Below are 115,343 nucleotides of genomic sequence, written 5' to 3' on the forward strand. Positions count from 1 at the left end.
TTGGTTAATGTGGTGAATTACCACCGATTTGTATTACATTTGAGGGACAATCGATGTCTAAAGAAAAATTTGAACGTACAAAACCCCACGTTAACGTTGGTACAATCGGCCACGTTGACCATGGTAAAACAACTTTGACTGCAGCAATTACTTCAGTACTTGCTAAAAAATACGGCGGTCAAGCACGTGCATTCGATCAAATCGATAACGCACCAGAAGAAAAAGCACGTGGTATCACCATCAACACTTCACACGTTGAATACGATACACCAACTCGCCACTACGCACACGTAGACTGTCCGGGCCATGCTGACTATGTTAAAAACATGATCACTGGTGCGGCACAAATGGACGGTGCTATCTTAGTCGTAGCAGCAACTGATGGTCCTATGCCACAAACTCGTGAGCACATTCTTTTAGGTCGTCAAGTAGGTGTTCCTTACATCATCGTATTCTTAAACAAATGCGATATGGTTGATGACGAAGAGTTATTAGAATTAGTTGAAATGGAAGTACGTGAGCTTCTATCTCAATATGATTTCCCAGGTGATGACACACCAGTTATTCGTGGTTCTGCACTTAAAGCGTTAGAAGGCGAAGCAGCATGGGAAGACAAAATTGTTGAATTAGCTGAAGCATTAGATAGCTATATTCCAGAACCAGAGCGTGATATCGACAAACCATTCTTATTACCAATTGAAGACGTATTCTCAATTTCAGGTCGTGGTACAGTAGTAACTGGTCGTGTTGAGCGCGGTGTAATTAAAGTCGGTGAAGAAGTTGAAATTGTTGGTATCAAACCAACTGCTAAAACAACTTGTACTGGTGTTGAAATGTTCCGTAAATTACTTGACGAAGGTCGTGCGGGTGAAAACGTTGGTGTATTACTACGTGGTACAAAACGTGAAGAAATCGAACGTGGTCAAGTACTTGCAAAACCAGGTTCAATCACTCCACATACTGATTTTGAATCAGAAGTGTATATCTTAAGCAAAGATGAAGGTGGTCGTCATACACCATTCTTCAAAGGTTACCGTCCACAGTTCTACTTCCGTACAACAGACGTAACAGGTACTATCGAATTACCAGAAGGTGTAGAAATGGTCATGCCTGGTGATAACATCAAAATGACAGTATCATTAATTCACCCAATCGCGATGGCTGAAGGTTTACGTTTTGCGATTCGTGAAGGTGGTCGTACTGTTGGTGCTGGTGTTGTTGCTAAAGTTATTAAGTAATTTAATTAAGCCTTATCGGGCCATAGAAAGGGTGTCATTAGATGCCCTTTCTTATCTAGTCTGTTTAGCAAAATGTTTTTATTAAAAGAGCATTTTGGAAAATAGATATTACTATAAATAAGATAATCATAGGTTTTATATGCTAGTAAGTAACGAGAGTCAAGATACAAATACTATTCTGGACAAATTTAAGTGGTGTTTAGTTCTAGTGTTGATTGTGTTTGTTGTTTGGGGAAATTTTTATTTTGCTGGACCTAATGATATATATCAACCTAATACAATCGTTCGGATTATTGCTGTTATTGTGACTTCGCTGTTAACTTTGCTCATAGCGATCACAACAAACAAAGGTAAATCATTTTTGTTCTTTTTACAAGAATCTAGAAAAGAGTTAAGAAAAGTTGTATGGCCAACTCGTAAAAAAACGGCACAAACAACTTTACTGATTGCAGCTATCACAGTTATTGTTGGTTTAGCACTTTGGGGAATGGATTCTTTATTCCGTTCAATAATCTTTTATTTAACATCAATAGGGCGTTAATATGAGCGAAACACAACAAAAACGATGGTATGTTATTCAAGCTTATTCTGGTTACGAAGCGCGTGTTGCACAATCATTACGTGAATATATCAAATTGCATAATATGGAAGATGCATTTGGTGAAGTATTAGTGCCAACCGAAGAAGTCGTTGAAATGAAAAGTGGTCAACGTCGTAAAAGTGAACGAAAATTTTTCCCTGGTTATGTATTAGTTGAAATGATGATGAATGATGCAACTTGGCATTTAGTGAAAAGTGTGCCAAGAACAATGGGCTTTATTGGTGGTACTTCGGATAGACCAGCACCTATTAGCCAACGTGAAGTTGATGCAATCATGAATCGTCTACAGCAAGTTGGTGATAAACCACGTCCTAAAACATTATTTGAACCGGGTGAGCTTGTTCGTGTTAATGAAGGTCCATTTGCTGACTTTAACGGTGTTGTGGAAGAAGTTGACTACGAAAAAAATCGCTTAAAAGTATCGGTTTCTATTTTTGGACGCTCAACTCCTGTAGAGCTAGATTTTAGTCAAGTTGAAAAGAGCTAATCTTTTGATATAGTTTTTTTCACTGAATTAGCAGTATCTTTTAGAAAGCCACAAGAGTCTATCTTGTGGCTTTCTTTTTATAAAATAAATATAATGCCTTTCGAGAATTTGAGAATAATAGATCTATTTCTAATATATTTTATTAAAGTGAGTCGCCAAGGTAGATAAAACCACTATAGGATCATAATTTAATTTATTATTAATATAATACAGGCAATCTATTCTTTTTTAGATTTTTTTATTCTTTTACCCATATCAAAGTGATATCCCAACCAATAGTTAGGCCAACGTGCTTCGATTCCTATATTATTAACTATTAAAGCAACCATGACTAATAAAACCGAACCTATAAGTACTGGTGTTATCAAGAATGAATAGTCAGTAATTCCGGACATCATGATTAGAATAGGGTTTGCACCAGCTGGAGCGTGAACTACACGTAGTAACTGCATCAATGCGATAGATGTCCCAACTGCTAATGCTATCGGTATAATTCCATTACTAAATAAATTAATGAACAACACACCTATAAAAGACGAAATAAAATGCCCTCCGATTACACTTCTTGGTTGTGCTAATGGAGATTTAGGTACAGCAAATAACAAGACGCATGTTGCGCCAAATGGAGCCATAATTGCTAATGTACCTCCCCACTGAGTGATTACGAGCAAAGTCAAAATCCCTAAAGCACCCCCAATAAATCCTCTCAATATAGCTACTGCGTGAGGTTTAGGCGGCATCACCTCTCTTCCTTTTAATTTTTCTAGCATAAATCTCTCCTGTTTGGTTAATGTGGGATTTTAATAAAACTAGCAATCGCATTAAGTAAACGATATTGTTTACTTAATGTATATTTATTAACTATAAAGGTCAAATATTATTTATAATTAACTATATTAGAGTTGTTGTGATAGAATCAAAAATATTCTAGCAATTACAAATAATAAAAAATGAAATTGAAGCCTGAAATTGTTGATACGATACTTGTTGCGGCTGAATCGCTGTTTAATGAATATGGTTATCATCCTGTTAGTTTAGAGCTTGTTGCAGAAAATGCAGGTGTATCAAAAAGAACATTATATAAATATTTTGGTGACAAAAATGGGCTTGTAAGTAAAGTGTTACTTAAGCGGAATGATTTTTTTAAAAAATCACTTACAGATGTTATCGCTGTTTTTTCTGAGAAAAAAGACAAAATCAATGCAATTATTTCATGGCATATAAAATGGTTTAAGAATGATAATTACCGTGGTTGCATGTTTGTACGAGCTAAGTCTGAATATAACAATAAAAGTGAAGAAATATGCGCTATTGTTAGTGAACATAAAAAATGGATTCAAGATAGGATTTTTGAATGTCTAGGAGGCACAAAGTCATGTGAACAAGCATCTTGCCTAATTATGTTAATACTTGAAGGTATGATATCTTGCACATCCGTTTTTGGTATTGAGGGATATGATTTTGAACAGGCAAAAATGTACATCTATGATATCATCGATAACATTGGCGAAGATAACCTATGAATTTAAATAGCTGGCTTATAGACAATGGATAGCCATTACCTCAAGCCTCTTAACCGAAATGATCAATTTAATCTAAGTTAAACGACTCCAGCTGTTGTTGCAATTCTAACCATTGTAGTTCTGTTTCTTCTAATTGATTTTTAAGTTGGCTTTGCTCTAGTAACAAAGTTGTAAGTTCGTTTTTTTTGCTCGCGTCATAGATTGCAGGATCTGACAATTGTTCTTCAATTTGTTTTAATTGATTGGTTAATTTATCAAGCATCTGTTCTTCTTTTTGTAACTGTTTTTTTATTGGCTGCATTTGTGCGCGTAATTCAGCTTGCTTGCGTTTTTGCTCTTTACGATCTTGAGCTGATATGTTACTTGTATTTTCTTTTTTTTGTGAATTTATGTCGTCATTTGATTGGTTATCATTTTTTTGTGCTTCGGCTAACCATTTTTGATAATCATCAAGATCTCCCTCAAATGGCATGACTTGTTGATTATGAACCAGATAAAATTCATCAGTTGTAGATCGCAATAAGTGACGATCATGCGAAACTACGACTAATGCACCGTCAAAATCAATTAGCGCTTCAGTCAACGCTTGTCGCATATCTAAATCTAGATGGTTAGTTGGTTCGTCTAATAAAAGAAGATTCGGTTTTTGCCAGACAATTAAGGCTAAAACAAGTCGCGCCTTTTCACCACCCGAGAAAGTTTTAACTGGCTCGGTGACTTTATCGCCTTGAAAATCAAATCCACCTAAATAATTACGCAGTTCTTGCTCTGTATTTTTCGGTTCGGCAAGTTGCGTTAAATGCCAAAGTGGTGATTCATCAGGGCGTAGATATTCTAATTGATGTTGAGCAAAATAGCCTAATTTAACACCTTTAGCGAGATTAATATGTCCTTCCTTAGGTGCAAGTTCTCCGGCGAGTAATTTAATCAGTGTTGATTTCCCCGCACCATTGCGTCCTAATAAGCCAATGCGCGAACCGGGAACTAAATTAAGCTTAATTTTTTCTAGTATAATTTTATCATCGTAACCCGCGACGACTTTGTCCATCATTAACAAAGGGCTTGGTAAGAATTCTGATGGCTTAAAATTAAAATGAAATGGATTATCAACATGCGCAGGTGCAATTAGCTCCATTCTTTCTAACATTTTTATACGGCTTTGTGCCTGTTTAGCTTTTGTTGCTTTGGCTCTAAAGCGATCGATATAATTTTGCAAGTGTGCAACTTTGAGTTGTTGGCTTTCATAAAGCGACTGTTGTTGAGCAAGTTTAGTTGAACGTTGGATCTCAAAGGAGGAATAATTGCCCGTATATTCAAATAAACTCTTTTGCTCAATATGAATAATTTTATTGACTAATGGATCCAAAAAATCACGATCGTGAGAGATTAAAATCAAAGTTCCCGGATAGTTACTTAACCATTTTTCAAGCCAAATCACGGCATCTAAATCAAGGTGATTGGTTGGTTCATCAAGCAATAATAAATCAGAGCGACACATTAATGCCTGAGCCAAATTTAATCGCATTCGCCAACCACCAGAATAGGACTTAACCGGTAACATTAATTGTTCATTAGAAAATCCTAGTCCATGTAGTAGCGTTGCGGCTCGAGCGCGAATTGTCCAAGCATCAATGGTATCAAGCTTTTCATGAATAATCGCAATTTGCTGACCATTATTTTGCTGATTGGCAATATCTAATTGTTTTTCTAATTGACGATATTCACGATCACCATCAATGGCATATTCAATCGCAGGGATATCTAATGCGGGTGTTTCTTGATTGACCCAAGCGAGTTGCCATTGCGATGGTATATTTAACGTGCCAGCATCAGCTTGAATTTCACCTTTAATCAGTGAAAAGAGCGTCGATTTTCCGCAACCATTTTTACCTACTAACCCCACTTTTTGTTGAGGATTAATGGTTGCTGATGCATTATCTAAAAGCAAGTTAACGCCTCGGCGCACTTGGATTGAATCAAAAACTATCATGATATTTTTGGCTATTATTCAACGTAAAATAGGTTAATAAAAAATTGTTTTAATCATCCAAAATTAGGAACGTTATAAAACAATCAATTTAAATAAAAAAGCCCTTTGTTAAAACGGAAAGGGCTTAAATTTAATTATTCACAGGACTATTTTTTTATTGCCGATAATGCACGACGAATAAAAAATACACATATACCAACAAAAACAAAGAGGCCTAAAAGTTCAGGTAACACTCCTAAATCGACCGGTATTGCAAGTGGAGCATCATTTCCGCCATTGGTAATGCTAATCACAATCACAATAGCTAATAAAACACCTACTAAGCTTTCACCAACAATCAATCCAGATGCAATTAATGCCGCTTTCCGATCAACTTTTTTGAATTGCTCTTCTGGATCTAAATTTTGTGCTTTGGCTTTTTTGTAAGCATTACGTTTAATTATCCATGATAATAAAGTGCCGATAAAAATCGGTGTAGTGATGCTTGGTGGTAAATAAATTCCTAAACCAACAGCGAGTGCGGGTATGCGAAATTTAGATTTATTTTTGGCTAGAATTAAATCAATAATGATAATAATAGCACCTAAAATAAGCCCTATTAAAATCATCGTCCAGTCAAGTTGATGTGCAAAGATGCCTTTAGCTATTGTTGTCATGAGCGTTGCTTGTGGCGCAGCTAAAACTTGAGTTGCATCCATATCTGGACGCGGCAAAGCACCGGTAAAGCCGTAAGCGTTATATAAAATTTCTAAAATAGGCGCAATAACAATCGCACCAACAACACAGCCAAGTAATAATGCCACTTGTTGTTTCCATGGCGTTGCATTAACCAAATAGCCTGTTTTTAGGTCTTGCAAATTATCATTTGAAATACAAGCTATTGCCAAAACAACGCTAGTTGTAAAAAGTGCAAGAGCTGTTGCAAAATTGGAACTTTCGACAGAAACTAGCATCCCATTGATTTCGCCTAAACCTAATAAGATTAATGAAATGACAACTACAGCAACAATTGCAATACCTGATATTGGGCTCGCTGATGAGCCAACAAGCCCTGCCATATAACCACAAGCAGCAGCCACTAAAAAGCCCATAATAAAAGCAAATAGTACAGCGCAAAAAACTAATGCCCAAGCTACATCTGCTGATAATCCACTATCAGCAATAAATGAATAAAAAGTGGCGAGTAAAATAACTACCATACCGCCCATGATTAATAAAATGGCTTTTGGTGATAAATCTCGTTCGGTTAGTGCGATATCATTTACTGACACATCTGAACGCATACTTTTAAATGAGATTTTTAATCCTTCAGTCATCGGTTTTATTAACATAAGTAATGTCCAAACCGCAGCAATAGCGATTACCCCCGCACCAATAAAGCGGATATCTTTTGCCCAAAATGCCATAGCAATTTCAGATAAAGGTTGACTGGTATCATAATCAGTAATTGCACTTAAAATTGGGATGCCAAATCCCCAGCCAATAATGGTACCAATTAAAATAGCAATACCAGACATAATCCCTATTAAATAACCAGCACTCAGTAAAGCTAAAGAGAATCCCATAGGCAGTTGAAAAATGGATTTGCCAGCGGTAAACCAATAAGCTGTACTTTCAGATAACGCACGAAAACCATTAGTAAATAGGCTAACAATAGAAGCAATAATACCACCAAATAAAATATCTTTTAAACCATCATTAGCTTCATTATTATTTGTTTTAGAGCCTGCCTTTAAAATTTCAGCGGCGGCTACACCCTCAGGGTAAGGTAAATTACTTTTAACTACCATGACATGACGCAATGGAATTGAAAATAAAACCCCAAGCATCCCACCAGCGGCGCATATTGCAAAGGTTAGCCAAAAGGGAAAGTCTTGCCAGTAACCAATCATTAACAAACCAGGAAGCACAAAAATAATTGAAGATAATGTACCAGCTGCTGATGCTTGAGTTTGCACCATGTTATTTTCTAAAATAGTTGACCCCGAAAACAATTTTAATATTGCCATTGAAATCACTGCAGCTGGAATTGCTGATGAAAATGTTAATCCAACTTTTAAACCAAGATAAACATTCGATGCAGTAAAAATGACAGTAATAAAAGCACCAAGGATGGTACCTCTTAAAGTAAGTTCACGTAAATTATTCATATTTTTACTAAAGTTAATTTAATAGGAGGGTATTATATACTTAATTCGCTTTTATCGGCTAGAAGTTCCTTAAATAGCCTTGTATTTGCCACTTTTCATCGTTGTTTTGGTGAAATAATTACCAATAACACCAAAATATATTGAAATTAATGTTTAAAAAACAATCGTTTTACAACGAAATCATTTACAATGATGCTAACTAATGACTTATTTATGGGGGGTATTTTGAACAAATTGCAGCGATTACAGACTATTACCAAACAACTACGCGACCCAATTAATGGTTGCGAATGGGATCGAGTTCAAACTTTTTCGTCTTTAAAATCATATACACTAGAAGAAACGTATGAAGTGCTTGATGCAATTGATAAACAAGATATGGAGGAGCTAAAAAAAGAACTTGGCGATTTATTGTTTCATATTGTCTTTTATGCTGATTTAGCCCAAGAACAAGGAAGCTTTGATTTAGATGAAGTTTGTTTAGCGGTTGCTGATAAGTTAGTTTGTCGTCATCCGCATATTTTTACCGAAAATAAGTCTGAAAAACCTAGCTGGGAACAACTTAAACAAAAAGAACGCGATCAAAAAGCACAATACTCATTGCTTGATGATATTCCCCAAGCAATACCGGCTTTAATGCAAGCTGAAAAAATTCAAAAACGTTGTACCTCAGTTGGTTTTGATTGGCATGATATAAAATCCGTGCTTGATAAAGTTAAAGAGGAGCTTGGTGAGGTTGAGCAAGAGTTAGTGCGAACCAAACAAGATCCACAAAAAATTGAAGAAGAGTTAGGCGATTTATTGTTTGCTACCGTCAATTTAGCTAGGCATTTAAAGGTTGAATCTGAACTCTGTTTACAGCAAGCTAATAAAAAATTTATTCGGCGATTTCAGCAAGTAGAAGCGATACTTAAACAAAAAAATCTGTCTTTGACTGATGCAACGCTTGAACAAATGGAAGACGCATGGCAAAGTGTTAAACAATTAGAACAGATTAAACTCAATAGCGAAGTGGATAAAAATGACTGAACCAAAAAATGAACTGTATCAAGAGATCGAAGCATGGGCACAAAATGCGATATTAAATAGTCCAACATGGAGCATTAACCAGCTCGATTACTCAGAAAAAAGCATTACTGTTGTTGAAATGATCATGAGTGAACTGGCTGAAAAGAACTTCAGCATATCAGAAGAACAACTCAACATGATCTCACAAGAATACGGATGTTATTTATTACTTACCGCCCATAAATTATACGGTGGAGAATTTTATTGGAATGAAGAGTTTGAACAACCGATGTTAATTTGCTGTGAACCTAATTCTATGATAGTGCTCATGACATGGAACAAAGTAAAAGGGCGTTTAGTGGGCGATAAAGCCGATCATATTGCGTATTTCTTAGATGAATTTGGCAAAGCCACCTTTCAACCTGAAGAAGGTACACATGTGGTTTATTTATAGCTACTACAAATTAAACTATTTCTAAATTTGTCGTGTGATAGCCTCGAATCTTTGGGGCTATGCTATTACTACTTTACACATCAAAACCGATATTATTCTTGTCTAACTAATAATAATTATTTATTCATAACTAGTTGTTAAAGCAACAAACATGCACAGGCACAAAATCTTGTAATTGAAAATAATAGCTATCGATTGACTTTGTTTTTAATATAAATTATCTCTTATAAAGAGTATTAAATGTAATCAAGCTATTATTTTTATGCTTAAACGTATAGTTACCTGAAGATTTTTTACAAAGTTTTTAGTCGTTGACTAAAGCTAAATTGCTCTAACACACTATATAATCACATGATTTTACTAAAAACGCCAAAATAAAAAACCAATAAAATCAATTACCTACCTGATCATTTTTTATAGAGAAACACACCAAATTTTACAACATTTAAAGGTAAAGGTTATTATTGCCATTTGTCCAGTATCGAAATGTGTCGACAATTGAATAAGATAGTACTCTAAACAGAAATGTATGCTTTGTCAGGAACAAATCATAGTCGATGTATTAAGACCGAATGAAGGTGAAAAGCTACTAAGGCCAAATTGTGTAGCCGTTTTTGGAGTTTTTAGGCAATTTAGCACAAAATCCCTTAAATTGAACACAATAATCATAGCTATTTTTTATCAGGAAAACTTAAAACGATCAAATCCCATGCGCCCAACTAATTTTATCCACCACCATCAAAAATTAGACTTATATCTCATAAAAAAATTTGGTAATTCATTGATTTTCTTTTTTATTTCCCTTATTTAACAAAAAACAAAACTTTTAAACAGTTAAAGATGTTCCTAAAAGCTTAATCAAAGTCACCATTAACAAAACTTTACAAAAACTTAACAAAAAAGCTAGCCAAGATTTTTTTAAACGGCTATACTTTCGACAATTAGAATAAAACTAGCTCATTTTACAAGCTGTCAGTCTGAAAAAAAGAGAAATGAAAAGAAAAGATCACTTGGTGGGTAGGGTGTTATGCGATATCATGATGAATGGAATTGTTATGTGTTGAATCTTTTAAAGTATCATTTTAGCCGAATATTTTCACTAACCTCATTTTTATTATTTAAATCATCTTTAGCATTAGCGTCAGTGTTACTATTGTCGCATTCATCGGAATTACAGGCGTTATCAGCCACTACCACCAATATCATTCAGGGATCTGCGCCATATTTAACGTTGGATGGGGGTATAACCAAAGCTTATGATATAGATGGTTTGTTAAGTATCACCTTATCTGATGGCATAACTATTACACCAAAACAACAATCCACTCCTTTCACACCAGTAGTGTTACCTAGAGCAGGGGAGACTTTTGCTGATATAAGTATGTTTGTACCAAGTTCAACGAATTCAATTAGTTTAAGCGAACTCATTGGTGATCCTTATAACTACTGGGGTGATGATGATGGGGATGGACAGGGAGTAAATGGTGTGACCGCAACAGGTAGTTTAAGGGTTACTATCACAGATAAAAGAGGAAAAGAAGTTAGTCGCAATGAGGTTGTAAGTGTATGTGATAATAAAAAACCTTATAAAGTGGAGTTACATAGCTCAGGTAGCAGTTTAAGTACACAGTATGGTACACCTAACACCAGCACTTTCGAAGACAATACTGCAACTTATTACATTAGCCCAACACCATCCGCTTCAATCTGCTACCTAAAAACTGATAATATGCCAATAGATGAAATGAAGGATTTCAAAGGTCCTATTGACATATGGGAACCGAGAAAGGGGTTTGTTCCTCAATCTACTACATCCGCATCTTACATCCGTAACTTTCCAACCACAGGTGCAGATGGTTTATATTTTTATTTAGACATAGTAGGGAGCGGTCCGTTAATTTGGCCACCGGTCACACAGGGTGGTATAACCGCCTCCATGATTCCTAATAAAAGAGGTACTAGAGTTCGGGTTACACTAACAGGTCCTGAAGCAAGAGACCAATGGAACGATGATAAACCTCATCAAATTCCACAACCCACCTTACCACTGACATTTGAGTTAGAAGGTAAAGATAGTAATGGTCAAACGGTGTTAAAATATGGATTTGTATTGCAGAAGTGGTTCGTCAGCCGAGGAAATAAAAGCGAATCTGTCGCCAACACAGCAATTTGGTGTACAAGTCTTGGATATCGTTTTCCACAAGTAAAAGATCTTACAAACGCAAGTTGTTCTAATGGAAATGTTGCACTCTGCAAAGGTTCAGTTGGCGCCACACCGCCATCAAATAATAACAATTACCAACGCCAGATTGGTGCAAGCCTTCTTAGCGAGTGGGGTAGATTGTTAAGCTACCCAGATTATCGATTCACTTTATACTTCTGGACAAATGATGCTAAGGATAGCATTAACAATTTCATGGTCTCATCGGATGATGGTATGATTAGTCACAACAGTACAGACTGGTATTACAATGGGATATGCGTTTATCCTTAGCTTTTAGCGTGCCTCTCCTAATCCTTGAACGGTAGGATGGATTAGGAGTAATTAAGGTCAAATAAACCAAAGAAAAGTTGCCCCCCCAGTTTTAGTGGGGCAAATGGAATGACAAAGTTGAAGAGTAGCACGTTTTTGATGTTAATCACATTAACAAAAGCTTTTCCCCCTTCAGATAAAAAATAAAAATCCTCTATATTAAAAATTAATTTTTATATTTAAACACATAGCCATCTGAATTGAGAGATTTTTTAGGTTTTAACTAAAAGCTAAATCGTAGCTACTTTATTATTCCTATTATGGATGATACGAGTAGCATGAGTTTATAAATTCTTTAACTTCGATGTCATCAGAATGGTTGTTTTTTAATATATATCAAAATGATATAAACTAAACTTTAGAATAAAACAATTACCTATCTGAAAATTTTAAACAAAATAATGATTATTATTGAAGATTTGGATAAAAATACAATAAATAGAACCATAAAGAACCATTTAAAACAAGTGGTTCTTTATGGTTAACTTAAAATTATATAAGATTAAACTTCTAAATAATCCAAGATGCCTTCTGCCGCTTTGCGCCCTTCACTAATCGCTGTTACCACTAAATCTGACCCCCGAACGGCATCGCCACCAGCAAAGATTTTAGCATTACTAGTTTGGTAACCGTTAGCTTCTGGTGCAATGATTCGACCTTGTGCATCAAAATTAACACCTTGTTCTTCCAGCCACGGCATAGCATGTGGCTTAAACCCAAATGCCATCAAGACTGCATCGGCCGGTAGGACAAATTCTGAACCTTCAATTATGACTGGTGAACGTCGGCCTTTTGTATCGGGCTCTCCAAGCTTGGTTCGGACCATTTTTACGCCCGTGACTTGCCCAGCGCTGTTAATTTCAATGCTTAGTGGTTGTACATTAAATTGAAACTGTGCACCTTCTTCTTTGGCGTTTTTTACTTCTCGCTTTGAGCCAGGCATATTGGCTTCGTCCCGGCGATAAGCACAAGTGACTTCGGTAGCACCTTGACGAATCGAAGTTCGGACACAGTCCATTGCGGTATCACCACCACCTAGCACAACCACACGTTTATTTTTCATGTCAATGTAAGGCGTATCTTGAGTTTGTTGATGTTGCATGAGGTGTTTGGTATTGGCGATTAAAAATGGCAGTGCATCGTAAACACCGTTAGCATCTTCGTTCTCAAGGCCTGCTCGCATTGATTGATAAGTACCTGCACCAACAAATATGGCATCAAATTCATTGATTAAGTCGGTTAATTGCACGGTTTTGCCCACTTCAGTATTTAGCCTAAATTCAATGCCCATTTCGGTAAATATGCGACGTCGGTTAATGAGTACTTCTTTGTCTAATTTGAAAGCGGGGATACCAAATGTCAGTAATCCGCCAATTTCAGGGTGGCGGTCAAATACTACAGGTGTTACACCATTGCGGACTAAGACATCAGCACAGGCAAGGCCTGCTGGGCCTGCGCCAATAATGGCGACTTTTAACCCTGTTTGTTCGACATTCGATAGGTTGGGTTTCCATCCCATTTTAAAGGCTTCATCAGTAATATAACGTTCAATATTTCCAATGGTAACCGCTCCAAATTCGGCATTTAAGGTGCAAGAGCCTTCACAAAGGCGATCTTGTGGACAGACTCGACCACAAACTTCGGGCAGGCTATTGGTTTGGTGCGAGAGTTCTACCGCTTCTAGAATTTTACCTTCGTTAACTAGTTTTAACCAATTGGGAATATAGTTATGTACCGGGCAGCGCCATTCACAATAAGGGTTACCACAAGCCAGACAACGATCGGCTTGTGCTTGTGATTGCGAGGCAGAAAAGCCCTCATAAATTTCAACAAATTCAATTTTGCGGATGTTTAACGATTTTTTAGGCGGATCAACACGTTGTAAATCGATAAACTGATAAACATTTTGACTCATTTTCGTGTTCTCCTTACTATGCTTGAACGCGCAGTTCTGCCGATGAGCGACTGCGGTGTCCAAGTAATGCTTTGACATCACTGGATTTTGGTTTGACTAGGACAAACTGTTTAGCAAAATCGTTCCAATTAGCCAAAATATTTTCGGCTCGTGATGAGTGGGTTAGTTGAGCATGTTCCATAATTAAACCGCGAAGGTGTTCTTCGTGAATGGCGTAATTTGCGACGTTTAGCATTTCGACCAGCTCTTTATTGATGCGTTTGTGTAGTTCGCCATCTTCATCTAAGATATAAGCAAACCCACCTGTCATGCCAGCACCGAAGTTAACCCCCGTTTTTCCAAGTATACAAACAATACCGCCTGTCATATATTCACATCCATTATCACCAATGCCTTCAACAACGCTGATGGCGCCGGAATTACGTACGGCAAAACGTTCACCTGCTCGGCCTGCGGCAAATAATTTGCCACCTGTTGCGCCATATAAGCAGGTGTTGCCCGCGATGGTCGCTTCATGACTTAAAAATGCCGAGCCTTGCGGTGGGCGAATGACAATGCGACCACCAGCCATGCCTTTACCAACATAGTCGTTGGCATCGCCAGTTAGGGTTAGATCTACGCCACCGGCATTCCATACACCAAAACTTTGCCCCGCCGTGCCGTTGAAGTTTAGCGAGATCGGATCGGTGACTAAGCCTTGATTGCCATATTTTTGGGCAATATAGCCTGATAGGCTTGTGCCAACCGAGCGATCGGTGTTTTGAATGTCAAAATAGAAGCTTTTGCTTTGACGGTTATCAACAAATTGTTGTGCTTGCGTAATAATCTCTTTATTCAGTACCCCTTTATCAAATGGTTTGTTATCTTCTATGCAGTAAACCGGTTTGCCTTCGAGTGGGGTGGCGGTTTTTAGCAGTCCAGATAGATCCAGTTTTTGTTGTTTCGCTGTGATGCCATCAAGTTCTAATAATAAATCAGTCCGTCCGATTAAATCGACAATTCGACCTACGCCTAGTTCTGCCATCACTTCTCGTGTATTACGTGCAATAAAGCGGAAATAGTTCATGGCTTTTTCAGGCAGGCCATGATAGTGCTCGCCACGTAATTTTTCATCTTGTGTTGCAACACCTGTTGCACAGTTATTAAGGTGACAAATACGAAGATATTTACAACCCAAGGCGACCATTGGCCCGGTTCCAAATCCAAAGCTTTCCGCCCCTAAAATGGCTGCTTTGACAATATCGGTACCGGTTTTTAATCCACCGTCAACTTGTAGACGGATTTTGTGACGTAACCCATTGGCGACTAACGATTGTTGTGTTTCAACCAGACCAAGCTCCCAAGGTGAACCGGCATATTTGACCGATGTTAATGGGCTAGCACCGGTTCCCCCGTCATAGCCAGAAATAGTGATGAGGTCAGCATAAGCTTTAGCAACACCGGTTGCAATGGTTCCAACTCCCGGCTCAGATACTAATTTTACTGAAATCATGGCATTAGGGTTAATCTGTTTAAGATCAAAAATAAGTTGTGCCAAGTCCTCAATTGAATAGATATCGTGATGAGGTGGTGGTGAAATCAATGTAATACCCGGCACCGAAAAACGTAATTTTGCTATATACGGTGTGACTTTATCACCGGGTAGCTGACCGCCTTCACCCGGTTTTGCACCTTGTGCAACTTTAATTTGGATAACATCAGCACTCATTAAGTAACTTGGCGTTACGCCAAAACGGCCTGATGCAACTTGTTTTATGCGTGAAACTTTTATGGTGTTGTAGCGAGCTGGATCTTCACCGCCTTCACCAGAGTTTGAAAAACCACCGAGAGTATTCATGGCTTCGGCAAGCGATTCGTGTGCTTCAGGGCTCAGCGCGCCAATTGACATGGCGGCTGAGTCAAAGCGTTTGAATAGCGATTCTTCCGGTTCGACTTGTTCCAGTGGAATAGCTGCATCTTTAGGGGGATTGAGCTTTAATAAATCACGTAATGTGGCAATAGGGCGATTATTGACGATATCAGCATAACGTTTGTAATCGTCATAATTGCCATTATTGACTGCTTGTTGTAGTGACTGTACCACATCAGGGTTATAAGCATGATATTCGCCACCATGAACAAATTTAAGTAATCCGCCTTGTTCTAATGGTTTTCTTTTTAACCATGCACTTTTCGATAGGTTAAATTGGTCTTGTGCAAAATCATCAAAATTCGCACCACTGATACGGCTAGTGACACCTTGAAAACAAAGTTCAACCACATCTTTATGTAATCCAACTGCTTCGAACAGTTTTGAGCAGCGGTAAGAGGCAACGGTTGATATCCCCATTTTAGACATGATTTTATATAGGCCTTTGTTAATTCCATTGCGGTAATTAAGAATTGCTTCACGATAAGATTTATTTATCGTGCCATTATCGACCATTTGACCTAAGGTTTCATAGGCCAAATAAGGGTAAATTGCTGTTGCTCCAAAACCAAGGAGTACTGCAAATTGATGTGGATCACGACAACTTGCCGTTTCAACAATGATATTGGCATCACAACGTAAATTCTTTTCAACTAAGCGTTGCTGAACAGCCCCAACAGCCATTGGTGCCGGAATTGGCAAGCGATCGGCCGCGATATTTTTATCTGATAAAATCAGTAAGACTGTACCACTGCGAACTTTTGCTTCGGCATCACCACATAATTGTTCAATGGCATCGTGCAAGCTACCGTCGATTTCATAAGTGATATCTAAAGCTTCTGATTTGTAATAACGTGATTCTAACGCGGTTAATTGCTTAAAATCTGAATAAACCAAAACTGGGGATTTGAACGCAACACGATGAGCTTGACCTTCTGCTTCGGCAAATACATTCATTTCTCGGCCGATGCTGGTTGAAAGCGACATAACGTGTGCTTCACGTAGTGGATCGATAGGTGGATTTGTGACCTGCGCAAATTTTTGGCGGAAATAATCATAAATTAAACGAGGTCTACTTGATAATACAGCAAAGGGGGTATCATCACCCATTGAACCGGTGGCTTCTTGACCGTTTTCACCAAGTACACGAATGCACTGGTCAAGTTCTTCAGCGCTATAACCAAACTGTTTCTGATAAGTGGCAAGTAACGTATCATCGTAATTGCGTGAACCAATGTTATCATCAGGTAGGTTTTCAAATGGGATTAGCTGTTTAACATTTTTTGCCATCCATTCTTTATAAGGATGACGTTTTTGTAAATCGTTGTCTGTTTCAGCCGATTGTAAAATGCGACCTTTTTCGGTATCGATAACTAACAATTCACCTGGACCAACACGACCTTTTGTGACGACTTCATCAGGTTGGTAGTCCCAAATACCAATTTCAGAAGCGCAGGTAATAAGTTTGTCTGTCGTTATCACATAACGTGCAGGCCGTAATCCATTACGGTCTAAATTACATGCCGCATAACGTCCATCTGACATCACAATACCAGCAGGCCCATCCCAAGGCTCCATATGCATTGAGTTGAAATCGAAAAAGGCACGCAGGTCTTCGTTCATGTCAGGATTATTTTGCCAAGCAGGGGGGACAAGCAGGCGCATCGCTCGTACAATATCCATTCCACCAACAAGGAATAGCTCTAGCATGTTATCTAATGAACTCGAATCGGATCCAGTGACATTAACAAACGGTGCGGCATCTTGTAAGTCTGGAATGAGTGGCGTTTTAAATTTGTATGAGCGCGCTTTTGCCCATTGGCGGTTACCTTCGATGGTATTGATTTCACCATTATGGGCCAGATGCCGAAAAGGTTGCGCTAATGGCCAACGTGGCACGGTATTAGTTGAGAACCGTTGATGAAATAAACAAATAGCCGTTTCCATGCGAATATCGGCTAAATCTAAATAGAATCGAGGTAAATCTTTAGGCATACATAAGCCTTTATAGATGTTGACCTGATTGGAGAAGCTACAAACATAAAATGTATCGTCTTTCACCCGTTTTTCAATTCGACGACGTACCATATACAAGCGACGTTCTAAATCGATTTTAGTCCAACCAGCAGGTGCATTAACAAAGACTTGTTCGATTTTGGGTAATGAAGATAAAGCAATTTCACCAAGTACGCTTTTATCAATGGGTACTTCACGCCAACCTAAAATAGATAAGGTTTCATTGGCTAACTCTTCTTCGACAATATCGCGGCTAGCTTGTGCTTCGGTTTCATCTTGGCTTAAAAATAACATACCAACGGCATAATTAGTTGCTAAACGCCAGCCAGCATCTTGAGCTACTAATTTAAAAAATCGATCGGGTTTTTGCAATAAAAGACCACAACCGTCACCAGTTTTGCCATCAGATAAAATAGCGCCACGGTGTTGCATTCTGGCTAAGCCGTGAATTGCAGTACGCACCACTTTATGACTTGGTTGTCCTTCAATGTGAGCAATTAATCCAAATCCGCAGTTATCTTTTTCATGATGCTGGTTATATAACATATCATTGCCTCTAATTCATCGCTTTTATAAGTTAAGAAGGGATAGGCTTTAATCCTATATTAAAAGTGAAGTTAATTAAAAATCAGTTTTTGGTCAAATAAATATTACTTATAAGTCAATCTTCTAATAACTTATATGGTAGTTATTAATGAAGCTAATAATGGTATATTCAATAATAATATTTAAGTTTTTATAAGTTCAACCTACATTTTTACAATTAGATGTAATATTTTTTATATAGGTTATTTTTCTATTTTTGATAAAAAATTTATTAAATTATGTATTTAGGCATAAAATATGTAGCTTGATCCAATCACTATGAGTGACAATTGTATACTGTTATAATTTGTTATCTTTTATTTTTAATCTATCAATAATGAAAACTAAAATTACAATTGTAGGTGCTGGCGCCGCCGGACTTTTTTGTGCAGGTTTACTCGGACAAAAAGGGTACGATGTTACCGTGATTGATAATGGTAAAAAACGAGGACGTAAAATCTTAATGTCTGGTGGGGGGAAATGTAATTTTACTAACTTAACGGTTGAATCGTGTAATTATATTTCTGGCAATCCGCATTTTTGTAAATCGGCTTTAAAACGATTTAGCCAGTGGGATTTTATTCAATTAGTGAATCACTATCGTATTGCCTATCACGAAAAAGATCATGGAAAGTTATTTTGCGATAATTCAGCGCAAGATATTGTTGATATGTTATTAAACGAGTGTCAAAAAGGCCATGTTAATTTTATGATGCAAACCCAAGTTGAAGATATTAATACTAATGGGCTAGGATTTAAATTACACACTTCACGGGGCATTATTAATAGTGAAAATCTTATTATTGCAACCGGTGGTTTATCTATGCCAGCTCTCGGTATGACTTCAATTGGTTATAAAATTGCCGAAAAATTTGCTATTCCCGTTGTGCCTGTAAAAGCTGGACTTGTTCCGTTTACGTTGCATAAACCTTTACTTGATGTGTTATCAACCTTGTCTGGTATTGCAGTACCAGTTGAAGTATCTAATGAAAGAATCAGCTTCAAAGAAAATTTATTATTTACTCACCGAGGGCTTTCAGGACCTGCTATTTTGCAGATATCGAGTTATTGGCAAGCAGGTTCGCCAATTACAATCAATTTATTACCGGACTTAACCTTTGAATCATCGTTTAAACTATTATTAGAAAAAAATCGTAATCAAACTATAAAAAATTGCTTAGCACAGATTTTACCGAAAAGGCTAATTGAAGTATTAATACAACTGAAGTTGATAAATGACATAACGGTTAAGCAGCTAAATCCTAAACAACAGCAAGACTTGTATAATACTTTAACACACTGGTGCATTACTCCAAATGGGACAGAAGGTTATCGTACTGCCGAGGTAACTCTCGGTGGTGTAAGTACTGATGCGCTATCATCCAAAACTATGGCTGTTAAAACGCACTCCAACCTCTATTTTATTGGTGAGGTTGTTGATGTGTCAGGATGGTTAGGTGGTTATAATTTTCAATGGGCATGGAGCAGTGCATTTGCATGCGCTCAAGCGTTTAATTGATAATTCTTTAATGATGAAGAAGTTAATCATCAATTACCCCCATATGAATATGATGCTTTTTGACCTTATATTGTAACGTAGTGCGTGAAATATTTAATCGTTTTGCCGCTGTGATAATTTTGCCATTAGCTTGATTTAATGCATCAATAATAAGTTGCCGTTCATAGCTCTCAACTTGTTCAGTTAAGTTGTTTTCATGAGTAGATGTATTGATAGGTGTTTTATCAGGCTTATGAGCCTCATTGTCTTGAGAAAATGAACTGTTAAGCTCAAAAAGCTCTTCGTCAAGGGTAATATGTTGTAATTCACCTGATTTATTTTGTAATACCATGCTTCTGACAATTGCATTTTCAAGCATACGCACATTACCTGGCCAAGGGGATGACATTAATTGTTGTAGTGCATGTTCACTGATACCACTAATTGCGACATTGACATCGTTTTTATGTTTATCAATAAAATAACGTGCTAAAACGGGAATATCTTCTGTTCTGTCACGTAAAGCGGGCAGTTTAATTAAACCAACATTTAATCGAAAAAACAAATCACTTCTCATTTTACCTGTTTTTAAGAGTTCTGTTGGTGGTTCATTCATGGCAGCAACAATACGGACATTAGAATGCATTTCTTTATTACCGCCTAATTGCCAATAGGTTTTTTCTTGTAGAAATCGTAATAATTTACTCTGCATTTCAAGTGGCATCGCATTTAATTCATCAAGAAATAAAGTGCCGCCGTTAGCGAGTTCTAAATAACCCTGACGGTTCTCAGCATCCGTAAATGCGCCTTTGACCGTACCGAATAGAGTACTTTCAATCAATGTAGTCGGTAACGCACCACAGTTGAGAGAGATGAACGCTTTGTCACGGCGTTGACTTGTTTGGTGGATTAAACGTGCAAATAGCTCTTTACCTGTCCCTGTTTCGCCTACAATTAACACTGGAACATCATTGCGCCCTAACATATTGGTTTGATCAATAACTTTCTGCATTTTTTCCGAAACAAAAACAATATCGGGTAATGGTTGCTCTTTATTATGATATAACTTACTGTTTAGTTTCAAAACTTGATCTTGTAGGTGTCGAACAGTAGATAGATTTCGACCTATTTCAATTGCACCAATGATCTCTTTTTTCTCATTATAAAGCGGAACGGTGGTATGCAAGTAATCAACCACCTTGCCAACATGATTATAATAAGATTGGTAGTTATCTTGATATTCTTTACCGAGTTGCAAGGCCTGCAACATCGTACTGTCTTCCTTTTTTAAATTAGGATAAACCTCAAGCATTGGTTTGCCAATTGCTTGTTCCTTTGGGTAGCCATCAAGTTCTTCGCTTTCCTGATTATAATAAATATAATTGCCTTTTTTATCGATGATAGCTATTGGTTGATGGATTAAATCAAAAAAATGTTTAAATATTTCCAATGCTTGTAATAATTCAGGATCAATGGTCATGATATTAGTACCTTTTAAGATTTGGATTATTTGCTAAATTTAGTCAAATTTAATTTAAACCCTTTCAACAATCATATAAAAATGACAAATTTTTGTCATAAAAACGTATTTTATACTAAATGACTAAATTTTCACTTGTGCTGTTTTTATTAAAGTATTGATTATTTGTGTTTATTAAGTTGGCATGCTGATTGCACTGTATATGTGAGAAACCATTTTTTATTTTTTGTACTTTTTATGTACTAATCAACTGGAGGTCATATGTCCGACACAATTATGTCAAATTATAACAAATTACGCACAGATCTTGTAACTAAAGATCGCCGTTTCAGTGCTGAAAACGGTAAATTATGTCTAGATGGCGTTAATTTAGAAGAGTTAGCAAAAAAATATCCGACTCCTTTTTATGTGTTTTCTGAAAAAGAAATTGATCGTAATGTACAAGAAATTAAAGATGCATTTAAGGCTCATCCGAATACAAAAATTTTCTATGCTTCAAAAACTTGTTCTGTAATGGGCGTGCTTAAAGCCATTAAAGATGCTGGTATTTATGCGGAAGCAAACTCTATGTTTGAAGTACGTAAATGTTTAGAAATCGGCTTTAGTGGTAGCCAAATAGTGTTCAATGGAGTGGTTAAAAAACCGGTGGATTTAGAGTTTGCTATCCAAAATGATCTGTATATTATTAACGTAGATAGCTTATACGAACTTGATATAATTGATGAAATTTCGAGGCGCTTGAAAAAAGTGGCAAATGTGTGTGTGCGCGTTGAGCCAAATGTACCATCAGCGACTCATGCAGAATTAGTAACCGCTTATCATGCTAAATCAGGTATTGATTTAGAACAAGCAGAAGAGACTTGCCGTCGAATTCTGGATATGCCTTATGTACATTTACGTGGTTTACATATGCATGTTGGGGATCAAGTGCCCGAAGCAGAACCTTTTGCAAAGGCAACTAAAGTATTAGTTGATGAATCACGTCGTTTAGAAGAAGTACTTGGCATTAAATTTGATTTAATCAATGTTGGTGGTGGGATTCCTGTTCCATATAAATATGACGAAGAAAATGGTAATCCATTGCAAGATAATATGTATGCAGGCATAACCGCACAAGACTTTGCTGATGCAGTGATTAGCGAAGTACACAAATGGCGCACCGATGTTGAAATTTGTATTGAACCTGGTCGTAAAGTAACTGGTTCAGCGGGAGTGCTTGTAACCGAAGTTGCCTGTGAAAAACGTAAAACCAATTACGATTTAGACGGAAACATTGAAGAGCATGTTGAATGGAAATTTGTTGATGCAGGTTATAGCGTTTTATCTGATAGTCAGCATTTTGATTGGTTCTTCTATGTTTATAATGCTTCAAGAATCAATGAAGCACATGACGAATATATTAAGCTAGCAGGGCCTTTATGTGATGGGGGCGACTATTATCATGTTGGTGTGAAAGGTGAAGAGTTCTTAATGCCAAAAGACACGCAAGTTGGTGATATTGTTGCTTTCTTAGATGCAGGTGCTTACACCATTGAAAGCCAAACAGTCTATAACAATCGTCCTCGCACATCGGTTGTCATGATCGATAAAAACGGCAAAGATAGATTAATTCGTCGTGAAGATACTTACGAAGATATGGTTGGATATGACATATATTAATCATCAATTATCTGGGGCATTTTATGCTCCAGATATTATAATACGAGGTTATTATGAGTGATTCTAAAGATTCAAGTTTACTTGGTATCAAAGACATTGTGTTTATGAATGTCATTGCGATACTAAGTTTACGTCAGATTCCCAATGTTGCTCCATATGGGGCGTCAGCAATGGTACTTTGGCTACTTGCTGCATTTTGTCTATTTTTCCCATTAGCGATGGTTTGTGGTGAGCTTTCAACTGGCTGGCCAAAAGATGGTGGGATTTTTGTATGGGTGAAAGAGGCTTTTGGTAAACGCATTGGTTGGATTGTTGTAGTATGTTTCTTGTTTTCATGTGTGCTATTTTTCCCGTTAATGTTGCAATTTGGTTTTACGGCAATTGGGTACATGTTTAGTGCCGAGTTAGCTCAGAATCAAGTATTTATTGGTGTAGGATCTATGGTGGTATTCTGGATTTTGACACTGATGAATATCAAAGGAATGCAATGGACTAAGATTATTAATAGTGTTAGTGCATGGCTTGGTGTATTTATTCCTGCTGCTATTATTATTGTCTTAGCTATCGTGTGGTTGTTGACGGGGCATCCTATGGCGACAAGCTATAGTCATGTCAGTGATTGGTTACCCGATTTAAGTAACTGGGATACTATTGTATTTTTATCAAGCATGATGTTTGCTTTTGCTGGGCTTGAAGTGGCACCGATGATCGCTGGACGTACACGTGATCCACAACGTGATTTTCCTAAAGCTATGGCAGTGTCGGCAATTGTGATTGTGGGTATCTATATGATTGGTACTTGGGCAATTAATACTTTATTACCAGCAGCCGATACTGATATTGTAGCGGGTGTTATGCAGGCGATGGAAGCCGCAGCTAAAGAATTACATATGCCTTGGTTATTACCTGTTATGGCTATTTGTCTATTTTTTGGTGCGTTAGGTCAAATTAACTCATGGTTAGTTGGTCCAATTTATATGTTACAAGAAGCATCAAAAGAAGATAATTTACTTGGCGAACGTATTGGGCGCTTACACCCAGTGTATAAAACGCCGGCCTTTGCATTAATTATTCAAGCCATTATTGTAACTGTACTTTGTTTTTCAACCTTTGTGTCACCAAGTATTGCTGCAGCATATTGGATGTTAACCGCATTAACGACAATCTGTTATTTTATTCCGTACTTGGTAATGTTTATTGCTTATTATCGTTTACGTATTACTCAACCGGATGTACCGCGTAGCTTTAAAATTCCAGGTAAAGTGATGCCAATTGTATTACCAGCACTTGGGTTCTTATCTACTCTATTTGCTGTGATATTAGTGTTTATTCCACCTGCACAAATTGATATGGGGGGATATGTTGAGTATATTGCTAAAATTGTTGGTGGGGCAGTACTTGCCATTGGTTTAGCTGAATGGATCTATTATCGAGCACAAAAACGTAATCGTTTGCAGTAGTAATAATATATAGAGGGGTAAAATTATGTACAAACCTATATTAGAAATTGATTTACGTAAATTAAGAAACAATGCTCGTGTTGAAAAAGATTTATTAGCTAAACACGGTATTGAAGTTATGGCAGTTAACAAAGTCTTTGATGGTTGCGTTGAAACGGCTAAAGCAGTACTTGAAGGTGGGATTGATGTGATTGCTGAGTCAAGAACTTATAATCTCAAGAAATTAAAAGATGCTTTAGGTTGTAAAACCTGCTTATTACGCAGTCCTTGTTTAAGCGAGATCAGCGATGTTGTTAAATATGCTGATATTAGTTTAAACAGCGAAAAAGCAGTAATTCAAGCACTTTCTGATGAAGCGGTTAAACAACAAAAAGTTCATCAAGTTTTATTAATGGTTGATATGGGGGATTTACGAGAAGGGATTTGGTTTGAACATATTGAGGAAATTATTGATATGGTAAAACTCATTCTTTCTTTACCAGGTGTTGAGCTCTATGGACTTGGCACTAACTTTAACTGCTATGGTACGGTGCTGCCAACGGTTAAAAATGGAGTAGACTTTTTAAATATAGCGCGTAAAGTAGAGCAGTCTTGTAATATTAAGATAAAATATTTATCGGCCGGTAATTGTACTAGTTACCACTTATTGGACAAAAGTATTTGGCCAGAGGGATTGAATCATTTGAGAATTGGTGGTTTACACGAGTTTGGTATTGAATATGTGGATATGAAATATCTTGACGAATTTCATCATTCAAATAAACCTGTTGATAAGGCATGTAGTAATATGTATAAATTATATGCGCAAATCATTGAACTCAATAGCAAACCGACAGTGCCTGTTGGTGAGTTAGGTGTAGATGCATTTTTAAATAGTAAAACCTTTGTTGATCATGGTATACGTAAACGAGCCTTGCTGGCTTTTGGGCGTCAAGATGTGCCAGCCGAAAATTGTATACCTATCAATGATGATATTACTATATTGGGACAAACTAGTGATCATACGTTGGTCGACATTGAAGATGTTGCTCAAACCCTTTGTGTTGGCGATATGATTGGATTTGAGCTCGATTACACTGCCTTGCTAATGGCTTGTCAAACTAATGGTGTAGAAAAACGGTTTATTTATTAATTTGTGTTAGCTGCTGGGCAACCAGCAGTTTTTATTAATTACTAGGCGGTTTATATGACAACATCTGAATCACAAGAAAGCCCTTATCCCAGCAGTAACTTAAAGAAAAACTTAAAAAATCGTCATTTGTTGATGATTTCATTAGGTGGTTCAATTGGGACCGGATTATTTATTGGTATTGCAGCTCCACTGAGCATCGTTGGACCATTAGGAACCATTATTGCTTATTTAATGGCGGGAAGCATAATGCTTTCAACTATGCTATGTTTAGGAGAACTTTCTTGTGCATTTCCTCATGCTGGTTCATTTCAACACTATGCGTTGATGTTTATTCCAAATCCAATTTGGAGTTATACCATAGGTTGGCTATATTGGCTAAGTTGGGTATTGTCTATGGCTGCAGATTTAACTGCCGCCGCAATGATTGCTCACCAAGCCTTTCCTTCAATTCCTATTTATCTTTTTAGTTTGTTAATTTTAATTGTTATCACTTCAGTACATTTAACTTCTGTTCGTGCATTTGGCGAAAGTGAGTACTGGTTTTCAACCATAAAAGTACTCGCGATTATTGCTTTTATTGGGGTAGGAATTTATTTACTTTATCATCAGTATACCGAAACTCATGTTTTACCAACATTCAAAACAGAAAATGGCTGGTTTCCTAATGGCTTTTTAGCCATATTTGTGTGTATGACTATCGTGACTTACTCATTTCAAGGAGTTGAATTAATTGGTAATGCAGCTGGCGAAGCGCAATCTCCACAGTCAGTGTTACCCAAAATTATTACTGGTGTGGCTTTCCGTATTATTCTATTTTATATCCTAGCTATTGCTGTATTAGCTCTCGTTTACCCGTATGGAACAATGCATTCTGAAATTAGTCCATTTGTGTGGGTATTTAATAAAGCGGGAATTACATTTGCTTCGTATGCGATGCTTTTTGTGATCTTTTGTGCAGCAATATCAGCAACTAATTCAGCCATTTATGCCAGTTCAAGAATGCTATGGTCTATGGCGCAAGATAATTTAGCTCCAAAATACTTTTCCGAAGTCAATCAACGAGGCGTGCCTACAAAAGGTATTTTATTTATTGCAGTTATTGCGTTAGTTTCATTATTTTCGAAATATATTGCCGCTGAAAAATTGTATATTTATTTAGTAGCAGGAACCGGACAAGTAGGCTGTTTTGCATGGATTATTATTGCTTTGTGTCAGTATCGATTCCGCAAGGGTGTAAATAGGGGTAAATATCCCAAAGAAATGATAAAGTTTAAATCCCCACTCTTTCCTTGGCTTGCATCTGTTTCTATTATTGTTAATATTTTGATTATTATTGGGGTTTGGTTTGGTGAGTCGGGTCATTTTATTTTCATCTCAGAAGTAGTTTTAGTGATAATTATTCTAGTTTCTTATTTTTTCTATAAAAAACGCAATCCTGCAATAACAATTACTTTGGATTAATTTTATTGTCTCAACTATTTGTAACCACCTAATGAATCAGTTTAGGTGATTACATTTGGTTTTATTTTTATCTCAAATCGTTAATGTAATTACTTGCTACAATTCTGATGAAATGCTTTCCATTATATTTGTTATTTTAAAAAAGCCGATACCCCCGTAAAAACTACTTGTGCGGCAATGGCTGATATCAGTAACCCAGTTAGTTTTGATAAAATAGCAATACCGGTGTTTTTTAAAACTTTCGCAATACTTTTTGCACATAACAACATAATATAAATACCCATTGATGCAACGAATAATGAAATCGCACCAATCATATTCGGTATAATGCCAATTGAGCTTGTTCCCATAACAATTATAGTACCGATGGAAGCAGGCCCCATACACAGTGGAATTGCTAGTGGGACAACACTAATATCATCATCGCTACTAATTTTGTTTTTTTCTGGCGAATCATTCATTAGCGACACCGCAGTGATAAATAATAATGCTCCCGAACCAATTCGAAATGCATCAAGGGTAAAACCAAAAACGCTAAACATGGTATTGCCAAAAAAGAATAGAACAATACCGATGATAAATACCGCACATGATGTTTTTAGGGCTATTTTGCGCCTAAGTTGTTCATCATATTGTCTTGTGCCACTTAAAAATGCACTCAAAACCGCAGGCGGTGTCATTAATGCAAACAATTTTACTGTTGTAGACAAAATTGCAAAAATATAGTCAACCATTGCACCACCTTTTACATTATTAAAAAAATTGCTTTAATTTTGCTAACCATTATTGTTGGATTGAAATTATATTTTTTATATATAAAAACGGTCACCACAAAGGTGACCATCTTAATCTGATATTTTTATTGATAATCAATAAAAATTAGTTAAGGCGCTCTTTGATACGAGCCGCTTTACCACGAAGTTCGCGTAAGTAGTAAAGTTTAGCTTGACGTACTTGACCACGACGTTTCACAGTAATTGAATCAACAATTGGTGAGTGAGTCTGGAATACTCGTTCTACACCTTCGCCATTCGAAATTTTACGTACTGTAAATGCAGAGTGTAAACCACGATTACGAATTCCAATGACAACACCTTCATAAGCTTGAAGACGTTTTTTATTACCTTCAACAACCCATACTTTTACTTCAACCGTGTCACCAGGGCGAAAAGACGGGATGTCTTTCTTCATTTGTTCTTGTTCTAATTGCTGAATAATTGCATTTTTCATAATATTATCTCTTACTAGTTATACTGAAATATTAATTGCCTTGTTTGTCACTGTATTCACGTTTAAATTCAGCGAGTAAACATTGCTCTTCATCAGTCAGAGCTAGATTTGCAAGAAGATCTTCTCTTCTTAACCAAGTTCGTCCTAGTGATTGTTTTAATCGCCAGCGACGAATCGCTTCATGGTGACCAGACATTAATACGTCAGGCACCGCCATTCCATCTAACACCTCAGGCCGAGTATAGTGTGGACAGTCAAGTAAACCGTTAGCAAAAGAGTCCTCTTGTGCCGATGATTGGTGATTTAACACGCCAGGAATAAACCTTGCTAATGCATCAATCATGGTCATCGCCGGTAATTCACCGCCACTTAATACGTAATCCCCAATTGACCATTCTTCATCAATTTCAGTTTGGATAACGCGTTCATCTATGCCTTCGTATCGTCCACAAATCAAAATTAATTTTTGCTTTTGTGACAATTCGCAAACACCTTGTTGGTTTAATTTGCGCCCTTGTGGGGAAAGATAGATCACTTTTGTATCGTTACCAGCCACTGCTTTTGCTGCATGAATTGCATCTTTAAGTGGTTGTGCCATCATTAACATGCCAGGTCCACCACCATAAGGTCTGTCATCGACAGTCTTATGCTTATCATGCGCAAAGTCGCGCGGGTTCCAATATTCTACTGTTAACAGTCCGCTTTTAACGGCTCGACCAGTTACGCCATAACAGGTAATAGCTTGAAACATTTCGGGAAAAAGGCTAATTACGCCAATCCACATAGTTTTACCTTACCAATTAAAAAGCTGGATCCCAATCGACTACAATCATTTTTGTTGTTAAATCAACTTGTTTTATAAATTGATCATCAACAAAAGGGATTAAACGTTCTGTTGCACCAAATGCATCTTTTAGATTTGCTTTTACCACTAATACATCATTTGAACCGGTTTCCATCAAATCTGTTACCTGTCCTAAATCATAACCGTTAATTGTTTTTACTCGGCAGCCAATGAGATCCTTCCAATAATAATCACCATTGTTAAGTGATGGTAATTGCTCTGCATCAACAAATATTTCGATATTGGTTAATGCAATTGCTTGATCACGATCATCAATACCTTTAAGTTTCACAATCATATCATGATTATGCGGTTTAAAGCTTTCTACGATTACTTCTTGCCATTTTCCTGCACGTTGGATATACCAAGGTGTGTAATCAAAAATGCTATCTGGAAATTCTGTAAACGAAAAAATCCTGAGCCATCCGCGAATGCCGTAGCTTGAACCAAGTTTACCAACAATAATAAGATTCTCAGTATTCATCATTACAGTGACTTTTAATGACTAAATTAAGCAACTTTTTGTGCTTGTCTGATTAGTGCATTAACACGATCAGAAACAGTTGCACCTAAACCAACCCAATGATTTACGCGATCAAGATCTAAGCGTAATTCTTCCGCTTTACCTTGTGCAATTGGATTAAAAAAGCCAACGCGCTCAATAAAACGACCATCACGTGGGTTACGGCTATCAGTGACAACTACTTGATAAAAAGGGCGCTTTTTAGAGCCACCACGAGCTAAACGAATAGTTACCATAACATCCTCTTAAATTAAAAAATAATCTTTTTTCTGCCCAACATGGACAAAATCAAAGCCCCAGAATTATACTCTTTCTAGTAAAAAGTGCAATGACTGTTTGTTAGCGATGCGATGTAATATTGTTTGTTTTAAGCTAAATTAGAAAAGAATGGATAAAAATAATACTGGCTATGATTTATTTAATTTAAGTGTAAACCAACAGATATTATAAAACAGGTGGTTTAATTTGATACTTAATTTATTCATCATTAGGATTGTGTGGTAATACTAATTTTTGTTCTTTTTTGGCAAAAAAGCGCGTTTTAATACGTCAAAGAAACCTAGTGATCTGACCATTTTTTGCCTGTCAACGTAACCCCGAATCGCTTTTAACGTTTTTTTAGGTTCTTTAGATGCAAAGGTAAAAGTACCATTTCTTTTAGTTTGGATTGAATAACGCGGTATCCATCTACCACCAAATAGTACAGATGCTATCACATAATCGACCTCATCCCATGGAATTTGGATATATTTGCGAGGATCATGTTGATGATAAAACTCGAATGCTTTATCGCCAATCATAATTTGTCCATATTCGGTAAAAGTGGTAAAAAATGTGGCTTTAACGGTTAGGTCTATTTTTGTGTTTAATGATTGGACCATTTATGTGACTTCCATATTAAAAAATAGGGCTAATATAATTGTTTTTTATGATTTGATAAGCCATAAAATTGCTAATTGTTTTTGCAAAAATTATTAATAATAAAAGCATAATTTAATTTATAAATTATGCTTTTATTATATTTTATTTAACGCTTGAAATTATAAAAGACCAATGACATGTCCTGCAATACCCACTATAAATAAACCAACGATAATTAAAATTGGTGATACTTTTTTACGTAATAACCACATACAGAAAAATGTTAGTAGTAGTGGCATTAGCCCAGGTATCAATTGATCTAAGTTATTTTGTAAAGTGGTGACTTTTTCTTGAGTGAGTGATAGCCCACTTTGCATCTCAATGAGTGCTTTTTGAATACCTTCAGCACCTATTGGTAAGGTATTCCAATCAATAAATGCACCATTGTCTAGTTTGACGGAAGATACGACAGGTTGAAATTTTATTGATACCCACCGTTGTACTAGCGCTGCAAGGACAAACATCCCTAAAATAGAAGCGCCTTTGGTGATTTTTTGTAGTAATCCTCCTGATAAATTATCGGTGATTTTAGAACCAGTACGATACCCAAATTCTTGGGTATACCACATAAAACTCCAACGAATAATATTCCATAGTAAAAAGAATAAAATAGGTCCCATAATGTTACCACTAAGTGCAAGTGAAGCACCAAGCGCACCGAGCATTGGGCGCACGGTAAACCAAAATACAGGATCACCCACACCAGCTAATGGTCCCATCATACCGACCTTTACCCCTTGAATTGCCACATCATCGACAGCTGCACCATTTGCTCGTTCTTCTTCAAGCGCTAGTGTTACACCTAGTACTGGAGAAGCTAAATAAGGGTGAGTATTAAAAAATTCTAAATGACGTTTAAGCGCTGCAGAGCGATCTTCCTTGGTAGTATATAATTTTTTGATAGCAGGGATCATTGAATAAACCCAACCACCATTTTGCATACGTTCATAATTCCAAGATCCTTGGAGGAAAGTCGAACGCCAAGCAACGGCTAAACGATCTTTTTTGCTTAATTGAATTCTATCAGTCATTTTTTTCTCCAAGTTTCTAGTAATCATTTAAAATATCATCAAGAGGATCGCCTTTGTCTCCTCCATTTGAAGAATTACCACGTTCAGAAAGGCTAAGGTAAATTAATGCTAATGCGATGCCTAAAGCACCGAGTGCAATGAGAGTTAATTGCGATATTGCAGCAACAACAAAACCAATAATGAAAAATGGCCATACTTCACGGTTAGCCATCATATTAATCACCATCGCATACCCCACAGCAACAACCATACCCCCACCAATTGCCATGCCTGTTGTTAACCATTCAGGCATTGCATTTAATGTTTCTTTAACTGTTTCAGCTGGAATGAACAGTAAAGCAGCTGCGGGAAAAGCGATACGTAAACCTTGTAAACAGATACCTAAAATTTGTAACCATTCAATTTTTCGAATATTGCCTTCTTTTGCTGCAGCATCCATCATGTGTACTAAAGGAACAGCAATAGTTCGCACAATCATGGTTAAGAATAACCCAGCAACAGCAAGTGGAATAGCAACCGCTATGGCTGTTGATACGCCAGCTACACCTTGACCACCTAATACTAAAATAATGGATGAGGCAACAGCTGCCAGTGCAGCATCAGGAGCTACCGCCGCACCGATATTGGCCCAGCCCAAAGCAATCATTTGTAACGAGCCACCCAGTACAACGCCTGCTTCTAAGTTACCGGTGACAAGTCCAATCAAAGAGCAAGCCACTAATGGTTGGTGGAATTGAAACTGATCTAAAATACCTTCCATACCAGCTAGGAAGGCAATAACTATCACTAAAATAATAGCAATAATTGATAATGCCATAATATAACCCTCTTAAATTAATTATTTTTCTCAGCTAATTCTTCTTTCGCTTTTTTCAATAATTCGTCCATATTGCTGTTAGAATCATTAGGTACTTTGCGAACATCAAATTTCACGTTTTTGGCTTTTAATTTTTCAAATGTTTCAACATCATCAGCATTCATTGATAACACTTTATTTACCATGACTTTACCAACGGAATGCGCCATTGAGCCAATATTAAGGACATTAATATCGACACCACCGTCTATGGTTCGTAGAACATCTTGTGGGTTTTCAAATAAAAGTAAAGCTTTGGTATTACCAAAACGTGGATCGCGTGAAACTTCGATAATTTTTTTAATTGGAACAACATTTGCTTTTACGCCAGGCGGCGCAGCTTCTTGGATGAGTTTTTTTCTTAAGTCATCTTTTGCAACTGAATCAGAAACAACAATAATACGGTTAGGGTTGGTTGATTTTGTCCATGCTGTTGCAACTTGGCCATGTAATAGGCGCGAATCTACACGAGCTAACACGATTTTCATTTTACCATTACCAAGGACTTTTCCTTCTGAGATAGTACTTGAAGTCTTAGCATTAGCAGAGGATTTTGTCGGTATTTTGACGGTTGTTCTTACGCCCTCTTTGCCTGGTTCAATAATTGCTGCAGCAATTTCTTTCGCAGTTTCCATTGAAAAGCGAGAAGAATAAGCTTCAATTAACATAGGTAAATTCAAACCAGCAACAATAGCCCAATTTCCATGTTCTTCACATAAATTGTTAGCCTGATTAAATGGCGTGCCACCCCATAAATCCACTAAAAACAATATTTCTTCTTGATTATCAAATGTTGCTATTGCTTCAAGCATTCTTTCTTTTAAACTTTCAGGGCTGTCACTTGGATGCAAGGTAACTGCTTTAACATTTTCTTGTTCTCCAAATATCATTGTTCCTGATTGTAAAATACCTTCTGCAAACTCACCATGAGTTGTTAGGATAATACCAACCATACAACTACCTCCTAATTTTTATATTAATTTCATAATATAAAGTATATAAATTAAAAATATTTAGTTATTTTACAACGCAAAATAAGCTAAGAATATGTACTCATCACAATTTGATCAAAAACTTAAATTTTCTATTGTTTATTAAAGCAAAGTTAGTTCATGTTGTAGTGCTTGACGAATGAAACCATGTTCTTTTTTAAGTTTATGTTCGGCTTGCTCTGCATTTAAACCTGAAAGAATCATCAAAATAGCAGTTTTACAATGCTTGTTACTCTCTGCTAATGTGGCAATGGCTTTTTCTCGACTGCAATCGGTGGCTTGCATAACAATGGATATTTGCCGTTCAATAAGTTTAGCGTTGGTAGCTTCTACGTCAACCATTAAATTACTATAGACTTTACCAATTTTGATCATGCTTGCAGTGGTTAACATGTTGAGCACTAATTTTTGGGCCGTACCTGCTTTCATTCTTGATGAGCCAGTAATTACTTCTGCACCAACAATCGGGGTAATGGCGATATTGGCTAAATTAATCATTGGTGCTGTAGGGTTACAGCATAAGCTAATTATTGTTGCTCCAATTGATTTAGCATATTGCATACCACCTATTACATAAGGTGTGCGTCCACTAGCAGCAATGCCAACTAAAATGTCGTTTGAGCTAAAATTGATGTTTTTCAGGTCATGAACAGCCAATTCAGGGTTATCTTCGGCATTTTCAACCGCCTTGAAAATAGCAGGCTGTCCCCCAGCAATTAAGCCAATGACTTGTTCAGTTGGCGTGCCATAAGTAGGTGGGCATTCACTTGCATCTAAAATACCTAGACGACCAGAAGTGCCAGCACCAAGATAAATTAATCGACCTTGATTTGAAAATCCTTGGCTAATTGCATCAACAGCTTTTGCTATGTTTACTAGCTCTTTTTCAACAGCGAGTGCAACTTGTTTATCTTCACGATTGATGATTTGAAGTATTTCTAATGTTGAACAGCTATCAATCTTTTCGCTGTTTGAATTGCGACTTTCGGTTAACATTCCCAATAGATTAATTTTCTGCATTTTTCTTAATCCTAACCATAACAAAAATATCACTATAGCAGATAAACCACCAAAGCCAACACTTAGGGTAATCGTTAATGTATAAAACTCTAGCATTATTTTTACCGCTGTACATTTGATTGACTTTTTGACTCAAATAACACTGTTGGTACTAACTAAATCTTTACCTAATTAAGTTGTCGTGGAATATTTTGTCGTATGGTAGGTAATTTAGAAATAAAAATGTTAGCACTAACTGCGAGCCCGTACGTTAATACGCAAGTAAGTAGGCACTTACACTAAGAGCGTTAATATAACCACCAGCTATCGAATCAAGTAAATTTGCCACAATGATCGATGCTTCCATTAACTTATTTGCTGTAATTAAATTTTCTACATGGGGAAGTTAAGATAGCAAAAAAAGATTGTGTTATAGGTAAATGCTGAAAAAAAGCGCCAGCATGGTAGTAACCATGCCTTTGCTTAACAGAGAATGTTGTTTCATATGACATTCTTTGTTTTATTCGTTAGCCATTTTTTGTAGGGTAATAAAATCAATTTTACCTGTACCTAATAGTGGTAATTCATTAATCACACGAATGTCACGAGGGATAGCTAATGTAGGTATACCAAGTTCTTGAGATGCTTGGTTAAGTTGTTCTCGATTTAATTTTGTCGAGGTAGTAAATAGCACAATAGCTTCACCTTTGGCTAAATCGGCTTTAACTGTTGCGCCGTGCATGGCATCAGTGTCGACTTTTTTAGCTAATGATTCAACACTTTCTAATGAAACCATTTCGCCCGCAATTTTAGCAAATCGTTTTAAGCGTCCTTTAATTGTGACAAAGCCTTCGTTATCGATAGCAACGATATCACCGGTATCATACCAACCTTTTTGGGGCTGTCCATGTTCATCGATTGCTACTGGTTCCTCAAGTTTACCCGGATTTTCAACACGCAAATAGCCTTTCATCACATTAGGGCCTTTAACTTGCAATTCTCCACCATCTTTAATACCTGGAACATGAATTAATCTCGATGTCATACCTGGCAATAACCGACCTACTGTACCTGCTTTAAACGCCATTGGGACATTAAGTGCCACAACAGGTGCACACTCAGTAACGCCATAACCTTCTAAAATACGAATACCATATTTATCTTTCCATTGCTCTCGTACTGTGTCTGATAATTTTTCTGCTCCAGCAACAACGTAGCGTAAACGAAACAAATCATATGGATGCGCATAACGAGCATAATTTGCCAATAAAGTCGGTGTACCAAATAAGACAGTACAATTTTGATTATAAATAATTTCAGGTACTATACGATAATGTAGTGGGTTTGGATATAAAAATGTACGACTACCTGAAAACAGCGGTAAAAATAATCCAGCTATAATACCAAAAGCATGGAATAAAGGTAGTGCGGACATAAAGCGATCGAGTGGAGTTGGATCAATAACGGTTCGAATTTGCTCAACATTAGCAAGCAAACTAGCATGGCTATGGACAACACCTTTAGGGTTACCTTCTGAACCTGATGTAAACAATACTAGTGCTTCGTCATCACTTGATTGAGGGCATTTAACTAAACGAGGGATATATTGATGAACTGCGACATAAAGTTTATCTTTAAAGGTTAAACTGTTACGTAGATCTTCAAGGAAATACCACTTAACATCTTTTATTTCTTCAAGGAGGTAATCAAGCTTTCCTTTTCGAATAAATTTGCGTGAAGTAATAATTGTTTTAATTTCAGCGGCTGTAATTGCACAAGTCAGCCCTTTGATGCCAGCTGTATAATTGAGCATCGCTGGAATTCGGTTTTTAACTGATAAGCCAAAAATTGTCGAAATGGTAATAGTTGCATTAGGCAATAATACGCCAACTCGTTCTTTTTCGGTAGTGAATTTAGCAATAATACAGCTAACGCCAATGATTTGTTTTAACAAATTACGATAAGATATTTCGTTAGTTGTCGGATCTTGTACCATTTTCGATTTCGCACCATAGCGAACTTGCGCTTCAAGTAGTGCCTCAAATAGAGTTAATTTGGGACGACTTTCCATACGTGCATTCATCATAATTTGATGAAGTTTTTCACCCGCAATATAATGCGTTTCACTGGTTTTAGGTGAATCAGGTATTGAAATAGATGCCGGTTCAAGTACATGAATGGTTATTTTAGGAAATAAACGACGTTTAAACAATCCTTTCAAACGACTGGTTAATGTAAACTCAGCTCCTTCAATCCATACTGGCACAATTGTTGCTTGAGAACTAGCAGCAATAAAAGCCACGCTATCATAGATTTTCATTAATGAGCCAGTTACAGTAATTCTCCCTTCAGGAAATATGACCATTGGGCGGCCTTTTTCAACTTCGCGAACTAATTGCTTAATTACCATTGGATCAAGGGGATCCATTGGTACCAAATCAACATAACGCTTCGCTAAGCGGACTAACCAATGATTGATATAATCAGTATAAATAGCAAAAACGGGTTTTACTGGTAAAAATACGCCGATTAAAATACCATCTAAAAAAGATACATGGTTAGGCGTAATAAGAAGTCTGTCTTGTTTTAAATTGTTAAGATTACCATGAATTCTGACATGGAATAAAATCTTTAATAAAAATTTTAATACTTTAAATAACATCGGATCCCTCAGTTATTGTGCAAAATTAAAACATATAATAATAATGAAAATGCTTAGAATATACAAGAACTGTGATTTATCTTATTTTTTAATATATAAAATAAATTGTTATAATTTAATTCACAATGAATTTTGATTTAATAAATAGATACTAAAATCTAAAATAAGTATGGAAATCAATAAGGAACAAAAATGCTCATTTTAACGGCTACAGATATTAAAAAATTTTATACTATGAAAGACGCGATAGCTGCGGATAAACAAGCTTTGAAAATTTATACTCAAGGAAACAGTGATGTACCATTACGAATCAATTTCGATATGAAAAAAGGTCAATGCTTGTTTATGCCCGCACATATTAAAGGTAGCGATATTGTGGGTATCAAAATTGTCTCAGTATTTCCTGATAACCCTAAATTGGGAAAACCATCAGTTCCTGCACAAGTTTTAATGTTAGATCCACAAACTGGCGAAGTTTGTGCCATGTTAGATGGTACTTTTGTTACTGCGCTTCGCACAGGAGCCGTTCAAGGTGCAGCCACTGATTTGTTAGCTCGTAGAGATGCTTGTAGAGCAGTGTTGATCGGTACTGGAGGGCAAGCAATATCGCAATTAGAAGCAATGTTAACTGTTCGTTCACTTACTGATGTAGCTATTTTTGATATTGATACACAAAAAGCAAAACAGTTTACTGATGAAATGAAACATCGTTTTGCCCATTTTTCTACTCATCTTTATTTTTCTCAAAATTTGGATGAAGACATTAGCCAAGCCGATATTATTACTTCTGTCACGACTTCAAAAGTTGTGACATTTAATGGCGATAAAGTGAGAGCTGGTACGCATATTAATGGTGTGGGAGCTTATACACCAGAGATGCACGAAATTCCTGAAAAGATTGTTGAAAAAGCTAATATTCGCGTACTTGATACCAAGGAGGGAGTATTTGCTGAAGCTGGTGATATTATTGAACCAATTAAACAAAAATTGGTATCGGAAGATGATTTTTTAGAATTAGGAGATTTAGTTATAGATCCCACTCAATGCCGCCAAAACGATCAGCAAATTACGATTTTTAAAAGTGTTGGAACAGCAGTATTAGATGTGTATATTGGCTACGATATCTACCTTAAAGCAAAAGAAAAAGAAATAGGTATATATTTATAATAATTTGTAATTAAGTTTAGTAACTTTTTTCAAAAAGTTCTAGGTAAATAGGTGGTTAAGTATAAAAGTTAGCTTTTCAGTTCTGCTTTTTGTGAACGCCTAAGTAATGTCATCGCTGCTTGTTTCGGTGCTTTATGTTCATAAAGGACTTGATAAATTTGTTCAGTGATTGGCATATCAACATGATATTTTTGAGCTAGTAACCAGACTTCTTTTGTATTATTGCGACCTTCAACAACTTGAGCAATAGCATCTTGAGCTTCTTGCACTGATTTGTTTTGGCCCAGTAAGATTCCAAAACGACGATTACGAGATTGATTATCTGTACAGGTTAAGATCAGATCGCCCAATCCAGCCATTCCCATAAATGTGGCAGGATCGGCGCCTAATACTGCGCCTAAACGCATCATTTCGGCAAGTCCGCGCGTAATTAATGCTGTTCTGGCATTAGCACCAAAACCAAGTCCATCTGATAATCCAGCACCAATAGCGATAACATTTTTAATAGCCCCTCCAAGTTGCACGCCAACGAAATCTTTACTGCTATAAACACGGAAACTTTTACTACAATGGAATAATGTTTGCAGTTGATTTAAAAAACGCTCATCATTTGATGCAACAGTTACTGCTGTTGGCAATCCAGATGCGACTTCTTTGGCAAACGTTGGGCCAGAAATAACCGCTAATGGGATTTTATCGCCCAAAATTTCTTTTGCTACATCTTGCAGTAATCGACCTGTATTTACTTCAAGCCCTTTTGTTGCCCAAACGATTTTCGTACCTAGGCGTAAAAACGGTTTGATTTGAGCAAGAATACCTGCGAAAGCGTGACTTGGCACCACAATAAGTAAAATGGGTGCTGCTGAAATTGCTGATTCTAAATCACTTTCAATTTGTAACAAAGCAGGGAAAGGAATATCCGGCAAAAATTGTTTATTTTGCCTATCATGCCGCAAAATGTTCATTTTATCAGGATTATGTCCCCACAATAAAGTTGAGTGACCATTTCGCGCCAGTAAAATAGCTAAAGCGGTTCCGTAAGAGCCTGCGCCTATTACTGTTATCTCAGCATTTTTTTTCATAATAATATAATAAACCTATTATTAGTTAATTGCAACACAATGACTATTGTAGTGTTTCTTTAGATTCGGTTTCAGCTTCAGCTTGTTGTTGTTGAATATAGTTCATAAATAGTGCTTCAAAATTTACTGGTTCTAAATTCACTTGTGGGAATGTGCCTTTGTTCACTAAACTTGAAATTACTTCACGAGCATAAGGGAACAAAATATTTGGGCAATAAGCGCCAACACAATGTTGAATTTGGCCTTCATCGAATCCGATAAGTGAAAAAATACCAGCTTGAGTCACTTCACAAATATATACAATTTCGTTTTGTTGTTTTACTGTCACAGTGATGCGTAATGCAACTTCGTATACATTTTCGCTTAAAACTAGTGAGGATGAATTTAATTCAACGTTCAGCTCCGGTTGCCATTGTTTTGTGAAAATTTCAGGAACATTGTTAGTTTCGAATGAAACATCTTTAGTATAAATACGTTGAATAGCAAACTGAGTTTCGGATTGTTGCGTATTGTTTTGTTCTGTCATGATAAAACCTTATTTTTAAATAATATTATTTTCTTACCAGTGGTAAATTATCGCTGTTCCATCCAGCAATACCGTCTTTTAATACAAATACATTTAAAAAACCTTGTTTGACAAGTGCTTCACCTATACTTGTTGATGATAAACCATTTGCGTCAATTAAAATAACAATGTTTTCTTTAAATTTTTCAATTTTTTTTGTACTCGCATTTTTAATGTCAACAGGCAAAATGTTGTAGGAGTCTGTGATGTGCCCTTTTTTAAAGTTATCAGCAGAGCGAATATCAATAATAACTGCATTTTGCTTATTAATCATATGAATTGCTTGAGGATTATTGATAATTTTAACCTTGGATAGTTTACCTTTAATGGTTAGTACAATAATTGAAATAAACAGTACAACCCAACCTAAGGAAAGTAAGATGTGATTTTTTACAAAAGGTAGAATTTCGAGTGTAATAAAGTCCATACTTGTATGATTACCTAGTTTTTTCAATATAAAGGAAGATTATAGCGATATTGTGTAACGAAATACAGTGCCAATAACTGAAAAATTGTTTTTATAGTAATTTGTTTTATTTAAAATGGTTATAAAAAATGGTTGGTATAATAGAAAGCTGCAGTGCAATGAAATGAAGTTATCTTTATGTTTTTATTTTTGTTTTTAAGAGTAAGTAAAAAATGCAGGGATAACATAATCTCTTATTTAATCTTCTCTGGTAACAAAGAACCAATATAGTTTAAATCGCATTATGTTTATGTTGCTGAATATAGCAATTACTTGACAGTTTATCATAGTTTCAAATATGAGTATTGTGGATTTAATATTTAAACAACGGTGATATATTATGAACCATCTCGATGCACCAAATTAGATTTAATTGCTTTATTTTGGTGCAATTGTAATATTTATCATATTATTGGTGCCTGTAAATCCTGTAAAAACAGAGCTAAAAAACTGGCATCATATTTGCATATGTTATAATAATTTGGGTAAGAATGCCTTATAATATAAACTGAACAATTATTATTTGTCCTCAACGGAGAAGATACATGTCTACACAACAAGTTTTAACACTAATTAAAGAAAATGATGTTAAGTTTATCGATTTACGTTTTACTGATACAAAAGGTAAAGAACAACACGTTACGATTCCTGTTAGTCAAATTGACGCTGATTTTTTTGAAGATGGTAAGATGTTTGATGGTTCATCAATTGCTGGTTGGAAAGGTATTAATGAATCAGATATGGTGTTAATGCCAGATGCGTCAAGTGCTGTTATCGATCCGTTTTTTGAAGATGTAACATTAAATCTCCGTTGTGACGTTTTAGAACCTGCAACGTTACAAGGATATGACCGTGACCCACGTTCGATCGCTAAACGTGCCGAAGAGTATTTAAAATCATCAGGTATTGCAGATACTGTTATTTTTGGACCTGAACCAGAATTCTTTTTATTTGATGATGTTCGTTTTGGTTCGCCAATGTCTGGTAGTTTTGTGCATATTGATGATATTGAAGCGGCATGGAATTCTGGTACAAAATATGAAGAAGGCAATAAAGGGCATCGCCCAGGCGTAAAAGGTGGATATTTCCCACTTCCACCCGTTGACTCATCGCAAGATATCCGTTCTGAAATGTGTTTAATTATGGAACAGCTTGGCTTAGTGGTTGAAGCTCACCATCATGAAGTGGCAACTGCGGGTCAAAACGAAATTGCTTGTCGCTTTAATACGCTAACTAAAAAAGCTGATGAAGTACAAATCTATAAATATGTCGTACAAAATGTGGCGCATGCTTACGGTAAAACAGCGACGTTTATGCCAAAACCAATGTTTGGTGATAATGGTTCTGGTATGCACTGTCACCAATCATTAGCAAAAGATGGCGTAAATTTATTCGCTGGGGATAAATATGCGGGTCTTTCAGAAATGGCACTATTCTATATTGGCGGTATTATCAAACATGCGAAAGCCATCAATGCATTTACTAACCCAGCAACTAACTCTTATAAACGTCTAGTACCGGGCTATGAAGCGCCAGTTATGCTTGCGTATTCTGCACGTAACCGTTCTGCGTCAATTCGTATTCCTGTTGTGACTAGCCCTAAAGCACGTCGTATTGAGGTTCGCTTCCCAGATCCAGCAGGTAACCCATACTTATCATTTGCTGCGCAGTTAATGGCTGGTTTAGATGGTATTATTAATAAAATTCACCCTGGCGATGCGATGGATAAAAACTTATACGATTTACCACCAGAGGAATCTAAATTAATTCCTCAAGTCGCGGGTTCTCTTGAAGAGGCACTTAATGCATTAGATGCAGATCGTGAATTCTTAACACGTGGTAATGTCTTTACTAATGATACAATTGATGCATATATTGATTTAAAACGTCAAGATGTTGATCGTGTACGCATGACGCCACATCCAGTTGAGTTTGAAATGTACTATAGTCTATAAGTTAATTTATAATAATTTAAACTATTAAACCACCGTTAACTTGCGGTGGTTTCTAATCGGGACGGAAAATCAACGATGACATTTGAAAATGAATCTGATGCTAATCTTGTTCTCGATGCTATGATTACGAGTATTTTATTACTTGATACAAAACTCAACATTCTTTATGCCAATACTGCTGCACAGCAATTATTAGTACAAAGTTCTAAAAAATTATTAGATAGTTATCTTCCTGATTTTTTGGGTTATTTTTCTTTAGATATTGATTTGATGCTCAGTGCATTGGCACAAAATCAAGGTTTTACCGATAATGAAGTCAATTTAGTTATTAACAATGAGTTACATATTTTATCGCTGACAGCTCAACTATTAGGTAATGGTCGGATTTTGATTGAAATGGTACCGTTAAATAATCATAAACGCCTTAGTCAAGAACAATTGCAACAAGCTCAACAGAGCGCTGCACGTGAATTAGTTCGAGGACTTGCTCATGAAATTAAAAATCCACTAGGCGGACTTCGAGGTGCGGCTCAATTATTATCACGAGAATTACCAAAAAATGAATTGCAAGATTACACAAAAATTATTATTGAACAATCAGATAGATTAAGAAATCTTGTTGATAGGTTGTTAGGACCACAACAGCGATTGCACCAAAAAGAACAAAGTATCCATCAAGCAATAGAACGTATCTATGCATTACTGTGTTTGGAAAAACCAAGCAATATTGAAATTTTGCGTGATTATGATCCAAGCTTACCTGATTTTATTCATGACTCTGAACAAATAGAGCAGGTAATTTTAAATATTGTGCGTAATGCTTTACAGGCGATCGGTTCCAATACTGGCGTAATTACCATTAGGACAAGAACGGCTTTTCAGGTTACTTTACATGGCCAACGTTGTCGTTTGTGTGCTCGTATTGATATTGAAGATACTGGGCCAGGTGTGCCTGTTCATATACAAGATACCTTGTTTTACCCTATGGTGAGTGGTTATGAAGGTGGTACAGGTATTGGGCTTTCTATTGCACATAATATTGTTGATCAACACCACGGTAAAATTGAATTTAATAGTTGGCCCGGACATACTGAATTTTCTGTCTATTTGCCAATTAGACAGTGAGGTAAATTAAAATGAATATTTGGATTGTTGATGATGATAGCGCTATTCGATGGGTATTAGAAAAAGCATTAACTAATGCTCATTTCAACTGTGCCTGCTTTTCGAATGGTCAAGAGGTGATAGATGCTTTGGTTACTTATGCTCAAAAGCCTACAGTATTAATATCAGATATTAAAATGCCCGGAATTGATGGTTTAACACTGCTGAAACATGTTAAAGAAAAATTGCCTAATTTGCCTGTTATTATTATGACCGCTCATTCAGATCTTGATGCAGCAGTGAATGCCTATCAAAAAGGTGCTTATGATTATATTCCTAAGCCCTTTGATGTAGACGAAGTTATTCAATTGGTTGAACGTGCAATTTTACAAACGCAAAGTAACAAAACCAGTAATAATACAACAACAAAAGCATCAACAGGTATTATTGGCGAAGCTCCTTCAATGCAAGACGTGTTTCGTATTATTGGTCGATTATCCAAATCTTCTATTAGCGTATTAATTAATGGGGAATCAGGAACGGGTAAAGAATTGGTTGCTAAGGCATTACATACTCATAGTCCTCGTTCACAATCGCCTTTTATTGCGTTAAATATGGCGGCAATCCCTAAAGATCTCATTGAATCTGAGCTTTTTGGGCATGAAAAAGGTGCATTTACAGGGGCGGCTCAAATTAGACATGGACGCTTTGAACAAGCTAATGGTGGTACTTTATTTTTAGATGAAATTGGTGATATGCCGCTTGATGTTCAAACGAGATTATTAAGGGTACTTGCCGATGGGCAGTTTTATCGTATTGGTGGATATTCACCCGTCAAAGTTGATGTGCGTATTATTGCTGCTACACATCAAGATTTAGAAGCAAGAGTAAGAGAGGGAAAGTTTAGAGATGATTTGTTTCATCGTTTAAATGTAATTCGTATATTACTGCCGCCTTTGCGTGATAGAGCGCAGGATATTCCAAAACTTGCTGAACATTTTTTGCATACAACTGCGAAAGAATTAGGTGTAGAAAGTAAAGTATTAAGTCCGAAAGCATTAAGTGTTTTATGTCAATTTAATTGGCCAGGTAATGTACGTCAGCTTGAAAACATCTGCCGATGGGTGACGGTGATGTCTTCAAATAAAGAGATTTTAGTTCAAGATTTGCCATCAGAAATGTTGCAATCATCGCCGACTAAAAAAATTGTCACAAATGAAAATATCACCATGCACGAAAACCATTTTGCTCAGCAAGAAAACGATTGGAAAGTATTACTAGAACAATGGGCAAAGAAAGCCCTTATGGAAGGTAAAACGGGGATTTTGACTGAAGCAATAAATGATGTTGAACGCACCTTATTAAAGTGTGCACTCAATTTTACTCGAGGTCATAAACAAGATGCTGCTCATTTACTAGGGTGGGGGCGTAATACATTGACTCGCAAGCTTAAGGATTTATCCTTTGACCCCAATAAAGATTTTTAACTATCTTAATGATGCTATCGAGTGAATCGATAGCTTTTTAATATATTCATTATAATTTTGTTTCTATTTAACCTGCCTTTTATTACATATTACATTTTTAAACATTTAAAGTGCATTGAACCTTGCATGGTTTTTGGTTACAATCATGATGTAAATGATAATTATTATAATTATCGTTTTGTGGTTTTTTATTCAGGTTGATAATTAGGAGTTATAATGTATTCATATATCAAAGTAAAATTTTTAGTTTTACTAACTGTATTACTTGTTTTAGTTGGATGTGACAATAAAAAAGAACAACAAACGCTTGCGGAAACGGTTACCGTTGAACATGCTCAAGGCAAAACCGATATACCTGAAAATCCTAAAAAAGTCGTTGTTTTTAATATTGCAACTCTTGATATTATTGATGCTTTGAATATTCCTGTCTCAGCCGTTCCTCAATCTGATGTGCATTTACCTGATTTTTTATCTAAATATAGCGATAAAAACTATACTAATGCGGGAACCTTATTTGAACCAAATTATGAGGTATTAAGCACAATTGAGCCTGAGGTTATTATTGCTGGTGGTCGTGCTAATGATGCTTATAAAAAATTGAATGAAATTGCACCGACGATTTCTTTAGATATTGATCCAAATGACTTTTTAGGTAGTTTAACTCAACGAACTGAGCAATTAGGCACTATTTTTAATAAGCAAGATGAAGCTAAAAAGCTTATTACTGATTTTAATCAAAAAATTGAACAACTACGGTCAAAGACAAGCACTGCCGGAAATGCATTAGTGATTATGGTTAATGGCGGTAAAATGTCGGCTTATGGTCCAAAATCTCGTTTTGGTTTTGTGTTTGATATACTTGGTTTTCAACCTGCAACCACCTTCCAAGAAGCTGGACGTCATGGTAATGCGGTGACCTCTGAATTTATCTTAAGTGTTAATCCACAGTGGTTATTTGTGTTGGATAGAGATAGCGCTATTGGTAACAAAGAAGCACAATCTGCACAGCAAGTACTAAGCAATGACTTAATTCAAAAAACAGCGGCATGGCAAAATCATCATATTATCTATTTAGATTCATCATCTATGTATATCGCAGGTGGTATACAAACTTATAACCGTTTGATGGATCAAATTCGTGAAGCTTTACAAAAAACATCAACGAATTGATGTAAAATATGGTTAAGTCCTTTTATTTTATTGCAGGCATTTTCATTTTATTGATAATGACTGCAATAAGTTTATTTATTGGCGCTGGCCATGTGACGCTATTGGAACTATGGTCTGATAGTAACATGCGCGAGATTTTTTTTGTAAGCCGTGTGCCTAGAACTGCTGCTTTATTACTAGCCGGCAGTGCTATGAGTGTTGCAGGTTTAATTATGCAACTATTAACACAAAATCGATTTGTTGAACCCTCGTTGGTTGGTACAACTCAATCTGCTAGTCTTGGCTTATTAGTGATGATGGTTTTAGCGCCTGGCGCAAGTGTTATGACTAAAATGGTCGTTGCCAGCTTATTTGCCATGATTGGCACAATGATTTTTATGGTAATTTCTCGAAAAGTCATTTTTAAATCTGCTTTGATGGTACCTCTTATTGGTATTATGTTAGGAGCGGTTATTAGCGCAATTACAACTTTTTTTGCCATGTATTTTGATTTGTTACAATCACTTGGTGGTTGGGAATCGGGTGACTTTTCCGGAGTTTTACAGGGTCGTTACGAATTATTATGGTTGGTGGGTGGATTGACATTACTCGCTTGTTGGAGTGCAGATCAATTTACTGTAGCTGGTTTGGGTCGAGATTTTTCAATTAATGTCGGGCTTAATTATCGACTTGTTATGTTGACTGGACTTATTGTTATTGCATTAACTGGTGGTATTGTGGTTGTGGTTGTGGGTGTTTTACCTTTTTTAGGATTGATTGTACCAAATATTGTTAGTTTATTATTTGGTGACAATGTCCGTAAAACTATTCCATGGATCTGTTTGTTTGGTAGTGGGTTAGTTTTAATTTGCGACATCATTGGGCGCATTATTCGCTATCCATTTGAGATTCCAGTTAGTGTGATTTTGGGCGTGGTTGGCGCTATTATTTTTTTAATATTGTTGGGTCGGAAACGCCATGTTAGTTAGCCAAAAACGCCATGCTTTATGCCAAAAAAGAGTAATTTTATTGTTTATTATTGCGCTAATTTGCGTAACTTGCTTTATGACCTTCGGTCTTAAGGGCAATATCAGTTACATTTTGAGCCATCGAACATGGATTATGCTAACTATGATTTTAGTTGCTTTTTCAGCTGCGACGTCGACATTACTTTTTCAAACGGTTACCAATAATCGAATATTAACTCCATCAATTATGGGATTTGAATCTCTGTTTGTGCTCATTCAAACTGTTGTGATCTTTTGTATTGATACACAAGGCATTCCTTATATCGGTATTATCGGCAAATTTGTATTTGAATCACTTTTATTAATCTTATTTTCTCTATTTTTGTATCGAGGTTTGTTTACGAAGCTCAAACAAAACTTACATTTGGTATTATTAATCGGCATTATTTTAGGTACATTATTCCGTAGTTTTTCTAATTTATTGCAGCGTTTGATGACCCCGTCTGAATTTGCAGTGTTACAAAGTCGTATTTTTGCGACATTTACACGCGCGGAGCCTGTATTAATCGTCTTTTCATTAATGATTGCAGCTATTATTGGTCTATTTTTATGGCGAATGCGATTTAAATTTGATGTGCTAGCGTTGGGGCGTGATAATGCAATAAATTTAGGTATCGATTACCAAAAAAATATCACTATTATTTTGTTGCTAGTCTCTGTTTTGGTATCGATATCAACAGCATTAGTTGGACCGTTTACTTTCTTAGGTCTTTTAATTGCTAATTTAGCTTATAGTATTAGTGGATCAAGTCAACATCGTTTTTTACTTCCTACTGCTTTTTTATTAGGTATTATTTTTCTTGTTGGTGGGCAAATGTTCTTAGAACGAGTATTAAATATGGTTGGTGCATTATCCATTGTCATTGAATTTATTGGTGGTTCTTTGTTTATCTTCTTATTATTGAAAAAGGTTTCGAAGTGATAAAAATTGATAATATTAGTAAAAAATATCAAACAGTACCTGTGCTAAAAAATGTCAATGCGACAATTTCACAAGGTGGGATCACTGCCATTATTGGCCCAAATGGAGCGGGTAAGTCGACGTTACTATCGATTATCAGTCGACTTTTATTCGCTGACGAAGGGCAAGTTAAAATTCAAAATATGGATGTATTTAATACACCAAGTGATAAGCTTGCCACCTATTTATCCGTATTAAGACAGGAAAACCGTTTTAACAGTAGATTGACTGTTTTTGAGTTAGTCGGGTTTGGGCGTTACCCTTATACCAAAGGACGCTTAAATGCTGATGATTATAACCATATTCATCGAGCACTTGATTTTTTAAATCTTACCGAATATAAAGAGCGCTTTTTAGATGAATTATCTGGTGGACAACGGCAACGAGCTTATGTTGCTATGGTACTTTGCCAAGATACTGAATATGTATTACTTGATGAACCACTCAATAATCTCGATATGAAACATGCTGTTGCTATGATGAAGCAATTGCGTCGTGCTGCCGATGAACTAGGTAAAACCATTGTGATTGTTATTCATGATATCAACTTTGCATCCGTATATTCAGATTACATTTTAGCCATGAAAAATGGTGAGCTGATATACCAAGGCAACCCACAACAAATTATGAATTCGACTATTTTAGAAGATATATTTGATACCCCCGTCAAAATTGAAAATGTCCATGATCAAAATATTGCTATTTATTACTAATGATTAATGTGCTTATTATTTTGATAGGATTTAACTAAATCCTATTTTTTTATTAGCCCTTTTTATCTTTAGGCTTTTTTTATAAAACGTAAAATACAGCTAACTTGTTGAGTAGTCATTAGAATCAGTATTTACAAATTATTTTGATTCAGGTTAAATAACTAACTATATTTAGTTGGGATTGTGTTATGAAATTAGAACAAATCGCTCTCTTGGCTGGTGTCTCAAGAACAACAGCGAGTTATGTGATCAATGGAAAAGCCAAAAAGTACCGCGTGAGTGACAAAACAGTTGAAAAAGTCATGTCGGTGGTAAAAGCGCATAATTACCAACCTAATGCTGTAGCAGCAGGGCTTAGAGCCGGTAAAACACGTACTATTGGTTTTATTATTCCTGATTTAGAAAACAACAGTTACACCCGCATTGCCAATTATTTAGAACAACTAGTAAGAAAAGAAGGATATCAATTATTACTTGCATGTTCTGAAGACAATCCACAAATCGAAAAAGAGTGCGTTAAACATCTACAGCAACGCAGGGTAGATGCTTTGATTATTTCATCATCATTCGTTTCTGCTCAGGATTATATTTTTTATGATGACTGGCAAAACGAAAAGATTCCATTATTTGCACTTGATAGAATATTATCCATATCTAAATTTAGAAATATTGTTGGTGCCGATAAACAAGATTCTAAATCACTGGCCCAAGCATTTAATAACTTTGTTGAAGATTCGGTGGTTTATATTGGGGCTTTACCAAACTTGTCGGTTAGTCAACTTCGTCTAGATGGATTTAAAGATATCAAATTTAATAATAGTAATAAAATTGATTTTTTATATGCAAATAATTATAGTCGTCAAGATGCTGATTTTGCCTTTAGTCAATGGTTAGAAAGCCATGAAATGCCTAATGGCATTTTTACAACTTCTTTTTCTTTATTACAAGGAAGTATTGATGCAATTTTAAGAAAATTTGGACATCTACCCGAAAACTTAACTATTGCTACTTTTGGTGATAATGAACTGTTAGATTTTTTACCATGCAAAGTCATATCGCTTTCACAAGATCATAAAGAAGTTGCCAATGTAACAATAAAGCTATTTTTAAACTATTTACATAATGAGAGTTATCAATCAGGTACGACAATAATCCCGAGGCGATTGATCTATCGAGGTAGCTTAAGCCGTTAAGATATTGATAGATACCAAACGCAATATTGGATTTAAAACTGTTTAAATTTTAAATAAAAAATAAGATCAAGATCACAAATTATTGATCAATAGACATAATTTATTTGATAATTAATATTAATTTATTCATTATTGCTGAAACGATTCAATAATGTTAATTCAAGGATTTATATTTGTTGAGTCATTTTAGTCGACCCAACATTTTAACCCAGAGGTATTTATTATATGTTTCATTTAGTTAAAGAAAATATTCATTTAAATGAACAAGCTACCAATAAAACTGAAGCAATAAAAAAAATTGCTTCAGCCTTAACGAGTGCAGGATTTGTTGAAGAAGGTTATGTCAATGGAATGCTTGAAAGAGAAGCTCAAGCAGCGACGTATTTAGGTATCGGTATTGCTATTCCTCATGGCACCACTAAAACTCGTCATTTGGTGAAAAAAACAGGGGTGCAAGTATTTTGTTTTCCTAATGGTGTTGAATGGGGGGATGATGATGAAAAGGCCTATCTTGCAATTGGTATTGCTGCAAGCTCTGATGAGCATTTAGAATTACTTCGTCAACTTACTCATGTGCTTGGCGCTGATGGGGTAGAGGAACGAATCAAAAAAATTCAATCGGCCGACGAAGCAATTGCTATTTTAACCGGCAAAACAAGTCTAGAAGAGAGTCAATTTACTGTAAATGAATCTGCATTGTTATTGGATATCCCTGCGGATAGTTTATCAACACTACAAGCATTAAATGCTTCACGTTTAAAACAGCAAAATGCAGTCAATGCAAGTTTTATTGCTGATGTATTAGATAATAAACCAACTTACCTAGGCGAGGGTGTTTGGTTAAATGATAGCAAAGAAGGTAATTTAAAAAATGCGATGGCGATTAGCCGTACCACGAGTAATCTTAATGAAGATGGTAAGCCTGTTAAGTTACTTATTACTATGTCAGTCGTTAATGATTCTGTTTCTGAAATTATAAATCACATTGCAACTTTAGCTTTTAATCAAAAATTAGCGTTACTATTATCAGCAAATACTGATGGGCTTATCAATCTTCTTTTATCTGGTGCTCAAACTGTAGGATCTGATGAATCAGAAATTCAATCAATCTCTCCAAATGAGTCGGTTATTACCGAATCAAATAATGAATCGTTAAGTCGTGAATTCATTATTCCTAATGAGAATGGTTTACATACTCGCCCATCATCCGTTTTAGTAAAACTCGTTAAAGAATTTAGCAGTAAAGTGACCGTTGCCAATTTAGATGGTAAAGGTGAGCCAGTGAGCGCAACGAGTTTAATGAAAATTGTTGCACTAGGCGCCAAAAAAGGTAGTCGATTAAAATTTACAGCGGTTGGCGATGATGCTGCTCAAGCGCTTGATGCTATTGGTAAAGCGATTGAAAGCGGTTTAGGTGAGGGTGTTTAAATGACTTATCGTATTGCAACAATCACCTTAAACCCTGCTTATGACCTTTTAGGTTTTTGCCCAAAAGTGGAGCTTGGCGATGTTAATTTAGTCCAAACCAATGCATTACTTGCTGCTGGTAAAGGCATCAATGTGGCTAAAGTTTTGTCTGATTTAGACGTTCAATTAACTGTCGGTGGATTTTTAGGTAAAGAAAATCGTGATGGTTTTAATTTATTATTTAAATCATTAAATGTGGTTGATAAATTCGAAACAATTGAAGGTCGTACACGTATTAATGTCAAATTGACCGAAGAAAATAGTGAAGTAACAGATCTCAACTTTTCGGGCTTTACTATTAGTGAGCAAGACTGGCAAAGCTTTGTAAAAAACTCTCTTGAGTGGTTAAAAGACATTGATATGGTTGCTATCAGTGGTAGCTTACCTGCTGGAGTATCACTTGATAAATTTACAAATTGGATGGAACAAGTTAAAGCAATTTGTCCCAAAATTGTATTCGATAGTAGTCGAGATGCATTGGTCGCTGGTTTAAAAGCAAAACCATGGTTAATCAAACCAAATGATAAAGAGCTTGAAATGTGGATAGGTCACAAATTATCGACATTGGATGATGTAAAAAAAGCTGCTATGGAATTAGTTAATGGCGGGGTTGACAATGTCATCATTTCGCTTGGAAGTAAAGGTGCTTTATGGATCACTAAAAATGAAGCATGGTTAGCAAAACCGCCTAAATGCCAAGTAGTTAGTACTGTAGGTGCTGGCGATTCCATGGTCGCTGGTTTAATGTATGGTTTAATCACGGAGCAATCAATTAAAGACACTTTAGTCTTTGCATCAAGTGTTGCGGCTTTATCAGTTGGACAAGCTGGTGTTGGTATCGCTGAGCGCCAAGCGGTAAATAATATGCTAGAAAAAATTGAAATAATTGCTGCATAAAGGAGTATTCATGAATATATATATTATTGAAGGTAGTCATGCAGGTCCAGTTAATGGACGTTTAGCTAAAGCAGAATTAGCTTTAGCAGCAAATGCCTTAAATTTAAATGTCGTTGACAGTGCTGTATCAGCAGATGTTATTGTTGCTGTTGGCTCGGGAACCATTAGCGATAAAGCAGTGGCGGGTAAAAAAGTTTATGTTGTTGAAGACTTAAATCAGCTTTTTGCTAATCCAAAACAAATTTTAACTGATGCACAAAGTAAAGCGAGTGTTTATGAACAATCTGCTGAAGTGACACCAACATTCATGCCAAGTCATGGTGTAAAACGCATTGTTGCTGTTACTGCTTGTCCAACCGGCGTTGCGCATACTTTTATGGCGGCAGAAGCCATTGAAGAAGAAGCCAAAAAACGGGGTTGGTGGTGTAAAGTTGAAACTCGTGGTTCAGTTGGTGTGGGTAATGAATTAACGCCAGAAGAAGTCGCCTCTGCCGATGTGGTTATTGCTGCTTGTGATATCGATGTCGACTTAAGTAAATTTGCGGGTAAAAAACTTTATCGCACCAAAACAGGTCCTGCCCTGAAAAAAACAGCACAAGAATTTGATAAAGCATTTGAAGAAGCAACGGTTTATCAGCCAATAGCAAACTCCTCAACAGCTAAGGCAAGTAATGAGAAAAAAGGTGTTTATCAACATCTATTAACTGGCGTGTCTTACATGTTACCAATGGTGGTTGCAGGTGGTTTGATTATTGCGCTTTCATTTGCTTTTGGTTCATTTGAAATGGTTGAAGGGGTGCAAAAATTAATAGGTGAACCGCATTTAGCTCAAATTGGAGGGCTTGCTTTCTCACTTATGGTGCCATTGCTTTCAGGTTATATTGCTTATTCTATTGCTGATAGACCTGGGCTTGCACCGGGGCTTGTGGGTGGTTTACTTGCGGTATCAACTGGTGCAGGTTTTTTAGGTGGGATTATTATTGGTTACTTTGCTGGTTATTTGGCGCTATTAATCACAAAATATTTACCATTACCAAAAACGCTAGAGGCATTAAAACCGATACTCATTGTACCACTATTTGCAACGCTTATTACAGGCCTTGTGATGCAATTTATTGTTGGTACCCCTATTGCATGGTTAATGAACGTTGTAACAGTATGGTTAAACTCAATGGGTACGGCGAATGCGGTTATATTGGGGGCTATTTTAGGCGGAATGATGTGTACTGATATGGGTGGGCCAATTAATAAAGTTGCTTACGCATTTGGTACTGGTTTAATTTCAGCACAAGTTTATGCACCAATGGCAGCGGTTATGGCTGGTGGTATGGTTCCACCTTTAGCGATGGGCTTAGCAACACTTATTGCGAGCAAAAAATTTGCTAAAACTGAACAAGAAAGTGGTAAAGCTTCATTGGTATTAGGCTTATGCTTTATATCCGAAGGGGCAATTCCATTTGCTGCTCGTGATCCATTACGTGTTATCCCATGTTGTATTATTGGTGGGGCAATTACTGGTGGCATGGCTTTAGCCTTTGGTTCAACATTAATGACGCCACATGGTGGGTTATTTGCCTTAGCCATTCCAGGTGTGGTTAAACCAGTGGGTGGCTACTTGTTATCTATCGTTGTTGGTGCTGTTGTTGCTGGTGTAGCTTATGCATTTATTAAACAACCAGAGCCAGAATCTACAACTGTAGCTTAATATTGATAATATTAATAAAAAACGCCATCAAATGATGGCGTTTTTATCATCAATACGTTATTTTTTTACCCAACGCTGTAAATCTTTAGGAATAAAGTGATCTATTTGTTGTAATATCGATTGAGGATCTTCCGAAACGATTAATGTTTTATAAAAACTATCTCGAACAAACCCTTCATTCACAGCATGTTGTAAAAAATTGAGCATAGGCTGCCAAAATTCAGCTGGATTAAATAAAGCCACCGGCTTTTCGTGATAACCGATTTGCATCCCCGTCCAGACTTCAAAAACCTCTTCTAGCGTACCTGTTCCGCCCGGCATTGCAATAAAGCCATCGGCAAGCTCAGAAAGTCTTGCTTTGCGTTGATGCATATTATCTACCACTTCTAAACGAGTGATACCGTGGTGAGCTGTTTCGGCTTTGACTAAACGTTCAGGAATAATACCAATCACCTCACCACCATGAGCTAATACCGCATTAGCGATCACACCCATTAAGCCTTTATTGCCACCACCATAAATTAGTCGCCGGTTTTGTTCAGCCAAAGTTTTGCCTAATTGTTCAGCTTGGGTACGATATTCTAGTTGGCTTCCTTCACTAGCGCCACAAAAAACACAAATATTTTTTTTCATAATTGTTATTTTATCTGTTAATAATATATCTTTTTATTTTAGCATATCTATAGTTTGATTTGATTACAAGCTGAGCAGTTGAATTTAATTAATGTATTTCAGATTGACATAATCATTATAGAACGTTAATATCTCCTGCGTTAAATGTTCCTCCATAGTTCAGTCGGTAGAACGGCGGACTGTTAATCCGTATGTCACAGGTTCAAGTCCTGTTGGAGGAGCCAATTTCCAAATTCCTAAAGCCTGCATATAGCAGGTTTTTTTTGTATCTTAAAATACCCACTTATTTATTTCGTTGTTACAACAAATACGCTTAAAACCACGTTTTTTGTGATATCTATTTAATTTTCTTGATTTTATTATCAAATTAATGAGTTGCTAAAAGAAATTTAAATGATCACAATTGGATTGAATGTTATCATTGTTGTTATTTTAAAATATTAATTAAAATCAACTTGATAAATGAACGGTTTTTTATTAAAAAATATTCTCATAATATTGTAAGGTCAATATGTCCCCCCCCCTTTAACCGCGCTAGAATGCGTTGACAACTAAGCGAGGTTAGCACGGCAAGTATGGATGTTTGGTGAGTTTGGGTTTTGTTAGAAATAAATTTGAACATCTGAGCAAAGTGAAGAAGGCATCAAAGAGGCGAGTATCAGGATGATACGAGTAAATATAAGTCGGCCACATTCCGTAGCCAAAGTGTGGGGTGTTAAGGAATTTGCTACTTTCTTAACTCGACTGTTGTCACTGTCACTGTTGCTATTGATTCCACCACAAAAAGCTTAAAACGTCCGAAACCCAATCACACAAGTTATAGTCAAATACCGTCACCCAAACCCGAAAACTATAAAAACAGTCAGGTAGCGTATTGATTTTATTATATTTTTATTTTGTTGTTTTTTTACAAAAATCAAAAAAATATCAATCCCTTAAAGCTTTCTCCAAAGCTTAATATGTCTTTTCCCTTACTTACCTTTACAAACAATCCCCCAAAAAACTAACCAAGATTTTTTTAAACACCATAATTTTAATGGTAAAAATTAAGTTAGCTTATTTTATAGGCTAATTATCATAAAAAATTTAATTAAAAAAATATTTTGGTTGGGTTAGGGAACGCTATGAAGTATAAGTTTTGCCTGAAGGCTGGGAAGTGTCTAAAAAAGGCTATGATACGAATAAAATTAATGGGTTAATCTTGCCAGAAGATATCGCTCACACCAGTTCTTTTATTCGATTAAATCAAGTGGAAGTATATTCCGGTAAATCAACTGATTCAGCAAAACAAATAAAACCCAAGCCCGCAACGATAAATGGGAAAAATATCAGGCAGTTTGGTTGTTAGAGAGCGGTGATTATACTAATCAATTGAGCTTTTGGGCTAGCTGTAATTATAACAAAATTTGGTAACTTACAGAATTCAATTAAAAAATATTATCTTATTTTCAAGTTACAGTGACTAAATACTAAAATTTCTTTTTTGCATTTCTTTAGAAGAATATCTTAAAATTATATATAAAGATATGTTCTAGGAGAGATTTATAAGTTCAAGTCTCCAATCATTAAATATCATCCGTTATCGTCGTCAATAAATAATCTTTACCCTATGGTTTGGCTGTTTTGGGTTGAGTATCTGTCGATGAGGTCGTTATACGATTTTTAGTTATATACTACCTGTATAACTAAGCATATACCTAAAATTTTGGTTGTAAATGTATCTAGTTGATACTTACAGAGTGATAAAACTGTCTCTAACGCTTGTTCTTACTGGGTTTTATGTGCTTTAGTGGGGGGTAAAAGAATATTACGGAATATTGAAGTGGTGGAGCTGGCGGGAGTTGAACCCGCGTCCGAAATCTCTACATCCTCGGTACTACATGCGTAGTTTGTTTTTGAATTTCATCTACCCGCTGCGAACAAACACGCCACTGATAGACTAGCTTGATTAAGTTTAATGCTTCCGCCCCAAGCAAGGCTTCCACACGATCTCGTTTGGGTTTGACTCCTCTTGATCCCCGTCCTACGAGCGGAGGCTAGGGAGAGAAGGCTCTATAACAGGTTATTAAGCTGCTAGTGCGTAGTTTTCGTCGTTTGCGACTATTTTTTTGCGGTTTATTTACGAGGCCTACCGCACCTCGGCATGCACCTTGGGTTTCGCAAATCCCGTCGAATCCAGAATCAGCCCCAATTGTGAATTGTACCTAAGCACAATATCAGGGCATTATAGGTGAATTCAAGACGGAATACAAGTTAGCCAACGGCTGAGTTAGCTCGATTTTTGAGTAGAGTATATCGCGATCGTTTTAGGATTGCTATTTAATCAAAATTTACCCATTTTAAGTTTGTAAAAAAGTTTCAGATAACTATGTGTTTCAGTATAAAAATAAAGTTTGTAACAGCTAAATTAGGCTTAGGAATTAATCGCGTTATTTACCGTAATTTGAGGAGCGACTGTCATAAATAGATATAAAAACAAAACTAATGCTGTATCGCTATTAAGCGATCTGCCCTTATATCATAAAGAAAAATAACCATCACTGATTTGGCTAAAGGTTTTATGGTCAGCAATCCGTCCATTTATAACGTGAGAAAGAAAACTCGATTGATGATAAATTAAGGCGGTAAGCTGACTATTTACTTTTTTAGGCTATATTTTTGTGAAAAATATTCAGGATTCTATACCTTATCGTGATTAACTGGACTTGACAGTCTCTATTTGTTAAATCGTGTGATAACCAGTGTATCAATCAAAAACTCACTAAACTTGCTTGCCAACAAACGAAAGAGAGGGCAGAAAGAGATATGTACTTTCATGGCGATGAGGCATAACCGCGTTTTTTATAAATTAGGTATATTACCGTCTGATTATTTTGATTAATGACAATGAGTAAGGTTTATAATATTTATAACTATTTTTAAATATTTAAAAAATAATTAATGTTTAAAATCAATATGTTATTTATTATTTAGTTAAATATTAAAAAATATATGAAATTAAATTGAACTTTTTGCCGTTTAATCTGTCTATATTAACAGATTACGTTTTTCATTTTTTGCCCTCCACTCGAATATTTGAGTGGATTTTTTTTGTCTTGTATTTTTCCGCTTAAGCAATTTATTAAGTTTCCCATTTAGTTATTATTAATTACTTTGCATTAGTGCTTTTAATTATTGCTAAAATTTTGATTATCTAAATAGTGCCTTGTTTCGTTATCAAGACTTTTCAAAAAATATGTAAAATTATTTTGAATACTCTATTTTTAATCATAGTTTAGGCTATAAATCGTGTTTTGATTTCGAATTAGTTAAGTAAGCAGAGAGAATTATTTTATTTTCAAAAAGGACACAAGGGCACCTAATTGCATTAATGACAGTGTTTCTTTGGGGAACAACATTTATCGCGACTAAGATATTATTAATTGATTTTAAACCAATTGAGATTTTGTTTTTTCGATTTTCTCTTGGCTATATAGTCCTGTGGTTCTTATCGCCACGTTTTTTTGCTTGGCAGGGCATTAAGCAAGAGTGTATGTTTTTATGCGCAGGGCTTTGTGGTGTGACTTGTTACTTTTTGTGTGAAAATATTGCATTAACCTACACAACAGCTTCTAATTATTATTGCAGCAGTTGTGATTTTGAACCAGTCTTTTACTTCGATTGCCGCCATTGGAACATTGTTTACGCTTTGCGGTGTGCTATTATCAGAAGGCAAAGTTAGAGTAAGAAGAAAATAATTTATTTTATTGGTAAGTGAAATATGAAAAAGGAACTTTATATTCTTTTAGATTGTTGAAAAAACAATTCGCTTTTTAGTGGGTTATTTGAACTAATAGCGCACATAAAATAAATAAAGGTATTTCCCAATGTTGAGAAAGTCCCTACCATTGGTAGCATAAAAATAGAACTAATCTCGCTTGAAGCCTTGTTTTTATAATCTTCTTGTATACTCCAATTATGAGTAAACTAGTATTTGTTTGTATGGAAAATCAGTTTGTGTAAATTAAATTAGTGAAATTAAGTTATGAATAATCAAAGAAATAATCAACAAGTGGATGTTATTCAAGCCATACAAGCTTTTGTTAAACAAAAATTAGCTAATGACTTTTCGGGTCATGATATGGCGCATATTGAGCGAGTGGTGAGATTGGCCGAGCAGATTTTAAAGTATGAGCCAAAAGCGAATGGTTTTATTGTGATTGTGAGTGCCTATTTACATGACGTGATTGATGAAAAAGTGGTTGCTGATGTGAATCAAGCTATCATTGAGTTGCGTGATTATTTAATATTACAGGCGTTAACCGATAGCGAAATTAAAATGATTTTTGACATTATTGAAAATATGTCATATCGAAAAAATCTTAATCAGAAAAAAACATTATCATTAGAAGGGCAAATTGTGCAAGATGCTGATCGCTTAGATGCATTGGGGGCAATTGGTATTGCTCGCACCTTTTATTATGGTGGCAATAAACATCATATCATGTACGATCCTGATATTTCACCACGAACTGCATTGAATGAAGATAATTATAAACAACCCAATACCGTTATTAATCATTTTTATGAAAAACTTTTTTTGCTTAAAAATAAGATGAATACCCCAATAGCTAAAAAGCTAGCTGAGCAACGGCATCATTTTTTGGTTGAGTTTGTCAATCAGTTTGAAAAAGAGTGGCTAGGTAAGGATTAATTACCCGCTGTTTTATTTTTTATAAAAGGTAAAGTGTGGGCAATGATTTTAGCGACTTCAAACCAGATTTTAAATTATCTGGCACAACGCTTTCTGACTAGAGAGCGCTTTGACGATTAAAACGGTATTGGCGCGCCAACAAGCCATAGGACAATAGGTAATGTGATTAAGCTCAATAATGTACTAACTAAGGTTGCACTTGATACCAGTTCGGGATGAGTATCAAACTGTACTGACATGAGTGTTGTATTGGCGGCACTTGGCATGGCGGCTAATACGATTAATATTTGCTTATAAATCGGCAAAATAGGCATAAAATAGACCATGCCAAATGCAACTAGCGGTGAAATAATCATTCGGGTGAGTAATGAAAATGAAAGTTTAGGATAATCCAGTTGTTGGATCTTGATTTTGGCTAATTGCATTCCCAAAATAATCATAATTACAACGATTGATGAGTCGCCAATCATGCCAATGGATGTCATGATGGATTTGGACAAAGAAATATGGCATAACTGAAAAAGCATACCTAATAAAGCACCATAAGCCACAGGCATGCGGATAACTTTATTGATGACATCTTTTTGACTGACAATATCACTACGCGCACTCCCTTTTGCTGCATAATAGATGCCAACTGTGCTCATTACAAATTGTTGTAATACCATCATAATTACGCCAAGGTCAAATCCCACCGAGCCAAAAAAAACTAAAAGTACAGGGGTACCGTAGTTGCCATTATTCATAAAGCATGCACTTAAAATCATAGCGCAGCGCTCTTTGGTTGAATATTTCATCATCATAGACCAAATGGAGATGATAAGGACTAATGAAAAACAGAGACCAAAAATATAACAGATATAAAATAGATAATCGGCAGTTAACGTATGCGTATAAAATGTTTTAAATGCTAAAAATGGGGATAACACATAAAGTGACATTTTCGATAGATTAGCAACATCAAATTTTAAGGCTTTTTGTGCGATAAATCCGACAATAAAAATAGCAAAAATGGGAAACAAAATAATAAAAAATTGCATAAGCGATGTCTTTAATTGGGTTAATTAGTTCATTGAATCAATGGTGGTTACGATTGATTCTCGTAATTGATTACAGGTAGTATCATCCAGTGCATTGTTGTATTTATCAGTTAAGATAAATAGATCTTCAATATGTTCACCAATAGTGGCAATTTTAGCACTCCGTAATGATAAATCTAAATGAGCAAATATTTCGCCGACACAAGCAAGTAATCCAGGCATATCTAAGGCAATGAGTTCCATATACGTTTGCTTTTCATTGAAAGCGGATAAAAAATTGACTTGTGTTGGTACAGAAAAAGATTGCAATCTTTTCTTTGGTGGTTTAATTGCCACCCCTTGATAAACGGGGTGTTGTAGTGCCTTTTCTAGAGCTTTGATAATACCTTGATGCCGATCTTCTTGCACTGTTTGCCCATTTGGTTCAAGTACAATAAATGTATCAAGGGCAAAGCCTTTTTTATTGGTAATAATGAGTGCATCATGAATAGTTAAATTATGCATACTGAGTGTATTACAAACAGTTGCAAATAGATAAGGCCTATCTGGCGAATAAATAAAAATCTCACTGCCACCATGGTATGGGTTTGGATTGATTAACACTAAGGTTTGCGTTAAATCATGATGTAATAAATTTTGAGCATGTATAACAATTTGTTCTGTTGTATACCGCAGAAAGTAGTCAACTCGACAGTCTTGCCAAAAATTCTTGATTTGCCATTCATCGTAATTTTGTTTGAGTAAAGTCGCGAGTGCGTCTTGTTTGTGTTGCCTTGCAATACTTCGTTGCTCTGGAATTTGGTGGATACCTGAATCAAATGATCGCATTGCGGTAAAATAGAGCTCACGCATTAGGCTTTGCTTCCAGCTATTCCAAAGCGTTTCATTGGTTGCACAAACATCGGCAATAGTTAAACAGAGCAAATACTGTAAGCGACGCTTACTTTTTACTTGTTGAATGAACTCTCGAATCACTGCGGGATCTTGCAAATCGCGACTTTGTGCGGTTACCGACATCAGTAAGTGATAGCGTACTAACCAAATAATTAAATCGGTATCTTTGGCATCTAGCTGGTGTAATTGACAAAATTTTTCAACGAGCTGTGCACCTATTTCAGAATGATCACCATGTCGACCTTTACCTATATCATGAAATAGACCTGTGATAATGAGTAGTTCTGGTTTGGATAATTTAGCAAATACTCTCGAACTATTAGGATGCTTTTGTTTGCCGCTATCTGTTTTTAGGTTATCTAATTCAATTAGCAATCGAATGGTATGTTCATCAACGGTATAAGCATGAAAAAGATCAAATTGCATCATGCCAGCGATATGCTTCCAGTCTGGAATATATGCGGCTAATATGCCATATTGATGCATGGGTAAAATGGCTTTTTTTATTGCGTTAGGGTGTTTGATGATCATCATAAAAATTTGCCGCGATTTAGGATCTTCACATAGCAAAGCTTTTAATTTTCTTCTTGCCGAACGTAACTGCCTAATGGTGTTTGAATAAAGCCCTGTAATTTGTGGATTAAGCAAAATAGTATAAAAAAGCTGCATAATCAAGACAGGATCTTTTTTAAAGAGGTTATCCTCTTTTATATCAATTAAGTTTTCTCTAATTTGAAAATATTCATCAATATCATAAGGTTTATTTTTTGGGTTATGCTCAAGTATCGATTCATAAAACAGTTGTAATAACATCTGATTGAGTTCAGTAATGTTGTGAGCGACACGATAGTAGTCGTGCATCATTTTTTCTACTGGTGTGTTACCTTCGCCTTTGTAACCTAACATATTGGCAATGCTAAGCTGCCGATCAAAAAGTAAGCGGTTATCATAACGTGAGATCACGCAGTGTAAGGCAAAACGCATTCGCCATAAAAATTTACGGCAAGTTTTGAAGTCTTCAATATCTTCAGGGGTTAAATAATTGAAGTCAGCCATTTTTTGTAAAAATTCACCACCAAAATGGCGAATGGCGATCCATTGGATTATCTGCATATCGCGTAATCCGCCAGGACTATTTTTCAAATCAGGTTCTAGATTATAAGAGGTACTGTGATACTGCTGGTGGCGGTTTTGTTGTTCTTTAATTTTTGCTTGATAAAAAGCACGAGAAGGCCATATCTTATCGCTAAAAATTTGTTTGTGTAATTCATCTAATAGTAATTGATTGCCCGAAATAAGTCTTGATTCAATTAAATTAGTCATTATGGTGATATCATTTTTCGCTTCTTGCAAGCAAATTCTCAATGTTCTAACACTGTGACCTATATCTAAATGTAAATCCCATAACAAGCGAACCAAATCACCGATCTGTTTTTCAATCTCTTTAGTCAATGGATAATCACTTAGTATCAAAATATCAATATCTGACAATGGATGCAATTCAGCCCGACCATAGCCCCCAACGGCAACCAAAGCGATGCGATTGCGTTTAAAAAAAGAAGAGACATGTTTAGGAATTTGGTAAAAACACCATAAGCGCTCAAGTAAATGGTCGATAAATTGACTGCGTAAATGCACTAATATATCAATATCGGCTTGTTGCTCAAATTGAGACTTAGACCATTGTTGAAAATCATCAAGTTGTTGTTTGAGGTAACTAACATTTATTTGGTCATCGCTAAAATCAAGGGGAGAAATAGGGTATGATAAGCGGGTCTCATTCATAGTAATAACATTAAAACAAAGGAAATTTATTGATATCCTTACCCGATTTAGTGTTGCTGTCAAGCAACAGTTGTTATTACTTAGAATGAAGTTGATTAACGTACCCTATTTAAATTATTTAGTTTCCATTTTGTCATTAAAAATGTTCAAACAATATCATTTCAAAACCATCAGGATTGAAAGGTAAGTTATCGTAGAGTTGTGGGTTATTTTGGTCTTTAATTTCATTAGTGGTAAATAACACGTTGCCATTCTTATCAAGATATTGGTTCTCGATATCTCCTTCACTCGATATTTCAATATGATTAGTTTTAATACCTTGTTCATTAAATCTGTCTAACATTGCAGTAATTTTCTGCTTTTTACAGTGTATGAATGTTCTGATAGTGATTCCTTGGGTATTTTTGATAACTTGAGATAACGGCACATAACTGCCTTTTTCATACTCGGTCTCTATAACTAACTTTGGCACCAGATGACTTTCAAGCACAGTCAATTTACTGCTAACAGGGGTATTTTTCTGGTATTCAAATTCAGTTGATAGCCACTGTACTCGTGTTTTTTGTAATATTGATACGATTTTGCCCATTTCTTTTTCAACACGGATATAAGAGGGGAGGCTAACCGCCTGTTCTACGCTATCTAGTGGAGTTAATTGGTCTTTATTCGCTAGTGTATAAAAATATATACCATTTTCTAATGATTTAAACTGCGCTAAAGGTAATGAGATTGGTGATTGTTGCCATTTTATTTTGTTAATTTTTTTATACTGATAATTATCTCCTATTTCTACTTGAATTAAATCGCTGTATTTATCAAGTGGGAATTGGTTTTCGGCTTCAATTAACGTTAATGGTGCCTGATGGGGAAAATTTTTGTAACGTTCAACCATAAAATTGGGGAAGGGCAATTGATGGTAATAAACTTGATGGGGCTTAATACCTAAATATTGAGCTCTATTTGCAGCTTCACTGTCATATTGATTATTATCACCCATACTATGTTCAAACATCGAACCAGTTAACAGTGCATTACTTTTTTGCACATCCATGATTAATTTATTGTAAGGATAGGGCTCATCGAGATCCTTTTCAAAATCGAAGATTTCTTCCGGCTTTTGGCTTTTGGTTTTAATCACGTTGCCATCTTTATTTAAGATTTGATTTTCTATACGCTTTGGTTTTTCATAATAAATTACGTGATTAGTCTTAACGTCTTGATTATCAAAATAATTATCAATTTCATAGATACCATTCTGTCTAATATAGGATTCAATGATATAACGTCCTGTTTTGATATTTCTTTTAATCGCTTTAGACATTAATCCAGTATTTTCATCAAACCATATTTCAGAAGAATAAATAATATTATGATTTGTATCATACATTTCTAATTTAAGATTCTTTAAGTTATTATTGGCCCAATAATCATAAGTATAATGATTTATAGATGTTAAACATCTTTTTTGGGTACTGACCACAATGCCATGTTTTTTTTCAACCCGTAAATAGCAAGGTAGCTCAAATACCTTTTCAAATGAAGCTTGTTTATGTAATTGTTTATTTTCATCTAACGTATAAAAATAAACTCCATCTTCTAATGACTGAAAAGAATCAGACGGATACATAATTTCAATAATATTGCGTTCACGTTGAAATATATCGCTATATTGATAGTTTTCATTTAATTTTACTTGAGAAATATTTTGAGTCGCCATTTTATACATCTTTGGATTGGTTTCTAAACCATTTACTGACGAAAATAAATCTTTTTCAGGAAAGCTATATTGATTATCGATAAAGAGCATAAAATCAAGTTGAAAATAGACTTTATTCGGAATAATGCCTTGTTTTTTTAAATTTTTTATTATTTGAACGTGTTGGTTATTCATTTTTACCTCGGCTAAAGCATATTGAAAAGTTCCTACCCATAATAAAAAAGGGATTAAACTTATCTTTATTAAGTTTTTCATATTATCAGCAACTTCTTTAAATTTAGGTTTACTAGTTGTATTTGTATTATTTTGGTTTCGCATTTTCAGATATGTCTAATAGCTTTTCCATTAATATTCTTCTTTTAATAGTTGTTTCTTTTACGCCTTTACAGTGTTTATCTAATGATTTTTTATAACGCTTAAAATGTCTATCTAGTTCTTCTCCAATACAATCAGGATCAGCCAGATTACAGGTAGCTAACAATAAAAATAAAAAGGTATGACAATTAGTTTCCTTATAACAGTCATAGCCCCAACTCCATTCATCTTCAAACGCTTGTGCAAATGCTCTAATTTCATTAAATATCTCTTCATCGCTTCGCGTATCACTAGGCAACACATAAGGGTGAGAGGTAAATTTAATTTTCTCAGGATGAAAACGATTACTTTGATGCGGATCAAAGGCACGACTAGAATATTCATTATTATTTGATTTGCGCCCAGCTTTCCGATCTTTTGTATGAGTTAATTCGGTTAATGTTTCTTCCTCATCTTCTTTTCGTCTTTGAGCATGGTCGCCGTTTAAAATACCGTCACTTGATACTATTCTCTTGTCAATAAAAATATTTAGTAGTTGGATTTTCATTTGCACTGGATACCAACCATAACTTTCTCTAAAATTGTTGGCTTTGGTCGAGTGTTGTAGCGGATTTCCATTTTCATCATTAATGTCTTTTTCTTTCAATCCCTTTTTAAATGTATTTTTCATTAACTCATCTATTTCAGTTTCATCTTTATGTAAAAGTTCAATCCAAAAATGCCCAACTTGTGATACCAGCAAATTAACCGGTATTCTTCGAATTAAAATATTTTCTAATGGTCTCAACCCCGTCCTGATTTTGGTGGTTACTTTTGATGATTGACGGTGATCGGTGACTGATTTTGCTGTTATCCAAGTCATAAAACAATCCTTTAATCCTTTTTATATCTCAATATGACCTTATTTTCTGAATAGCCAGAGTCGGTTGTGTTGTTGTTACTCTAAGCGATTACATGATTAGCTTTATTTAATATTTGATGATCTCAATTAATAATCGGGTGGTCGTTTCCTTTCCCAATTAAAATAAATTGTGTAAGGTGATACTCACCAAAATATCAGATAGAATTTGCCTGTATAAATTACTTCTTTTAGTCATACAAGTGTTTATACTGTTGTTGTAATAACCGGTCATTGATGGAGTACTAACGACCTTTTTATAATAATTTTAAATATATTCAAATAGTAATTTATTTCTTCCTTCCTCCGTGTTTGATAATAACATATCACTCATAATATGAGTTTTTAATATATGAAAAAATTTCAGCTATTCCTTTATCCTAATAAATTCTAGTTTGGCTCATACTTTACCTAATCCGATTCTATAACAATAATTACTTAAAATGAGCATTGTAATAGTAGTTTCCTTGGTTGCCCGTGAAGCAATTCTTTTTTAGGAAACCCCGTCGGAGAAAAATAGAGAAAATTTAAACAATATCCTTACTCTATTTTAAATGACTGTCAAGTTACAGTTAGTAGAAAGTGTATTATTAGCGACTGATATGAATTATTAAAAAGGAACAATAATTTGTTCCTTTTGTCAAAAATTTTCAGGATGGTATATGTCTGAATATAAAAATTACAATTTAAAATCGCTTAAATCTTCTTCGTTAATTTCAGAGTCAATTTGTCCAACTAAATATGAACTCATTTCGGCTTCTTGCGGTGCTACTTGTACATTATCAGACACAAGCCAGTTATTGATCCATGGAATTGGATTTGATTTAACTTCAAAGGGTAATTTTAGTCCTACGGCTTGCATGCGAATATTAGTAATATATTCGATATATTGGCATAATATATCTTTATTTAAGCCAATCATTGAACCGCCTTCAAACAGGTATTCTGCCCACTCTTTTTCTTGATTGGCGGCTTGTAAAAATAGATCATAACAATCTTGTTCGCACTCTTTGGCAATTTCTGCCATTTCGGGATCATCTTCTCCACTACGCAGTGTATTTATCATAAACTGTGTGCCAGTTAAATGTAGCGCTTCATCGCGAGCAATCAGTTTGATGATTTTAGCGTTACCTTCCATTAGTTCACGCTCAGCAAAGGCAAATGAGCAGGCAAAACTGACATAAAAGCGAATAGCTTCAAGTGCATTGACACTCATTAAGCACAGATAAAGTTTCTTTTTTAGTTCACGTAAATTAATGGAAACGATGTGATTATTAATGTTATGTTTGCCTTCGCCAAATAAATTATAGTAACTTGCATAGCTAATAAGGTCATCGTAATAACCTGCAATATCACCTGCGCGTTTTTGAATTTCTTTATTGGTGACAATATCATCAAACACGACCGATGGATCATTAACAATATTACGAATGATATGGGTATAAGAACGTGAATGAATAGTTTCTGAAAACGACCACGTTTCTACCCAAGTTTCAAGTTCTGGAATTGAAATCAGCGGCAGTAATGCAACATTGGGACTACGTCCTTGAATGGAATCGAGTAATGTTTGATATTTTAAATTACTAATAAAAATATGCTTTTCGTGTTCAGGAAGGTGTGAATAATCAATACGATCTTGTGATATATCAACTTCTTCTGGTCGCCAGAAAAACGAGAGTTGTTTTTCAATTAACTTTTCAAACATCTCATATTTTTGCTGATCATAACGTGCAACATTTACCGATTGTCCAAGAAACATCGGTTCTTTGAGTTGATCATTATGCACATGCGAGAAAGTACTGTAATTCATACTCATAAAAGAACTCCTACTAATTTATCGTTGCTTTTACCGCTACCTTCCGACAGTGTAAAAGGTAAATTAAATGGGGAATGACTTGTTACTCCCCATAAAAACTAAGTGTTAGCGTGTAGCTATTTTTTGTTTTAATAATGGTTAAATCTTACAAGCGCCACCTTCGCAACCATCATCACTTTTAGTCAGTGCTATATCACCTTGAATATCTTCAGCACCATCGCGGGTATTGTGATAATAAAGTGTTTTTACGCCAAACTTATAAGCAGTTAATAAATCAGCCAATAACTGTTTCATTGGGACTTTATCATTTGGGAATTTAGTCGGGTCATAATTGGTATTAGTCGAAATTGATTGGTCAATAAATTTTTGCATAATTCCCACCAAATGCAAATACCCTGTATTATTAGGAATTTGCCAAAGTAGCTCGTAGAAATTTTTTAGCCCATTATAATCTGGCACAACTTGTTTTAAGATACCATCTTTCGAAGCTTTAACACTAATAAATCCTCGTGGTGGTTCAATGCCATTTGTTGCATTGGATATTTGTGAAGATGTTTCTGACGGCATTAATGCCGATAAAGTTGAATTACGTAACCCATGAGTTTTAATTGATTCTCGAAGTGATTCCCAATCATAGTGTAAAGGCTCTTTGGTAATAGTATCTAAATCTTTTTTATAAGTATCGATTGGTAAAATGCCTTGCGCATAAGTTGTTTCGTTAAATAGTGGGCATGCTCCCTTTTCTTTTGCAAGGTTATTAGAGGCTTTTAGCAAGTAATATTGCATGGCTTCAAAAGTACGATGCGTTAAATTGTTGGCACTACCATCAGAATATTTAACGCCATTTTTTGCTAAATAATAAGCATAGTTAATGACGCCAACGCCTAATGTGCGACGATTGATTGAAGAGTTTCGAGCTGCAGGAACTGGGTAATTTTGGTAATCCAGTAGTGAATCAAGTGCACGTACAGTTAAGTCAGCAAGCTCTTCAAAATCATCTAATGATTCGATTTTACCAAGGTTAAAGGCCGACAACGTACAAAGTGCAATTTCCCCGTTTTCATCATTGACATTATTAAGTGGCTTGGTAGGTAATGCAATTTCCATACATAAATTAGATTGATGAACAGGCGCCAATTGAGCATTAAATGGGCTGTGGGTATTACAGTGATCAACATTTTGGATATAAATACGCCCAGTTGATGCGCGTTCTTGCATTAATAATGCAAAAAGTTCAACCGCTTTAACCACGCGTTTGCGAATATTGACATCTTGCTCATATTGGTGATAAAGCGTTTCAAACTTATCTTGATCAGCAAAAAAAGCCTCATAAAGTCCAGGTACATCTGATGGGCTAAATAGGGTAATATTTTCGTTTTTGATTAACCGTTGATACAGTAATTTGTTGATTTGTACCCCATAATCGAGATGACGAACACGGTTTTCTTCAACCCCACGGTTGTTGCGTAAGACTAATAAACTTTCGACTTCTAAATGCCAAAGAGGATAAAAAACGGTTGCAGCACCACCTCGAACACCACCTTGCGAACAAGATTTAACAGCTGTTTGGAAGTATTTATAAAATGGAATACAGCCAGTATGGAAAGCTTCACCATCGCGAATTGAGCTACCTAAAGCACGAATTTTCCCCGCATTGATGCCAATCCCGGCGCGTTGTGATACATATTTTACAATCGCACTTGCCGTTGCATTGATTGAATCTAAGCTATCATCACACTCAATTAATACACAAGAACTAAATTGGCGAGTAGGCGTACGAACACCTGCCATAATAGGGGTTGGTAATGAAATTTTAAAGGTAGAAACAGCATCATAAAAACGTTTAATATAGTTAAGGCGTGTTTCTTTAGGATAGTTAGCAAATAAACAAGCTGCGACTAAAATATATAAAAACTGCGCACTTTCATAAATCTCGCCAGTAACACGATTTTGTACCAAATACTTCCCTTCAAGTTGTTTGACCGCCGCATATGAAAACGACATATCTCGCCAATGGTCAATCATTTTGTCCATTTGTTCAAACTCTTCTTGGGTATAATCCTCAAGTAAATGTTTATCGTAACGTTCACTGTTGACCAATTTTTTAACATGTTCGTATAGTGATGGAGGCGTAAATTGGTTATAGGCCTTTTTACGTAAATGAAAAATGGCCAAACGCGCAGCTAAATATTGATAATCAGGGGCTTCTTGTGAGATCAGGTCGGCAGCCGCACGGATAATTGTTTCATGAATATCCGATGTGCGAATACCGTCGTAAAATTGAATATGTGAACGCAATTCAACTTGAGAAACGGAAACATTGTCTAAACCCTCAGCAGCCCACGCAATGACCCGATGGATTTTATCAAGGTTGATTGGTTCTTTATTTCCATCCCGTTTTGTAACTAGTATTGATTTATTCATTCTTTCTACTCAATTTTTAAAATTTATTTTTTTACTTATGATAATTGATGTTTATCAAATTATACAATATGTAGTACCTATTAATTTATTAACTACTACATGTAGTAGTTAATAAATTAATTATATTCTAAAAAGTAATAAATCAAATTTGTTGTCGCTTATATAAAAGCAGTACAATTATCATTAAAAATGATAAATATAGTGAAAAAAAATAAAATTACGAAAGTAGAAAATCTACCTATTATTAGGTAGATCTTTTAGATAGCTTAATTGAAGGTATTTATTTTATAGCAATACAGACGCCATTTTTATGTTCACTCTCTGAGCGACAGTGATATCTAGCGTTGTAAGGGTGTAAATCACAGTATTCTTTTGCAACGGTGTCATACACCCAGATACGTTTAAAAGACAAAGCTTGGTTAGAGGCTGCCGCCCAAGAATTAGGGTAGGCTTTTTGATTTGGATCTCCCCATTCACCTAATAATGAACCAATTTCTCGGGTGAATTTTGCAGTACCGGCACTCTGACCAAATGGAGCATTACTCAATTCATCTGCATGGCTTATACGATAATTACCATTTAGTGTTTCACAACCTAAAATAACTTCTTGTACGCTACCCCTATTGGCTTTTGATTGGCCAATAAAATTTTTATCCCAGTCAGAAAACCATTTGGTAATGGTGAATGGGTATTGAATAGTGTGGCCTGTGACTTTATTTCTTCCTTGAATGATAACGGTATACCCATTATTAGACTCCATAACATGCTGCCAAGCTGTTTTGGTATTCGCTGCTTGTGCAGTATTAAACTTGACGGTGACTACATCGGCATTATTAGAAATAGTGATAAGTTCATTTCCTTTAACGATCTGCCAATCATAATTTTTAGCAAGCCCATTTTTGGCTAATAAAAGGTCAAATTGAGCACCATAAAAAGCGGTCGTTGGAAAGTTTTTATTAGTATCAATGTTAGACTGAGTTAAGAATCCATACTTTATATTCCATTGATTTTTTGTACTTGCTGAAGCTTGTGTTGGTGCTAACTCAGGCTTTGCATAACAAATTCCTGCGTCTTCTAATACGGTATAAATTTTTGATGGGTGTGTAATGATATCTTCATTAGGATATTCATTAGAATTGGGAATACCATACTTGGAGGATAATGTTAGATCAGCCGATATTTTTACTTTATATGGGCCTAATTGCCCTTTTTGTGTTAATGAGCAAAAAGTGTCGTTATCTTTAGGTGTAAATTCGACTAATTGATTCGATGCATTTGTATAATACCAAATCAATTGAGGATTTTCTTTTGTATCAAGGATGGCTAGCTCATCGCCATCAGTGTCTAAATATTGGTCACGATTGGGTTGTTTTAACGGTGCTATTTTAATGCGATTTTTAAATGAGTAGCTAATAGGTATTGACATATTACTTATTTCATTGCCATAGTAATTTTTATCATCAACGGTTAAGCCAAAAAGCTCAAAATCACTAATATTTGCTTCGATTGCAGATGAAAATTTTGGTTTAGTTCCTTGAACTATATGTGCGGTTTTTGTCGATAAAACTGCATTACTAGTTGTAAGGTGTAGTAAGCATATTGCATATATGATTGTTTTAAAATGTCCTCTAATTATATTCATTGTTATCTTCTTTCCATTATTAATTATCTTTATTTAAAAACAATCATTGCAACTTCAATCAAGGTTTTTAGTGTAAATTTTATACTGAGCTTTATATAGGGTAGAGGTTTTATTGGTTATAAACAAATCGTTTAATTCGTTCAATCAGGGTATTAATGATAGTTAAAATCAATGAAAAAAAATTTATTGATGGTTAAAACTTTTGTTAACTAATGATTAATATCAAAATAATAATAAAAAATACTTAGTTGTAGTATAACTCGATTTTTCCGGGCTGTTTATTCTTATGTATTTGGTTAAATAATCATAATGCATTTTTAAGCCAAGCTTTTTTAATTGAATTATCGACAGGTTTTAACATAAGGATTCAAAATTAAAATATTAATAAAATTATGAATAAAAAGATCTACATATTACTAAGTAGATCTTTTAGAAAATTTAATTGATGGTATTTATTTAATTGCCGTACAGATACCATTTTTTTCTTGAGTTTCTTTTTTGCAATGATATTTAGCGTTGTAAGGGTGGTAGTCGCAGTAATTTTTTACATGAGTATCCCATACCCAAATACGTTGATAAGATTTACCTTGATCGTGATTACCCTTAATTTTTGCAGCCCAAGAATTAGGATAAGCCTCTTGAGAAGGATCTCCCCATTCTCCTAATAATGTGCCTATCTCTCGGGTGTATGAGGCATCACCTTTTTTACCCATAGGTGCATTACTTACTTCATTTGCATGACTTATACGATATTTTCCTTTCAATGAGTTACATCCTGCAATTATAGCGTCTACCTCTCCTTTACTTGCTTTAGCTTGCCCTTGTGTTCTTATATCCCAGCCAGTAAACCATTTTGTAATGGTGAAAGGGTATTGAATAATATTGCCTGAGGTTTTATTTATTCCTTGAATAATAACTGTATATCCGTTATCAGATCTCATAACGTGTTCCCAAGCCGTTTGATTGTTCAATGCTTGTGGAGTATTAAATTTGACGGTAACTATATCAGCATTGTTAGAAATAGTGACAAGTTCACTCCCTTTTACTAGAGTCCAATTATAATTATTGGCACTTCCTGGTTGAGCAAATACAAGGTCAAATTTAGCACCATAAAAGCCGGTTGTTGGGAAGTTTTTAGTTGGGTCAATAGTAGATTGAACTAAAAAGCCATTAGTTGCATCCCATTGATTTGCGAAACTTTGATCTACCATTATTGGAGCTAGTTCTGGTCTTGCGTAACAAAAACCAGACTCAGAAAGTATCGTGTAAGTTTTAGAGGGTTGTTTGATAATGTTTTCATTTGGATATTCATAAGACTTCGGATCACCATATTTTGACGATAATATTAAATCAGCAGATATTTTTACTTTATATGGGGCTAATTTTTTATTTTTTGCTAATGAACAAAAAGTATCACTTTTGGTCGGAGTAAATTCGACTAATTGATTTGATTGATTTGTATAATACCACGTAATTTTTGGAGGCTCTTTTGTATTAAGAATGCCTAATTCATCACCATCAATATCTAAATATTGACTATCATCAGGTTGTTTTAACGGTGCTATTTGAATACGATCTAGGAATGAATAGCTAACGGGAAGAGGCATGTTCCTCACTTCGTCGCCATAGTAATTTTTCCCGTCTAAGGTTAAGCCAAAAAGTTCAAAATCTTCAATATTATTTTCAATAGTATCGGAAAGTTTTGGTTTATTTCCTTGTATTGTTAGTGTACTTTTTGTCGATAAAGCTGCATGGCTTATTGTTGAAAATTGTAATAAGTATATTGTATATACCATTGTTTTTAAAAATTTTTTATTACTAGTCATTGTTTGTTTATTTTCCTTATTAGTAATTTTGATTTTAATCAAAAAAGTTTTTTTTATTCAATCATAAACATATATATAACGCCGAATAGAATAGACAATTTTGGATATATAAACAAATAGTTTAATTCGATAGATTTTTATGGAAAAATTTTGTAATACCTATTGATCATTTTTAATTAAACAGCAAAAAGTATTATTTCTATATAAAATTTGCTTTTATTTGCTTAAAGAAGCGAGGATGCTTATTAAATTTTTGATTTGATGGTGATGTTTTTATATTAATATCCATATTATTAATACAATATTTCATGCAATAGTGCAATAGGCTGACATAATTTCTCGAAAATTCAGTATATCGCCTAGATGCAAAGATAATGTTTTATTTTCATAAACTTATTTTAAACAAGATGGCGATACTTACAACGGTACCAATTAATATCATTATTATCTGTCTTTGGATGGTATTTTTTGGAGATATAATAAGTTTACATTGTTTTTGTTTGTTTTTTTCTAAAGATCCACATGTTATTAAGTAGATCTTTAGGACGCTTAATTATTGGTTGTTATTTAATAGCTGTACAGACGGCATTTTTATCTTCAGTTTCTCCTCGGCAGTGATATTTAGCGTTGTAAGGATGATAGTCGCAGTAGTCTTCGACATCAGTATCCCATACCCAAATACGTTGATAAGCTTTACCTTGGTCGTGATCACCTTTGATTTTTGCAGCCCAAGAATTAGGGTAAGCCTCTTGAGAAGGATCTCCCCATTCCCCTAATAATGTGCCTATCTCTCGGGTGAATTTTGCAGTCCCAGCACTCTGACCAAATGGAGCATTACTCAATTCATTTGCATGACTTATACGATATTTTCCTTGCAATGAGTTACATCCTGCAACTATATCGTCTACCTCTCCCTTACTGGCTTTAGGTAGACCAATGACTGTTTTATCCCAGTCACTGAACCATTTGGTAATTGTGAATGGGTATTGAATAATATTGCCTGTGGTTTTATTTCTACCTTGAATGATAACTGTATATCCATCACTTGATCCCATTATATACTGCCAAGCCATGCTAGTGTTCATTGCTTGAGAGGTATTAAATCTAACGGTAACTACATCGGCAGTATTAGAAATAGTGACAAGTTCACGCCCTTTCACGAGCATCCAATCATAATTTTTAGCTAACCCTTTTTGGGCTAATAAAAGGTCAAATTGAGCACCATAAAAAGCGGTTGTCGGGAAATTTTTAGTGGGGTCAACAGTAGATTGAGCTAAAAAGCCATTATTTGGGTCCCATTGATTTGCGATACTTGCAGCAGCCTCTTGGGGAGCTAATTCTGGTCTTGCGTAACAAATTCCTGAATCTGAACTTATTGTATAAGTTTTAGATGGGTGTTTGGTAATTCTATTATTCGGATATTGATTGGTAAGCGGAATTCCATACTTGGAAGTTAAAATTAAATCACCGGATATTTTTATTTTATATGGGCCAAATTTTCCTCCTTTTGCTAATGAGCAAAAGGTATCGGAATCTGTCGGTATAAATTCCACTATTTTATTTTTTGAATTCGTATAATACCATGTTATTTTAGCGGGAGGTTGTATTGCAAGATATCCTAATTCATCACCATCAATATCAATGTATTGATCTAAATTAGGTTGTTTTATTGGAGCTATTGCGATTTTATTTTTAAATGGATAAGCTGCTGATAAGGAGATTTGGTCTATCTCGTTACCATAATAGTTTTTGCCATCAACAGTCAGCCCAAATAGTTCTAAGTCTTCTATATTTTTTTCAATTTCTGTTGATAATGATGGTAAATTACCTTGAATTTCTTGAGCAGTTTTGGCTGTCAGATAGGCGTGGCTCATAGTGCAAAACAGGAATGGATATAGCCCAGATACAATTTTATTAAAGTTTTTTTTCGTTATGATTTTGTTCATAATACTTCTTTCTACTTTCTACTTTCTACTTTCTACTTTCTACTTTCTACTTTCTACTTTCTACTACTACTTATTTTCGATTTTACTTAAAACTACCCGTTACACATTTACCTTAAATTTTTATTTAAAGGAGCTAATTTATAAAATTAAAAATGTTATTTAAGTAAAAGTATACTTAAATTAATTATTGCTCAGATAATAGTTATTAGCTATTAATTATTTAGTTAGGATTCCTGTTGTTATTTGTTTTGAGTTTGTTTAACTTGTTGAAAGTTTTAAAAAATTAACTGATGATAGGTTGGGTTACATACAGAAATGCATTATAAAATCAACTGTTTCTTTTAGATTTATAGCGTTGAATCGGGCTTGTCCGGTTTTGTTCTTCTATCCATGCTATTTTATCAACATAATTTTTTTCTGCACCACGTGTTGTAGGGTGGTAATATTTTGTATTAGCCATTTCTAGTGGAAAGTAATTTTCTCCGGCAGCGAAAGCGTTGAGTTCATCATGAGCGTAACGATATTCAGCGCCATAACCTAAGTTTTTCATTAAACTTGTTGGTGCATTGCGTAAATGCTCAGGAACATCATAATCAGGTTTAGATTTGGCATCAGTCATTGCTTGTTTAAAAGCAAGGTAAACAGCATTACTTTTTGGTGCGCAAGCAAGATAAATGATTGCTTGCGCAATTGCACGTTCACCTTCAGCCGGCCCCACTCGTGTAAAGCAGTCCCATGCTGCAAGAGCTACTTGCATGGCTCTCGGGTCGGCATTGCCAATATCTTCTGAGGCAATGGCTAATAATCGACGTGCAACATAGAGTGGATCACCACCAGCAGTGATAATCCTTGCATACCAATAAAGTGCAGCATCGGCTGCAGAACCACGTATTGATTTATGTACCGCTGAAATTAAATCGTAAAAACGATCACCTTGATTGTCAAATCTAGCGCTGCGTTCTCCCGTCACTTCTTTAAGTAAATCTGGTGTAAGTTCATGGCCGTCTGACATTTCAATTAATAGTTCAAGTGTGTTGAGTGCTCGCCTTGCATCGCCTCCTACAAATTCAGCAATTTGTTTTTTTATTTCTTCAGATAGAATGATGTCTCGATTACCGTAACCACGGTTTGGATCGTTCATCGCCTGCTGTAAAATTTGTTCAATTTCATAGTTGGTTAATGATTTGAGCAAATAAACTCTGGCACGAGATAACAATGCAGAGTTTAATTCAAATGAAGGATTTTCGGTTGTTGCACCAATAAACGTGACAGTACCATTTTCGACATAAGGCAAAAAAGCATCTTGTTGACTTTTGTTAAATCGATGGACTTCATCAACAAATAAAATAGTGCGTACCCCTGCTTGCTGATTGATTTTTGCACGCTCGATGGCTTCGCGAATATCTTTGATACCTGATGTTACAGCCGAAATTCTTTCAACTGTAGCATTAGCATGGTGGGCAATAATTTCAGCTAAAGTGGTTTTGCCTGTGCCTGGCGGTCCCCAAAGGATCATTGAGTGTAAGTTTCCTGCTTCGATAGCTTTGGGTAGTGATTTATCTTTACCTAATAAATGAGATTGGCCTATATATTCAGATAGATTACGTGGACGCATTCTTGCCGCTAAAGGCTTAAACTCTTCAGTTGTAAATTCAAAAGACATACTAGGCATGGTACACTATATCCAGTTTTTGCAATATGAAATATATTATATACTTGTTAATCAATAAGTGAAAAAGAAAATCGCTTTCTTTGTAAAGCAAAAAAGTAAGATTTTAATCTAAATTAAACTGATTAAAATGTAGTTATAGAGCCGAAAACAAACATAAGGACTCGTCATGAAGAAATTTTTATTATTGTTAGGATTATTGATTGGTGCATCGTCAACATGGGCTAGCGATAAAGAAGTATTGCAACAACGCCTAGATAAAATTGAAGGATTTTATGCAAGATTTTCTCAAGATGTGAAAACTGTCGACAATCAGCTGGTGCAAGAAGGAAAAGGTGATTTATGGGTCAACAGACCTTATTATTTTAATTGGACAATGAACGAACCAGATGAAACATCAATTATTTCTGATGGAAAGAATATTTGGGTGTATACGCCATCTGTTCAACAAGTTAGCGTGATGGACTTAAAAAAAGCAATTGATAACCGATTAATGCTATTAATTACTAATAGCCATAATCCAATTTGGGATATTTATAATGTGACTCGAAAACAAGATTCATTTACGTTAAAACCAACAGATGGTTCTAATCAAGATTTTATTATTTCGGTATTGCCTACCGGTATAATTTCTAACTTTACTATTATTGAAGAAGATGGCCAACGTAGTTTTTACAACTTATCTCACCAAACACTGGGCAAGGTGTCGTTAGAAAAGTTCCAGTTTATGCCACCATCAGGTGTGACCATTGATGATCAACGTTAGTTGATTAAAACACCTTAATAAATCAAATTAGCTTAAATTTAATCTGATGGTTGTTTTATTTTTATTCAGTAGCTGTCAGGTTAAGTATGATTATTAATATTAACTTTAAGTTACCATTAATAATAAAGAAAGTTATTCTGTTACGCCATTTTTAAAAATGGATAGATCTTTAAAATGGTTGATTTCATTACATGTCTGTTTACCATTAACTATTTGTACAATTAAATCAATAAATTGTTCTAGTAACTTATCCATTGTTATTCCATTTACTAATTGTCCCGCATCAAAATCTATCCAATGTGTCTTTTTTTGTGCCAATGCTGAATTAGTAGCAATTTTTACTGTTGGCACGACACCACCATAAGGTGTTCCTCGTCCTGTGGAAAATAGCACCATATGACAACCTGCTGCGGCTAATGCTCCCGTTGCAACAGCATCATTGCCCGGAGAAGATAATAAATTTAAGCCTGTTTTTTGGAGTCTGTCACCATAATCTAATACATCCATAACGGTACTATTTCCCGCTTTTTGTGTACAACCTAAAGATTTATCTTCTAGTGTAGTAATACCTCCAGCTTTATTACCAGGGGAGGGGTTTTCGTAAATAGGTTGATTGTATGAAATAAAATACCGTTTGAAGTTATTAATCATATTTACAGTTTTGTCAAATATTTGTTCATTAATGCAATGAGACATTAAAATCGTTTCTGCGCCGAACATTTCTGGAACTTCGGTTAGTACACTTGTTCCTCCGTGAGTAATTATATAATCAGAAAATTTGCCCAATAATGGGTTAGCTGTAATGCCAGATAAGCCATCAGAACCTCCACATTCAAGTCCAAATTTAAGTTCGCTTAGTTTACCCGGTAGACGCTGATCTGATTTCATGATTTGGTAAATATCGTGCAAATAATTGATACCTTGTTTAATTTCATTTTCAACTTCCTGGGCAACTATGAAGCGAACTCGCTCGCCATCATACTCTCCAAGACTTTCCTTAAATGTATTAAGTTGATTATTTTCACAACCTAAGCCAATAACTAAAACTCCGCCTGCATTAGGATGTTTAACCATATCTTGTAATATGGTTTTTGTTGTTTGATGATCGGAGCCTAATTGTGAACAACCATAAGGATGAGAGAGCAGATAAACACCATCAAAATTAGAGGGTTTTTGTAAAAGGTCTTGAGAAATATCGGTTAAAAATTGTTTACGAATTTGTTCAGCAATACCATTAACACAGCTAACTGTAGGAATGATCCAAAGCTCGTTACGTATACCAACATCGTTATTGTTTCTTCGATAAAGATTAACTTCTTTATCTCCAAATTGAGTTGAAATTTGTCCTGTAACAGGTTGATATTGATATTCGTGAAATTTGCCAAGATTAGTTTTCACATTATGAGTATGAACATGCTCGCCTACTTGAATCGCTTGTGTTGCATGACCAATTGGGAAGCCATATTTTACAATATTTTCTCCTTGTGCAATTGGTTTTATTGCTATTTTATGACCTGATGGGATAGTTTGTAATGCAGTAATTTGATGTTGAGTTACAGGTTCGCTAATTATTTTATCGCCTTGATGTAATGGTTCTAAGGCAATAATTACATTATCATTATCGTTTATTTTAATAGTTTTTTTCATAAACCCATTCCTATAAATGCACATTTTCGCTACTTTTAGCAAAGGCATTAATTAGCAGATTGTTATTGATTTAACTGATTTTTATTACTGATTTTAGTCGAGCATGTGGGGCATCTCGCATTTCTTGGAATGCATTTTCAGCATCAGATAACGGGTATACATCGGTAATGATTTTTTTGACATCACATTTTCCTGATCTGACTAAATCAATTAATTCGATAAAATCTTTTTTGAGGGCATTACGAGAACCAAAAATATCTAACTCTTTTGTTTGAATTTGGGTAAAAGCAAAATCTAACGTTTGCTTACTGACACCGACTAAACCAATGCGCCCACGGTACGCTGCTGCATCAATGCAGTTTTGAAAAGTTTGTGGTAGTCCTGCACATTCAATGCAAACATCAAATCCATCGCCTTGAGTAAGATTTTTTACTCTTTCTTCAAAGTTTTCTTTATCTGTTCGAATAACACCTTTTGCACCTAATGATAATGCTTTATCTAATCGTGATTGCATTATATCACTTACATATACTTGAGCTCCTTTTAATACGGCAGCCATAACTGCAAATAAACCGATAGGTCCTGCGCCAACAACTAATACTTTATCACCTTCTTTTACTGATGTTCGTTGAACGGAATGATAGCTAATACAAAACGGTTCAATCATTGAAAGCGTTAATGCATCTAACCCTTTACCGTCATAAATACGTTCAATTGGCATGCTATAATATTCTCTAAAAATACCATCACGTTGTGCTCCAAGAGTTTGATTGTTTGTACAACAATTAACAAATCCACGACGGCAAGAGTAACATTTACCACAGTTAAAATAAGGATTTGCTGTCACAATCATGCCTTTTTTGATGCCATGATTATTTTCGCCAACCTCTACAACTTCGGCCGAAAATTCATGGCCAGGAATGCGAGGATAGCTGGCATAAAGGAAAGTACCTTTATACGTTCCCATATCTGAACCACAAATCCCACCATATAGCACTTTTAAAATGGCTTCACCCTTTTGTAATGTTGGTTTTTCCATTTCATTGATTTCAACTTTTCCTGGTTCTGGAATAACAATATATTTCATTTTAGACATTTGATTGACTCCTGATGTTTAATTATTTGGAATATAATTTTTAATATCGTGTGATAAAATGTTTTTTAGATTTTCCGTGACTAAATCGGTTAATCCATTGACATTATTTAGATCTTGTCCCCAATGCTCAGTCATTTTTAAGACATTTGTAACTAATGTTTTTACGTCATTTTGATAAAGTGGTTGCCATTCATTAAATTTTTCTAATAAATGAGCATCATCCGTTAATGAAATCGTTTGACCTTGGTACTCTCCACGATAAAAAGCAATAAGTGCAGCTAATGAAAATGAAATATATTTTGGTGGTTGGTTAAATCGTTGACTATAGGTTAATAACTGTGGTAGCAAGCGAGTTTTAAATTTAGTTAATGAATTTAATGAAATAGACATTAATTCATGTTTGATGAATGGATTTTTAAAACGTTTTAATACCTCATCGGCAAATTGTTTTAGTTGTTCTTTATCCAAAGATAGGGTTGGAATTACTTCTTGATTAAGGAGATTTTTAACAAAACTTTCAATTTGCGGATTATTCATACATTGGCCGACAGTACGTAGTCCAGCAAGGTAAGCGACGGGAACCATTGCTGTATGGGCACCATTTAAGATTCCAACTTTTCTTTCTTTGTAAGGTTTAATATCATCAACCACTAAAATATTAATATCTACTTGATCAAGCCTTAATTTTTGTTTTAACCAATCGGGTCCTTGAATAACAAATAAATAGAAGTATTCTGCTGTATCTAAAAATCGGTCTTGGTAGCTTAGTTGTTGTTCAAGCTGTGTAGCTTCATCTTTTGGGTAGCCTGTTACTATACGATCAACCAACGTTGAGCAAAATGTATTACTTTCGTTAATCCATATAATAAAGCTATCACTAAGTTGCCATAATTTTGCATATTCTAGTACCAACTCTTTTAGTTTTTCGCCGTTATAATCAATGAGCTCACATGGAATGATAATTAAACCTTTATCTTTTTGCCCGTTAAAAAATTCGAATCGATGATGTAAAAAACAGGTTAATTTTGCTGGGAAAGTTGTTGGTGGTGCATCGGTAGCTTTATCTTTATCATTAAATACTATTCCTGCTTCAGTTGTATTTGAGAAAATAAATTCTAAATCAGGATTTTCAGCACATTTTAAATATAATTGATAATTTTGATATATCAAGATTTCACGATTAACTGAGTAGATAATTTGAGGTATAGCAATAGCATCACCTTGTTCATTAAGACCGCGAATAATAGTTGTATAAATTCCATCTTGTTCATTAATTGAGGGTTGATGGGTATCAATAGGCCTTATAATTGTTACACCACTATTAAAGTCTGTTTTTGTGTTTAGATTATCAATAATCCAATCAACAAATGCTCTTAAAAAATTACCTTCACCAAATTGGATAATCTTTTCAGGGTAATTTCGACCAGGAAAGTTAGTTCTATTTAATTGTTTAGCCATATAATAGTTCTCTTTAATTATGTGGTTAGGCAGTAAATAAAGAGAACTATAAAAGAGGATTAAAAACCGTATTCATTTTTTTTGTTTTTTCGTGTTGAGTATAAAATTTTTTTGTTTTTTATCTGTTTTTTATGGTTAATGTTCGACCAATCGACTCTTGCATTGATGTTTTAGCTGTATTTAGATGTCGGCATAATGCTGCGATGGCAGCCTGTTCATCTTTTTGTAAAATTGCTGTTAATATCGCAATATGTTCCGATACGGCAATATTATTACGTTCTTTTAAATTACTGTTGTCCCACTGATAATGAAAATGAAAGATAACCGAAATTAAATCAAAAGACTGCATGAAAAATGGATTATCATTACAAGACAGAATTAACTGATGAAAATCACGATCAAGCGTTGAAAAAAGTGTATATTCATCTTGTATATTTTTCTGAAAATTCTTATGGTGTTGTAATAATTCTCGTGCTTTTATCCAGTTAATGTGATTATCAGGTTGAGCCATAAATGCTTTAAGCGCAAATATTTCTAAGACACTCCTAAATTCATAAAGTTTTTCTGCATAATCTTTGGCAAATGTAACTAATTTCCATTCTCCTTTTTTTATGTTATTAATCAGTCCATAATGTAAAAAACGTAATAAAAATTCACGAACTACAACGGGATTCACTTTTGTATCTTTTGCAAGTTGAATTTCGTTAAAATTATCACCAGGTAATAACTTCTTATGATTTATTAAATGGTAAAAATAGGTTTCGAATTTTTTATCTTGTAACGATCTTTTTTCAAAAATACAGGCTATTTTATCCTCATTTGTTGGTTCTCGTAATAAATGGTATTGATTATTGTTAAACAGGAGAATTTCTGTTTTGCATAAATGCTCTAGTACTGCTCGAATAGTTGTTCTACTCACATTAAAAGTATCAGCAAGAATTGAAATAGAAGGTAATGGAAAAGATAATATTTTGTTATTAATACAATCAATAAATTGATTAATGGTATTTTGCCTTAGTGTCTGACTTCTGCCCATATTATGTTTCTCGATAATGTTATGGTGATTATAAGAATTTAAGAAAATCCTACCAAATATTTTTAATAGGATTTTCTAATAAAAAGGCTAAGTTATAAAGTAGATTGAATTTCTGTAATTGGTTTAATATCTTTCAATACGAATAAATATACGAATGCACCTATAGCACAAGCACAACCTGAAACCACGAGAGCATACATAAATGAACCTGTTGCGCCAATAATATACCCAGTTACAATGGGTCCTAATATGCCACCACAATTTGAAACCGTATTTTGAATTCCACCTAAAACGGATGTCATATTTCTTGGCGCAATATCGCCAGGTAGACACCAAATAGCTGAACCAGCAAAGGCCAGCCCAATATATGAAATACAAAGTAAAACCATCATTATGATTATAGAATCAACTAAGCCGGCAAGTGTAATTGATGTTGCAATTAACATTCCTGCAACCAAATTAAATTTTCTAGCAAGATTGATATTATTGGTTTTTATATAAATAAAATCAGTTAACCAACCACCAAACCATTGTCCAATTATACCACATAAGGGCGGTAACATGGCCAAAAAGCCCATTTCAGTTAAGCTTAAACCACGTTCTTTCATTAAATAGGTGGGGAACCAAGTAATGAAAAAATAGACTGCATAATTAAGCATAAAAAATCCAACACACATAGCAACTACATTGCGGTATTTTAATAATTGATACCATTTCATTGGTTGTATGGTATCTATTCCTTCTTTTTTGATTTGACCTTCACGAATATATTTTAATTCTGTTGTACTTATACTTGGGTGTTGTTCTGGATCTCGGTAAATACATAACCACCAAACAACCCAAACAAGACCTAAAGCACCACAAATAAAGAATGTCGCATGCCATCCCCAGACCGCAATAATCCAAACAACAAGAGGCATCGTAAAAGCTGTCCCGAAGCGTGAACCACTATCAAATAGTGCGGTAACGCGTCCTCTTTCTTTATCAGGGAACCATTTTGCTGTAATTCCGCCATTGCAAGGATATGCGGCAGCTTCTCCAATACCCATAAACACTCGAGCAAAAATGAAACCGATAGGAGATGTTGCTAATGCCGTTGCGCCAGTTGCTAAAGACCACCAAGTTACTGATACTGCAAGCGTTCTTCTTTGCCCAAAACGATCTGCAAGGAATCCAGCAGGAATTTGACAACACGCATAACTTAAGAAAAATGCAGACATGATCCATCCCATTGCTTCAGGTGAAATATTTAAATCAATCGCAATAATAGGTGCAGCTGCAGACATTACAGTTCTATCTAAATAATTAATCACAATAGCAAATAACATAAGTATTGCTATATGGAATCGAACACGACTATTCTTTTTAGGCATAAAAAACCTCTTTATATAAATTATTCAATAATATATTTAATTATTTATATTGTTAATTAGGATGATAAAGACTACTAGTGCATAGGTCATTTCATTAAAATGGCTATATCGATAGTAGAGAAAAAATTTATTGAGATAAGGAATTATTTGTTTGATTGTGGTCGGGATAATATTTTTCTGTTTTTTATTTGTTTTTTTTATTTTTGTTCATTTATATTAAATCTTCATCAATTTAAAGCATTCCTTTTTTATAACAATAGCGTGTTATTATTATTTAATTTGTTGATTTTTAATATTTAAATTTTTGATTTTAGCTGTTTTTGTCTAAGTTAATAAAATAATTATGATATTGATCACATTTATCCAATAAATCTTTTAAAGCTAAATTTTTAGCTCTGCATACTCAATTGCAGTGGTTCACTCTTTATAGGATAAATTATGATAAGTGCATTTTATAACAAGCCTACTTATTGGTTCGCTTCCTGTTACAGCTTTATGTATTACGCTGCAGGTAGTTTCGTTTTTTCGTTTTATGCCATATGGCTAAGTAAGGAGATTGGCTTAACAGCAAAACAGACTGGCATTATTTATTCATTTAATTACTTTGTTTCGCTCATCATTATGATTGTGTATGGTGTTTATCAAGATAAATTAGTACTGAAAAAACAGCTTATCTGGTTTCAAAGTATTATTATCACATTAGCCGCGCCTGCATTAATTTATGTTTATGAACCGCTACTAAAGCATAGTTTTTATATTGGTGTCATCTTTGGTAGTTTCTTTTTAGGTTTTGGTTGGGTTGCAGGGATGGGGTTAATTGACTCTTACTGTGAAAAAATCAGCCGCGCTTTTGGTTTCGAGTTCGGTCAATGTCGCACGTGGGGGTGCATTGCTTATGCAGTAGGAACTTTTATAGCCGGTATTTTAATTAGTCTTAATCCACATCTAAATTTTTGGGCTGCATCGGGTGTAGGTATCTGTTTTATGCTACTTAATCTCAATTTTAAACCCGATTTAAGTCAATCAGCAGAAACTGTCTTCCAAAAAAAGGACAAGCTAAGTTTTAATGAAATTATATCAGTGTTTACACTGAAAAAATTTTGGATATTTGTTATCTATGTGCTTGGAACTTATAGCCTTTACAATATTTATGATCAACAGTTATTCCCTGTTTATTTCACTCAGCAGTTTGACGATATCAATGATGGTTATCGCTTATATGGCATATTAAATTCGTTTCAAGTTTTTTTAGAAGCGGTGGTCATGTTTTGTGTTCCATTTGTTGTCAATCGTGTGGGAGCAAAAAATGCGTTAATTTTTGCTGCGTTTATTTCAGCTTCTCGCATCTTCCTTACTGGACATGTTAATAGTATTGCGATTATTTCCATAATTAAACTCATGCACTGCTTGGAGATTTCTACCATTTTAGTCTCAGTATTTAAATATATTGATATTAATTTTAATGCTCGTCTTTCTGCAACGGTCTTTTTAATCGGTTATCAGGTGGCAGGTTCTATCGGTGTTATTTTGTTTTCCACCCTTGTTGGTGATTTTTACGATACCGCCGGTGCGGCAACCACATTTAATAATCTTGGGTTAGTTGTTTTAGGATTTATGATTTTTGCTATTTTCTTCTTAAACGGTGATAAAAAAAGAAGATACAAATAATAAATAGTTAAAGAAAATTACGTTTAATAAATGTTAGTAAGGATTCACAATGAACATATATAATTCAGTCACACAATTTCACTTTGAACAAACCAGAACCATTTCGCCTGAAAATATGACGGGTGAAAAAGGTCAATCTTGCATGAAAGCGAGCGCTTTAGGACCAAGTCGTAAAGGGCAAGGTTGCATAACAATACCAGCAGGTGAAACAGTCACTATCGCTGAAATTACAGGACCTGCGGAAATTCGTCACATGTGGTTTACCTTAACAGATAGAACACATCGCGGTAGTTTTGTGTTACGTGATGTTGTTATCCGCATTTATTGGGATGATGAAAAAGTACCATCAGTCGAAAGCCCAATCGGTGATTTTTTCTGTAATGGTTTTGGCGCAAGATGTGATATTAACTCCATGCCCATTGTGGTCAATCCAACAGGGGGATTTAACAGTTACTTTAGAATGCCTTTTAATAAAAAAGCAAGAATTGAAATTCAAAATGAACATGAAGCAGATTTACAACATTTCTTTTTCACCATTAATTATGCCTTAATGCCACAACCATTTGATGCACCGCTTTATTTTCATGCTCAATGGCGCAGACAAAGAGTAACCAATTATGCCGAAGATTATGTATTATTAGATAATATCGAAGGTTATGGCTACTATGTTGGTACTTACTTAGCATTAACAGCCTTGGAACGTTACTGGTGGGGAGAAGGAGAATTTAAATTCTATCTGGATGATGATAGCGAATATCCAACCCAACACTCAACAGGCTCTGAAGACTATTTTGGTGGGGCATGGGCATTTCATAATCGTGATAGCCAAGGTCGTCCATCAGCTAAATGTTTTCAAACGTTATTTATGGGCTACCCCTATCAGACTAATCGTGATGCAACGCGCGATTTTTTTCAAACTGGAGATGCGAATCCAGTACACGGTTTTGGCGACGATGCATTGCCTATGCATGGTTTATATCGTTGGCATTTACCTGATCCGATTGCATTTCACAAAAATATCAAGCTTACCTTTCAACAAATAGGTAATGATGATATAAGATTATATGAGCGTTGTGATGATATAGCCAGTGTTGCATATTGGTATCAAAATCCATCGGTTAACTGTAATCCAACATTTCCTAACAAACAGCTACGCACTCCTCGTTGATATAAAAGGAAATAGTAATATCTATGGCGAGTAATAAATTAAAAATCAATGATATTGCTCGTTTAGCTGGCGTGTCGGCAACGACCGTCAGCCATATTTTTAATAAACGAGATAAAAAATATCGTATTTCACCACAAACGAGGCAACGTGTATTATCCATTGCTGAGCAATACAGTGAACAGGCCCATATTCGCCAATATCTAGTTAAAGCAAATAGTACCGATACGATAGGTGTGATAGTGCCAGACATTTCCAACTCTTTTTTTTCCATGTTTTTGCACTATTTAGAAGCTTCATTCAGGAAAAAGAACATACAATTATTAATCACTTGTAGTCATTATAATAAAGACGTAGAAATTAAAGTGGCACAGAACTTAGTTGAGCGAAAAGTCGATGCAATGATTGTCGCTACTTCATTAGATAGCGATGAGTTTTATATTAGTATTAATCAAAATACGCCTGTATTATTTTTCGATCGTTACCTTAAAGATACACGGTTACCGTTTATTGCCAGCGAATCATTAAACTCCGTCGCGGAGTTGATTCAGCCGTATGCTAGGCAACTAGATGAATTTTATTTTATTGGTTGTGACACACAGTTAACTTCGATTGAAGCTAGACTTAAAGGATTTAAGCAAGGGCTTAAAAATGTTGGTTTAGCTGTTAATCCACAATGGTTAGTGAGTGATAACTACCATCCAAATAAAGGTTATCAGTTACTTAAAGGGGTTCATGAGAAATTAGGGCGATTACCTAAAGCTATTTTCACACCATCTGGTAATTTGCTACAAGAGGTTCTAAGTTATTTAGTTGAAGTTAAAGTAAAACCTCAAGATATCTGCTTATGTTCTTATGATTATCATATCTATCTAGATTATTCCTACTACCCAATTGATGCAATTATGCAGGATTTTGAAAATATGGCTCATACTTGTGTTAATGTGATTAATGATTTGCTCAATTTCAACGAGTTAAAATATAATGCGTTTTTTATCAAACCACAAATTATTCGTCATAGATAATTGAACATTTTTTCATAACATTATACAACTATCGATTAGCATTTTTCATAATTCGTGCTTTATCAACTTGCCATTGTCGTTCTTTGATATCAGTTCGTTTATCGTACTCTTTTTTACCTTTGGCCACACCAATTTTTACTTTTGCCCATGCGTTCTTCCAATATAGCGAAAGCGCTACAACGGTATAACCTTGGCGATTGATTTGACCAAATAATGAATTTAATTCGCGTTCATTTAATAACAATTTACGTGTGCGCATAGGTTCACAAACAACATGTGTTGATGCGACATTAAGTGGTGTGATAGTTGCACCAAAGAGCCATGCTTCGCCATCTTTAAGTAAAACATAACTGTCACTAATGTTGGCTTTTCCTGCACGTAGGGATTTTACTTCCCAACCTTGTAGGGATAATCCCGCCTCAATTTCCTCTTCAATAAAGTACTCATGGCGCGCACGTTTATTTAATGCAATGGTTGCCGAACCTGGCTTATGTGATTTTTTCTTAGTCATAATGTGCGTTATTATAAAGTTACATGATATGATATGCCACAAATTTTAACTTTTTATTTTATTATTATGGCACATGTTTTTCACGAAGTTATCGAGCCTTATTCTGTAGAGCAAATGTTTTGCTTAGTGAATGATATTGCTCGGTATCCTGAATTTGTTCCTGATTGTATCGCAACTGGCATTATTAGCAAACAAGATAATACGTACACAGCGTTTATTGAAGTTGAGAAATTAGGTTTTAAAAAATCTTTCACTACAGTAAATCAAATTAATCAACCACATTCTATTGAGATGAAATTGTTTGAAGGGCCATTTAAACACCTATCGGGAAGATGGCAATTTAGTTCACTCGGCGAGAGCAAAAGTAAAATTAGTTTTAGTTTAGACTTTGAGTTTAAAAATAAGTTATTAGATATTGCTTTTTCTCCGGTGTTTAAAGAGGTGATGACGAGTATGGTTAATGCGTTTTCAAAACGAGCAAGGCAGATTTATAAATGATAAATATACAAGTTGTTTATGCGTTACCAAATAACCCGACGGTAATTAATTGCGATGTAGATGAGCAAACGAATGTCTTGCAAGCAATTACAAAATCCAATATCTTATCGTTATGCCAGATAAAATTAGAAGATCATCTAATTGGTATTTATGGAAAACGTTGTGATCTTAATGAAGTGGTTAAAAATGGCGATCGTATTGAAATATATCGGCCTTTAATCAATGATCCTAAAGAAATAAGACGAAGAAAAGCTGCACAAAAAAATAATGGCTAACGGCAAAGGAAACCGAATGCATAATCTGCTAATTGAAAAGATTGAAACTTTATGTAAAAAGCGAGGTATTAAACTGACAACGCAACGTCGTACAGTTTTAGATATTATGCTAACTGCAAATAAAGCAATGAGTGCATATGATCTTTTGGATCTACTTAAAGTAAGTGAGCCACAAGCCAAACCACCTACAATTTATCGTGTGCTTGAATTTTTACTTGAGCAAGGTTTCATCCATAAAGTTGAATCTTCTAATAGTTATATTATTTGCCCACATTTTCAAGATCCACAGCATATTTCAATTTTATTTATTTGCGATAAATGTCAGCAGATCATTGAAAAACATTCAAAAGATATTGAATATCAATTTAAACAGTTAGCACAGCAAAGTGATTTTTTAATCAAACATAGCGTGCTTGAAATACACGGATTTTGTCAGCAGTGCCAACCTTAATTGTTGTTCTTTGGTTAATTAATATTATTTGCGATACCGTTGGACAAGTTGCATTTAAGTATGCAGCGATTACTTCTAAAAATAAGTCTGGTTTGCATTATTGGCAAAAATTATTTGGTAATTTTTGGCTGTGGTTGGGATTTGGAGCATACTTTATTGGTTTTATTTTTTGGCTAGCATTTTTAAGTGAAGTACCTTTGTCGCAAGGCATTTTATTAGGATCATTTAATATTATCACTGTTATGTTGGCTGGGCGTATTTTATTTCAAGAGCATCTTACTTTATTCCGTGTCATTGGTATATTTTTTATTACTAGTGGCGTAGTTTTAGTGGGGCTTACATAATGAAAAAATTTTACATTATTGGATTTTTCTTACTATTATTTTTTGATACGTTTGGACAAACAAGCTTTAAATTAACAGCGTTATCGGCTATTCCATTTGAAGTAAGTACAGCTTGGTTAATTCGTATTTTTACTTATGGTTGGGTTTATTTAGTCATGCTCGGTTATACAGGGGCATTTATCACTTGGATGGTATTATTAAAAAAAGCACCAGTAGGGCCTGCTTTTGCCGCTTCTCATTTACAGGTAGTTACGGTGATGTTAGTTTCGATTATTGTTTTTGATGAGCAAATTACATTAACACGCATGCTTGGTGGATTATGTATTATTATTGGTATTGTTTTTTTGGCTTTGGCAGAACAAGATTTACAGCGTAAATCATAATTTTTTGTTTTATATTGAAACACAGTATTATCTAAAATTTTTTAGCAAAACCAATAATACTCGAAATCCACTTCGACTACAAAAATGTCAAAAAATACTTAGCATAAAAAATATGATCAAGATTTTATGATAGCGAATTTTTCTACTTTTGCATCGTGTTATTTCAATGGGGGGAAGAGGAGAGTGAAGTTGTTTTATTATTTAAACATAATAAATCTATCATTTAACAAAAATATAATTTTAGCTAGACAAGCGAACACGCTAAATCATAATAATTTCTTTAGATTTGTTTATCCAAGTTTTTAAGCATTTCGATAATCGGTCGATTAGCGTCAGGGAACTCGTCGGCATTAAGGTCTTCTTGGTCAACCCAACGGCTTGGTTGACCTTCTTTTGCAAAAGGAACACCATCCCATTCTTCAACTAAATAAGCGTGAATTGTAATATAGCGATCTTCATAACTGTGTTCAAAGATTTCTAAGAATTGGGCTTGATGGATATGGATGTCTACTTCTTCAACAATTTCACGTTGTAAGGTTTGATATGGGGTTTCTCCTGCCTCAATTTTTCCACCAGGAAACTCCCAAAAACCAGCAAGATGAGAATCTTCACCGCGCTGGGTGATAAAGATTTGACAATTTTGAGAACGAATTATACCTACAGCAATTTCAATATGTTTTTTCATAATTATATTTGCCTATGAGTAAAATTAGGGAAAGTTGCGACTTTCCCTTTCAATCAATTGTCGATCCAAATCGACTGTTTAATCATCATTTTCGCTTGATGATACTAAATTTTTTCCTTACTGAACAGCACCATGACAATGTTTATATTTTTTACCTGAACCACAAGGACAGGGATCATTGCGACCAACTTTGACTTGGGTTCGAACTATTGGTTGTGGTGCAGCCCCTGCTGATTGTTCTTCATTTTCACTATTTATACTCGCTATCGATTCATGATTAGCTTGCTGTTTAGCCTTTAGCTTTTCCATTTCAGCTAGGCGTTGGCGTTCTGCTTCGTCAACTTCCTCTTGTGAGCGAATTTGTACTCGACTCAAAATACCAATAACATCATATTTTAACGATTCTAACATGTTAGCAAACATATTAAATGATTCACGTTTATATTCCTGTTTTGGATCTTTTTGTGCGTAGCCGCGCAAATGAATACCTTGACGTAAATAATCCATTGCTGCTAAATGTTCTTTCCAGAGAGTATCAAGTGTTTGTAGCATGACACTTTTTTCAAACTGTCTGAATGCTTCAGCTCCAGCAGTATTTTCTTTTTCTAAATATCTGTCTTGTGCCATTTGTAAGATACGTTCGCGTAATGTTTCTTCATGCAGATTTTTCTCTTCATCTAGCCATTTTGCGATTGGTAAATCTAAATCAAAATCTGTTTTTAGTGCGACTTCAAGCCCTGAAATATTCCACATCTCCTCAATGGATTGTGGTGGAATGTATTGGTCAATTAGGGTGTTAAATACATCACCTCGAATTGAGTCGATGGTATCTTTTATATCGGTATTATCAAGTAATCCATTTCGTTCACGGTAAATTACTTTACGTTGATCATTGGCGACATCATCGTATTCAAGGAGTTGTTTACGAATATCAAAGTTGCGACTTTCAACTTTCTTTTGTGCATTAGCAATGGCTTTTGTGACCCATGGGTGCTCAATAGCTTCGCCTTCTTGCATACCCAGTTTACGCATCATATTACCGACACGCTCAGAGGCAAAGATTCTCATCAATGGATCTTCAAGTGATAGGTAAAAGCGCGAAGCACCAGGGTCACCTTGGCGCCCTGCACGCCCACGTAACTGGTTGTCAATACGACGTGATTCATGACGCTCAGTACCTAAAATATAAAGTCCGCCTAACTCAATTACTTCATCGTGTTTTGTTTGCCAAACTTGTTTTGCTTTTTCGATATCTTCTGGTGTTGGATTTTCAATTTTTGCTATATCGCTTTGCCAATTACCACCAAGCATAATATCGGTACCACGTCCTGCCATGTTAGTTGCAATGGTAACGGCACCTTTACTTCCTGCATTAGCAATGATTTCAGCTTCTTGAGCATGAAATTTGGCATTTAGCACATTGTGTTTAATGCCTGCTTTTTTAAATGCCTGTGAAACTAACTCTGATTTTTCGATTGACGCTGTCCCAACTAAAACGGGTTGACCGCGTTTGACACATTCTTGTACATCAGCGACAATTGCGTTGATTTTTTCCTTTTCGGTCATATAGATAAGATCAGATTGATCTTTTCTTTGCATGGGGCGGTTAGTTGGAATAACAATCGTATCTAAGCCATAAATTTGGTTAAATTCAAACGCTTCAGTATCCGCTGTTCCTGTCATACCCGCTAATTTTTCGTATAAACGGAAATAGTTTTGGAAGGTAATTGAAGCAAGTGTCTGGTTCTCATTTTGGATTTTTACGTGCTCTTTTGCTTCAACTGCTTGGTGTAAACCATCAGACCAACGGCGACCATCCATGGTTCTTCCGGTATGCTCGTCAACGATGATAATTTCGTTATCTCTGACAATATAATCAACGTCACGATGGAATAAGTGATGAGCGCGCAGGGCAGCATTAACGTGATGCATTAATACAATATTGCTCGGTGCGTAGAGTGATTCATCACCTTTCATGATACCCTGTTTTATTAATAGTTCTTCGACTTTCACTAATCCGCGTTCTGTTAAGTTAACTTGGCGTGATTTTTCATCAATTGAAAAGTCTCCGTCCCCTTGGAATTGGTCAGAGTCTTCTTTTTCTTGACGGATCAAATAAGGAATAATTTTATCAACGCTAATATATCTGTCAGAGCTATCTTCAGCTTGACCCGAAATAATTAGAGGCGTTCTTGCTTCATCAATTAAAATTGAGTCAACTTCATCGACTAAAGCATAATGCAATGGCCGTTGTACACGAGCATCTTTGCTAAATACCATATTATCGCGTAGATAATCAAAACCATATTCATTGTTAGTACCATAAGTGATATCAGCATTGTAGGCTTCACGTTTTATGTGTGGCGGCATATTAGGTAAATTAATACCAACAGTTAATCCTAAAAATTCGAATAATGGACGATTATTTTCTGCATCACGCTGTGCTAAGTAATCATTAACCGTAACAACATGTACACCTTTACCAGTTAATGCATTTAAATAGGCCGGTAAGGTTGCTGTTAATGTTTTACCTTCACCGGTGCGCATTTCGGCAATGCAGCGTTCATTTAATACCATACCACCAATTAACTGTACATCAAAATGACGCATGCCAAACACACGCTTACTTGCTTCGCGTACCACAGCGTAAGCCTCTTCCAAAATATCATCTAATTGGGTTCCGGCGGCAATCTTTTGTTTAAGTTCCGTGGTTTTTGCTTTTAATTCATCATCGGTTAAAGCTTCCATGGCTGGTTCAAGTGCATTAATTTTGTCAACTCGCTTGCGCATGCTTTTTAATACGCGCTCATTGCGGCTACCAAATACTTTTGTTAATAATTTTAATAACATAAATTTTCTCTTGTTTTTTCAATACGGATTTAAGGAATTAACCTTATATAAAAATTAGTTTTATTTGAGTTATAAACTCATTAAGCGGTAGCTTTAGGTCCAGCTCGTATGCCGTTATAAGGAGATAGCCGAATAACTTTACTTGGTGAAAGTTCAATACAGTTGGGTGTGATAAAGAGCTCAGTATTGTATTTTTTTTGTAAATACAGCAGTAGTAGTGTTTGTGAATTTTTTCGTTCTATTTCTTGATGATCTTGTACAATAGATGCAATTGCAATAATCCCAATTTGCGAAACAGAAGCTTCCGAAGGAAGCGCTTCATGTTGATATAAACCAAACCCAGCAGCCATTACACCTAACAATAAGTGAGATAACGCGGTTTTAATAATCAAGCATTTGCTGATTTTTTGCCAATAATATATCATTGTCATAATGATGATATATTAGCATTTTTAGCAAAAATGAAAAACAATTATTATTTTTTATAGATATTGTGTCATAAGGATTTTGTATAATACAGATCCCCGCTATTAATTCAATGATAATTAGACTATAACGGGAATCATATTAGGTAGGTTATTCTACCATTAATTGTCCCATCATACCGAGTGTTTCATGTTCAACAATATGGCAATGATACATACGTAATCCGGGCATATTTTGTTGAATTTTTATGGTGATCTTTTCATGTGGACGTAAATTAATAGTGTCTTTTAAGCCGACATATTCAGGTGGATTTTTTTCACCATTCAATTCGTGTGAAACAACAATAAACTGTGCACCATGTATATGAAAATTGTGATCCATATGAGAGTTATTGAAAATTGTCCACTCTTCAACCTCATGAATTTTGCTTTTCAAATCGATCCTTTGCATATCATGGCGTTTACCATTAATTAAGAATAGCATGCCACCACGCGGTTCCTTCATGTCCATCACTTCGGTATATTCAATAGATTTATAGGTCGTTGCCTGCCCTAGTTTTGGCAATGCTCGTAAGGCTGATGGGATAGTCATTGATTTTGACTGTGTCAATACCAATTCTCCAAGTATGATATCTTGCTCTGGTGGTACATTGCCCATTTTTCCGCGATCGTAACCGATAGATTGTAAATACACTGTACCAGATTGTTTTGGCAAAATGACAAGTTCTGCACGTTCAGCTGGCGACAATAGCAGTGGTTTATTGAGTAAAACAGGGGCCGGCATTAATCCACCATCCGTACCAACCAAATAAACATCACATCCAGGAATAGATAAATTAAGATAACGACCAGAGCACGCATTCCAAACTCGTATCCTTGTTGCCGTATTTATGGTGATTTTGGGACGATAGGCACCATTTATTAATACAAATTGTCCTTCTCGACCATTCATCCAATCAACCATTGAATTATCAGCAATTTCGCCTTTATCAGTTAATTTTAAATCTGAAAAAAACCAGTGTTGTTCGGGCAAGAATGCAAGCGGATCGTTTTTGCTGCGTACAATAAATATGCCCGCTAATCCTCGCGCAACTTGTTCTGCTACGGTTTCATGACCGTGTGGATGATACCAATAGGTACCAGCATTCCCTTCCGGTATAGTAAACTCATAAGTTCGGCTACTTCCAGCAGGAATTTGATCTTGTGGATTACCATCTTGATTAGATGGGATCAGCAAACCATGCCAATGTACGGTTGTCGCTTGTGGTAAGTTATTTTTAACAGTAATTTTAACGTTATCCCCCTCAAAAGCTTCAATCACAGGACCGGGGATATGACTATTATATGCCCAAAATTCTGTTGTAATATCTTGTGTTAACTTTAACTTAATGGGTTTAGCCTCCAAGATTGCTTCAAAAATACCTTGTTTATTACTGGTATTTTCTAAATGAGTTAATTCTGGTAAATTTAGACCTTGTGACAAAGCTGAGGTCGGTAATAATTTTTGTGAAACTTTGTTACCCATATTCATCTTCATATTCATGTCTCCCATTTCACCTGTTTTACACTGATCAGAGTTGGCTTCACAAGCCATACCTGACATAGTTAAATTATCCATTTTGGCAAAGGCTTTTGTAACTGCTATCCCACTTAAAGCCGCTGTAATATTGAACAAAAAATTTCGACGTTTCATAATATTCCTATAATCATTTTTTTATGATAAACAATCACTATTTAGTGATTAGTGATAAAAACGAAGAACAAAAAATTTTTACTCCAAAGATAGATATTTCGACTAATTTTTTATTGAAAATACAAATTAATTAAACAATTCTTAGTAGTTTTAATTCAGGAATAAACTTTTTATATTTTTGAGCAAAGTTAAATGTAAGGTATAGTTCGCAATGTGGTAAAAACTGAAGATTAAAAGTGGTACAAGCTGAATCATGAGATGATTTTTGTAATAAAGAATGGCAATCATTATGCTCATTTATGCCTAACTTAGCAATTGTGTGATGTGAAACATCATTAACAGTAACTAATAAGCCAATTGTGATTGTCAAATATCTAGCGGAATAAACAAATAAAAAGAAAATAATTGCTAATGCAACAATAAGGTAATTTTGTTTATTGATGATTCTTAATGACATATGCAAATCTCACTATTCATCTAACAATTACTTAGGCTATTGTACTGAAAAAAGAAGCAAAGTTATACAAAATTTATATACTTTAAGTGAGACTATTTTATCGTAACTATTTGAAGCACTGTTACTTCATTTAGACTAATGAGTAATAACGTTAACCAATGTTGAATTATGACAACTAATCATGAATATCATGTTGCATTTAATCATACAAAATAATTTACATAATAATAAGTTGTTCTGCTATTATATTTACATAACTTAAATTAACGAATCATAAAGATATGAAAATTCTGTTTGGTGTTCAAGGAACAGGAAATGGCCATGTCAGTCGTTGTAGAACATTAGCTAAAGCACTAAAAAAAGCCGGTGCTGATGTTGATTATATTTTCAGTGGCCGTGATCCTAAAGACTATTTTGATATGCAAGCTTTTGGTGATTATAAAACCTATCGTGGTGTTACGTTTGCAACGCTTAATGGTAAAATTAATTTTCGTAAAACCATACAGCGAATTCGTGCATTTCGACTGATTAAAGATGTGCGTGAACTTAATTTATCAAAGTATGATTGCATTATCAGCGATTTTGAGCCTGTAAGTGCTTGGGCCGCGCATTATCAACATCGTAACTGTTTAGGTATAAGTAATCAGGCTGTATGCCAATATCTTAAACCTAAGGAATATGGGTTAGTCGCAAATGTTATTATGAAATATTATGCTCCTGCCACTAAACCAATTGGTTTACATTGGTTTCATTTTGGGCATAAGTTACTACCACCAATGATTGATTCATTTCAGACCACACCAACAGAAGATGGTAATATTGTGGTCTACTTACCATTTGAAAGCATAGATGAAATCATGGGTATGTTAAAACAATTTAGGAATAATCAATTTATTTGTTTTCATCCGGATATAAAACAAAAATCGCAACACAGTCATATTGATTTTCAACCACTTGGACGTGATAATTTTACACGAGCTTTAGTAAGTTGCTCTGGAATTATTTCAAATACAGGTTTTGCATTGATTTCTGAAGCATTAACACTTGGTAAAAAAATTCTTACTAAGCCTGTTTCTGGTCAATTTGAACAAATTTATAATGCTCAATGTTTACAATCTCTTGATATGGCGACGGTTATGGAAAATTTAAACTGTATCAAGCTCAAGTATTGGCTTGATTTACCTTCGCCAAAACCGATAATCTATCCTGATGTAGCTACAGAGCTAGCTAATTGGATCGTTGCTGGGCAAAAGGAGTCGTTACTTTCTTTAAGTGAACGGCTATGGAGTCAAACTATCTTTCCTGAGAATGTAAATTGGCGAATAAAATCTTTAGGGTATGTGTAAAGGAATGAATATGATATTAAGTATTATTGTAGCCATGGCAGATAATGGTGTAATTGGCTTAAATAATCGAATGCCTTGGCATTTACCCGCAGATTTGGCGTGGTTTAAAAAAAACACACTTAATAAACCTGTTATTATGGGACGAAAGACATTTGAGTCAATTGGTCGCTCATTACCGGGTCGTCATAATATTATTATTTCAAGGCAAGCAACTAAAGAATCTAACTTGGTTGCAAATGTAAGTTGGGTACAATCAATTGATGCCGCGATATTGTTAGCTCAAACACAGCATGTTGATGAAGCGTTTATTATTGGTGGAGGTGATATTTATAAGCAGGCGCTACCTTTAGTGAATCGACTTTATTTAACTCATATAGAGGCAGAGCTACAGGGCGATACCTATTTTCCTGATTATTCGCCTGAAAAATGGCACGTTATTTATCAAGAAACGCATCAACCCGATGATAAAAATGGCTATCCGTATCAGTTTGAAATTTTAGAAAGAAAGTAATAAACACTAAACTATTGCCACTAAAAAGTGGCAATTTAGCATGTTAGCTAGCTTTGAAAACGCTTGGCTTCAATAACATCGGGTAGCTGTTTTATTTTATTGAGTACTCGATTTAAAGAATCCTGATCAAAAATTTCCATATCTACATCAATAGTTGCTAATTGTTGCTTCATATCCGAGCGGCTAATGAGGCCAAGGACATTAACCTTTTCATTAGCTAAAATCGTAGTAATATCTCGTAATAAACCGCTTCGATCGTTGGCAACAATTTGTACTACCATGGTATAACTTGAGTAGGTATTGTTGTTCCAAACAGCTTGGGTAATACGTTCAGGAGCATGATTTTTAAGCTCTTGCAATTGTTCACAATCAGCGCGATGAACCGAGATACCGCGCCCTTGAGTTACAAACCCCACAATCGGATCACCAGGAATAGGGCGACAGCAGTTGGCAATGGTATACATTAAGTTATCCACACCCTCAATAATAATTTCACTGCCTTTTTTATAGCCGTTTTTATTGATACTTTTGGTTTGTATGTTTGATTTTTGGGCAATTTGTTTTAATACTGCTTCATCTTCTTCTTCAGCTGTTGGTTTGTTAAATTGTGCCTTGATGAAGTTGACTAATTGATTAATCCTGACATCACCACTCCCAATACCGGCTAGTACCTCATCAAAGGAATGAGCGTTATATTTATTGATTAAGATTTTTTCAACACTTTTTAAACTAATATTTAAAGGTTCAAGTTCGTGTTCTAAAATTTGCTGACCGGCTGCGATATTTTTATGTCGATCTTGTTTTTTGAACCAAGCTTGAATTTTAGCTCTTGCTCGACTACTGTTTACAAATCCGGTATTAAGATTCAACCAATCTCGGCTTGGATTTGGTTGTTTTTGGGTAATGATTTCAACTTGATCACCCATTTTTAAATTGTAGGTAAATGGTACAATTCGCCCGCCTACTTTGGCACCAATACAACGATGTCCAACATCACTGTGTATATGATAAGCAAAGTCAAGTGGAGTTGATCCTGCTGGTAAGTCAACAACATCGCCTTTCGGTGTAAAAACATAAACGCGGTCATCAAAAATCTGGCTACGAACTGTTTCCTGAATTTCACCACTTTCAGACATTTCTTGTTGCCATGTTAATAATTTACGTAACCAAGAAATCCGCTGATCATAAGCGGTCATTTTGTCGGTACTGCCTTCTTTATACTTCCAATGAGCGGCGATGCCTAGTTCAGCATCATTGTGCATTTGTTCCGTACGGATTTGAATTTCGATTGTTTTATCTTGTGGTCCATAAACCACAGTATGGATTGATTGATAACCATTTGGTTTTGGGTTAGCGACATAATCATCAAATTCTTTGGCGATCTGTTTGTAATTGCTGTGGATAATGCCTAATGCATTATAACAATCCTCAATACGATCGCAGATGATCCGTACCGCACGGATGTCATATAGATCTTCGAACTCAAGATGTTTATGCTCCATTTTTCGCCATATACTATAAATATGCTTAGGGCGACCATAAACCTTTGCACGAATATCATCTTGATTCATCAAATCTTGTAAATGGTTAACACATTGCTTGATATACCATTCACGATCTAATCGTTTTTCTTGCAATTTTTGGGCAATCAAGCGATATTCATCAGGATGTAAATAGCGAAAGCAGAAATCCTCTAACTCCCATTTTAATTGACCTATACCTAGGCGGTTGGCTAAAGGGGCATAAATGTTAAAACACTCTTTGGCTGCAAGTACTTGTTCTTCTTGAGGAGCATTCATTAAATTGCGTAAATAGGTGATGCGTTCTGCCAATTTAATGATTACACTTCGAAAGTCATTGACCATGGCTAGCAGCATTCGACGAATACTATCAATTTGTTCGGTAGTAGCACTACCATTGCGAATTGCTCGTAATTGGCGAATTTCTTTCATTTTAACAATGCTAGAAATGATATTAAAAATTTCCCGATCAAAATCTTCAGGAATATCTTCTCGACGGATAATTTTGGTATCAACAAAAGGAAGTAATAAAGCAGCACATAAGCTATTGATGTCCATATTAAGTGTCGATAGAATCTCGACCATTTCTATCGCATTTTGGAAACAAAAAATTTGCTCTGGCGCACCTGCGCTGTTTTCAAAACAAAACCCCCAAACTTCTCTAAATTTTTTATAAGATTGAGGATTAGTTAATAACAATTCTTGTTTTATCCATTGTTCAATATCAAATTGAGCAAGCGAATAATGCTCTTCACTATGTTGGTGTGCGCCTCTAATCGATACCATAATTTATGTCCCTGATTTTATTAGCAACAGCATTGATTCAATGTGTTTAGTTTGCGGAAACATATCTAAAATAGCAACTTGATCAATTTGATATCCTGCTTCAATAAGTTGTTTACTGTCTCGTGCTAGAGTAGCAGGATTACACGATATATAAACGATTTTTGATGGAGCTAATTTTGCAATTGCTATTGTTGCATTAAACGCACCAGCTCTTGCTGGATCTAATAATACTTTATTATATTTTAATTGACTCCATCTCGAAATTTGTTGGGTATCGTCTAAGTTGCTGGTTAAAAAATTGGTTTCCGCACAAATCTCAGTGCTATTTAATATAGTGTTAAATTTTGCTTTTTCAACCAGAGCATCAATACCTTCAATGCCTGTTAGTGTTTTACTTAATGTTGCTATAGGTAATGAAAAATTACCCATACCACAAAACAGATCTAAGACTTGGTCAGAGGGTTGCAACGTTAGCCAATCAAGTGCTTGTTCGATCATTTTTTGATTAATTTTACTATTTACTTGAATAAAATCGAGAGGACTGAACGTTAATTTTAAATGATTAATGAAATAGAAATGTTCAGTATTACCTGTAATATGGACTAAATCTTTGCCATGAAAATAAAGTGAAATCTTATTATTTTCGGCGAATTGCTTTAATAAGTTAATATCATCATCGACAAGGGGCATGGTGTGCCTTAACACAAGAATGATACCGCTATCGACCGAAATTAATTCAATATGACCAAGTGCTTTTTTCTGTTTTATGCAATTGAGTATGCTTTGTAATGGTGCTAGCAAAGAATCTAATTCATCAACTAATACTGGACAATGTTTGATATTGATTATTTGATTTGATTCCGCTTGGCGAAATCCAATAACTAATTTACCTTTAATAATATTAATCGAAAGTCTTGCCCGTCGACGATAATGATAAGGCTGATCGGCAATAATTTGGGGAGGGTTTTCAATAATATTTGTTAAAGGTTTTCCTGTTTCTTTTTGCAACAGGTTGATTAACGCATCATATTTTGCTTGTTGTTGCAAATTTGGTGCAATGTGTTGTAATTCACAACCTCCACATTGTTGATAATATTCACATTGTGGTCTAACGCGATCTTTGCTCTGATTATGATATCGAATGACTTTAGCTTTAGCGTAATTTTTTTTATTTTCAGTCAGTTCAATATCAACGGTTTCATCAGGCAAGGCGGATTTAACAAAAATTGTTTTACCCTTATGATTGGCAACGCCTTGCCCAAAAGTATCTAAGGATGAGACTGTTACTGTCAATTTTTGCGGTGTGAGCTTTTTTTTCTGTGGAGTATAAAAATTAACCATAGACGTTTTTTAATTTATTCTAAGCGCTTTAATAATGCTGTTTTGACATGCAATGGCACTAAATTTGTGATATCACCACCGTGATAAGCAACATCTTTTACGATTGTAGATGAAATAAACCCCATTGCAATAGATGGCATTAAAAAAATAGTATCTAAATCAGCTTTTAACGCACGATTCATTTCAGCAAGTTGTCTTTCGTATTCAAAATCGTGTGTTGTTCGAACACCACGAACGATGACTGTTGCATTATGGATTTGAGCAAAATTGGCCATTAAATTATCAAAGCCGATCACTTCCACATTAAATAGGTGTTCAACAGCGGTTGAAGCTAAATTAACGCGTTCTTCTAATGAGAAGAGCGTATTTTTATTTGGACTTTCTGCAACGGCAATAATTAAACGAGGAAAGAGTAATGACGTTCGCGCAATAAGATCGATGTGACCATTGGTAATTGGATCGAAAGTGCCAGGGAAAATAGCCGTTAAGGTTTTGCTTTTCATATTTCATATTATCCATTAGCGATGATGTTTATATGATACCTAATTTTGTTATGGATTGTTAGTTTAAGCTGGGAAAATCCTATTTATTGCATAAAACCAAATAATGGGTTGATATTGCTTGGTAGTATCTTTGTTAATAATATTTTTAATAAAAATTGTCAGATACAAGGTTGATTTTATTTAAGTTTTTATTAATCCTTTTTTGATGTTATTCAATTGCTTATGAAATAATAAATTGATAAGTTGTTTGATAACGGTAAGTTTGATCTGAGTGTAAAAAACAGCTGGGTTGTGGCCAGTTTGGATGATTAGGACTATCGGGTAAAAATTGTGCTTCTAGTGCTATGCCAGCAAAGTTGCCATATTCACCGTTGTGCCGATTTGGTGTATGTTGTAAAAAATTGCCAGTATAAACTTGTAATGAAGGTTTGGTTGTAATCACATTCATCATTACTTTTTTATCGGATGAAATGAGCTGTGCGGCGATAGTTTGCGTTTTATCTAATAAATAAGCGTGATCATAACCACCGGTTATTTGCCGTTCTTGACTTTCAAGCAGTTTCTCTGATAAAAGCTTTGGCTGTCGCAAATCCATATCGTGCATGGTGACACTAACTAAATCATTGCTGGGGATACCGTTGGCATCCACAGGTAAATAATAGTTAGCATTCACTTTTAATCTGTGATTAAGTATATCTTTGCTTGTTTCGCCATCAAGATTAAAGTAAGCATGATTAGTCAAATTAATAGGCGTGGTTTTTGTTGTAGTTACGTTAAACGCGATAATGATTTGATTGTCATCGGTGAGTCTATAAGTTGCCGTGACATGGAGTTCGCCAGGAAAACCCTGATCACCATCAGGTGAAATTAATTTAAAGATTACTTGCTGATCGGATTGAGATTGAATATGCCAAAATTGTTTATCAAAACCTCGTTTTCCTCCATGCAATTGATTTACACCTTGATTAGCAGTGAGCTGATAGCGTTTACCGTTAATATCAATTACCGCATTGGCAATCCGGTTAGCGTATCGTCCAATGGTGGCACCTAAATAGGCATCTTGTTGGTGATATTGTTCAAGTGATTGACAGCCGAGTAATACTTCACGTTTTTGTCCATTAACGGGTAATACACAAGATAGCCATGTCGCTCCCCAGTTGGAAAGTTTGATCTGGGTTCCTTGTGTGTTCGAAAGCGTAATAATTTGTTTTATAGGCATATCGCATGGGCTCCTTCACTTGGTGTACAGACATAAAAATCTTCTTTAAAACCAAAATTTTTAGCATAATTGTCACTAACAACGGTTTTAACTGAATCTATTTTATCTTTTGGTACTAATGCCACAACACAGCCACCAAAGCCACCGCCAGTCATTCGTACACCGCCTTGTTCACCAATGACTCCTTGAATTATTTCAACAAGGTAATCAATAGCGGGTACTGTGATTTCGAAATCATCACGCATTGAGATGTGACTATACGCCATGAGTTTTGATAACAATTTATAATCGCCATTCACAAGAGCTTGCGCTGCTTTTAGCGTGCGTTCATTTTCGGTGATAACATGATGAGCCCGCTTAAAAACGATTGGATCCAAGGTGGTTTCAATATTTTTTAATTCAGTTAACGAGGCATCTCTTAGCGCTTTCACCCCAAGAGCCTGAGCTGCAGCTTCGCACTGTTGACGTCGAGTATTATATTCACTATCAACTAATCCGCGTTTAATATTTGAATTGATGATAACCACAGCAAAATCTTTAGGAATTGAAACTGGTCTAGCTTCTAGTGATCGGCAGTCAATTAACAATGCATGTTGAGTTTGACCAAGGGCAGATATGAGCTGATCCATGATACCACAATTGCAACCGACAAATTGATTTTCGGCTTCTTGCCCAATTAATGCCAACTGATTGCCATCTAAAGGCAAGTCGTACAAAATCTGGAACATTTTAGCTATCGCAACTTCTAGAGATGCTGATGAGCTTAGCCCTGCACCTTGGGGAACATTTCCACTAATAGTAAAATCAACGCCATGAATATTATTTGCATATTTTTTTAAGTGTTTTACCACACCACGTATGTAGTTAGCCCATCTATAATTTGGATGTTTTTCAATAGGAGAATCTAACCAAAATTCATCTTGTTGATTATCGTAATCTACTGCAATGACTCGAACGAGATCATCAGAGCGCTTATGGCAGCTTATTACTGTTTGATAATCAATAGCACAAGGTAAAACAAAACCTTCATTATAATCGGTATGTTCACCAATCAGATTTACACGACCGGGAGCTTGTACAACTATATTCGTTTTATAACCGAATTTAAATTCAAATGCTTGTGTAGTTGTTTGGATTAATGCGTTCATCTATTTATCCTTTTTATTTTTAATAATACACATCACTAACGTTGCGTAACCTTTCAGCTGCTTGTTCTGGAGTTAAATCTCGTTGTACTTCGGCTAACATTTCGTAACCGACCATAAATTTTTTTACTGTAGCGGAACGTAATAAAGGGGGATAAAAATGCGCATGCACTTGCCAGTAATCATTTTTATCTTTCATAAATGGCGCACCATGCCAACCCATAGAATAGGGGAAAGAACAATAAAATAAATTATCATAGCGACTAGTTAATTTTTTAAGCGCAATGGCTAAATCACTTTGTTGCTCGTTATTCAACATGGTTAATTGTGGAATATGGGTTTTTGGTAATAATAATGTTTCAAATGGCCATATTGCCCAAAAAGGAACGACAGCAAGCCAATGCTTCGTTTCAACAACGATTCGTTCACGATGAATGAGTTCTTTTTCGACATAATCAACTAATAAATTTCGATGATATTTTTCAAAATAATTGCGCATGTTTAGATCTTCGCGCGCAATTTCATTGGGTAAAAAGCTAGTAGCCCAAACTTGTCCATGTGGATGTGGGTTAGAACATCCCATTGCCGCCCCTTTATTTTCAAATATCTGTACCCAAGGATAGTGTGTACCCAATTCTTGTTGTTGATCTATCCAAGTTTTAATTACCCCTTTAATTGCGGATAAATCAAGTTCAGGTAATGTTTTACTGTGATCGGGTGAAAAACAGATCACTCGACTGGTACCTTTTGCATTTTGCATTTGGAACAGCGGGTCATGGTTCTTTGGTGATTCAGGCGTGTTTTCTATTAATGCTGCAAAATCATTAGTAAAAATAAATGTTCCCTTATAATTAGGGTTGATATCTCCAGTTACCCGTTTGTTACCTGGACACAAAAAACAAGTTGGATCGTAACTCGGTTTTTGTTCTTCATTTAATACTTCTTGTTGTCCTTTCCATGGGCGTTTCGCTCTATGTGGTGAAACAAGTACCCATTGATTGGTTAATGGATTGTAACGACGATGAGGATGGTTAACAGGATTAAAAATATCCATTTTTGCCTCTTCTTTTAATTTTGCATGTTTTAGTCTTATTTAATCTAATGATTAATCAGGATAACCTTGCGGGTTATTTGATTGCCAATTCCATGAGTCTTTTACCATGTCGTCAAGCGTGAGTTTAGTTTTCCAACCTAGAATTTGCTCAGCTTTGTTAGCATCGGCCCAAAATTCGGGTAAATCGCCTGCTCGTCTTGGTGCGAAGTGCCAATTAAGCGGTTTTCCTGATGCTTTCTCAAAAGCTTTGATGACTTGTAATACGCTGTAACCCACACCTGAACCTAAGTTATAAATATGTACTCCAGCTTTATTATGATCGGCTTTGAGTGCAGCAATATGCCCATCAGCCAAATCCACAACATGTATAAAATCACGAACACAAGTTCCATCTGTTGTTGGATAATCATTTCCAAAAACCGCTAATGATTCTCTTTTTCCTACCGCAACTTGGGTAATATAAGGCATAAGATTATTAGGAATACCAAGTGGATCTTCGCCCATTAATCCACTTGGATGCGCGCCAACAGGATTAAAGTAACGCAGTAAAGTGAGTGACCAATCTGGTTCGGCAACGGCTAAATCCATGATACATTGCTCTACCATTAATTTACTTTTTCCATAGGGACTGGTTGGTAAACCTTGTGGTAAGGTTTCAACATAAGGTACGGGTGCTAGTTCACCATAGACAGTGGCTGATGAGCTAAACACTAACTGTTTAACACCCGCTGTACGCATTGCTTTCATAAGTACAATACTGCCGTAGACATTGTTTTCATAATATTCAAGTGGTTTATGTACCGATTCACCAACGGCTTTTAGGCCAGCAAAATGAATAACTGCTTTAATATCATGCTTTGAAAAAATCTTAGTTAATAGCTTTTCATTGCACACATCGCCTTCATAAAAATTGGGGGACTGGCCAGTAATTTTTTGTATTCTATCTAACACTGATGCTTTGCTGTTAAATAAATTGTCAAGAATAATGGGTGTGTAGCCTGATAGAATAAGTTGGACACAAGTGTGACTTCCTATATATCCACAGCCACCAGTTACTAATATTTCCATAATAAATCCTTTCTCTAATGTAATAGTTATCGTATGCTTTTATGAATCTTCAAATTTTTCACTGCACTTATGTTTCCATAGATCCCATGGTCTACGCCCTGATAATGTGAAGGAAGAAATCAGTGTAAAACTAAGTGCAATCAAGCCAAGGACTAGATATGCTCCTTTAAAGCCTATTTTAACATACATAAGCCCCGCAAAGGTGGACATAAACATAATAGATAATTGTTTTGCAAAACAAAATGCAATTAAGTAGACAGTTGCAGATAAGCGAATAGGGAAGTGTTGAGTAATATATTTAAATGCGCCAACAAGCAATAAAGGTGCTTCGAACATATGTAAAGTTTTTAATATAACAACTTCAACTGCTGTGCTGGCAAATGCTGAGCCTGTAATACGAATAGACATGATTGCACCCGCAACAAGTAATGTATTTTTACTGCCTATTTTCTTCACAATTAAAGGGGCAAAAAACATCACAGAGGCATTTAAAAATTCACCCAGTGTGGTGACATAACCGAATGCTTCTCGACCAGCTTGTTCGCTAGAAAAAAATGAGGTGAAAAAGTTAGCAAACTGTTGATCAAATACATCATAAGTACAAGCAACTCCAATTATGTATATCATAAAAAACCAAGTTTTACGCATACCAAGTAAATTGATTGCCAGTTTTAGATTAAATGGTTCAGGTTTATTTAATCCCATTTTTGCAACGACTTCAGTCGTTGCCGTTTTTGCAGGGTCAGCGATTTTTACTAAAACTAGAAGAATCAATGCAAATCCAGAACATAACCAGTAAACAGCATTGACATCTTTAGATATCATTATTCCAACAAATGAAGCACAAATTGCCCAACCAAAACAACCAAACATACGGCATCGACCAAATTCAAATCCACTACGTCGACTTATTTTTTCAACGAGTGCTTCGATGGCTGGCGCACCACCACTAAATACCATACCAAGATAAAATCCACCAACAATTGCACCCAAGCTTACATTGAGTTGAAGCAACGGCCCCAAAATGAAGATAAAAAATGGACCAAATAGCACAAGAAGTAGCGTGATAATCCAAAGAAGGTGTTTTTTTAACCCCAACTTGTCAGAAATCAACCCAAACAGAGGTTGAAAAAAAAGTGCAAATAATGAAATAAATGAAAAAACATATCCCGTATTTGCCTCATCTAGGCCATTCATTTTCAACCAAACAGGGAAAAACGGGAAGTACGCTCCCATAATAAAAAAGTAAAGGAAGAAGTAGAGACTAAATATCCAATAATTTTTATTATTTAGTGATGACTTAATTTTTTGATTCATAATAAATTTCCTTTGCTAGGCTTTAAATGATTACATAATCATTTAGACATCGTTCACACTTTTTATGTACAGGGAAGTTATTAATGGCGATGATAGCATTTAAGGAATGTGGAAAAAGTGATCTTGATAACATTTTATGAAATCGATTACATTTAATAATTATTTTTTTGTCAAAAAATTTCAGTAAGATACGGATTTGAGTATAAGTGTTAGCCATTTCACTAATTTTATCAGATGGATATACAATAAATAAGATAACAGCGTAATGTAATCGTTTTCAATTTTAACTGCAAACTACTTATTTAAATCAACCTCAATTAATCAACTTAAACCTTATTTTCGATAAATATCAATCATTAATCTTTAAGGTTATTCATCATAAAACAGAAAATTTATACTCAACCAAATATCTCACTGAAGCTTTTTTCAAAGGATTTTTTAAATAATATTCTCCTCACTTTTTATCAGTATTAGTTTATTCAACTCCAGCTTTAAATAGGAAGAATTGGATAATCTGCTTGCTCATTATTTAGTTTTTATGGGTTTTATTCGTTTCTCAAAATCTGACCACACATAATAACCATCACTATTAACAGAAGCGTTTTTCAAATGAAGTTGATAATGTTGTGGCGGGTTATTGGCATCAAGCGCTTGTCCGTTATGGAGTTGTTCAAAACTCTGATAAATATATTCGGTTTTAAAAAAGTATTCACCCGTTATTATGTGACGAAAACGCTGTAAAGCGACTTTTCCTCCAATTGGAGTTGTTTCAAATTGATTTGGTAGTTGATAGTCTTTAAAGTCTAAGGCGCCAAGTAATGCTGCAATAGTACTATCGTGCCCAACAAGTAAATTTACTTTATTATCTTGTTGCATAAGATCGTTTATCATGTTGATAAGAAGTGCAGCAGAATGTTTGGCAAGTGTTTTAGAATGGAAAACTAAATTAATATATTGATTACGAATCGAGATAAGTTGTTGCCACTGTTTTTGGTTAGTGAGTCTTCCCCATGCGATTTGTTCTGATGGAAAGGCTGAATAGTATTGTAATAAGAAAGCGTCAACGGCAGAAATCCCTATTGCCAAAGGTCCAAGCAGTACCGGTTCTTCGTGTTTCTTAAAATAGAGTTCTGATGGAATATCGGCTAAATTACATTGATATTCGGCATATAATTTCGAACGCTTATAATCTAAAATATCGGAAAGGATTTCATAAGCTGGTGCTAGATTTTTAAAGATGTTGGCCGCTTTGTCAGCTTCATCAATATCACGCAATACGGCATGTTTAAATTCGGGTGAATCGTCTTGTAAACTAGGATCGAAGATAGGATCCATATTTTCAATGGGATATTTATGATGTATAGGAATATCATACCCAGCAAAGGCACCTGTTGTCAGGAATTGAGCTGTTGCAACTGTTCTTTGCAGGCTGTTAGCATACACAAACAATTCAGTGTTATGTGTTGATAATTTTATATTGTGCTTTTCAAGCCAAGTTGATAAATAGCGACCAAAATAGACTTCTAATATTCCACCACGAGTAGTTAAATAACCATATGGATAATCCCATTTGGGCCATTTAAAGGGGGTGATTTTTTCTAAAAACTGCAAAGTGTTTTGTAATGGTGTGCGAATCCCATGACGGCTAAGTATAATGACTTTATCTAATTGGTAATGGTTATTTTTCATTTGGTGATCCATCCTTGTTTGTGCAAATAATTGAGAATAAAATCGCGTTGCTCGTTATTGATTGTATTAGCAATTTTATCACTCCAACCTCCGGATTTCTGATTAGTACTACGGGTTTCATAGTAATTATCCATTTGAGCATCATATTTTTTCAAAATGGCAGGATCAATTGGTTGATAGTGGTTTTCAAAAAACACTAGCTCTTTTGGTAATCTTGGTTTGAGTTCTGGATGATGATCGGGGTAGCCAAGACAAAGCCCAAAAAGTGGAAGAACGTATTTGGGTAAATCGAGTAATTTCGTTACTTTGTCAAGATGATTGCGCAATCCGCCAATATACACAGCACCAAGCCCTAAGGATTCAGCTGCAGTCACAGCATTTTGAGCCATAATTGCTGTATCAACACAGCCCAATAATAGCTGTTCCGCTTTGCCAAGATTAAGTTTTGGTTCAATTTGATAATGGCGATTAAAATCGGCGCAAAACACCCAAAATTCAGGTGCTTGACTAACATACTTTTGATCGCCCGCATAATGGGCCAGTATTTCTCGCTTGTTGGGGTCTGTAATACGAATAATGGTCGAACATTGAATCAAATTAGAACTAGAAGCCGACTGTGCTGCGTTAACAATTAAATCTATTTGCTCTTGAGTTAAGTTAGTTGCTTTATAAGTACGAATAGAGCGATGCCGACAAAGTAGATCGATCGTTTCATTTTGCATAGTGGCTCCTTAGCATCATTATTTATTTACAAATTGGAGATCCCAAACACCATGACCTAAATTTTGACCCCGTTTTTCAAATTTGGTAATTGGTCTATCAGCGGGTCTTGGAATGTAGTTACCACTTGGTGATAAGTTTTCAAAACCTTCTGCTTGGGTTAAAACCTCTAACATATGTTCTGCATAATGTTGCCAATCCGTTGCTAGGTGCAAAATACCGCCCAATTTTAATTTTTGCCGAATCAACTGTACAAATTGGGGTTGAATAATGCGACGTTTGTTATGCCTTGCTTTATGCCAAGGATCAGGGAAAAAAATTTGCACTTTGTCCAGCGAATGATCTGGGATCATATTTTCTAATACTTCAACAGCATCATGGCACATCACGTTTAAGTTTGATAATTGGTTTTCTTCAATCGCCATTAAACAAGCACCAACCCCAGGTTTGTGTACTTCAATTCCTAAAAAATTTTTATCAGGTGTATTTTTGGCCATTTCAATTAATGAGGACCCCATACCAAATCCAATTTCTAGAATAGCCGGTTTGTTAGCTTCAAAACAAATAGGTGCATTTGCATCATATTCAATACCAAATACAGGCCATAAATTTATTAATGCTTGTTCTTGTCCTTTTGTTAAACGACCTTGTCGCAAAACAAAACTACGAATGGTTCTTTTAGATTTGATATTTTCATTATCTGAGTTTAATTGTTCGTTCATCACGTTATCTACTTTGGTTGTGGAATTTATTAAAGCTAATTGATGGTTTGTTTGCTAGTTTACTCGATTTTGAGTTCACTGCAAAAGCATCTTATGATCGAATTTTTTTAATTAATGATTTCTAAAAATATATCAAATATTTTTGATATATTTTTATATTGTGGTTGAGCATGATAGATAAATGATTATATAATTATAGCCCCGATTTAACCGATTACGAATTAAGTAATCATGAATACATGCTTGAGGATTTCTCGTGCCTGATATGAAGCTTTTTGCTGGTAATGCCACACCCGAACTAGCAAAGCGTATAGCTAATCGTCTTTATACTTCTCTTGGTGACATTGTTGTAAGCCGTTTTAGTGATGGTGAAGTTAATGTCCAAATCAATGAAAATGTCCGTGGTGAAGATGTTTTTATTATACAATCAACTTGTGCTCCAACCAATGATAATTTAATGGAATTACTGGTTATGATTGATGCAATGCGTCGTGCATCTGCTGGTCGTATTACTGCTGTTATTCCTTATTTTGGTTATGCTAGACAAGATCGACGAGTTCGTTCGGCTCGTGTACCTATTACCGCTAAAGTTGTTGCAGATTTTTTATCAACAGTGGGTGTTGATAGGGTATTAACCGTTGATCTTCATGCAGAACAAATTCAAGGTTTTTTTGATGTGCCTGTCGATAACGTATTTGGTAGCCCAGTTATTTTAGAAGATATGTTGCAACGTGAGTTTGAACGTCCGATTGTGGTATCTCCAGATATTGGTGGTGTGGTGCGCGCTCGAGCAATAGCTAAACTACTTAATGATACTGATATGGCAATTATTGATAAACGCCGTCAGCGTGCAAATGAAGCTGAAGTGATGAATATTATTGGTGATGTTGCTGATAGAGATTGTATCTTAGTTGATGATATGATTGATACAGCAGGAACACTTTGTAAAGCAGCCGACGCTTTAAAAGCGCGAGGTGCAAAAAGAGTGTTTGCTTATGCAACGCATCCAATTTTTTCAGGTAAAGCAGTGAGTAACATTAAAAGCTGTGCTATTGATGAAATTGTTGTTTGTGACACAATTCCATTAACGGCTGAAGTAAAAGCATTGAAAAATGTTCGCCAATTAACGTTATCTGGTATGCTTGCTGAAGCAATTCGTCGAATCAGTAATGAAGAATCGATTTCAGCTATGTTCCATCAATAATCTATTTTATCATTGAGTTAAATGCTCCTTTTGGGGCATTTTTCACAATAAAATCAGTGACAATAAAAATATTATGACAACGATAAAACTGGTAGTAGGACTTGCCAATCCCGGAAATGAATATGCAGCAACGCGCCACAACGCAGGTGCATGGTTTGTTGAACAATTGGCTCAGCGTTATAATCAATCATTAAAAAATGAACAAAAATTTTGGGGTTACACATCACGTATCAACATTTTTGGTCATGATGTGCGTTTATTAGTTCCAACTACTTTTATGAATTTAAGTGGTAAAGCAGTGCAAGCTATGGCGTCATTTTACCAAATAAAACCAGAAGAAATATTAATTGCACATGATGAGCTCGACTTGAATCCAGGTATAGCTAAACTTAAGTTTGGTGGTAGTCATGGTGGACATAATGGGCTAAAAGATATTGCCAGCAAATTGGGTAATAATTTAAATTTTTATCGATTAAGGATTGGTATTGGTCACCCCGGAGATAAAAATAAAGTGGTGGGTTATGTCTTAAACAAACCATCTAAATCTGAACAAGAATTAATCGATAAAGCCATTGATGAATCTGTACGTTGTACTGATATATTATTGTCTGAAGGGATAGAAGTTGCGATGAACAAATTACATGCCTTTAAAGCTTAGTTTCATTGTTTAATAACGTAAAAATCAATAAATGTCTGCTTTAATTAAAAAAATCCACCTAAAACATTAGATGGATTTAATTGCCTTAACACGTTCTTTTAAGAAAAAAGATGAGTTACATTACCGCCTTTTTCTGCAATTTTTTTCAACACTTCTTTGATTAACCATGTATTCATTGCTGCAGTATCATCAGTATTGCCGGTATAGTTCAGTTCTTTTGCTAAATTTTTTCGTGCATCTAAACTGCTATCCATACCTAATAATTTCAATAGATCGACGATAGATGTTTTCCAATTGAGTGTTTCAGGATGCTTTTTAGCTAAATTATCAAGGATAGAGGTGACGTCAACATTCGATGCGGATGTGTTTTGTTCTACCTTTTCTTGAACTTTCTCTGAACTATTTGATACCGTATCTTTGACAGATGCAGTAATATTTTCAACTTTATCTTTCACTGCTTCAACAGTATTATCTACTGTTGCTTTAGCACTAGGAAATACTTTAGAAAAAATATTATTTAAAATACCCATATTACACCTCTTTAATTTTAAACTGCTTTAAAAAAGACTGCTTAATGATATAGATGTAGAAAAACAAAACTAATATAACGTTTAAAAGGATTGAATGTCAAAATAGTTATGCTATTAATAATAGCATCTTGTGTATTATGACACAATGTTTACCAAAATAGTTAATCAATTCTTATGAAATACTCTTCTAATATTAAGTAAATTGATTGCAATCGAACAAAGGATTATTCATCTGTGAATTTATAATATTTTTATGTAAAAATGCCCTTAAAAGGGCATGGAGATTGTTAGGATTAGTGGCTGTAATAATTATAATTTATTGAACTGATTTCAACTAATTAAAAAAAGCGCGAAGGATTGCATATTCAATACCGCGAATTTCAGCTAAACCTCGCAAGCGACCTATAGCTGAGTAACCCGGATTGGTTTTTTTCTTCAAATCATCTAGCATTTGATGTCCGTGATCTGGGCGAACAGGAATAGGGCGTTTGATTCCGGTCTTTTTACGCCGTTGTTCTTCGGTAATCAGTGCTTTCATTACAGCATACATGTCAACATCACCAGCTAAATGGTCGCCTTCATGAAAAGATAGTGGATTTTCTTCTCGAACTGTTGCTCTTAAGTGAATAAAATGAACACGATCAGCAAATTTTTCTGCCATTGTAGTCAAATCATTGTCATTACGAACACCATAAGAGCCTGTACAAAAACAAAAACCATTATGAATACTGTCAACGGTATCTTTAATCCATTGCATATCTTCGACAGTTGAAACTATACGTGGTAGGCCTAAAATTGGTCTAGGAGGAT

Annotated in this window: 95 protein-coding genes, 1 tRNA gene and 1 other RNA gene (1 of these 97 running past the window's edge); 41 read left to right on the forward strand and 56 right to left on the reverse strand. The window is 35.3% G+C overall.

The annotated features are described in order from the left end of the window. The first annotated feature begins 53 nt into the window (after positions 1-53). The 3 genes from tuf (at position 54) to nusG (ending at position 2,326) form a co-directional block, all read left to right on the forward strand. Positions 54-1,238, forward strand: a complete 1,185-nt coding sequence (tuf, locus tag A9G23_RS10110; protein ID WP_065586329.1) for an elongation factor Tu — start codon at positions 54-56, stop codon at positions 1,236-1,238. Between the two features lie 208 nt (positions 1,239-1,446). Continuing rightward, complete coding sequence (gene secE, locus A9G23_RS10115; protein WP_176700216.1) at positions 1,447-1,779, forward strand: preprotein translocase subunit SecE; 333 nt, start codon at positions 1,447-1,449, stop codon at positions 1,777-1,779. Between the two features lies 1 nt (position 1,780). After that, positions 1,781-2,326 carry a transcription termination/antitermination protein NusG gene (gene nusG / locus A9G23_RS10120; protein WP_065587496.1) on the forward strand — a complete coding sequence of 182 codons (546 nt, stop codon included), beginning with the start codon at positions 1,781-1,783 and terminating at the stop codon, positions 2,324-2,326. Positions 2,327-2,544: 218 nt separating this feature from the next. Here the strand turns inward: nusG and A9G23_RS10125 are convergent, their stop codons facing one another. Continuing rightward, positions 2,545-3,096: an HPP family protein gene (locus A9G23_RS10125; RefSeq protein WP_065587497.1), complete on the reverse strand. Its 552-nt coding sequence runs from the start codon at positions 3,094-3,096 to the stop codon at positions 2,545-2,547. Positions 3,097-3,276: 180 nt separating this feature from the next. On the opposite strand from A9G23_RS10125, the gene A9G23_RS10130 reads away from it, so the two are divergent. Further along, complete coding sequence (locus A9G23_RS10130) at positions 3,277-3,849, forward strand: TetR/AcrR family transcriptional regulator (protein ID WP_065587498.1); 573 nt, start codon at positions 3,277-3,279, stop codon at positions 3,847-3,849. Positions 3,850-3,916: 67 nt separating this feature from the next. Here the strand turns inward: A9G23_RS10130 and A9G23_RS10135 are convergent, their stop codons facing one another. After that, positions 3,917-5,839, reverse strand: a complete 1,923-nt coding sequence (locus A9G23_RS10135) for an ABC transporter ATP-binding protein (RefSeq protein WP_065587499.1) — start codon at positions 5,837-5,839, stop codon at positions 3,917-3,919. A 146-nt stretch (positions 5,840-5,985) separates the two neighbouring features. Next, positions 5,986-7,989 (reverse strand): OPT family oligopeptide transporter, encoded by a 2,004-nt coding sequence (locus tag A9G23_RS10140; protein WP_065587500.1) that lies wholly within the window; start codon positions 7,987-7,989, stop codon positions 5,986-5,988. Positions 7,990-8,214: 225 nt separating this feature from the next. Here A9G23_RS10140 and mazG point away from each other — a divergent pair, with 225 nt between their 5' ends. From mazG to A9G23_RS10155, 3 genes are all read left to right on the forward strand, one after another. Beyond that, positions 8,215-9,018, forward strand: coding sequence for a nucleoside triphosphate pyrophosphohydrolase (gene mazG / locus A9G23_RS10145; RefSeq protein WP_218058725.1), 804 nt, complete (start codon positions 8,215-8,217; stop codon positions 9,016-9,018). Then, entirely contained in the window at positions 9,011-9,451 is a 441-nt protein-coding gene (locus A9G23_RS10150; protein WP_065587501.1) for a hypothetical protein, read from the forward strand. Before mazG ends, A9G23_RS10150 begins: the two co-directional genes overlap by 8 nt. A gap of 1,027 nt (positions 9,452-10,478) precedes the next feature. Beyond that, on the forward strand, positions 10,479-11,945 hold the full coding sequence (locus tag A9G23_RS10155; RefSeq protein WP_141669953.1) for a hypothetical protein: 1,467 nt from the start codon (positions 10,479-10,481) through the stop codon (positions 11,943-11,945). Between the two features lie 541 nt (positions 11,946-12,486). Here the strand turns inward: A9G23_RS10155 and A9G23_RS10160 are convergent. Together A9G23_RS10160 and gltB are read right to left on the reverse strand one after the other, a co-directional pair. Then, the gene (locus A9G23_RS10160; protein ID WP_065587503.1) at positions 12,487-13,899 is read right to left on the reverse strand and encodes an FAD-dependent oxidoreductase; all 1,413 of its coding nucleotides are present in this window, start codon (positions 13,897-13,899) and stop codon (positions 12,487-12,489) included. A 16-nt stretch (positions 13,900-13,915) separates the two neighbouring features. Continuing rightward, the gene (gene gltB, locus A9G23_RS10165; protein ID WP_065587504.1) at positions 13,916-18,370 is read right to left on the reverse strand and encodes a glutamate synthase large subunit; all 4,455 of its coding nucleotides are present in this window, start codon (positions 18,368-18,370) and stop codon (positions 13,916-13,918) included. A gap of 376 nt (positions 18,371-18,746) precedes the next feature. On the opposite strand from gltB, the gene A9G23_RS10170 reads away from it, so the two are divergent. Further along, complete coding sequence (locus A9G23_RS10170) at positions 18,747-19,928, forward strand: NAD(P)/FAD-dependent oxidoreductase (protein ID WP_065587505.1); 1,182 nt, start codon at positions 18,747-18,749, stop codon at positions 19,926-19,928. Between the two features lie 22 nt (positions 19,929-19,950). On the opposite strand, the gene A9G23_RS10175 is transcribed toward A9G23_RS10170, so the two are convergent. Continuing rightward, positions 19,951-21,390, reverse strand: coding sequence for a sigma 54-interacting transcriptional regulator (locus tag A9G23_RS10175; protein ID WP_141669954.1), 1,440 nt, complete (start codon positions 21,388-21,390; stop codon positions 19,951-19,953). A gap of 258 nt (positions 21,391-21,648) precedes the next feature. Here A9G23_RS10175 and lysA point away from each other — a divergent pair, with 258 nt between their 5' ends. The 4 genes from lysA to A9G23_RS10195 are packed head-to-tail and all read left to right on the forward strand — an operon-like array spanning position 21,649 to position 27,099. Further along, positions 21,649-23,046, forward strand: coding sequence for a diaminopimelate decarboxylase (gene lysA, locus A9G23_RS10180; protein WP_065587507.1), 1,398 nt, complete (start codon positions 21,649-21,651; stop codon positions 23,044-23,046). A gap of 53 nt (positions 23,047-23,099) precedes the next feature. Beyond that, positions 23,100-24,506, forward strand: coding sequence for an APC family permease (locus tag A9G23_RS10185; RefSeq protein WP_065587508.1), 1,407 nt, complete (start codon positions 23,100-23,102; stop codon positions 24,504-24,506). A gap of 25 nt (positions 24,507-24,531) precedes the next feature. Then, positions 24,532-25,638, forward strand: coding sequence for an alanine/ornithine racemase family PLP-dependent enzyme (locus tag A9G23_RS10190; protein WP_065587509.1), 1,107 nt, complete (start codon positions 24,532-24,534; stop codon positions 25,636-25,638). A gap of 54 nt (positions 25,639-25,692) precedes the next feature. Beyond that, positions 25,693-27,099, forward strand: coding sequence for an amino acid permease (locus tag A9G23_RS10195; protein ID WP_065587510.1), 1,407 nt, complete (start codon positions 25,693-25,695; stop codon positions 27,097-27,099). A gap of 131 nt (positions 27,100-27,230) precedes the next feature. Here the strand turns inward: A9G23_RS10195 and A9G23_RS10200 are convergent, their stop codons facing one another. From A9G23_RS10200 to aas, 11 genes are all read right to left on the reverse strand, one after another. Beyond that, complete coding sequence (locus A9G23_RS10200; protein WP_065587511.1) at positions 27,231-27,833, reverse strand: MarC family protein; 603 nt, start codon at positions 27,831-27,833, stop codon at positions 27,231-27,233. Between the two features lie 145 nt (positions 27,834-27,978). Beyond that, entirely contained in the window at positions 27,979-28,329 is a 351-nt protein-coding gene (gene rplS, locus A9G23_RS10205) for a 50S ribosomal protein L19 (protein ID WP_034913735.1), read from the reverse strand. 31 nt (positions 28,330-28,360) lie between these two features. Beyond that, positions 28,361-29,113 carry a tRNA (guanosine(37)-N1)-methyltransferase TrmD gene (trmD, locus tag A9G23_RS10210; RefSeq protein ID WP_065587512.1) on the reverse strand — a complete coding sequence of 251 codons (753 nt, stop codon included), beginning with the start codon at positions 29,111-29,113 and terminating at the stop codon, positions 28,361-28,363. A 16-nt stretch (positions 29,114-29,129) separates the two neighbouring features. Continuing rightward, positions 29,130-29,657: a ribosome maturation factor RimM gene (rimM, locus tag A9G23_RS10215; protein ID WP_255306911.1), complete on the reverse strand. Its 528-nt coding sequence runs from the start codon at positions 29,655-29,657 to the stop codon at positions 29,130-29,132. 26 nt (positions 29,658-29,683) lie between these two features. Next, entirely contained in the window at positions 29,684-29,932 is a 249-nt protein-coding gene (gene rpsP, locus A9G23_RS10220; RefSeq protein WP_065587514.1) for a 30S ribosomal protein S16, read from the reverse strand. A gap of 270 nt (positions 29,933-30,202) precedes the next feature. After that, the gene (locus tag A9G23_RS10225; RefSeq protein ID WP_065587515.1) at positions 30,203-30,577 is read right to left on the reverse strand and encodes a DUF956 family protein; all 375 of its coding nucleotides are present in this window, start codon (positions 30,575-30,577) and stop codon (positions 30,203-30,205) included. Between the two features lie 159 nt (positions 30,578-30,736). Further along, positions 30,737-31,648 (reverse strand): PTS system mannose/fructose/sorbose family transporter subunit IID, encoded by a 912-nt coding sequence (locus A9G23_RS10230; protein ID WP_065587516.1) that lies wholly within the window; start codon positions 31,646-31,648, stop codon positions 30,737-30,739. A gap of 16 nt (positions 31,649-31,664) precedes the next feature. Beyond that, complete coding sequence (locus tag A9G23_RS10235) at positions 31,665-32,465, reverse strand: PTS mannose/fructose/sorbose transporter subunit IIC (RefSeq protein ID WP_065587517.1); 801 nt, start codon at positions 32,463-32,465, stop codon at positions 31,665-31,667. Between the two features lie 17 nt (positions 32,466-32,482). Then, complete coding sequence (locus tag A9G23_RS10240; protein ID WP_065587518.1) at positions 32,483-33,457, reverse strand: mannose/fructose/sorbose PTS transporter subunit IIA; 975 nt, start codon at positions 33,455-33,457, stop codon at positions 32,483-32,485. 141 nt (positions 33,458-33,598) lie between these two features. Further along, positions 33,599-34,516, reverse strand: coding sequence for an N-acetylmuramic acid 6-phosphate etherase (gene murQ, locus A9G23_RS10245; RefSeq protein ID WP_065587606.1), 918 nt, complete (start codon positions 34,514-34,516; stop codon positions 33,599-33,601). Positions 34,517-35,015: 499 nt separating this feature from the next. Beyond that, positions 35,016-37,157, reverse strand: coding sequence for a bifunctional acyl-ACP--phospholipid O-acyltransferase/long-chain-fatty-acid--ACP ligase (gene aas, locus A9G23_RS10250; protein WP_065587519.1), 2,142 nt, complete (start codon positions 37,155-37,157; stop codon positions 35,016-35,018). A gap of 192 nt (positions 37,158-37,349) precedes the next feature. Between aas and A9G23_RS10255 the strand changes: the two genes are divergently transcribed. Continuing rightward, complete coding sequence (locus tag A9G23_RS10255; RefSeq protein WP_065587520.1) at positions 37,350-38,324, forward strand: ornithine cyclodeaminase family protein; 975 nt, start codon at positions 37,350-37,352, stop codon at positions 38,322-38,324. 68 nt (positions 38,325-38,392) lie between these two features. On the opposite strand, the gene gpsA is transcribed toward A9G23_RS10255, so the two are convergent. From gpsA to A9G23_RS10270, 3 genes are read right to left on the reverse strand one after another with little or no spacing between them, the layout of a single operon-like run. After that, positions 38,393-39,409, reverse strand: a complete 1,017-nt coding sequence (gpsA, locus tag A9G23_RS10260) for an NAD(P)H-dependent glycerol-3-phosphate dehydrogenase (RefSeq protein WP_141674934.1) — start codon at positions 39,407-39,409, stop codon at positions 38,393-38,395. A 40-nt stretch (positions 39,410-39,449) separates the two neighbouring features. Beyond that, a complete protein-coding gene (gene secB, locus A9G23_RS10265; protein ID WP_065587522.1) occupies positions 39,450-39,932 on the reverse strand; it encodes a protein-export chaperone SecB in 483 nt (160 codons plus the stop codon). 25 nt (positions 39,933-39,957) lie between these two features. Further along, positions 39,958-40,245 carry a rhodanese-like domain-containing protein gene (locus A9G23_RS10270; RefSeq protein ID WP_218059512.1) on the reverse strand — a complete coding sequence of 96 codons (288 nt, stop codon included), beginning with the start codon at positions 40,243-40,245 and terminating at the stop codon, positions 39,958-39,960. 737 nt (positions 40,246-40,982) lie between these two features. Between A9G23_RS10270 and glnA the strand changes: the two genes are divergently transcribed. The 11 genes from glnA to fruA all read left to right on the forward strand — a co-directional run bounded on the left by glnA (position 40,983) and on the right by fruA (position 54,096). Further along, on the forward strand, positions 40,983-42,392 hold the full coding sequence (gene glnA / locus A9G23_RS10275) for a glutamate--ammonia ligase (RefSeq protein WP_065587524.1): 1,410 nt from the start codon (positions 40,983-40,985) through the stop codon (positions 42,390-42,392). Between the two features lie 75 nt (positions 42,393-42,467). After that, positions 42,468-43,517 carry a nitrogen regulation protein NR(II) gene (gene glnL / locus A9G23_RS10280; protein ID WP_065587525.1) on the forward strand — a complete coding sequence of 350 codons (1,050 nt, stop codon included), beginning with the start codon at positions 42,468-42,470 and terminating at the stop codon, positions 43,515-43,517. A gap of 11 nt (positions 43,518-43,528) precedes the next feature. Continuing rightward, positions 43,529-44,983 (forward strand): nitrogen regulation protein NR(I), encoded by a 1,455-nt coding sequence (gene glnG / locus A9G23_RS10285; RefSeq protein ID WP_065587526.1) that lies wholly within the window; start codon positions 43,529-43,531, stop codon positions 44,981-44,983. A gap of 216 nt (positions 44,984-45,199) precedes the next feature. Beyond that, positions 45,200-46,153, forward strand: coding sequence for a siderophore ABC transporter substrate-binding protein (locus A9G23_RS10290; protein WP_081297031.1), 954 nt, complete (start codon positions 45,200-45,202; stop codon positions 46,151-46,153). An 8-nt stretch (positions 46,154-46,161) separates the two neighbouring features. After that, positions 46,162-47,121, forward strand: a complete 960-nt coding sequence (locus A9G23_RS10295; RefSeq protein WP_065587527.1) for an ABC transporter permease — start codon at positions 46,162-46,164, stop codon at positions 47,119-47,121. Beyond that, complete coding sequence (locus tag A9G23_RS10300) at positions 47,111-48,082, forward strand: iron chelate uptake ABC transporter family permease subunit (RefSeq protein WP_065587528.1); 972 nt, start codon at positions 47,111-47,113, stop codon at positions 48,080-48,082. The genes A9G23_RS10295 and A9G23_RS10300 overlap by 11 nt, the downstream gene beginning before the upstream one ends. Further along, the gene (locus tag A9G23_RS10305) at positions 48,079-48,834 is read left to right on the forward strand and encodes an iron ABC transporter ATP-binding protein (protein WP_065587529.1); all 756 of its coding nucleotides are present in this window, start codon (positions 48,079-48,081) and stop codon (positions 48,832-48,834) included. Before A9G23_RS10300 ends, A9G23_RS10305 begins: the two co-directional genes overlap by 4 nt. 188 nt (positions 48,835-49,022) lie before the next feature. Beyond that, entirely contained in the window at positions 49,023-50,027 is a 1,005-nt protein-coding gene (cra, locus tag A9G23_RS10310; RefSeq protein ID WP_065587530.1) for a catabolite repressor/activator, read from the forward strand. Between the two features lie 225 nt (positions 50,028-50,252). Next, entirely contained in the window at positions 50,253-51,455 is a 1,203-nt protein-coding gene (fruB, locus tag A9G23_RS10315; protein WP_065587531.1) for a fused PTS fructose transporter subunit IIA/HPr protein, read from the forward strand. Next, entirely contained in the window at positions 51,456-52,391 is a 936-nt protein-coding gene (gene fruK / locus A9G23_RS10320; RefSeq protein WP_065587532.1) for a 1-phosphofructokinase, read from the forward strand. A gap of 10 nt (positions 52,392-52,401) precedes the next feature. Beyond that, positions 52,402-54,096, forward strand: a complete 1,695-nt coding sequence (gene fruA, locus A9G23_RS10325) for a PTS fructose transporter subunit IIBC (RefSeq protein ID WP_065587533.1) — start codon at positions 52,402-52,404, stop codon at positions 54,094-54,096. Positions 54,097-54,153: 57 nt separating this feature from the next. On the opposite strand, the gene A9G23_RS10330 is transcribed toward fruA, so the two are convergent. Next, positions 54,154-54,729, reverse strand: a complete 576-nt coding sequence (locus tag A9G23_RS10330) for a TIGR00730 family Rossman fold protein (RefSeq protein WP_065587534.1) — start codon at positions 54,727-54,729, stop codon at positions 54,154-54,156. Between the two features lie 148 nt (positions 54,730-54,877). Between A9G23_RS10330 and A9G23_RS10335 the strand changes: the two genes are divergently transcribed. Both A9G23_RS10335 and A9G23_RS10340 read left to right on the forward strand, forming a co-directional pair. Continuing rightward, a tRNA-Asn gene (locus A9G23_RS10335) sits at positions 54,878-54,953 on the forward strand. A gap of 914 nt (positions 54,954-55,867) precedes the next feature. Next, complete coding sequence (locus A9G23_RS10340) at positions 55,868-56,077, forward strand: hypothetical protein (RefSeq protein WP_141669956.1); 210 nt, start codon at positions 55,868-55,870, stop codon at positions 56,075-56,077. 475 nt (positions 56,078-56,552) lie between these two features. On the opposite strand, the gene ssrA is transcribed toward A9G23_RS10340, so the two are convergent. Then, positions 56,553-56,918: a transfer-messenger RNA gene (gene ssrA, locus A9G23_RS10345) on the reverse strand. 1,172 nt (positions 56,919-58,090) lie between these two features. Here ssrA and A9G23_RS11315 point away from each other — a divergent pair. After that, positions 58,091-58,450, forward strand: coding sequence for a DMT family transporter (locus A9G23_RS11315; RefSeq protein WP_255306912.1), 360 nt, complete (start codon positions 58,091-58,093; stop codon positions 58,448-58,450). Positions 58,451-58,780: 330 nt separating this feature from the next. Then, positions 58,781-59,422: an HD domain-containing protein gene (locus A9G23_RS10350; RefSeq protein ID WP_176700618.1), complete on the forward strand. Its 642-nt coding sequence runs from the start codon at positions 58,781-58,783 to the stop codon at positions 59,420-59,422. 116 nt (positions 59,423-59,538) lie between these two features. Here the strand turns inward: A9G23_RS10350 and A9G23_RS10355 are convergent, their stop codons facing one another. From A9G23_RS10355 to A9G23_RS10400, 10 genes are all read right to left on the reverse strand, one after another. Continuing rightward, positions 59,539-60,462 carry an AEC family transporter gene (locus tag A9G23_RS10355; protein WP_065587537.1) on the reverse strand — a complete coding sequence of 308 codons (924 nt, stop codon included), beginning with the start codon at positions 60,460-60,462 and terminating at the stop codon, positions 59,539-59,541. 24 nt (positions 60,463-60,486) lie between these two features. Continuing rightward, the gene (glnD, locus tag A9G23_RS10360; protein ID WP_065587538.1) at positions 60,487-63,141 is read right to left on the reverse strand and encodes a bifunctional uridylyltransferase/uridylyl-removing protein GlnD; all 2,655 of its coding nucleotides are present in this window, start codon (positions 63,139-63,141) and stop codon (positions 60,487-60,489) included. Positions 63,142-63,277: 136 nt separating this feature from the next. After that, entirely contained in the window at positions 63,278-65,113 is a 1,836-nt protein-coding gene (locus A9G23_RS10365; RefSeq protein ID WP_141674935.1) for a hypothetical protein, read from the reverse strand. A 46-nt stretch (positions 65,114-65,159) separates the two neighbouring features. Beyond that, on the reverse strand, positions 65,160-66,035 hold the full coding sequence (locus A9G23_RS10370) for a hypothetical protein (protein ID WP_065587540.1): 876 nt from the start codon (positions 66,033-66,035) through the stop codon (positions 65,160-65,162). Between the two features lie 715 nt (positions 66,036-66,750). Then, the gene (gene nrdB / locus A9G23_RS10375) at positions 66,751-67,881 is read right to left on the reverse strand and encodes a class Ia ribonucleoside-diphosphate reductase subunit beta (protein ID WP_065587608.1); all 1,131 of its coding nucleotides are present in this window, start codon (positions 67,879-67,881) and stop codon (positions 66,751-66,753) included. A 144-nt stretch (positions 67,882-68,025) separates the two neighbouring features. Next, on the reverse strand, positions 68,026-70,311 hold the full coding sequence (nrdA, locus tag A9G23_RS10380) for a class 1a ribonucleoside-diphosphate reductase subunit alpha (protein ID WP_065587541.1): 2,286 nt from the start codon (positions 70,309-70,311) through the stop codon (positions 68,026-68,028). 280 nt (positions 70,312-70,591) lie between these two features. Next, positions 70,592-71,953: a hypothetical protein gene (locus A9G23_RS10385; RefSeq protein WP_065587542.1), complete on the reverse strand. Its 1,362-nt coding sequence runs from the start codon at positions 71,951-71,953 to the stop codon at positions 70,592-70,594. Positions 71,954-72,405: 452 nt separating this feature from the next. Beyond that, entirely contained in the window at positions 72,406-73,779 is a 1,374-nt protein-coding gene (locus A9G23_RS10390) for a hypothetical protein (protein ID WP_065587543.1), read from the reverse strand. A gap of 563 nt (positions 73,780-74,342) precedes the next feature. After that, the gene (locus A9G23_RS10395; protein ID WP_065587544.1) at positions 74,343-75,725 is read right to left on the reverse strand and encodes a hypothetical protein; all 1,383 of its coding nucleotides are present in this window, start codon (positions 75,723-75,725) and stop codon (positions 74,343-74,345) included. Positions 75,726-76,053: 328 nt separating this feature from the next. Next, positions 76,054-77,388: a replication-associated recombination protein A gene (locus A9G23_RS10400; protein WP_442899774.1), complete on the reverse strand. Its 1,335-nt coding sequence runs from the start codon at positions 77,386-77,388 to the stop codon at positions 76,054-76,056. 175 nt (positions 77,389-77,563) lie between these two features. Between A9G23_RS10400 and lolA the strand changes: the two genes are divergently transcribed. Continuing rightward, a complete protein-coding gene (lolA, locus tag A9G23_RS10405; RefSeq protein ID WP_065587546.1) occupies positions 77,564-78,160 on the forward strand; it encodes an outer membrane lipoprotein chaperone LolA in 597 nt (198 codons plus the stop codon). A 132-nt stretch (positions 78,161-78,292) separates the two neighbouring features. Here the strand turns inward: lolA and A9G23_RS10410 are convergent, their stop codons facing one another. From A9G23_RS10410 to A9G23_RS10430, 5 genes are all read right to left on the reverse strand, one after another. Beyond that, a complete protein-coding gene (locus A9G23_RS10410) occupies positions 78,293-79,807 on the reverse strand; it encodes a UxaA family hydrolase (RefSeq protein WP_065587547.1) in 1,515 nt (504 codons plus the stop codon). A gap of 70 nt (positions 79,808-79,877) precedes the next feature. Further along, the gene (locus A9G23_RS10415; RefSeq protein WP_065587609.1) at positions 79,878-80,894 is read right to left on the reverse strand and encodes a zinc-binding alcohol dehydrogenase family protein; all 1,017 of its coding nucleotides are present in this window, start codon (positions 80,892-80,894) and stop codon (positions 79,878-79,880) included. A 27-nt stretch (positions 80,895-80,921) separates the two neighbouring features. Then, complete coding sequence (locus A9G23_RS10420; protein ID WP_065587548.1) at positions 80,922-82,361, reverse strand: tagaturonate reductase; 1,440 nt, start codon at positions 82,359-82,361, stop codon at positions 80,922-80,924. A 118-nt stretch (positions 82,362-82,479) separates the two neighbouring features. Next, the gene (locus tag A9G23_RS10425) at positions 82,480-83,397 is read right to left on the reverse strand and encodes a GntR family transcriptional regulator (protein ID WP_065587549.1); all 918 of its coding nucleotides are present in this window, start codon (positions 83,395-83,397) and stop codon (positions 82,480-82,482) included. A 92-nt stretch (positions 83,398-83,489) separates the two neighbouring features. Beyond that, positions 83,490-84,770 carry an MFS transporter gene (locus A9G23_RS10430; RefSeq protein WP_065587550.1) on the reverse strand — a complete coding sequence of 427 codons (1,281 nt, stop codon included), beginning with the start codon at positions 84,768-84,770 and terminating at the stop codon, positions 83,490-83,492. 438 nt (positions 84,771-85,208) lie between these two features. Here A9G23_RS10430 and A9G23_RS10435 point away from each other — a divergent pair, with 438 nt between their 5' ends. The 3 genes from A9G23_RS10435 to A9G23_RS10445 are packed head-to-tail and all read left to right on the forward strand — an operon-like array spanning position 85,209 to position 88,628. Further along, complete coding sequence (locus tag A9G23_RS10435; protein WP_065587551.1) at positions 85,209-86,438, forward strand: oligosaccharide MFS transporter; 1,230 nt, start codon at positions 85,209-85,211, stop codon at positions 86,436-86,438. 49 nt (positions 86,439-86,487) lie between these two features. After that, positions 86,488-87,606 (forward strand): glycoside hydrolase family 172 protein, encoded by a 1,119-nt coding sequence (locus tag A9G23_RS10440; protein ID WP_065587552.1) that lies wholly within the window; start codon positions 86,488-86,490, stop codon positions 87,604-87,606. A 23-nt stretch (positions 87,607-87,629) separates the two neighbouring features. After that, the gene (locus A9G23_RS10445; RefSeq protein ID WP_065587553.1) at positions 87,630-88,628 is read left to right on the forward strand and encodes a LacI family DNA-binding transcriptional regulator; all 999 of its coding nucleotides are present in this window, start codon (positions 87,630-87,632) and stop codon (positions 88,626-88,628) included. Positions 88,629-88,656: 28 nt separating this feature from the next. Here A9G23_RS10445 and smpB read toward each other — a convergent pair whose 3' ends face one another. Next, positions 88,657-89,139, reverse strand: a complete 483-nt coding sequence (smpB, locus tag A9G23_RS10450) for an SsrA-binding protein SmpB (protein WP_065581660.1) — start codon at positions 89,137-89,139, stop codon at positions 88,657-88,659. A gap of 33 nt (positions 89,140-89,172) precedes the next feature. Here smpB and A9G23_RS10455 point away from each other — a divergent pair, with 33 nt between their 5' ends. From A9G23_RS10455 to A9G23_RS10475, 5 genes are read left to right on the forward strand one after another with little or no spacing between them, the layout of a single operon-like run. Beyond that, positions 89,173-89,637 carry a type II toxin-antitoxin system RatA family toxin gene (locus A9G23_RS10455; RefSeq protein ID WP_081297033.1) on the forward strand — a complete coding sequence of 155 codons (465 nt, stop codon included), beginning with the start codon at positions 89,173-89,175 and terminating at the stop codon, positions 89,635-89,637. Next, a complete protein-coding gene (locus A9G23_RS10460; protein WP_065587554.1) occupies positions 89,634-89,912 on the forward strand; it encodes an RnfH family protein in 279 nt (92 codons plus the stop codon). The genes A9G23_RS10455 and A9G23_RS10460 overlap by 4 nt, the downstream gene beginning before the upstream one ends. A 16-nt stretch (positions 89,913-89,928) precedes the next feature. After that, the gene (zur, locus tag A9G23_RS10465) at positions 89,929-90,363 is read left to right on the forward strand and encodes a zinc uptake transcriptional repressor Zur (protein ID WP_065587555.1); all 435 of its coding nucleotides are present in this window, start codon (positions 89,929-89,931) and stop codon (positions 90,361-90,363) included. Next, the gene (locus tag A9G23_RS10470) at positions 90,351-90,707 is read left to right on the forward strand and encodes an EamA family transporter (RefSeq protein ID WP_141669960.1); all 357 of its coding nucleotides are present in this window, start codon (positions 90,351-90,353) and stop codon (positions 90,705-90,707) included. Before zur ends, A9G23_RS10470 begins: the two co-directional genes overlap by 13 nt. Further along, positions 90,707-91,090: a DMT family transporter gene (locus A9G23_RS10475; protein ID WP_065587557.1), complete on the forward strand. Its 384-nt coding sequence runs from the start codon at positions 90,707-90,709 to the stop codon at positions 91,088-91,090. The genes A9G23_RS10470 and A9G23_RS10475 overlap by 1 nt, the downstream gene beginning before the upstream one ends. Before the next feature lie 280 nt (positions 91,091-91,370). Here the strand turns inward: A9G23_RS10475 and mutT are convergent, their stop codons facing one another. From mutT to A9G23_RS10500, 5 genes are all read right to left on the reverse strand, one after another. Next, complete coding sequence (gene mutT, locus A9G23_RS10480) at positions 91,371-91,775, reverse strand: 8-oxo-dGTP diphosphatase MutT (protein ID WP_065587558.1); 405 nt, start codon at positions 91,773-91,775, stop codon at positions 91,371-91,373. A 117-nt stretch (positions 91,776-91,892) separates the two neighbouring features. Then, the gene (gene secA / locus A9G23_RS10485; protein ID WP_065587559.1) at positions 91,893-94,625 is read right to left on the reverse strand and encodes a preprotein translocase subunit SecA; all 2,733 of its coding nucleotides are present in this window, start codon (positions 94,623-94,625) and stop codon (positions 91,893-91,895) included. Between the two features lie 80 nt (positions 94,626-94,705). After that, positions 94,706-95,056 carry a hypothetical protein gene (locus A9G23_RS10490; protein WP_065587560.1) on the reverse strand — a complete coding sequence of 117 codons (351 nt, stop codon included), beginning with the start codon at positions 95,054-95,056 and terminating at the stop codon, positions 94,706-94,708. A gap of 145 nt (positions 95,057-95,201) precedes the next feature. After that, positions 95,202-96,743, reverse strand: a complete 1,542-nt coding sequence (locus A9G23_RS10495) for a multicopper oxidase family protein (RefSeq protein ID WP_065587561.1) — start codon at positions 96,741-96,743, stop codon at positions 95,202-95,204. Between the two features lie 130 nt (positions 96,744-96,873). After that, on the reverse strand, positions 96,874-97,200 hold the full coding sequence (locus A9G23_RS10500; protein WP_065587562.1) for a hypothetical protein: 327 nt from the start codon (positions 97,198-97,200) through the stop codon (positions 96,874-96,876). Between the two features lie 281 nt (positions 97,201-97,481). On the opposite strand from A9G23_RS10500, the gene A9G23_RS10505 reads away from it, so the two are divergent. Together A9G23_RS10505 and folA are read left to right on the forward strand one after the other, a co-directional pair. Beyond that, positions 97,482-98,546, forward strand: a complete 1,065-nt coding sequence (locus tag A9G23_RS10505; RefSeq protein WP_065587563.1) for an MJ1255/VC2487 family glycosyltransferase — start codon at positions 97,482-97,484, stop codon at positions 98,544-98,546. Between the two features lie 10 nt (positions 98,547-98,556). Then, on the forward strand, positions 98,557-99,057 hold the full coding sequence (gene folA / locus A9G23_RS10510) for a type 3 dihydrofolate reductase (protein WP_065587564.1): 501 nt from the start codon (positions 98,557-98,559) through the stop codon (positions 99,055-99,057). Between the two features lie 47 nt (positions 99,058-99,104). On the opposite strand, the gene relA is transcribed toward folA, so the two are convergent. The 11 genes from relA to trmB all read right to left on the reverse strand — a co-directional run bounded on the left by relA (position 99,105) and on the right by trmB (position 112,144). Then, positions 99,105-101,363 carry a GTP diphosphokinase gene (gene relA / locus A9G23_RS10515; protein ID WP_065587565.1) on the reverse strand — a complete coding sequence of 753 codons (2,259 nt, stop codon included), beginning with the start codon at positions 101,361-101,363 and terminating at the stop codon, positions 99,105-99,107. A gap of 3 nt (positions 101,364-101,366) precedes the next feature. Then, positions 101,367-102,704 (reverse strand): 23S rRNA (uracil(1939)-C(5))-methyltransferase RlmD, encoded by a 1,338-nt coding sequence (gene rlmD, locus A9G23_RS10520; RefSeq protein ID WP_065587566.1) that lies wholly within the window; start codon positions 102,702-102,704, stop codon positions 101,367-101,369. Between the two features lie 14 nt (positions 102,705-102,718). Then, the gene (gene coaD / locus A9G23_RS10525) at positions 102,719-103,207 is read right to left on the reverse strand and encodes a pantetheine-phosphate adenylyltransferase (RefSeq protein ID WP_065587567.1); all 489 of its coding nucleotides are present in this window, start codon (positions 103,205-103,207) and stop codon (positions 102,719-102,721) included. 220 nt (positions 103,208-103,427) lie between these two features. Continuing rightward, positions 103,428-104,426, reverse strand: a complete 999-nt coding sequence (gene galM, locus A9G23_RS10530; RefSeq protein ID WP_065587568.1) for a galactose-1-epimerase — start codon at positions 104,424-104,426, stop codon at positions 103,428-103,430. Further along, positions 104,417-105,574, reverse strand: coding sequence for a galactokinase (gene galK, locus A9G23_RS10535; RefSeq protein WP_065587569.1), 1,158 nt, complete (start codon positions 105,572-105,574; stop codon positions 104,417-104,419). The genes galM and galK overlap by 10 nt, the downstream gene beginning before the upstream one ends. 19 nt (positions 105,575-105,593) lie before the next feature. Next, entirely contained in the window at positions 105,594-106,625 is a 1,032-nt protein-coding gene (galT, locus tag A9G23_RS10540) for a galactose-1-phosphate uridylyltransferase (RefSeq protein ID WP_065587570.1), read from the reverse strand. A gap of 51 nt (positions 106,626-106,676) precedes the next feature. After that, positions 106,677-107,693 carry a UDP-glucose 4-epimerase GalE gene (gene galE / locus A9G23_RS10545; protein WP_065587571.1) on the reverse strand — a complete coding sequence of 339 codons (1,017 nt, stop codon included), beginning with the start codon at positions 107,691-107,693 and terminating at the stop codon, positions 106,677-106,679. 39 nt (positions 107,694-107,732) lie between these two features. Further along, entirely contained in the window at positions 107,733-109,010 is a 1,278-nt protein-coding gene (locus A9G23_RS10550; protein ID WP_065587572.1) for an MFS transporter, read from the reverse strand. Positions 109,011-109,535: 525 nt separating this feature from the next. Then, a complete protein-coding gene (locus A9G23_RS10555; protein WP_176700617.1) occupies positions 109,536-110,699 on the reverse strand; it encodes a histidine-type phosphatase in 1,164 nt (387 codons plus the stop codon). Beyond that, positions 110,696-111,421 carry an oxygen-insensitive NADPH nitroreductase gene (nfsA, locus tag A9G23_RS10560; RefSeq protein ID WP_065587574.1) on the reverse strand — a complete coding sequence of 242 codons (726 nt, stop codon included), beginning with the start codon at positions 111,419-111,421 and terminating at the stop codon, positions 110,696-110,698. Before nfsA ends, A9G23_RS10555 begins: the two co-directional genes overlap by 4 nt. 18 nt (positions 111,422-111,439) lie before the next feature. Beyond that, positions 111,440-112,144 carry a tRNA (guanosine(46)-N7)-methyltransferase TrmB gene (gene trmB / locus A9G23_RS10565; protein ID WP_065587575.1) on the reverse strand — a complete coding sequence of 235 codons (705 nt, stop codon included), beginning with the start codon at positions 112,142-112,144 and terminating at the stop codon, positions 111,440-111,442. Positions 112,145-112,397: 253 nt separating this feature from the next. Between trmB and A9G23_RS10570 the strand changes: the two genes are divergently transcribed. Then, positions 112,398-113,345, forward strand: coding sequence for a ribose-phosphate pyrophosphokinase (locus A9G23_RS10570; RefSeq protein ID WP_065582387.1), 948 nt, complete (start codon positions 112,398-112,400; stop codon positions 113,343-113,345). Positions 113,346-113,418: 73 nt separating this feature from the next. Continuing rightward, positions 113,419-114,003 carry an aminoacyl-tRNA hydrolase gene (gene pth, locus A9G23_RS10575; protein WP_065587576.1) on the forward strand — a complete coding sequence of 195 codons (585 nt, stop codon included), beginning with the start codon at positions 113,419-113,421 and terminating at the stop codon, positions 114,001-114,003. 98 nt (positions 114,004-114,101) lie between these two features. Here pth and A9G23_RS10580 read toward each other — a convergent pair whose 3' ends face one another. After that, positions 114,102-114,533: a DUF3597 domain-containing protein gene (locus tag A9G23_RS10580; RefSeq protein WP_065587577.1), complete on the reverse strand. Its 432-nt coding sequence runs from the start codon at positions 114,531-114,533 to the stop codon at positions 114,102-114,104. 334 nt (positions 114,534-114,867) lie between these two features. Then, positions 114,868-115,343, reverse strand: the 3' end of a protein-coding gene (gene uxuA / locus A9G23_RS10585) for a mannonate dehydratase (protein WP_065587578.1). It continues 706 nt past the right edge of the window; only the last 476 of its 1,182 coding nucleotides appear in the window; the start codon falls outside the window, past its right edge — the gene reads right to left on this strand; the stop codon is at positions 114,868-114,870.

Source organism: Gilliamella sp. App4-10, assembly GCF_001690495.1.
In the GTDB taxonomy this organism is placed as follows: Bacteria; Pseudomonadota; Gammaproteobacteria; order Enterobacterales; family Orbaceae; genus Gilliamella; species Gilliamella apicola_G.

What these genes read in the sequence shown, in the direction of transcription:
- tuf (WP_065586329.1), top strand. Translation starts at nt 54, where the DNA reads ATGTCTAAAGAAAAATTTGAACGTACAAAACCCCACGTTAACGTTGGT.
- nusG (WP_065587496.1), top strand. Translation starts at nt 1,781, where the DNA reads ATGAGCGAAACACAACAAAAACGATGGTATGTTATTCAAGCTTATTCT.
- A9G23_RS10125 (WP_065587497.1), bottom strand. Translation starts at nt 3,096, where the DNA reads ATGCTAGAAAAATTAAAAGGAAGAGAGGTGATGCCGCCTAAACCTCAC.
- A9G23_RS10130 (WP_065587498.1), top strand. Translation starts at nt 3,277, where the DNA reads ATGAAATTGAAGCCTGAAATTGTTGATACGATACTTGTTGCGGCTGAA.
- A9G23_RS10135 (WP_065587499.1), bottom strand. Translation starts at nt 5,839, where the DNA reads ATGATAGTTTTTGATTCAATCCAAGTGCGCCGAGGCGTTAACTTGCTT.
- A9G23_RS10140 (WP_065587500.1), bottom strand. Translation starts at nt 7,989, where the DNA reads ATGAATAATTTACGTGAACTTACTTTAAGAGGTACCATCCTTGGTGCT.
- A9G23_RS10150 (WP_065587501.1), top strand. Translation starts at nt 9,011, where the DNA reads ATGACTGAACCAAAAAATGAACTGTATCAAGAGATCGAAGCATGGGCA.
- A9G23_RS10155 (WP_141669953.1), top strand. Translation starts at nt 10,479, where the DNA reads ATGCGATATCATGATGAATGGAATTGTTATGTGTTGAATCTTTTAAAG.
- A9G23_RS10160 (WP_065587503.1), bottom strand. Translation starts at nt 13,899, where the DNA reads ATGAGTCAAAATGTTTATCAGTTTATCGATTTACAACGTGTTGATCCG.
- gltB (WP_065587504.1), bottom strand. Translation starts at nt 18,370, where the DNA reads ATGTTATATAACCAGCATCATGAAAAAGATAACTGCGGATTTGGATTA.
- A9G23_RS10170 (WP_065587505.1), top strand. Translation starts at nt 18,747, where the DNA reads ATGAAAACTAAAATTACAATTGTAGGTGCTGGCGCCGCCGGACTTTTT.
- lysA (WP_065587507.1), top strand. Translation starts at nt 21,649, where the DNA reads ATGTCCGACACAATTATGTCAAATTATAACAAATTACGCACAGATCTT.
- A9G23_RS10185 (WP_065587508.1), top strand. Translation starts at nt 23,100, where the DNA reads ATGAGTGATTCTAAAGATTCAAGTTTACTTGGTATCAAAGACATTGTG.
- A9G23_RS10190 (WP_065587509.1), top strand. Translation starts at nt 24,532, where the DNA reads ATGTACAAACCTATATTAGAAATTGATTTACGTAAATTAAGAAACAAT.
- A9G23_RS10195 (WP_065587510.1), top strand. Translation starts at nt 25,693, where the DNA reads ATGACAACATCTGAATCACAAGAAAGCCCTTATCCCAGCAGTAACTTA.
- A9G23_RS10200 (WP_065587511.1), bottom strand. Translation starts at nt 27,833, where the DNA reads ATGGTTGACTATATTTTTGCAATTTTGTCTACAACAGTAAAATTGTTT.
- rplS (WP_034913735.1), bottom strand. Translation starts at nt 28,329, where the DNA reads ATGAAAAATGCAATTATTCAGCAATTAGAACAAGAACAAATGAAGAAA.
- trmD (WP_065587512.1), bottom strand. Translation starts at nt 29,113, where the DNA reads ATGTGGATTGGCGTAATTAGCCTTTTTCCCGAAATGTTTCAAGCTATT.
- rimM (WP_255306911.1), bottom strand. Translation starts at nt 29,657, where the DNA reads ATGAATACTGAGAATCTTATTATTGTTGGTAAACTTGGTTCAAGCTAC.
- rpsP (WP_065587514.1), bottom strand. Translation starts at nt 29,932, where the DNA reads ATGGTAACTATTCGTTTAGCTCGTGGTGGCTCTAAAAAGCGCCCTTTT.
- A9G23_RS10225 (WP_065587515.1), bottom strand. Translation starts at nt 30,577, where the DNA reads ATGGTCCAATCATTAAACACAAAAATAGACCTAACCGTTAAAGCCACA.
- A9G23_RS10230 (WP_065587516.1), bottom strand. Translation starts at nt 31,648, where the DNA reads ATGACTGATAGAATTCAATTAAGCAAAAAAGATCGTTTAGCCGTTGCT.
- A9G23_RS10235 (WP_065587517.1), bottom strand. Translation starts at nt 32,465, where the DNA reads ATGGCATTATCAATTATTGCTATTATTTTAGTGATAGTTATTGCCTTC.
- A9G23_RS10240 (WP_065587518.1), bottom strand. Translation starts at nt 33,457, where the DNA reads ATGGTTGGTATTATCCTAACAACTCATGGTGAGTTTGCAGAAGGTATT.
- murQ (WP_065587606.1), bottom strand. Translation starts at nt 34,516, where the DNA reads ATGCAGAAAATTAATCTATTGGGAATGTTAACCGAAAGTCGCAATTCA.
- aas (WP_065587519.1), bottom strand. Translation starts at nt 37,157, where the DNA reads ATGTTATTTAAAGTATTAAAATTTTTATTAAAGATTTTATTCCATGTC.
- A9G23_RS10255 (WP_065587520.1), top strand. Translation starts at nt 37,350, where the DNA reads ATGCTCATTTTAACGGCTACAGATATTAAAAAATTTTATACTATGAAA.
- secB (WP_065587522.1), bottom strand. Translation starts at nt 39,932, where the DNA reads ATGACAGAACAAAACAATACGCAACAATCCGAAACTCAGTTTGCTATT.
- A9G23_RS10270 (WP_218059512.1), bottom strand. Translation starts at nt 40,245, where the DNA reads ATGATTAATAAGCAAAATGCAGTTATTATTGATATTCGCTCTGCTGAT.
- glnA (WP_065587524.1), top strand. Translation starts at nt 40,983, where the DNA reads ATGTCTACACAACAAGTTTTAACACTAATTAAAGAAAATGATGTTAAG.
- glnL (WP_065587525.1), top strand. Translation starts at nt 42,468, where the DNA reads ATGACATTTGAAAATGAATCTGATGCTAATCTTGTTCTCGATGCTATG.
- glnG (WP_065587526.1), top strand. Translation starts at nt 43,529, where the DNA reads ATGAATATTTGGATTGTTGATGATGATAGCGCTATTCGATGGGTATTA.
- A9G23_RS10290 (WP_081297031.1), top strand. Translation starts at nt 45,200, where the DNA reads ATGTATTCATATATCAAAGTAAAATTTTTAGTTTTACTAACTGTATTA.
- A9G23_RS10295 (WP_065587527.1), top strand. Translation starts at nt 46,162, where the DNA reads ATGGTTAAGTCCTTTTATTTTATTGCAGGCATTTTCATTTTATTGATA.
- A9G23_RS10300 (WP_065587528.1), top strand. Translation starts at nt 47,111, where the DNA reads ATGTTAGTTAGCCAAAAACGCCATGCTTTATGCCAAAAAAGAGTAATT.
- cra (WP_065587530.1), top strand. Translation starts at nt 49,023, where the DNA reads ATGAAATTAGAACAAATCGCTCTCTTGGCTGGTGTCTCAAGAACAACA.
- fruB (WP_065587531.1), top strand. Translation starts at nt 50,253, where the DNA reads ATGTTTCATTTAGTTAAAGAAAATATTCATTTAAATGAACAAGCTACC.
- fruK (WP_065587532.1), top strand. Translation starts at nt 51,456, where the DNA reads ATGACTTATCGTATTGCAACAATCACCTTAAACCCTGCTTATGACCTT.
- fruA (WP_065587533.1), top strand. Translation starts at nt 52,402, where the DNA reads ATGAATATATATATTATTGAAGGTAGTCATGCAGGTCCAGTTAATGGA.
- A9G23_RS10330 (WP_065587534.1), bottom strand. Translation starts at nt 54,729, where the DNA reads ATGAAAAAAAATATTTGTGTTTTTTGTGGCGCTAGTGAAGGAAGCCAA.
- A9G23_RS10355 (WP_065587537.1), bottom strand. Translation starts at nt 60,462, where the DNA reads ATGCAATTTTTTATTATTTTGTTTCCCATTTTTGCTATTTTTATTGTC.
- glnD (WP_065587538.1), bottom strand. Translation starts at nt 63,141, where the DNA reads ATGAATGAGACCCGCTTATCATACCCTATTTCTCCCCTTGATTTTAGC.
- A9G23_RS10365 (WP_141674935.1), bottom strand. Translation starts at nt 65,113, where the DNA reads ATGAAAAACTTAATAAAGATAAGTTTAATCCCTTTTTTATTATGGGTA.
- A9G23_RS10370 (WP_065587540.1), bottom strand. Translation starts at nt 66,035, where the DNA reads ATGACTTGGATAACAGCAAAATCAGTCACCGATCACCGTCAATCATCA.
- nrdB (WP_065587608.1), bottom strand. Translation starts at nt 67,881, where the DNA reads ATGAATTACAGTACTTTCTCGCATGTGCATAATGATCAACTCAAAGAA.
- nrdA (WP_065587541.1), bottom strand. Translation starts at nt 70,311, where the DNA reads ATGAATAAATCAATACTAGTTACAAAACGGGATGGAAATAAAGAACCA.
- A9G23_RS10385 (WP_065587542.1), bottom strand. Translation starts at nt 71,953, where the DNA reads ATGAATATAATTAGAGGACATTTTAAAACAATCATATATGCAATATGC.
- A9G23_RS10390 (WP_065587543.1), bottom strand. Translation starts at nt 73,779, where the DNA reads ATGACTAGTAATAAAAAATTTTTAAAAACAATGGTATATACAATATAC.
- A9G23_RS10395 (WP_065587544.1), bottom strand. Translation starts at nt 75,725, where the DNA reads ATGAACAAAATCATAACGAAAAAAAACTTTAATAAAATTGTATCTGGG.
- A9G23_RS10400 (WP_442899774.1), bottom strand. Translation starts at nt 77,388, where the DNA reads ATGTCTTTTGAATTTACAACTGAAGAGTTTAAGCCTTTAGCGGCAAGA.
- lolA (WP_065587546.1), top strand. Translation starts at nt 77,564, where the DNA reads ATGAAGAAATTTTTATTATTGTTAGGATTATTGATTGGTGCATCGTCA.
- A9G23_RS10410 (WP_065587547.1), bottom strand. Translation starts at nt 79,807, where the DNA reads ATGAAAAAAACTATTAAAATAAACGATAATGATAATGTAATTATTGCC.
- A9G23_RS10415 (WP_065587609.1), bottom strand. Translation starts at nt 80,894, where the DNA reads ATGAAATATATTGTTATTCCAGAACCAGGAAAAGTTGAAATCAATGAA.
- A9G23_RS10420 (WP_065587548.1), bottom strand. Translation starts at nt 82,361, where the DNA reads ATGGCTAAACAATTAAATAGAACTAACTTTCCTGGTCGAAATTACCCT.
- A9G23_RS10425 (WP_065587549.1), bottom strand. Translation starts at nt 83,397, where the DNA reads ATGGGCAGAAGTCAGACACTAAGGCAAAATACCATTAATCAATTTATT.
- A9G23_RS10430 (WP_065587550.1), bottom strand. Translation starts at nt 84,770, where the DNA reads ATGCCTAAAAAGAATAGTCGTGTTCGATTCCATATAGCAATACTTATG.
- A9G23_RS10435 (WP_065587551.1), top strand. Translation starts at nt 85,209, where the DNA reads ATGATAAGTGCATTTTATAACAAGCCTACTTATTGGTTCGCTTCCTGT.
- A9G23_RS10440 (WP_065587552.1), top strand. Translation starts at nt 86,488, where the DNA reads ATGAACATATATAATTCAGTCACACAATTTCACTTTGAACAAACCAGA.
- A9G23_RS10445 (WP_065587553.1), top strand. Translation starts at nt 87,630, where the DNA reads ATGGCGAGTAATAAATTAAAAATCAATGATATTGCTCGTTTAGCTGGC.
- smpB (WP_065581660.1), bottom strand. Translation starts at nt 89,139, where the DNA reads ATGACTAAGAAAAAATCACATAAGCCAGGTTCGGCAACCATTGCATTA.
- A9G23_RS10455 (WP_081297033.1), top strand. Translation starts at nt 89,173, where the DNA reads ATGCCACAAATTTTAACTTTTTATTTTATTATTATGGCACATGTTTTT.
- A9G23_RS10460 (WP_065587554.1), top strand. Translation starts at nt 89,634, where the DNA reads ATGATAAATATACAAGTTGTTTATGCGTTACCAAATAACCCGACGGTA.
- zur (WP_065587555.1), top strand. Translation starts at nt 89,929, where the DNA reads ATGCATAATCTGCTAATTGAAAAGATTGAAACTTTATGTAAAAAGCGA.
- A9G23_RS10475 (WP_065587557.1), top strand. Translation starts at nt 90,707, where the DNA reads ATGAAAAAATTTTACATTATTGGATTTTTCTTACTATTATTTTTTGAT.
- mutT (WP_065587558.1), bottom strand. Translation starts at nt 91,775, where the DNA reads ATGAAAAAACATATTGAAATTGCTGTAGGTATAATTCGTTCTCAAAAT.
- secA (WP_065587559.1), bottom strand. Translation starts at nt 94,625, where the DNA reads ATGTTATTAAAATTATTAACAAAAGTATTTGGTAGCCGCAATGAGCGC.
- A9G23_RS10490 (WP_065587560.1), bottom strand. Translation starts at nt 95,056, where the DNA reads ATGACAATGATATATTATTGGCAAAAAATCAGCAAATGCTTGATTATT.
- A9G23_RS10495 (WP_065587561.1), bottom strand. Translation starts at nt 96,743, where the DNA reads ATGAAACGTCGAAATTTTTTGTTCAATATTACAGCGGCTTTAAGTGGG.
- A9G23_RS10500 (WP_065587562.1), bottom strand. Translation starts at nt 97,200, where the DNA reads ATGTCATTAAGAATCATCAATAAACAAAATTACCTTATTGTTGCATTA.
- A9G23_RS10505 (WP_065587563.1), top strand. Translation starts at nt 97,482, where the DNA reads ATGAAAATTCTGTTTGGTGTTCAAGGAACAGGAAATGGCCATGTCAGT.
- folA (WP_065587564.1), top strand. Translation starts at nt 98,557, where the DNA reads ATGATATTAAGTATTATTGTAGCCATGGCAGATAATGGTGTAATTGGC.
- relA (WP_065587565.1), bottom strand. Translation starts at nt 101,363, where the DNA reads ATGGTATCGATTAGAGGCGCACACCAACATAGTGAAGAGCATTATTCG.
- rlmD (WP_065587566.1), bottom strand. Translation starts at nt 102,704, where the DNA reads ATGGTTAATTTTTATACTCCACAGAAAAAAAAGCTCACACCGCAAAAA.
- coaD (WP_065587567.1), bottom strand. Translation starts at nt 103,207, where the DNA reads ATGAAAAGCAAAACCTTAACGGCTATTTTCCCTGGCACTTTCGATCCA.
- galM (WP_065587568.1), bottom strand. Translation starts at nt 104,426, where the DNA reads ATGCCTATAAAACAAATTATTACGCTTTCGAACACACAAGGAACCCAG.
- galK (WP_065587569.1), bottom strand. Translation starts at nt 105,574, where the DNA reads ATGAACGCATTAATCCAAACAACTACACAAGCATTTGAATTTAAATTC.
- galT (WP_065587570.1), bottom strand. Translation starts at nt 106,625, where the DNA reads ATGGATATTTTTAATCCTGTTAACCATCCTCATCGTCGTTACAATCCA.
- galE (WP_065587571.1), bottom strand. Translation starts at nt 107,693, where the DNA reads ATGGAAATATTAGTAACTGGTGGCTGTGGATATATAGGAAGTCACACT.
- A9G23_RS10550 (WP_065587572.1), bottom strand. Translation starts at nt 109,010, where the DNA reads ATGAATCAAAAAATTAAGTCATCACTAAATAATAAAAATTATTGGATA.
- A9G23_RS10555 (WP_176700617.1), bottom strand. Translation starts at nt 110,699, where the DNA reads ATGAAAAATAACCATTACCAATTAGATAAAGTCATTATACTTAGCCGT.
- nfsA (WP_065587574.1), bottom strand. Translation starts at nt 111,421, where the DNA reads ATGCAAAATGAAACGATCGATCTACTTTGTCGGCATCGCTCTATTCGT.
- pth (WP_065587576.1), top strand. Translation starts at nt 113,419, where the DNA reads ATGACAACGATAAAACTGGTAGTAGGACTTGCCAATCCCGGAAATGAA.
- A9G23_RS10580 (WP_065587577.1), bottom strand. Translation starts at nt 114,533, where the DNA reads ATGGGTATTTTAAATAATATTTTTTCTAAAGTATTTCCTAGTGCTAAA.